Annotated in this window: 118 protein-coding genes and 2 riboswitches (2 of these 120 running past the window's edge); of the genes, 80 read left to right on the plus strand and 38 right to left on the minus strand. The window is 50.8% G+C overall.

Features of this window, described 5'->3' with window-relative positions; all coding sequences use genetic code 11:
* From bioB to GIW82_RS09875, 3 genes are all read right to left on the minus strand, one after another.
* A protein-coding gene (bioB, locus tag GIW82_RS09865; protein ID WP_154749786.1) for a biotin synthase BioB crosses the window boundary here: on the minus strand, nt 1-941 show its 5' portion. 58 nt of this gene lie to the left of the window's left edge; the window shows 941 of its 999 coding nt (coding positions 1-941); the start codon lies at nt 939-941; its stop codon lies off the left edge, out of view.
* A gap of 248 nt (nt 942-1,189) precedes the next feature.
* The gene (locus GIW82_RS09870; protein ID WP_154749787.1) at nt 1,190-1,837 is read right to left on the minus strand and encodes a DsbA family oxidoreductase; all 648 of its coding nucleotides are present in this window, start codon (nt 1,835-1,837) and stop codon (nt 1,190-1,192) included.
* The gene (locus GIW82_RS09875) at nt 1,834-2,010 is read right to left on the minus strand and encodes a hypothetical protein (protein ID WP_154749788.1); all 177 of its coding nucleotides are present in this window, start codon (nt 2,008-2,010) and stop codon (nt 1,834-1,836) included. Before GIW82_RS09875 ends, GIW82_RS09870 begins: the two co-directional genes overlap by 4 nt.
* A gap of 191 nt (nt 2,011-2,201) precedes the next feature.
* Here GIW82_RS09875 and GIW82_RS14745 point away from each other — a divergent pair, with 191 nt between their 5' ends.
* Both GIW82_RS14745 and GIW82_RS09880 read left to right on the plus strand, forming a co-directional pair.
* Complete coding sequence (locus tag GIW82_RS14745) at nt 2,202-2,414, plus strand: hypothetical protein (RefSeq protein WP_195914022.1); 213 nt, start codon at nt 2,202-2,204, stop codon at nt 2,412-2,414.
* A gap of 255 nt (nt 2,415-2,669) precedes the next feature.
* Nucleotides 2,670-2,870 carry a hypothetical protein gene (locus GIW82_RS09880; RefSeq protein ID WP_195914023.1) on the plus strand — a complete coding sequence of 67 codons (201 nt, stop codon included), beginning with the start codon at nt 2,670-2,672 and terminating at the stop codon, nt 2,868-2,870.
* A gap of 22 nt (nt 2,871-2,892) precedes the next feature.
* Here the strand turns inward: GIW82_RS09880 and GIW82_RS09885 are convergent, their stop codons facing one another.
* Nucleotides 2,893-3,456 carry a DUF4126 domain-containing protein gene (locus GIW82_RS09885; RefSeq protein WP_370456195.1) on the minus strand — a complete coding sequence of 188 codons (564 nt, stop codon included), beginning with the start codon at nt 3,454-3,456 and terminating at the stop codon, nt 2,893-2,895.
* A 111-nt stretch (nt 3,457-3,567) separates the two neighbouring features.
* Between GIW82_RS09885 and GIW82_RS09890 the strand changes: the two genes are divergently transcribed.
* On the plus strand, nt 3,568-4,035 hold the full coding sequence (locus GIW82_RS09890; protein ID WP_154749790.1) for a DUF5412 family protein: 468 nt from the start codon (nt 3,568-3,570) through the stop codon (nt 4,033-4,035).
* 50 nt (nt 4,036-4,085) lie between these two features.
* On the opposite strand, the gene GIW82_RS09895 is transcribed toward GIW82_RS09890, so the two are convergent.
* A complete protein-coding gene (locus GIW82_RS09895) occupies nt 4,086-4,715 on the minus strand; it encodes an FMN-binding negative transcriptional regulator (RefSeq protein WP_154749791.1) in 630 nt (209 codons plus the stop codon).
* 128 nt (nt 4,716-4,843) lie between these two features.
* Between GIW82_RS09895 and GIW82_RS09900 the strand changes: the two genes are divergently transcribed.
* Nucleotides 4,844-5,233, plus strand: a complete 390-nt coding sequence (locus GIW82_RS09900; RefSeq protein ID WP_154749792.1) for a DUF5412 family protein — start codon at nt 4,844-4,846, stop codon at nt 5,231-5,233.
* A 385-nt stretch (nt 5,234-5,618) separates the two neighbouring features.
* On the opposite strand, the gene GIW82_RS09905 is transcribed toward GIW82_RS09900, so the two are convergent.
* Genes GIW82_RS09905 through GIW82_RS09915 form a run of 3 tightly spaced genes read right to left on the minus strand, consistent with a single transcriptional unit; the run spans nt 5,619 to nt 8,025 of the window.
* A complete protein-coding gene (locus GIW82_RS09905) occupies nt 5,619-6,191 on the minus strand; it encodes a 5' nucleotidase, NT5C type (RefSeq protein ID WP_154749793.1) in 573 nt (190 codons plus the stop codon).
* Nucleotides 6,192-7,286 (minus strand): bifunctional diaminohydroxyphosphoribosylaminopyrimidine deaminase/5-amino-6-(5-phosphoribosylamino)uracil reductase RibD, encoded by a 1,095-nt coding sequence (ribD, locus tag GIW82_RS09910; protein ID WP_154749794.1) that lies wholly within the window; start codon nt 7,284-7,286, stop codon nt 6,192-6,194.
* A complete protein-coding gene (locus GIW82_RS09915; protein WP_154749795.1) occupies nt 7,273-8,025 on the minus strand; it encodes a GTP cyclohydrolase II in 753 nt (250 codons plus the stop codon). The genes ribD and GIW82_RS09915 overlap by 14 nt, the downstream gene beginning before the upstream one ends.
* Before the next feature lie 242 nt (nt 8,026-8,267).
* Here GIW82_RS09915 and GIW82_RS09920 point away from each other — a divergent pair, with 242 nt between their 5' ends.
* From GIW82_RS09920 to GIW82_RS09940, 5 genes are all read left to right on the plus strand, one after another.
* Nucleotides 8,268-8,765, plus strand: a complete 498-nt coding sequence (locus GIW82_RS09920) for a ferritin (RefSeq protein WP_154749796.1) — start codon at nt 8,268-8,270, stop codon at nt 8,763-8,765.
* A gap of 67 nt (nt 8,766-8,832) precedes the next feature.
* Nucleotides 8,833-9,549, plus strand: coding sequence for an ABC transporter ATP-binding protein (locus tag GIW82_RS09925; protein ID WP_370456196.1), 717 nt, complete (start codon nt 8,833-8,835; stop codon nt 9,547-9,549).
* The gene (locus GIW82_RS09930; RefSeq protein ID WP_154749797.1) at nt 9,546-10,295 is read left to right on the plus strand and encodes an ABC transporter permease; all 750 of its coding nucleotides are present in this window, start codon (nt 9,546-9,548) and stop codon (nt 10,293-10,295) included. Before GIW82_RS09925 ends, GIW82_RS09930 begins: the two co-directional genes overlap by 4 nt.
* A gap of 122 nt (nt 10,296-10,417) precedes the next feature.
* Nucleotides 10,418-11,245, plus strand: a complete 828-nt coding sequence (coaW, locus tag GIW82_RS09935; RefSeq protein WP_154749798.1) for a type II pantothenate kinase — start codon at nt 10,418-10,420, stop codon at nt 11,243-11,245.
* 142 nt (nt 11,246-11,387) lie between these two features.
* The gene (locus tag GIW82_RS09940) at nt 11,388-11,825 is read left to right on the plus strand and encodes a hypothetical protein (RefSeq protein WP_154749799.1); all 438 of its coding nucleotides are present in this window, start codon (nt 11,388-11,390) and stop codon (nt 11,823-11,825) included.
* Between the two features lie 77 nt (nt 11,826-11,902).
* On the opposite strand, the gene GIW82_RS09945 is transcribed toward GIW82_RS09940, so the two are convergent.
* Nucleotides 11,903-12,862 carry a class F sortase gene (locus tag GIW82_RS09945; protein WP_154749800.1) on the minus strand — a complete coding sequence of 320 codons (960 nt, stop codon included), beginning with the start codon at nt 12,860-12,862 and terminating at the stop codon, nt 11,903-11,905.
* 57 nt (nt 12,863-12,919) lie between these two features.
* Nucleotides 12,920-14,251 (minus strand): hypothetical protein, encoded by a 1,332-nt coding sequence (locus GIW82_RS09950; RefSeq protein WP_154749801.1) that lies wholly within the window; start codon nt 14,249-14,251, stop codon nt 12,920-12,922.
* Between the two features lie 235 nt (nt 14,252-14,486).
* On the opposite strand from GIW82_RS09950, the gene GIW82_RS09955 reads away from it, so the two are divergent.
* Both GIW82_RS09955 and GIW82_RS09960 read left to right on the plus strand, forming a co-directional pair.
* A complete protein-coding gene (locus GIW82_RS09955; protein WP_154749802.1) occupies nt 14,487-15,053 on the plus strand; it encodes an RNA polymerase sigma factor in 567 nt (188 codons plus the stop codon).
* Nucleotides 15,046-15,759, plus strand: coding sequence for an anti-sigma factor (locus GIW82_RS09960; RefSeq protein WP_154749803.1), 714 nt, complete (start codon nt 15,046-15,048; stop codon nt 15,757-15,759). The genes GIW82_RS09955 and GIW82_RS09960 overlap by 8 nt, the downstream gene beginning before the upstream one ends.
* Nucleotides 15,760-15,813: 54 nt before the next feature.
* On the opposite strand, the gene GIW82_RS09965 is transcribed toward GIW82_RS09960, so the two are convergent.
* On the minus strand, nt 15,814-15,978 hold the full coding sequence (locus GIW82_RS09965) for an AI-2E family transporter (protein ID WP_154749804.1): 165 nt from the start codon (nt 15,976-15,978) through the stop codon (nt 15,814-15,816).
* Between the two features lie 447 nt (nt 15,979-16,425).
* On the minus strand, nt 16,426-16,986 hold the full coding sequence (locus GIW82_RS09970) for a nitroreductase family protein (RefSeq protein ID WP_154749805.1): 561 nt from the start codon (nt 16,984-16,986) through the stop codon (nt 16,426-16,428).
* 151 nt (nt 16,987-17,137) lie between these two features.
* Between GIW82_RS09970 and GIW82_RS09975 the strand changes: the two genes are divergently transcribed.
* Nucleotides 17,138-18,538, plus strand: coding sequence for a protoporphyrinogen oxidase (locus GIW82_RS09975; protein ID WP_154749806.1), 1,401 nt, complete (start codon nt 17,138-17,140; stop codon nt 18,536-18,538).
* Nucleotides 18,539-18,596: 58 nt separating this feature from the next.
* On the opposite strand, the gene GIW82_RS09980 is transcribed toward GIW82_RS09975, so the two are convergent.
* Entirely contained in the window at nt 18,597-19,580 is a 984-nt protein-coding gene (locus GIW82_RS09980; RefSeq protein WP_154749807.1) for a cation diffusion facilitator family transporter, read from the minus strand.
* Nucleotides 19,581-19,785: 205 nt separating this feature from the next.
* Here GIW82_RS09980 and GIW82_RS09985 point away from each other — a divergent pair, with 205 nt between their 5' ends.
* Nucleotides 19,786-20,253 carry an RDD family protein gene (locus tag GIW82_RS09985; RefSeq protein WP_154749808.1) on the plus strand — a complete coding sequence of 156 codons (468 nt, stop codon included), beginning with the start codon at nt 19,786-19,788 and terminating at the stop codon, nt 20,251-20,253.
* Between the two features lie 57 nt (nt 20,254-20,310).
* Here GIW82_RS09985 and katA read toward each other — a convergent pair whose 3' ends face one another.
* Nucleotides 20,311-21,771 (minus strand): catalase KatA, encoded by a 1,461-nt coding sequence (gene katA, locus GIW82_RS09990; RefSeq protein ID WP_154749809.1) that lies wholly within the window; start codon nt 21,769-21,771, stop codon nt 20,311-20,313.
* Between the two features lie 268 nt (nt 21,772-22,039).
* Between katA and GIW82_RS09995 the strand changes: the two genes are divergently transcribed.
* The 12 genes from GIW82_RS09995 (at nt 22,040) to GIW82_RS10050 (ending at nt 33,948) form a co-directional block, all read left to right on the plus strand.
* The gene (locus GIW82_RS09995; RefSeq protein ID WP_230309355.1) at nt 22,040-23,143 is read left to right on the plus strand and encodes a CdaR family transcriptional regulator; all 1,104 of its coding nucleotides are present in this window, start codon (nt 22,040-22,042) and stop codon (nt 23,141-23,143) included.
* A gap of 426 nt (nt 23,144-23,569) precedes the next feature.
* Nucleotides 23,570-24,985 carry an FAD-linked oxidase C-terminal domain-containing protein gene (locus tag GIW82_RS10000; protein WP_230309356.1) on the plus strand — a complete coding sequence of 472 codons (1,416 nt, stop codon included), beginning with the start codon at nt 23,570-23,572 and terminating at the stop codon, nt 24,983-24,985.
* Complete coding sequence (locus GIW82_RS10005) at nt 24,972-26,294, plus strand: (Fe-S)-binding protein (RefSeq protein ID WP_154749810.1); 1,323 nt, start codon at nt 24,972-24,974, stop codon at nt 26,292-26,294. Before GIW82_RS10000 ends, GIW82_RS10005 begins: the two co-directional genes overlap by 14 nt.
* Nucleotides 26,295-26,305: 11 nt before the next feature.
* The gene (locus GIW82_RS10010) at nt 26,306-27,322 is read left to right on the plus strand and encodes a DctP family TRAP transporter solute-binding subunit (RefSeq protein WP_154749811.1); all 1,017 of its coding nucleotides are present in this window, start codon (nt 26,306-26,308) and stop codon (nt 27,320-27,322) included.
* A 12-nt stretch (nt 27,323-27,334) separates the two neighbouring features.
* On the plus strand, nt 27,335-27,826 hold the full coding sequence (locus tag GIW82_RS10015; RefSeq protein WP_154749812.1) for a TRAP transporter small permease: 492 nt from the start codon (nt 27,335-27,337) through the stop codon (nt 27,824-27,826).
* Nucleotides 27,823-29,148 (plus strand): TRAP transporter large permease, encoded by a 1,326-nt coding sequence (locus GIW82_RS10020; protein ID WP_154749813.1) that lies wholly within the window; start codon nt 27,823-27,825, stop codon nt 29,146-29,148. Before GIW82_RS10015 ends, GIW82_RS10020 begins: the two co-directional genes overlap by 4 nt.
* Nucleotides 29,149-29,160: 12 nt before the next feature.
* Nucleotides 29,161-29,907: an SDR family NAD(P)-dependent oxidoreductase gene (locus tag GIW82_RS10025; protein WP_154749814.1), complete on the plus strand. Its 747-nt coding sequence runs from the start codon at nt 29,161-29,163 to the stop codon at nt 29,905-29,907.
* The gene (locus GIW82_RS10030) at nt 29,900-30,382 is read left to right on the plus strand and encodes a PCC domain-containing protein (RefSeq protein ID WP_154749815.1); all 483 of its coding nucleotides are present in this window, start codon (nt 29,900-29,902) and stop codon (nt 30,380-30,382) included. The genes GIW82_RS10025 and GIW82_RS10030 overlap by 8 nt, the downstream gene beginning before the upstream one ends.
* Nucleotides 30,383-31,870 carry a class I adenylate-forming enzyme family protein gene (locus GIW82_RS10035; RefSeq protein WP_154749816.1) on the plus strand — a complete coding sequence of 496 codons (1,488 nt, stop codon included), beginning with the start codon at nt 30,383-30,385 and terminating at the stop codon, nt 31,868-31,870.
* The gene (locus tag GIW82_RS10040; RefSeq protein ID WP_154749817.1) at nt 31,867-33,000 is read left to right on the plus strand and encodes a thiolase domain-containing protein; all 1,134 of its coding nucleotides are present in this window, start codon (nt 31,867-31,869) and stop codon (nt 32,998-33,000) included. Before GIW82_RS10035 ends, GIW82_RS10040 begins: the two co-directional genes overlap by 4 nt.
* Nucleotides 33,001-33,004: 4 nt before the next feature.
* Entirely contained in the window at nt 33,005-33,325 is a 321-nt protein-coding gene (locus GIW82_RS10045) for a Zn-ribbon domain-containing OB-fold protein (protein ID WP_154749818.1), read from the plus strand.
* A gap of 164 nt (nt 33,326-33,489) precedes the next feature.
* Nucleotides 33,490-33,948, plus strand: coding sequence for an immunoglobulin-like domain-containing protein (locus tag GIW82_RS10050; protein WP_154749819.1), 459 nt, complete (start codon nt 33,490-33,492; stop codon nt 33,946-33,948).
* A 57-nt stretch (nt 33,949-34,005) separates the two neighbouring features.
* Here the strand turns inward: GIW82_RS10050 and GIW82_RS10055 are convergent, their stop codons facing one another.
* Entirely contained in the window at nt 34,006-34,557 is a 552-nt protein-coding gene (locus GIW82_RS10055; protein WP_154749820.1) for a methylated-DNA--[protein]-cysteine S-methyltransferase, read from the minus strand.
* A 94-nt stretch (nt 34,558-34,651) separates the two neighbouring features.
* On the opposite strand from GIW82_RS10055, the gene GIW82_RS10060 reads away from it, so the two are divergent.
* The 6 genes from GIW82_RS10060 to GIW82_RS10085 all read left to right on the plus strand — a co-directional run bounded on the left by GIW82_RS10060 (nt 34,652) and on the right by GIW82_RS10085 (nt 40,569).
* Nucleotides 34,652-34,795 carry a hypothetical protein gene (locus GIW82_RS10060; protein WP_154749821.1) on the plus strand — a complete coding sequence of 48 codons (144 nt, stop codon included), beginning with the start codon at nt 34,652-34,654 and terminating at the stop codon, nt 34,793-34,795.
* A 127-nt stretch (nt 34,796-34,922) separates the two neighbouring features.
* Nucleotides 34,923-36,587 carry a formate--tetrahydrofolate ligase gene (locus tag GIW82_RS10065; RefSeq protein WP_154750022.1) on the plus strand — a complete coding sequence of 555 codons (1,665 nt, stop codon included), beginning with the start codon at nt 34,923-34,925 and terminating at the stop codon, nt 36,585-36,587.
* Nucleotides 36,588-36,812 carry a hypothetical protein gene (locus tag GIW82_RS10070; RefSeq protein WP_154749822.1) on the plus strand — a complete coding sequence of 75 codons (225 nt, stop codon included), beginning with the start codon at nt 36,588-36,590 and terminating at the stop codon, nt 36,810-36,812.
* A 99-nt stretch (nt 36,813-36,911) separates the two neighbouring features.
* Entirely contained in the window at nt 36,912-38,768 is a 1,857-nt protein-coding gene (locus GIW82_RS10075) for an LTA synthase family protein (RefSeq protein ID WP_154749823.1), read from the plus strand.
* Nucleotides 38,769-38,834: 66 nt separating this feature from the next.
* Nucleotides 38,835-39,449, plus strand: coding sequence for a PH domain-containing protein (locus GIW82_RS10080; protein WP_154749824.1), 615 nt, complete (start codon nt 38,835-38,837; stop codon nt 39,447-39,449).
* A gap of 145 nt (nt 39,450-39,594) precedes the next feature.
* The gene (locus tag GIW82_RS10085; protein WP_154749825.1) at nt 39,595-40,569 is read left to right on the plus strand and encodes a proline dehydrogenase family protein; all 975 of its coding nucleotides are present in this window, start codon (nt 39,595-39,597) and stop codon (nt 40,567-40,569) included.
* 183 nt (nt 40,570-40,752) lie between these two features.
* Here the strand turns inward: GIW82_RS10085 and GIW82_RS10090 are convergent, their stop codons facing one another.
* Nucleotides 40,753-42,033 carry an MFS transporter gene (locus tag GIW82_RS10090; protein ID WP_154749826.1) on the minus strand — a complete coding sequence of 427 codons (1,281 nt, stop codon included), beginning with the start codon at nt 42,031-42,033 and terminating at the stop codon, nt 40,753-40,755.
* Between the two features lie 550 nt (nt 42,034-42,583).
* On the opposite strand from GIW82_RS10090, the gene GIW82_RS10095 reads away from it, so the two are divergent.
* A complete protein-coding gene (locus GIW82_RS10095; protein WP_154750023.1) occupies nt 42,584-46,975 on the plus strand; it encodes a S8 family serine peptidase in 4,392 nt (1,463 codons plus the stop codon).
* Nucleotides 46,976-47,313: 338 nt separating this feature from the next.
* Here GIW82_RS10095 and GIW82_RS10100 read toward each other — a convergent pair whose 3' ends face one another.
* From GIW82_RS10100 to GIW82_RS10110, 3 genes are all read right to left on the minus strand, one after another.
* Entirely contained in the window at nt 47,314-48,642 is a 1,329-nt protein-coding gene (locus tag GIW82_RS10100; RefSeq protein WP_154749827.1) for a nucleobase:cation symporter-2 family protein, read from the minus strand.
* Nucleotides 48,639-49,226, minus strand: coding sequence for a xanthine phosphoribosyltransferase (locus GIW82_RS10105; protein ID WP_154749828.1), 588 nt, complete (start codon nt 49,224-49,226; stop codon nt 48,639-48,641). The genes GIW82_RS10100 and GIW82_RS10105 overlap by 4 nt, the downstream gene beginning before the upstream one ends.
* Before the next feature lie 145 nt (nt 49,227-49,371).
* Nucleotides 49,372-49,473, minus strand: a riboswitch (purine riboswitch).
* A gap of 151 nt (nt 49,474-49,624) precedes the next feature.
* A complete protein-coding gene (locus GIW82_RS10110; RefSeq protein ID WP_230309357.1) occupies nt 49,625-50,560 on the minus strand; it encodes an alpha/beta hydrolase in 936 nt (311 codons plus the stop codon).
* A gap of 194 nt (nt 50,561-50,754) precedes the next feature.
* On the opposite strand from GIW82_RS10110, the gene GIW82_RS10115 reads away from it, so the two are divergent.
* From GIW82_RS10115 to GIW82_RS10130, 4 genes are all read left to right on the plus strand, one after another.
* Nucleotides 50,755-51,459, plus strand: coding sequence for a hypothetical protein (locus GIW82_RS10115; RefSeq protein ID WP_154749829.1), 705 nt, complete (start codon nt 50,755-50,757; stop codon nt 51,457-51,459).
* Between the two features lie 74 nt (nt 51,460-51,533).
* On the plus strand, nt 51,534-52,469 hold the full coding sequence (locus tag GIW82_RS10120; RefSeq protein WP_154749830.1) for a ring-cleaving dioxygenase: 936 nt from the start codon (nt 51,534-51,536) through the stop codon (nt 52,467-52,469).
* 126 nt (nt 52,470-52,595) lie between these two features.
* The gene (locus GIW82_RS10125; protein WP_230309358.1) at nt 52,596-54,008 is read left to right on the plus strand and encodes a hypothetical protein; all 1,413 of its coding nucleotides are present in this window, start codon (nt 52,596-52,598) and stop codon (nt 54,006-54,008) included.
* Between the two features lie 107 nt (nt 54,009-54,115).
* On the plus strand, nt 54,116-55,204 hold the full coding sequence (locus GIW82_RS10130; RefSeq protein ID WP_154749832.1) for a lactonase family protein: 1,089 nt from the start codon (nt 54,116-54,118) through the stop codon (nt 55,202-55,204).
* Nucleotides 55,205-55,259: 55 nt separating this feature from the next.
* Here the strand turns inward: GIW82_RS10130 and GIW82_RS10135 are convergent, their stop codons facing one another.
* Nucleotides 55,260-55,589, minus strand: coding sequence for a hypothetical protein (locus tag GIW82_RS10135; protein WP_154749833.1), 330 nt, complete (start codon nt 55,587-55,589; stop codon nt 55,260-55,262).
* Nucleotides 55,586-56,167: an SCO family protein gene (locus GIW82_RS14905; protein ID WP_370456198.1), complete on the minus strand. Its 582-nt coding sequence runs from the start codon at nt 56,165-56,167 to the stop codon at nt 55,586-55,588. The genes GIW82_RS10135 and GIW82_RS14905 overlap by 4 nt, the downstream gene beginning before the upstream one ends.
* A 215-nt stretch (nt 56,168-56,382) precedes the next feature.
* Between GIW82_RS14905 and glgB the strand changes: the two genes are divergently transcribed.
* The 6 genes from glgB to GIW82_RS10170 are packed head-to-tail and all read left to right on the plus strand — an operon-like array spanning nt 56,383 to nt 65,032.
* A complete protein-coding gene (gene glgB / locus GIW82_RS10145; RefSeq protein ID WP_154749835.1) occupies nt 56,383-58,233 on the plus strand; it encodes a 1,4-alpha-glucan branching protein GlgB in 1,851 nt (616 codons plus the stop codon).
* Nucleotides 58,234-58,241: 8 nt separating this feature from the next.
* Nucleotides 58,242-59,387, plus strand: a complete 1,146-nt coding sequence (locus tag GIW82_RS10150; RefSeq protein WP_154749836.1) for a glucose-1-phosphate adenylyltransferase — start codon at nt 58,242-58,244, stop codon at nt 59,385-59,387.
* A gap of 8 nt (nt 59,388-59,395) precedes the next feature.
* Nucleotides 59,396-60,409, plus strand: coding sequence for a GlgC family sugar phosphate nucleotidyltransferase (locus GIW82_RS10155; protein ID WP_230309359.1), 1,014 nt, complete (start codon nt 59,396-59,398; stop codon nt 60,407-60,409).
* The gene (locus tag GIW82_RS10160) at nt 60,406-61,827 is read left to right on the plus strand and encodes a glycogen synthase (protein ID WP_154749837.1); all 1,422 of its coding nucleotides are present in this window, start codon (nt 60,406-60,408) and stop codon (nt 61,825-61,827) included. The genes GIW82_RS10155 and GIW82_RS10160 overlap by 4 nt, the downstream gene beginning before the upstream one ends.
* 9 nt (nt 61,828-61,836) lie before the next feature.
* Nucleotides 61,837-64,209 (plus strand): glycogen/starch/alpha-glucan family phosphorylase, encoded by a 2,373-nt coding sequence (gene glgP, locus GIW82_RS10165; protein ID WP_154749838.1) that lies wholly within the window; start codon nt 61,837-61,839, stop codon nt 64,207-64,209.
* A 13-nt stretch (nt 64,210-64,222) separates the two neighbouring features.
* Nucleotides 64,223-65,032, plus strand: coding sequence for an SDR family oxidoreductase (locus tag GIW82_RS10170; protein WP_154749839.1), 810 nt, complete (start codon nt 64,223-64,225; stop codon nt 65,030-65,032).
* A 170-nt stretch (nt 65,033-65,202) separates the two neighbouring features.
* On the opposite strand, the gene GIW82_RS10175 is transcribed toward GIW82_RS10170, so the two are convergent.
* On the minus strand, nt 65,203-65,472 hold the full coding sequence (locus tag GIW82_RS10175) for a hypothetical protein (RefSeq protein ID WP_154749840.1): 270 nt from the start codon (nt 65,470-65,472) through the stop codon (nt 65,203-65,205).
* 91 nt (nt 65,473-65,563) lie between these two features.
* Here GIW82_RS10175 and GIW82_RS10180 point away from each other — a divergent pair, with 91 nt between their 5' ends.
* The gene (locus GIW82_RS10180; protein ID WP_154750026.1) at nt 65,564-66,634 is read left to right on the plus strand and encodes an MBL fold metallo-hydrolase; all 1,071 of its coding nucleotides are present in this window, start codon (nt 65,564-65,566) and stop codon (nt 66,632-66,634) included.
* Entirely contained in the window at nt 66,613-66,894 is a 282-nt protein-coding gene (locus tag GIW82_RS10185; protein ID WP_195914024.1) for a DUF3006 domain-containing protein, read from the plus strand. The genes GIW82_RS10180 and GIW82_RS10185 overlap by 22 nt, the downstream gene beginning before the upstream one ends.
* Before the next feature lie 49 nt (nt 66,895-66,943).
* Here the strand turns inward: GIW82_RS10185 and GIW82_RS10190 are convergent, their stop codons facing one another.
* From GIW82_RS10190 to GIW82_RS10200, 3 genes are all read right to left on the minus strand, one after another.
* On the minus strand, nt 66,944-67,219 hold the full coding sequence (locus GIW82_RS10190; RefSeq protein ID WP_154749842.1) for a DUF3219 family protein: 276 nt from the start codon (nt 67,217-67,219) through the stop codon (nt 66,944-66,946).
* 5 nt (nt 67,220-67,224) lie between these two features.
* On the minus strand, nt 67,225-68,382 hold the full coding sequence (locus GIW82_RS10195; protein WP_154749843.1) for an acyl-CoA dehydrogenase family protein: 1,158 nt from the start codon (nt 68,380-68,382) through the stop codon (nt 67,225-67,227).
* A 108-nt stretch (nt 68,383-68,490) separates the two neighbouring features.
* Complete coding sequence (locus GIW82_RS10200) at nt 68,491-69,543, minus strand: YkvI family membrane protein (RefSeq protein ID WP_154749844.1); 1,053 nt, start codon at nt 69,541-69,543, stop codon at nt 68,491-68,493.
* A gap of 219 nt (nt 69,544-69,762) precedes the next feature.
* A riboswitch (SAM riboswitch) is annotated at nt 69,763-69,877 on the plus strand.
* 91 nt (nt 69,878-69,968) lie between these two features.
* Here GIW82_RS10200 and GIW82_RS10205 point away from each other — a divergent pair.
* Genes GIW82_RS10205 through GIW82_RS10230 form a run of 6 tightly spaced genes read left to right on the plus strand, consistent with a single transcriptional unit; the run spans nt 69,969 to nt 75,678 of the window.
* Complete coding sequence (locus GIW82_RS10205) at nt 69,969-70,778, plus strand: MetQ/NlpA family ABC transporter substrate-binding protein (protein ID WP_154749845.1); 810 nt, start codon at nt 69,969-69,971, stop codon at nt 70,776-70,778.
* 48 nt (nt 70,779-70,826) lie between these two features.
* The gene (locus tag GIW82_RS10210; RefSeq protein WP_154749846.1) at nt 70,827-71,855 is read left to right on the plus strand and encodes a methionine ABC transporter ATP-binding protein; all 1,029 of its coding nucleotides are present in this window, start codon (nt 70,827-70,829) and stop codon (nt 71,853-71,855) included.
* Entirely contained in the window at nt 71,842-72,513 is a 672-nt protein-coding gene (locus tag GIW82_RS10215; RefSeq protein WP_154749847.1) for a methionine ABC transporter permease, read from the plus strand. Before GIW82_RS10210 ends, GIW82_RS10215 begins: the two co-directional genes overlap by 14 nt.
* A gap of 24 nt (nt 72,514-72,537) precedes the next feature.
* Nucleotides 72,538-73,317 carry an enoyl-CoA hydratase/isomerase family protein gene (locus tag GIW82_RS10220; RefSeq protein ID WP_154749848.1) on the plus strand — a complete coding sequence of 260 codons (780 nt, stop codon included), beginning with the start codon at nt 72,538-72,540 and terminating at the stop codon, nt 73,315-73,317.
* A gap of 14 nt (nt 73,318-73,331) precedes the next feature.
* Entirely contained in the window at nt 73,332-74,483 is a 1,152-nt protein-coding gene (locus GIW82_RS10225) for an alpha-hydroxy-acid oxidizing protein (RefSeq protein ID WP_154749849.1), read from the plus strand.
* Nucleotide 74,484: 1 nt separating this feature from the next.
* The gene (locus GIW82_RS10230; protein ID WP_370456199.1) at nt 74,485-75,678 is read left to right on the plus strand and encodes a CaiB/BaiF CoA transferase family protein; all 1,194 of its coding nucleotides are present in this window, start codon (nt 74,485-74,487) and stop codon (nt 75,676-75,678) included.
* Nucleotides 75,679-75,724: 46 nt separating this feature from the next.
* Here the strand turns inward: GIW82_RS10230 and GIW82_RS10235 are convergent, their stop codons facing one another.
* A complete protein-coding gene (locus GIW82_RS10235; protein WP_154749850.1) occupies nt 75,725-76,051 on the minus strand; it encodes a YflT domain-containing protein in 327 nt (108 codons plus the stop codon).
* A gap of 572 nt (nt 76,052-76,623) precedes the next feature.
* Here GIW82_RS10235 and GIW82_RS10240 point away from each other — a divergent pair.
* From GIW82_RS10240 to GIW82_RS10250, 3 genes are all read left to right on the plus strand, one after another.
* Nucleotides 76,624-77,358: an MBL fold metallo-hydrolase gene (locus tag GIW82_RS10240; protein ID WP_154749851.1), complete on the plus strand. Its 735-nt coding sequence runs from the start codon at nt 76,624-76,626 to the stop codon at nt 77,356-77,358.
* A gap of 140 nt (nt 77,359-77,498) precedes the next feature.
* On the plus strand, nt 77,499-77,771 hold the full coding sequence (locus tag GIW82_RS10245; protein WP_195914025.1) for a hypothetical protein: 273 nt from the start codon (nt 77,499-77,501) through the stop codon (nt 77,769-77,771).
* Between the two features lie 127 nt (nt 77,772-77,898).
* On the plus strand, nt 77,899-79,203 hold the full coding sequence (locus GIW82_RS10250; protein ID WP_154749853.1) for a purine/pyrimidine permease: 1,305 nt from the start codon (nt 77,899-77,901) through the stop codon (nt 79,201-79,203).
* 42 nt (nt 79,204-79,245) lie between these two features.
* Here the strand turns inward: GIW82_RS10250 and pepF are convergent, their stop codons facing one another.
* Nucleotides 79,246-81,057, minus strand: coding sequence for an oligoendopeptidase F (gene pepF / locus GIW82_RS10255; protein ID WP_154749854.1), 1,812 nt, complete (start codon nt 81,055-81,057; stop codon nt 79,246-79,248).
* Nucleotides 81,058-81,705: 648 nt separating this feature from the next.
* On the opposite strand from pepF, the gene GIW82_RS10260 reads away from it, so the two are divergent.
* Together GIW82_RS10260 and GIW82_RS10265 are read left to right on the plus strand one after the other, a co-directional pair.
* On the plus strand, nt 81,706-82,185 hold the full coding sequence (locus GIW82_RS10260; protein ID WP_154749855.1) for a PaaI family thioesterase: 480 nt from the start codon (nt 81,706-81,708) through the stop codon (nt 82,183-82,185).
* A 62-nt stretch (nt 82,186-82,247) separates the two neighbouring features.
* Entirely contained in the window at nt 82,248-82,430 is a 183-nt protein-coding gene (locus GIW82_RS10265) for a hypothetical protein (protein WP_154749856.1), read from the plus strand.
* A 39-nt stretch (nt 82,431-82,469) separates the two neighbouring features.
* Here the strand turns inward: GIW82_RS10265 and GIW82_RS10270 are convergent, their stop codons facing one another.
* Entirely contained in the window at nt 82,470-82,763 is a 294-nt protein-coding gene (locus tag GIW82_RS10270; RefSeq protein ID WP_154750028.1) for a hypothetical protein, read from the minus strand.
* Between the two features lie 129 nt (nt 82,764-82,892).
* On the opposite strand from GIW82_RS10270, the gene GIW82_RS10275 reads away from it, so the two are divergent.
* Nucleotides 82,893-83,570, plus strand: coding sequence for a hypothetical protein (locus GIW82_RS10275; RefSeq protein WP_154749857.1), 678 nt, complete (start codon nt 82,893-82,895; stop codon nt 83,568-83,570).
* 89 nt (nt 83,571-83,659) lie between these two features.
* Here the strand turns inward: GIW82_RS10275 and GIW82_RS10280 are convergent, their stop codons facing one another.
* A complete protein-coding gene (locus tag GIW82_RS10280) occupies nt 83,660-83,929 on the minus strand; it encodes a GNAT family N-acetyltransferase (RefSeq protein WP_154749858.1) in 270 nt (89 codons plus the stop codon).
* A gap of 140 nt (nt 83,930-84,069) precedes the next feature.
* Here GIW82_RS10280 and GIW82_RS10285 point away from each other — a divergent pair, with 140 nt between their 5' ends.
* Nucleotides 84,070-84,975 carry a catalase family peroxidase gene (locus tag GIW82_RS10285; protein WP_230309360.1) on the plus strand — a complete coding sequence of 302 codons (906 nt, stop codon included), beginning with the start codon at nt 84,070-84,072 and terminating at the stop codon, nt 84,973-84,975.
* Between the two features lie 93 nt (nt 84,976-85,068).
* Here the strand turns inward: GIW82_RS10285 and GIW82_RS10290 are convergent, their stop codons facing one another.
* The 3 genes from GIW82_RS10290 to GIW82_RS10300 form a co-directional block, all read right to left on the minus strand.
* Nucleotides 85,069-86,448 carry a Glu/Leu/Phe/Val family dehydrogenase gene (locus GIW82_RS10290; protein WP_154749860.1) on the minus strand — a complete coding sequence of 460 codons (1,380 nt, stop codon included), beginning with the start codon at nt 86,446-86,448 and terminating at the stop codon, nt 85,069-85,071.
* 125 nt (nt 86,449-86,573) lie between these two features.
* Complete coding sequence (locus tag GIW82_RS10295) at nt 86,574-88,064, minus strand: glycine betaine uptake BCCT transporter (RefSeq protein ID WP_154749861.1); 1,491 nt, start codon at nt 88,062-88,064, stop codon at nt 86,574-86,576.
* Between the two features lie 89 nt (nt 88,065-88,153).
* On the minus strand, nt 88,154-88,708 hold the full coding sequence (locus GIW82_RS10300) for an SLOG family protein (protein WP_154749862.1): 555 nt from the start codon (nt 88,706-88,708) through the stop codon (nt 88,154-88,156).
* 445 nt (nt 88,709-89,153) lie between these two features.
* On the opposite strand from GIW82_RS10300, the gene GIW82_RS10305 reads away from it, so the two are divergent.
* The 6 genes from GIW82_RS10305 to GIW82_RS10330 are packed head-to-tail and all read left to right on the plus strand — an operon-like array spanning nt 89,154 to nt 93,883.
* Nucleotides 89,154-89,927: an SDR family oxidoreductase gene (locus GIW82_RS10305; protein ID WP_154749863.1), complete on the plus strand. Its 774-nt coding sequence runs from the start codon at nt 89,154-89,156 to the stop codon at nt 89,925-89,927.
* Nucleotides 89,905-90,504 (plus strand): TetR/AcrR family transcriptional regulator, encoded by a 600-nt coding sequence (locus GIW82_RS10310; RefSeq protein WP_154749864.1) that lies wholly within the window; start codon nt 89,905-89,907, stop codon nt 90,502-90,504. Before GIW82_RS10305 ends, GIW82_RS10310 begins: the two co-directional genes overlap by 23 nt.
* Nucleotides 90,505-90,546: 42 nt before the next feature.
* Complete coding sequence (locus tag GIW82_RS10315; RefSeq protein WP_154749865.1) at nt 90,547-91,521, plus strand: quinone oxidoreductase family protein; 975 nt, start codon at nt 90,547-90,549, stop codon at nt 91,519-91,521.
* A complete protein-coding gene (locus GIW82_RS10320) occupies nt 91,518-92,489 on the plus strand; it encodes an MBL fold metallo-hydrolase (protein WP_154749866.1) in 972 nt (323 codons plus the stop codon). Before GIW82_RS10315 ends, GIW82_RS10320 begins: the two co-directional genes overlap by 4 nt.
* A 39-nt stretch (nt 92,490-92,528) precedes the next feature.
* Nucleotides 92,529-93,518: a zinc-binding dehydrogenase gene (locus GIW82_RS10325; protein ID WP_370456200.1), complete on the plus strand. Its 990-nt coding sequence runs from the start codon at nt 92,529-92,531 to the stop codon at nt 93,516-93,518.
* Nucleotides 93,519-93,574: 56 nt separating this feature from the next.
* On the plus strand, nt 93,575-93,883 hold the full coding sequence (locus GIW82_RS10330; RefSeq protein WP_154749867.1) for a DUF4870 domain-containing protein: 309 nt from the start codon (nt 93,575-93,577) through the stop codon (nt 93,881-93,883).
* Nucleotides 93,884-93,933: 50 nt separating this feature from the next.
* Here GIW82_RS10330 and GIW82_RS10335 read toward each other — a convergent pair whose 3' ends face one another.
* Both GIW82_RS10335 and GIW82_RS10340 read right to left on the minus strand, forming a co-directional pair.
* Nucleotides 93,934-94,374: a YtoQ family protein gene (locus tag GIW82_RS10335; protein ID WP_154749868.1), complete on the minus strand. Its 441-nt coding sequence runs from the start codon at nt 94,372-94,374 to the stop codon at nt 93,934-93,936.
* 61 nt (nt 94,375-94,435) lie between these two features.
* Nucleotides 94,436-94,657, minus strand: coding sequence for a transcriptional regulator (locus GIW82_RS10340; protein WP_154749869.1), 222 nt, complete (start codon nt 94,655-94,657; stop codon nt 94,436-94,438).
* Nucleotides 94,658-94,783: 126 nt separating this feature from the next.
* Here GIW82_RS10340 and GIW82_RS10345 point away from each other — a divergent pair, with 126 nt between their 5' ends.
* The 7 genes from GIW82_RS10345 to GIW82_RS10375 all read left to right on the plus strand — a co-directional run bounded on the left by GIW82_RS10345 (nt 94,784) and on the right by GIW82_RS10375 (nt 103,140).
* A complete protein-coding gene (locus tag GIW82_RS10345) occupies nt 94,784-95,947 on the plus strand; it encodes an exonuclease SbcCD subunit D (RefSeq protein WP_154749870.1) in 1,164 nt (387 codons plus the stop codon).
* On the plus strand, nt 95,944-99,036 hold the full coding sequence (locus GIW82_RS10350; RefSeq protein WP_154749871.1) for an AAA family ATPase: 3,093 nt from the start codon (nt 95,944-95,946) through the stop codon (nt 99,034-99,036). Before GIW82_RS10345 ends, GIW82_RS10350 begins: the two co-directional genes overlap by 4 nt.
* 65 nt (nt 99,037-99,101) lie before the next feature.
* A complete protein-coding gene (locus GIW82_RS10355) occupies nt 99,102-99,770 on the plus strand; it encodes a hypothetical protein (RefSeq protein WP_154749872.1) in 669 nt (222 codons plus the stop codon).
* A 58-nt stretch (nt 99,771-99,828) separates the two neighbouring features.
* Nucleotides 99,829-100,038 (plus strand): hypothetical protein, encoded by a 210-nt coding sequence (locus tag GIW82_RS10360; protein ID WP_154749873.1) that lies wholly within the window; start codon nt 99,829-99,831, stop codon nt 100,036-100,038.
* Between the two features lie 97 nt (nt 100,039-100,135).
* Nucleotides 100,136-101,404 carry an acetyl-CoA hydrolase/transferase family protein gene (locus GIW82_RS10365; protein WP_154749874.1) on the plus strand — a complete coding sequence of 423 codons (1,269 nt, stop codon included), beginning with the start codon at nt 100,136-100,138 and terminating at the stop codon, nt 101,402-101,404.
* A gap of 135 nt (nt 101,405-101,539) precedes the next feature.
* A complete protein-coding gene (locus GIW82_RS10370) occupies nt 101,540-101,968 on the plus strand; it encodes a MarR family winged helix-turn-helix transcriptional regulator (RefSeq protein WP_154749875.1) in 429 nt (142 codons plus the stop codon).
* Nucleotides 101,965-103,140 (plus strand): MFS transporter, encoded by a 1,176-nt coding sequence (locus tag GIW82_RS10375; protein WP_154749876.1) that lies wholly within the window; start codon nt 101,965-101,967, stop codon nt 103,138-103,140. Before GIW82_RS10370 ends, GIW82_RS10375 begins: the two co-directional genes overlap by 4 nt.
* Nucleotides 103,141-103,206: 66 nt before the next feature.
* On the opposite strand, the gene GIW82_RS10380 is transcribed toward GIW82_RS10375, so the two are convergent.
* Nucleotides 103,207-103,986, minus strand: a complete 780-nt coding sequence (locus GIW82_RS10380; RefSeq protein ID WP_154749877.1) for a 2-keto-4-pentenoate hydratase — start codon at nt 103,984-103,986, stop codon at nt 103,207-103,209.
* Nucleotides 103,987-104,101: 115 nt separating this feature from the next.
* Between GIW82_RS10380 and GIW82_RS10385 the strand changes: the two genes are divergently transcribed.
* Nucleotides 104,102-104,935 carry an STAS domain-containing protein gene (locus GIW82_RS10385; RefSeq protein ID WP_154749878.1) on the plus strand — a complete coding sequence of 278 codons (834 nt, stop codon included), beginning with the start codon at nt 104,102-104,104 and terminating at the stop codon, nt 104,933-104,935.
* Nucleotides 104,936-104,999: 64 nt separating this feature from the next.
* Here GIW82_RS10385 and trhA read toward each other — a convergent pair whose 3' ends face one another.
* Nucleotides 105,000-105,650 carry a PAQR family membrane homeostasis protein TrhA gene (trhA, locus tag GIW82_RS10390; RefSeq protein ID WP_154749879.1) on the minus strand — a complete coding sequence of 217 codons (651 nt, stop codon included), beginning with the start codon at nt 105,648-105,650 and terminating at the stop codon, nt 105,000-105,002.
* 134 nt (nt 105,651-105,784) lie between these two features.
* Between trhA and GIW82_RS10395 the strand changes: the two genes are divergently transcribed.
* From GIW82_RS10395 to GIW82_RS10435, 9 genes are all read left to right on the plus strand, one after another.
* Complete coding sequence (locus tag GIW82_RS10395) at nt 105,785-106,345, plus strand: DUF1836 domain-containing protein (RefSeq protein WP_195914026.1); 561 nt, start codon at nt 105,785-105,787, stop codon at nt 106,343-106,345.
* The gene (locus GIW82_RS10400; RefSeq protein ID WP_154749880.1) at nt 106,345-106,782 is read left to right on the plus strand and encodes a YaiI/YqxD family protein; all 438 of its coding nucleotides are present in this window, start codon (nt 106,345-106,347) and stop codon (nt 106,780-106,782) included. Before GIW82_RS10395 ends, GIW82_RS10400 begins: the two co-directional genes overlap by 1 nt.
* 116 nt (nt 106,783-106,898) lie before the next feature.
* Nucleotides 106,899-107,597 carry a type 1 glutamine amidotransferase domain-containing protein gene (locus GIW82_RS10405; RefSeq protein ID WP_154749881.1) on the plus strand — a complete coding sequence of 233 codons (699 nt, stop codon included), beginning with the start codon at nt 106,899-106,901 and terminating at the stop codon, nt 107,595-107,597.
* Nucleotides 107,598-107,660: 63 nt separating this feature from the next.
* Nucleotides 107,661-108,176: a general stress protein gene (locus tag GIW82_RS10410; protein ID WP_154749882.1), complete on the plus strand. Its 516-nt coding sequence runs from the start codon at nt 107,661-107,663 to the stop codon at nt 108,174-108,176.
* 90 nt (nt 108,177-108,266) lie between these two features.
* On the plus strand, nt 108,267-108,545 hold the full coding sequence (locus GIW82_RS10415) for a hypothetical protein (protein ID WP_154749883.1): 279 nt from the start codon (nt 108,267-108,269) through the stop codon (nt 108,543-108,545).
* 84 nt (nt 108,546-108,629) lie between these two features.
* Nucleotides 108,630-109,727: an AI-2E family transporter gene (locus GIW82_RS10420; protein WP_154749884.1), complete on the plus strand. Its 1,098-nt coding sequence runs from the start codon at nt 108,630-108,632 to the stop codon at nt 109,725-109,727.
* 104 nt (nt 109,728-109,831) lie between these two features.
* The gene (locus tag GIW82_RS10425) at nt 109,832-110,617 is read left to right on the plus strand and encodes a transporter substrate-binding domain-containing protein (RefSeq protein WP_154750031.1); all 786 of its coding nucleotides are present in this window, start codon (nt 109,832-109,834) and stop codon (nt 110,615-110,617) included.
* A gap of 58 nt (nt 110,618-110,675) precedes the next feature.
* Nucleotides 110,676-111,320: an amino acid ABC transporter permease gene (locus GIW82_RS10430; RefSeq protein WP_154749885.1), complete on the plus strand. Its 645-nt coding sequence runs from the start codon at nt 110,676-110,678 to the stop codon at nt 111,318-111,320.
* Complete coding sequence (locus GIW82_RS10435; protein WP_154749886.1) at nt 111,317-112,045, plus strand: amino acid ABC transporter ATP-binding protein; 729 nt, start codon at nt 111,317-111,319, stop codon at nt 112,043-112,045. The genes GIW82_RS10430 and GIW82_RS10435 overlap by 4 nt, the downstream gene beginning before the upstream one ends.
* A gap of 213 nt (nt 112,046-112,258) precedes the next feature.
* Here the strand turns inward: GIW82_RS10435 and GIW82_RS10440 are convergent, their stop codons facing one another.
* Both GIW82_RS10440 and GIW82_RS10445 read right to left on the minus strand, forming a co-directional pair.
* On the minus strand, nt 112,259-112,453 hold the full coding sequence (locus GIW82_RS10440; RefSeq protein ID WP_154749887.1) for a hypothetical protein: 195 nt from the start codon (nt 112,451-112,453) through the stop codon (nt 112,259-112,261).
* An 11-nt stretch (nt 112,454-112,464) separates the two neighbouring features.
* Nucleotides 112,465-112,467 carry the 3' portion of a peptidylprolyl isomerase gene (locus GIW82_RS10445; RefSeq protein WP_154749888.1) on the minus strand. It continues 438 nt past the right edge of the window, so 3 of the gene's 441 nt are visible here — the last part of the coding sequence; the start codon falls outside the window, past its right edge; it ends in the stop codon at nt 112,465-112,467.

A 112,467-nucleotide genomic window follows, 5' to 3' on the forward strand; every position in this document is an offset into this window, starting at 1 on the left:
TCTAACATTAAATAATCTTTATTCTGTTCTTGCCCGTCGGTTGTCAAGTAGTCGCCAACGAAAATACTGTTAGCTGCATACAGACCCAAAGGTTGAAGAGACCGAAGATTGACTTCCCTGCCCCCTGAAATCCGAATTTCTTTTGATGGATTCATAAAACGGAAAAGCGAAAGAACAATTAAGCAATAGCGGGGGTTCAGTTCATTTGTCCCTTCCAATTTGGTACCGTCAATTGCATGAAGAAAATTTATTGGGATGGAATCTGCATCCAGGTGGCGAAGCGCACGCGCAATGTCGATTACGTCTTGTGTTGTTTCTTTCATACCGATAATTGCACCTGCACATGGGGAGATTCCGTGTTTTTTTACTGTCTCTATAGTATTTATCCGATCTTTATATGTATGTGTAGTCGTAATGTAATCGTGGTGGCGTTCAGAGGTATTCAAATTGTGATTGTAGCGGTCAACACCCGCAGCCTTTAACTGTTCAGCGTATTCATCTTTTAAAAGCCCCAAACATCCACATACTTTTAATCCATACTTTTCTTTGATTTCTTCGACGGCTTCCACAACAACTTTCACATCTTTACGGGTTGGTCCACGACCACTGGCAACAATGCAGAATGTGCCAATTTTGTTTTCGAATGCAATTTTGGCTCCTGCCATGATTTCTTCTTTTGATATAAAGGGATATTTTTCAATAGGCGCTGTTGATCTTGAAGACTGTGAACAGTAGCCACAGTCCTCCGGACAAAAGCCGCTTTTTGCATTAATGATCATATTGAGTTTTACTTTTTTGCCGTAATAATGCTTCCGGATTTTAAATGCAGCATGGAGTAAAGGAAGAAGTTCATCCTCATCAATTGTTAAAATCCTCAAAGCTTCTTCGTTAGTCAGTTCTTTTCCATCAATAACTTCCTGTGCTAGTGCTTGCCAATTCATTGCGTACGCCCCTTTTCTTTGAGTATCTACAGATAAAAAATAACTTCATAAAAATGAGTTAACCAATTTACTTTTTTATGTTAACACAAATTAATTTAGATTAATATATCGAAAACATGAAAGTTTTAAAATTCGCTGTTTGTAGAATTTAGCTAGATAACTGAATTGTGTATTTTCCAAAGTGAATTAAACAAGCACTGCCCTTTCAATTCGAAAGGGCAGTGCTTGAATGATTTCTTTTTCTATAATTACTTCTTCACATGTTCCTCTTCCCATACTTGGTTCAAGACTTGGCTGAAAGCTTCCACCGGCTGCGCGCCGGAAACTGCGTATTTGTTATCGATCACGAAGAACGGCACGCCTTGTACGCCAACTGCACGCGCCTCGGAAATATCCTGCTCCACTTTTTCAGTGTTCTCCCGCTTTTCGATAAGTTGACGGACTTCGGCGCCGTCAAGGCCTACTTCTTCCGCCAGACGGACGATGGTATCCGTGTCGCTCAACACTTCGCCTTCCGTGAAATGGGCGACGTAAGCGCGCTGGAAGAATTCATTTCCTTTGCCCCGCTCTTTTGCATATTGGAAAACACGATGAGCGTCAAAGGTATTTGCCAATTTTGCGATGTCGTAGTTGATCTCGACGCCTGAGCGGCTTGCAGACTCTGTCACTTGTTTCAACATAGCCTCGGCTTGGCCAAGCGGCATCCCTTTCATGTCCGAGAAAGTCTCTGCGTATTCCTTGCCGGGCACGTATTCGCCGTCCGGCATCAATTGGAAGCTTTTATATTCAATTTCGACGTCATTTGCGTGCTCAAATGTCTCCAAAGCTCCGTTCAGATGGGCTTCTCCGATAAAACAGAACGGGCATACAAAGTCCGACCAGATGGTGATTTTCATTTTTCGTCCTCCTCTTTTTGGTTGATGGGGCCGCAGAATCCGGTTTCGACATCGCAGACAAGCCCAGTGGATCCGCCGAAATCGACTAATTGGATGCCGCTGAGGCTCTGCAGTTTATTGTCTGAGTCAGCCGGCTTTTCTGACGTTGGATTGTTCAGTATCTCTTTCTCCATTGCATATTCCTCCTCGTATGATCTGCTTACTATTGATGCTATCGAAAAATGCGGTGATATTCTAATAATTGGATCGGGTGTTGCTTAGGAGGAATATATTTATTTTTAAAAGGGAAAATTTTCAAGAGATTATGGTACACTCTGTTTAATCTGAATATTCTTTCGTAAAAAATGATTGTGGAAGCTGGAAGATGAACAAACTATTGTCTTCAAAGTGGCGGCTAAGTGTGTATGCTTTTTTGGCAAGTTTTGGGGCGATAATCGGCGGGTTGTTGGTGAATCAAAGTATCTATGTCGTACTGGGCTGTTTGACATCTCTTGTCGTATTGGTACTGATCAATATTGGGCTAGTGCTGTATCAGAATATGAGGAAAGAAAAGTCGGCGGGTGGGAAATCGGCCTGAAGGGATCCGAAAGGAAGAAGAGAAATGTCCCGGAACATCGAATTTCCATATTTATACAATCCTAAGGGAGACTTGGGCAACCGGCAGTTTGAGTGTGGGGAGCAGTCGATTCGAATTCGTTTGTTCTTATCTACTCAGCGATCCACTGGAGGATTTGCTCTGTGCCGTGTATCAGGTGATTCCTGGGCTGGCACCATTTCCAAGGCGGAAAATTGCATTCGTGATGCTTGATGAACCGACAGAGTACGATGGGAATTGGAGATGGTTGATGAAAGCGACCTGTTGATTACCATTTGTGAGGAACATGCCGATTCAGAGGCAAGGTCGGTATTTAAGGAGGAGTGCCCACTTGCTGAATTCCTGGCAGCCATCGCTCGCTGCATCAGCACCAATCCGGCACTCCAGTCCAATGAACGCATCGATCAGTTGTATGAGCAATTGCTTCCAGTTAAATGAAGGGGAGGGACTTAAACTCCCTCTATACTGCCCGGCGTTTACGCTTGTTGTAATAGATGAAAATCAGCAAGGGCACCAACACGACAAACACAATAGCCAGCATGGGAATCAGGAAAATCGCGATCGGCACGAGCGTCGCAGTCGTATCTTCTGCGACGGCGACCGCCGGGCTGAGAACGGCGGTTTCACTTATGCTCTTAACGGCGGTCACAGCAGTGTGCGACATTGTGGCGACCCCTCCGCCGCCGATGATGGCGATGCTCCACTCCAATAACGGACTCATATCCCCGATGAACGAAGCCGTCAGCAGAATGCCGGCAATCGCCGCAAGCGGTGTCGCCAGCGCTTTCATGACAGAACCGACAGCGGGAATGTAATTGACGGCAATCTCGAACAGCGTAGCCGCTCCGAAAGCGACCAGTGCAGGCGTACTGCCAATCCAGCTGAAGCCTTCCGTCAGGGTGATCCAGTCGATCCGCTCAAAAATGCCGGTGATGAGAAGCGGCGTGAATATCCGGAACCCCACTGTGGCGCTCAAAGCAAGACCAATGCATATTGCCAAAATCGTCTCCATTGCAAATTCCACTCCTTATTATCGAGTTTTCCATCATTATACACTAACCGGAACAAGGTTTTGCGATGGCTGATGTGCAAACTTTCCTAGCCAAGAAGCGTCTATAGGAACGGGGGAAGTCTTTTGAAGAAAAAACACAGATGGCTGTTGCTTGTGGTGATGGGACTGGCGATATGGTTCACCTACAGCAAATACGCCTATCCTTTTGAATTCAAGAATGGGGAATTTTACGCCGGTCCGGTGTACTCGCTCGACGGAGAATATGCCGCGAAAGCGTATTACAGAGCGTATGGCGGCGCTGCGGGCGGGGTGGATATATGGGTGGAAGTCGCGCCTGAAGCTGAGCCAGGCGAAACAAAGACGGTCTATTACGCTCCCGGGAACAGCCATTTCTCGATGGAATGGCTGGATGAAAGGAATTTGCGGATCGTCAACAACACTTTGGGATCCCCTGAGTCGGACAGAACCGTGGAATTGCAGGTAGGCGAGGAAATTTACGACGAGAGCGGTGCAGCATGTGACAGCCTCCTATTGAAGAGAGCGTACCGGACTTGCTACGAGCGGGAGACTTATTCGTTCGATCCGGAATGACAGGTGCCGGCAAATAAGAAAGCGATCGAACTGGGCAAATTCCACTCAGTTCAATCGCTTGTACATGATTTCCTCCGCTTTTTCATTTCCTCCGCCATTTGCGCAGCGTCCGGCGAACCTTCATGCTGCAATTGCGCAATGATGTTTCCGTAATCCGCTTCGTTTCGGTTCTGGCTCATTTTGTAGGCTGCCTGGATTTCTGTCACTTCGATTTTGAATCCGACAATCCCTTTCAGTTCTTTTTGAAGGGTTGAAGGGGCGAGGGTTTCCCACAATACTGGATGGTCGCGGTGCTTTTCGTAAGTCTGCAGGAGCCGTGCGAGATCCTGTTTCAGTTCTTCTTCGTCCAAAACGGTTGCCTTGCCGTAAAGGTGGACGGCCTGGTAATTCCACGTCGGGACGTTTTCCTGCTCGTACCACGAAGACGAGATATAGGCGTGCGGACCTTGGAACATGACGAGCACTTCGTCGGCATCTTCGAACGTGCGCCACTGGGGATTGCCGTAAGCCATATGGCCAGTCACCCAGTATTGTTCTTCCTCCTGCACGAACTGGAGGGGCAGATGCGTCGCGATCGGCCGGCCTTTTCGGGTCGTGACGAGCGTGCCGAAAGAATGATGCTGGACGAATTCGCGGATTTCGTCCGGATCGGTGACTTTGTAAAATTTCGGAATGTACATAACAAGACTCCTTTCAGATTCAAGTCCATCGTGACAATCGTTTCTCTAGGATCAGCGTATCATAGCTTGGCCGGTGCGTGTTGGAAGGAGTGACAAGAATCCTTCGATTTCGGGAAGGGGGGGAGTGTGTGGGAAGGTTAAAATTTTTTGGAAAGCAGCACCCTTTCATGGTGGCGCTGCTTCTCTTCGCCCTGGCAGCGGTCGGTCTTTTGATTCTCGCGGTCAACTGGCTGTTTTTCAGCATCGACCGGATCGAACCGGGCGAGCTGTTGGCAGAAGAAGTCTCACCGGGAGGAGAATATACCGTTAGGACTTATTTGAATAATGGCGGCGCGACCGTCGATTATGCAGTGCTGGGGGTCCTGCATTTCAATCAGGGGAACAAGAATCCCCGGAACATTTACTGGCAGTATAAGGTGGAAACCGGTGCGGTGGAATGGCACGATGCTGATACTGTCCGCATAAACGGGCAAAGCATTGATGTGCCAGACGGGAAGTATGATTACCGGCGTCCGTAATTTGGAGAGGCACTGAAAGAAACCGAGACGGAGCAGATGGAGTAAGGTTGTTGAATTATTTTATGTGAAGATGTCCCAAGTTCAAGGGCTTTTTCAGAAAAAGATCAGCCCCAGAGCGATGCCGCTCCGGGGCTGATTTGTAGAACCGAATATAGCGGTAGAATTTCCTCTTATTTTGAAGTTCGACGCAAGAACAGCGGAAATAGGGGTAAAAATTACCGTTATATCATCAAAAAGGATAGAAATGAAGGGTTTGAGCATGAATAACGGGAAATCTTACCGTTATTTCGCCGGAAAACACGTCCCATCCTCAGATAACCGGAAATTTTACCCTTATTTCCCGAGAGAAAGGGCCGCCTTACCAGCAGCCACAGGCAACCCCCGCTTATTTCATTTCCTTCTGAATCAGCTCATCCAGTTCCGTCCATTGCCCAACGCGCGGCAAGTCGAGGTGTCGGTTGTACGATTGGTCTTTCACTAGCACTTTCAGTTTGCCAGAGGTGAGGGTGTTGACGACCGCCGGCTTGTCGTCGATGTAGTAGTCGAGATCGAGTTTCTCGATGATGTCGACCTTCGCTTCGTCTTTCATGCCGCAGTAGAAGCGGTCGTCCGCGATCGGGAAGCCTTGCTTCTTCATCCATTCGCGTGTGCGTTCCCCGTGTTCTTTCGTGCGGGCGGTAATATAGTAGATTTCGTGGCCTTCGCGTTCCAGCTGCTGGAGGAATTCGACCGCGCCAGGGTAGGGCGGACACTCCGTATAGTAGATATCGTCCGTCAGGCGGTTCCACATCGCGCCGCCTTCTTCGTCGGTCATGCCGAACAATTCATGGATTTCTACACGCTGCAGCGCATCGAACGCATCGCGCGCGACTTCCTGCTTCAATTCGCGCTGGTACAGCTCGAACGCATACGCACGCAAGTCGATCAGTGTATCGTCTATATCAAATCCGAATCTCATTCAATCTCTCCTCATCAAATAACCGGTGAACCGGAAGTCCGGACCGATTTTTTCAAATTCGCCGTCCGTCAGTTCGAGGGCGTCTTTCATGAGGGAAGCGCCAGCACCTTCCAGGAAGGTAGGTGCCTCTTTCCCACCGACGAGCTTTGGTGCGAAATACAGCACCACTTTGTCCACCAGTCCGGCTTCCAGAAACGCCGCGTGGACTGCGCCGCCGCCTTCGAGGAACAAGGAAGAAATGGACTGCTCGCCGAGTATACGGACCACATCATGCACATCCGTGCGCTCCCTGCCGCTTGTTTCAAAAATACGAATGCCGCGTGCTTCCAGTTCTGCCCGTTTCGCCTGGTCATATGTCTGGCTGACGAATATCCACGTCTCTGCTAGGCGGTCCGTCACGAGTTTGGCGTCGAGCGGCGTGCGCAGCGACGAGTCGAGGACGATTCGGAGTGGATTGCGTCCGTTCGGAATACGTGCCGTCAATTCCGGATCGTCCGCGAGCACCGTGCCGATGCCGACGAGAATCGCTGCGTGCTGATGGCGCAGTTCGTGTACGTCGTGTCGTGCTTCACTGGAAGTGATCCACTTGCTATCGCGTGTGTGCGTCGCAATCTTCCCGTCGAGCGTAGAAGCTGCTTTCAACGTGACGAATGGGCGCTTATGCGTGATGAACGTGTTGAACACTTCGTTCATGCGGCGAGATTCTTCTGCGCGCACGCCAGTGATGACTTCAATTCCTGCATCTTCCAGCATGCGTACGCCGTTGCCTGCAACAACCGGATTTACATCGAGTGTGGCAATAATCACTTTCGAAAGGCCAGCGTCAATGATGGCTTGTGCACAAGGGCCAGTACGTCCATGGTGCGAACATGGCTCCAGTGTGACATAGATTGTGCCGCCGCGAGCGTGATCGCCTGCCATGCGGAGTGCATGGACCTCGGCATGCGGTTCACCGGCGCGCAAGTGTGTGCCGACCCCGACGATGCGTCCGTCGTTCACGATAACCGAGCCGACAAGTGGATTCGGGTCAGTCTGGCCTTTCATTGCCTGCGCATTTTGCAGGGCGATATCCATAAAAAACTCATCGTTTGGCATGTATTTCTTCCTCCTCATCCAGAAGGTGGCCGGAGCGTACGACTTTCGTTTTCAAATAGTTCTCGTTGAATTCCGAGCGGTCTCCCCAAATCGAAGTACGTCCTGCAATTTTCAAGCCAGCTTTTTCGATCGCATCAACTTTCTTCGGATTGTTCGTCATCAACGTGACCGGTTTTTCGCGCAGCGTCCCGAGCACCGCGATCGCATCCTCATAATTGCGTGAATCATCCACGAAGCCGAGCTTTTCGTTCGCTTCGACTGTATCGTAGCCATTTTCCTGCAGCACGTAAGCCATGGCCTTGCTAAACAAGCCGATGCCGCGACCTTCGTGATTCGCTAAGTAAAATAGTGCGCCTGCGCCGTGATCGACAATACGCTGCATCGATTGCTTCAGCTGGAAGCCGCAATCACAGCGCTTGCTGCCGAAAATATCGCCAGTGTGGCAAATGGAGTGCATGCGGATCAATGCTTCGTCCGCTCCTTCGAAGTCGCCATACACAAGCACACTCGACTGCTGGTATTCCGCCAAGTTAGCGGAAGACAGCCGTTCGATGACGGCTTCGTAATCATCTGTCACTTCGTCTTGCTTGAGCCATGAGTACCATTGGAAGACGACCGTTTCCCCTTCGAGGTTGACGGGCAGTCGGATCGGGCCGACCAGGTAAATTCCGCCTTCCTCCATATTGATCAATTGGATTTTATCTTTTAAAACCGAAAAAACGGCTGTGTCTAATTTCATAAGTTGTGTCTCTCCTTCGTAAGTTCATAGAAACATCATACTATAGTCGGTTACAAAAAGTAAGCAACTAGCATTGGTTGTTTAATTGATGATAATCATTATCGTTTAATAAGTTATATTACATGAAATAAATGAGTTTTATTATCAATTAAAAAAAATATTCTCATTTGTTTCGCTTTTAGTACAGAGGGTATGTTATAGTATCTACATTAGAATAATTATAAATAAGAGGAGGAACTTTCATGTTAAACGAACGACTCACACAAGCGTTGAACGATCAATTCAACAACGAACTCCAGGCGTCACACGCGTATACCGCGATGGCAGCTTACTTTTCGAAAAGAAACTATCACGGCTTCGCCAACTTCTTCTTGGTCCAGTCGCGCGAGGAGCATCAGCACGCCATGCGTTTTTACGATTACTTGGTGACAATGGACGAAAAGCCGGCACTTCAAGGACTGGAAGCACCGAAGAACGATTACAGCTCGGCGCTGGAAGTGATGGAAAGCTCTCTTGAACAGGAGAAGAGCGTGACAGCGAACATTTATGACCTTGTTTCGTTGGCAGATGAATTGCAGGAACATGCGACGCTGTCATTCCTTGATTGGTTCATCGAGGAGCAGATGGAAGAAGAGAAGATGTTCCGTGACATCATCACCCGTCTGAAAGGAATCGAAGAAGGACGCGAATACTTCCTGAAGATGGACGACGAATTTGCAGAACGGAAATTAGAGGAATAACGGACGGAAGGCAGCACACAGGAGAAGCTGTGTGCTGTTTCTGTTTTGGGGAAAGGAGCTGAACGGCGTGAGTGCAATCCAATTGGAAGACATCCTGTATAAAGTGGACGAGACGCCTATTTTGACCGGCATCACCGGCTCGTTCGCAGAAGGCGCCATCACGACGCTCGTCGGGCCGTCCGGTGCAGGGAAGACGACGCTATTGAAGTTGTGCAACGGACTTCTGTCGCCGGACGAAGGGCGCATGACTGTGCTCGGCAAGGCGATCGGGGATTACGAACCAACGGATCTCCGGCGCACAGTTGGTATGGCGCTCCAGCAGGCGCCGATGATCCCTGGGACGGTGTACGACAATCTCAACTTGCCGGCAGTGTTGAAAGGAGAGACGCTACGGGAAGAAGAGGCAGGGCGGTTGCTCCAAGATGTCGGGCTCGGCCCGGAATACTTGAAGCGCGAAGCTGATGAACTATCAGGAGGCCAGCAACAGAAAGTATCCGTCGCACGCACGCTCGTCAACCGGCCGCGTATTCTTCTGCTCGACGAAATCACTTCCTCTCTTGACCGCACGTCCGTCAAGGAAGTAGAGGAGCTGATCCAAAGCATCAACAAGAAATACAAGGTGACGATCATCTGGATCACCCATAACCTGGAGCAGGCGATCGGCATCGGGGATTCCATTTGGGTGATGATGGACGGGGAGCTTGTGGACGCCGGGGACAGAACGATCCTCCAATCCCCGCGGACAGAACGCGTCCGTCAGTTCGTGGAAGGGGAACGCGTATGAGCTTCTTCACGTTATCGCTGACATTGATCTTTGTCCTCATCCCGCTTTTGTTGTCGAAAACGTTCGGCCTCGGCCTGGAGCGGGACACGCTGATCGCAACAGTCCGATCGATCATCCAGCTGCTCGCTGTCGGCTACGTGCTGAAATTCGTCTTCGATTCGGAAAGCCTGCTGTATGTTTTCCTCATGGTCGCGCTGATGATTGTCGCGGCGACCCATAACGCACGGAACAAAGGGGCTTCCATCAAAGGGATCACCTGGAAAGTCGCATTGGCGCTCGTGACGGTGGAAGTGCTGACGCAAGGGATCCTGATCGGCTTCGGCATCACGCCGGCAACTGCGCAGTACATCATCCCGATCAGCGGCATGGTCATCGGCAACTCGATGGTGCTGTCGATCCTGTTCCTGAATCGCTTCACGTCCGAAGTGGAGAGCCGCAAGCCTGAGACGGACCTGATCCTGTCGCTTGGGGGCACACCGAAGCAGGCGATCGACCGGCCGCTGCTAAGTTCCATCAAAGCGAGCATGATCCCGACAATCGAGAGCCAGAAGACGGTCGGTCTCGTGCAATTACCCGGCATGATGAGCGGGCAGATCATCGCGGGAGCGGACCCGGTACAGGCGGTGCAATTCCAATTGCTCATCCTGTTCCTGCTGCTGACGACAGCGGCGGTGACCAGCATCTTGCTTGGTTTCCTTTCCTATCCGACTTTGTTCAATGAACGCATGCAGCGGATCCGGAATTGAAGCCTTTCCCTGAATTCGAAACAATCCGTTCACACGGATGGAAGCTTTGTGGTAGAATTTCAACAGTGTGTGAATTCAGGGGGCATTTCCTAGGGGGATGCGGGGAAGAGAAGGTGCAGGACATGTTTGTAGGAATTGACGCGGGTGGCACGCTATTGAAAGTCGCTTACCGCGAAGGGGAAAAATTTCACGTCCGGAAGTATCCGATCGCTGAACTCGAAGGAGTGGCGGAATGGGTCAACGGATTAGAAAATTACAAAGTATGCGTAACAGGCGGGAAGTCAGGCGTCTTCATTTCCCATTTGCAGAAAGAAGCGAAGGAAATGGTGGAGTTCGAAGCGACGCATCGCGGCGTCCGCTTCCTGCTCGGCCGGATGGGGCGTACGGACACCGATTACTTGATCACCAATGTCGGGACCGGCACGTCGATTCATTGCATCCACGGCGACAGCCATGAACGTCTCGGCGGCACGGGTGTCGGCGGTGGCACGCTTGTCGGACTCGGTTATTTGCTGACCGGCGTAAGACACTTTGACGAAATCGTGCGGCTCGCAGAACAGGGATCACGTGAACGGATCGACCTGAAAGTGAAGCATATTTATGAAGGCAAAGAACCGCCTATTTCAGGTGAATTGACCGCGAGCAATTTCGGCAACGACCTGTTCTCGGGTGCGGAAGACATGCCGAAAGAAGACCTGCTCGCGACCGTCATGGGCCTCGTCGGCGAAACCGTCAGCACCGTCAGCGTTCAGACGGCCCGGCAATGCCGGAGCAACACGATCATCTACATCGGCTCGTCGTTCCACGAAAACGACCTGCTGAAAGAAATCGTCGTCAGCTACACAAAACTGCGCGGCGCTTCGCCATTGTTCTTGGAGAACGGGGAGTTCTCAGGAGCGGTCGGGGCGATGATCAGTCTGGAAAGCAAAGAAAAAGAAACGAAGATATGATTTTTTGAGAGCAGCGGCTCCGGACGTACAAGTTCGGAGCCGCTGCTTTTTCGTTTTTCACGTATTGAATGGATTGACAATCAGAAGGTAATGGGAAATAATGGAGGAAATTTAAGTGAAGCCGAAAGAAAGGGGAAAGAATATGGAAAAACTCCACGCCTGGCAGCCGGTGACGTTCATCAAAGGCCGCAACCATGCAAGTCTTGGCTTCCTGCAAGTTACCGCGTATATGGATCATTTGAAAATCTCTTTTACAGATGAAACGGGGGCGCTGATTGAAGTGATCTATGACCAGCCCATTTCCCCGGTTGAATACTATGTCTGGTCGTACCGGTTTTCCACGGAGTACGGGCGTTTTGATCTGCTGAGCAGGGAGAGGGAATACAGCGGATTGAAAGACAAAGATGCTTTGCATTTTTACAAAGTATCCAATTCGGAATACATCGAATGGTTCGACCGGAATCCTCTGGTGAACAGCAAAACGCATCCGGCACTCGAGCATCATCTGTATTTGAGCGGGAACGAAATCGTTGAAGTGCTGTCGGAGTATGAACCGAGGTTCATCAAGGTTGAGCAGTGAGTATCCATATAACAAATAAAATCAGCAGTCCGTCTCAAAAAAAGAGAGGGACCGCTGCTTTTTCATTTTGATCGCCGTCAATCCGGGCGTTGCGCTTCGGCTTTTTCGGATTCGTTCAGATCCACATCGACCGAGACGACGAAATAGCGTTTGCTGTCATCGGGCTGGATCGCCAGTTTCTTGCGGTCGAACAGCGAAACCGTTTCGACTTTTTTCATCTCGCCGCTTCGGGGATCCTCTTCATAAACGCGGTAACCGATGATGGCATCATTCCGGGCGGCATGCCAAGAAAGAGTGGTGGAAGTTGCCACGACGTTTTGCGGCGCTTCCGGCACTTCTTCCGGTAAATCCGAATCACTGATCAGTTCGGCTGAGACAACGAGACGCTGTTCGTGGGAACCGATATTCCTGTCGAAATCCCCTGTGCAGGTGATCAAATTGATCATCCTTTTCTCCGATGCGCCGAAAATTTCTCCGATGGGTGCCTGATCCGTCACATAACTGCTCTTTTCTTTCACTTCAAAAACCATCTCACGGCCGTTTGCGTCCGTGATTTTTACAAGCTCTCCCGCTTCGATCTTCTCCAAGTGGTAGAAGATCGCCGGTCCCGTCAGACTATCAACATGTCCGGCGAGAACGGCATTGCCTTTCGTACCGACTTTAAAACCAGGTTCGAACCAGCCGACTTGTTCAATGTTTTCGGGAACGCCCATTTCTCCGTTTTCAAGAACGCCGGTCGGCTCGATGTTCGCTGCCAGGCCAAGAGAAGGAATCTCGATTTTTGCAGGCTCCATTCCTTGTGTGCTTTCCAATCGCTTTTGCTGCAGCGACTCGAGTTTTTTTCGCTGTTCGGGAAGGATGGGGAATTCTGCGATTTTGTCGATTTCTTGTACGGCAGCACCGAATCCGCTTTTCACGGCCGCTGCTGGGAGCGGGAATTCTTCTTTATCTGTTTGGACACTGGCGAATGGTTCAAGGATAAAAAACAGAACCGTACATAAGAGAACTGCTGCAGCCATCGTTGCAATCTGCTTCATTTCCTCATCCTCCTTTCAAGCGGAAAGAGAGAGCTGTGCGCTCCCTCTGCCACTAGCTTATGATTGTTTTCTTTGGCGGTAGACCATTGTTCCAGCTGACAGCATGATCAACATGCTCATCGCTGCCCAAAGAACCATTGTGTTCGACTGGTTCACTGTGCCGCCAAAACCGGTAGCCGGCATTTTATCCGGTGCCACCATGCTGAAGTTTTCCGGGAATTGGTCGACGATCGCTGCGCTCAGGCCTTTGCCGATATCGAACATAATCGCATAGCCTGTACGGTACGTTTCGTAAGACATTTCGTAGTCACCGGAGACGTACTGGTTGAATGCATCCGTGACAGACGTTTCGTGAGCTGTCACCGCTGCGATGGTTTCATCCAAAGGCATGCGGTTTTCTGTCGCAGTGCTCAGGAATGTGCCAAGGTCCGTTGCGAATGTTGCCGTCAAAGTATTGATGGCGTTATCTGCAGCATCCATATCTTCTGTGGCACGGGCGGAAGCCAATTCACTTTGTACGGAAATATGCCCGTTGTTCCAAAGCTGTGCAAATTGCTTGCCTGCTTCTTCACCGTAGATGGAAGCGATCGCTGCGCGGAATTCTTCCGTGTTCTGGTCCTGTGCCCAATCAGCGAAGTCAAAGTCTTCTGCACCGTTAAAGCCTTTTGTCATGCTGAGCTGTGCCAGTGCAAAGTGCTCTGCCGCAATGCGGTTCACTGTCGAACGGAAGTCGCCGGCCGGTGTGTTCGGGTCCGTGAATTTGTCAGGGAATTGTGCTGCGATTGCTCCGCTGATTGCACCACCTGCGCCGAAGATCTGTTTAAAGCCATCCAAGTAAGCTGTGTATGCAGATTCGTATTCACCAGCTGCGTAGTGGTCGAATGTGCTTTGTACAAGGTCTTCGTGTTCACGAAGTGCCGCTGTCGCGCCTTCTTCAGGCAAATTGCCTTCAGTCGCTGCGCCGAGGAAAGCACCCATCTCATCCACGAATGACTGGATTTCTTCCAATGCTTCCTGCTTCATTTCTTCGTTGCCATCTTTGACAGCAGCTGCGTATTCGTCAGTGCCCATGTTGTGCTTGCTGAAGATTTCTTCGAACTGTACGCCGCCTTCTTCACCGTAGACGGAAGCGATGACCGGCTGCATGTCTTCCGAGTTGGCATCGAGTGCCATCTGCGCTGCTTCTGCTCCAGGGTCGCCGTCATAGATTTTCATCATGGAATCGACTGCCAATGCGTAATGCTCAGACAATAGATGGTCTAGAGTCGCCCGGAGCTCCACTCCCGTGGTGTCCGTCTTCGGCATTTCCTCCGCTGCTACTGTAATGCCCATGCCCGGAATCAAGATTGCCGCTCCTAATACAGGTGCTAAAAATTTTCTCCATTTCATCATCCAACACTCCTTGTTTTTTTATTTCTTACTGGCATAACGGAGGGGATTTCGAAATGGATCACTTTTTTTGAAAAGAATTTGAAAAAGATTGAAAGTGAACTAAAATCCGTTCGGTTGCGTTATATAGGTAGAAATGAGAATGAGATGAATTGTTTTTTACCTGCAGAATATATTCCTGGCCGTCCAGTTATAGTAAGCTGATAGAACGACAAAGCAAAAAAGGGGTACGGCGATGGAGAAAAGTACAGATGCGCTACTTTACTCACAGGTCAGGAGCGGAAACAAAGAGGCATTGGAGTCTTTGTACGACCGCTATGAAAAGATTCTTTTTTCTTTTCTATATAAGATGACAGGTGAGCGGGATTTGGCGGAAGAAGCGCTGCAGGAAGTGTTCATTAAAGTGTGGCGCGGCAAAGGGGAATACGATGAAAGTAAAGGAAAGTTCACTTCCTGGCTGTTCCGGATGGCACAAAATGCTGCGGTTGATTTGATCCGGAAGCAGAAGAAGCCGCTGGTGCCAATGGATGAAGTAGCAGAAATGGAGAGCGGGGAACCGGCAGTGGAAACACTTGCCGAGTGGCAAGATAAGAAAGAGCAAGTGGCATCCGCCGTCTCAGCGCTTTCCGAGGAACAGCAAACCATCATCAACCTATTCTATTTCAAGGGACATACGCACGAAGCGATTGCGGATTTATGCGGCATTCCGCTCGGAACGGTCAAGAGCCGGATCAGGCTGGCACTCAAGAAATTGAAGAAAACTCTGCAGGCGATGCAAGAAAGGGGGGCTTTCGATGAATAACGCGAATTGTGAAAGACTGGTCGATTATTTAAATGCGATGTTATCAGAGGAAGAGGAAAAGGAATTTGAAGCACATCTCGCCGGATGTGAAGATTGCCGGGAGATTGTAGAAGTCACCGGAGAGCTCCCTTATCTGGCGGAAGCGGTGGAGCCTCCAGTGGAAATGAAAGCACGCATCCTCGCGAATGTTTTTGAAGAAGAAGAGAAACCCGCAGCGGCTCCGTCGCCGAAATCATTACCGATGGCAGCACCGAAGAAAGCGCCGAAACGCAATTGGCTGACACCGCTTCTTGCAGCGATCCTGCTGTTATCGCTGCTAGGCAACCTTTACGCGCTCATGCAGAATTCCGGACAGCAGGAAGTAGCTGAAGAAGCTGTGTTGCGGTCGGTTGCACTCCAGCCGAGTGAAGAGTTCGGCGGCAATGCAACCGCGGCGATCGTCAATGAAGAAGAGACGCTGAACGTCGTCGTGCAGGCAGGGGAACTGGAAGAACTCACCGGCACGGAAGTTTATCAAGTATGGTTATTGAAGGACGGGCAGCCGATCCCGACAGGCGCTTTCACCCCGAACGGCTCAGGCGAAGGGGCTGCGGTCTACAAGCTGAATGGAAGCATAGAGGACTGGGACACCATCGCCATCACGAAAGAACCGCAGGGCGGCAATGAAACACCTGCAGGCGAAATTGTCCTCAGTTCAGAAATCTGAATCACGAAAAGCTGCAGCCTCTCTCCATTTGGAGAACGGCTGCAGCTTTTTGGTTCACCGCATTTCCGGATAGCGCAATTTGATGAGCCGGTAAATGTTCTGGAAAAAAGCGATGATGACTGCCGGGGCAACGCCGATAAATGGTCCGACGAACGGAATGACATTCGTGACCATCGCGAACAGACCTTGGATAATGGAATATTCGACTCCCGGAATCAAACACCCGCAGCAATGATTGAAACAGGCTGAAAAAGCGAATTTGCATTAGTGGCCAACTTTCCAATTGAAGCCAAGGGCATAACGGGGCTTGCGCCTCTGACGTCCTGAAAATAACGGTAAAAATTACCCTTATTCATAGAATACCAGCGAAATTCACTGAAATAACGGTAAAAATTCCTGTTATTTTCACAAAAGCGGCATGAATCGTAAAGATTTTGAAGAATAGCGGTAAAAATTCCGCTTATTTGAGCATGAAAAGTCGATTATTCAAGAATAAGGGTAAAATATACCGTTATCAAAGTCGCTCCCTGTTCTGAAAACATCCGCCAGCACCCAGGAGCCATGTCCTAAGCGACAAGCGGCCGCTTCACCAATCCACCCATGCCTCTTTTTCCAAATCAAATAAAAAAACCAGAGAGAAATCCATCCTCTCCGGCTGCCATATCTTCATTTATCAATAACAACCATTTTCTCCCGCACATCCGTCCGCTCACGCTTTTCAGGCACGTGCGCAGCATAGCCGATCATCATCGTCGCGACAATTTTCTCGCCAGGTTTGACGCCAATCGCTTCGCGGAACACGGGATCGTAAATCCAGTCGTTCGAGCGCCAGATCATCCCGATGCCGCGTTCCCATGCTGCGAGCTGGAAGTTCTGGAGCATGGAAGCGACCGCTCCGTAATCTTCATCCCAGCGGCGCTGGCGCGGATCTTCCGGCATGATGACAACCAGGTGGACCGGGATGTCGCGGAAATAATTCGCTTTGTTCAACACTTTCTGTGGCGTTGCGCCGTCCACTTTCGGCATAGCATCAACGTATGCTTGTACGAATTTCTCCTTGCCATCCCCTGTGTAGAGCTGGAAGCGCCATGGTTCGTTTACTTTATGGTTCGGTGCCCATTTGGCGACATTGAGGAGCTCGATGATTTCCTCGGTCGCGACCGGTGCCGGTTTGAATTTTTTGATTGATCTGCGACTCATGATCGCCTGGTCGATTGGATTCTTCATGTTTTTCGCCCCTTCTGAAATACATTTCCTCTCCATCAAACCAGTTTGCCGGAAGAAAATCAAACGAAGCGTTGAGAATTCGTCAAAGTTCACACGCGTTTCTTCGCTTATTTCTTGGTAAAATGGAGGCAATGAGAAGGAGTGGATCGAGATGAAAAAAATCGTCATCGTCGGCGGCGGCATTACTGGCCTCAGCGCTGCCCACTATTTGCAGCAGTTGAAGCGGGACAACGGACTTGCGCTGGAAGTGACCGTCATCGAAGGGGATGAGGCACTCGGCGGCAAAATCCGGACAGTCGAGGAGACCACGTTCACGATGGAGACAGGAGCGGATTCGATCGTTGCACGTCATGCGAGCGTCATGCCACTTGTGGAAGAGCTGGAACTCGGGGACCGTCTCGTCTATAATGGCACCGGCATTTCCTATTTGCACACCGGAACGGGCTTGCACGCCATTCCGGCGGAGACGGTTTTCGGCATTCCGATGAATAAAGATGCGCTGCTCCGTTCGACGCTCGTGTCGGCGGAAGGAAAGGAAGAAGCACTGAAAGATTTCGAGACACCGAACGACCGCTTTACGAAAGAAAGCTCGATCGGTGAGTTCCTGGAGGCGTTCCTCGGGAAGGAATTGGTCGAGAAGCAGGTCGCGCCTGTGCTGTCCGGCGTCTATTCAGGAGATTTGTATGAGCTATCGCTTGCTTCGACATTGCCATACTTACTCGATTACAAAAACAAGTACGGCAGCATCATTGGCGGCTTCGAAGCGAATCAGGAGAAGTTCGCAGCGGCAGCCAACAAGAAATTCATCTCGTTCGACGGGGGATTGTCGGTCCTGATCGACCGGCTGGAAGAAAGGCTCGGAAAAGGTGCCACTGTTCTGAAAGGTGCGGCAGTGGAGAGAATCACGAAGTCAGGGGAGCGTTATGAAGTGACGCTTCAAAATGGCAAGACACTCGGTGCGGATTACGTCATCTTGGCGACACCGCACCAGGCTGCGCAAGAGATGCTTGCACTAGGCGAGCTGGATGAAGCATTCGGGAATTTGCACAACTCGAGCCTCATCAGCATCTACCTCGGTTTCGATATTCCAGACTCACAGCTGCCTGCAGACGGCACGGGCTTCATCGTAGCGAAAGACAGCGCCCTCGTTTGCAACGCGTGCACATGGACGAGCCGGAAGTGGACGCACACATCCGATAACGGACATTTGCTTCTGCGTCTGTTCTACAAGAGCATCAATCCGCGCTTTGTGGAATTGAACGCTATGACGGAAGAAGAACTGGTCGCAGTGGCTTTGGCGGATATCGAGCAAAGTCTCGGCTTGAAAGAACAGCCCCGTACGGTCGAAGTGACCAACTGGCGCGATTTGATGCCGAACTACCGCCTTGCTCATAAAGGTGCGATCGCGACACTCGAAGAAAAAATGGCGGAGCTTGTCCCGAACATCCATCTTGCGGGCTCTTCCTATTACGGCGTCGGTATCGGTGCTTGTATCGAGAACGGCAAGGGTTTAGCGGAGAGCATCGCGGAACAGTTGAATAAGTTGGACTAATTGAAACTGCCCTTGCTTGACCGGAACGACAGGTCAAGCAAGGGCAGTTTTTGTGCAGTTATTTCGATGTGTCGTCCGGACTTGAGATCCAGTGCTTGATGTCGTCAAGTTGATCGAACTCGATGATGATGTCTGTGACGTTCGGGACTTGTTCTACGATCTTCGCCTCCAGGTAGTCACGGATCTCATCCGCTTCTTTGACTGTCATATTCGCTTCGACTTCCACGCGGAGTTCGACATGCAGGCTGTCTCCTTCCGTGATGACGTTCAAGTCCTGGATATCGTGGATTTTAGGATGTAATAAGATTTTAGCACCCATCCGCGCCTGCATTTTCACGTCCGCAGCTCCGAGTGCACCGGCAGCGTTATCTAAGAAAATACGCCCGACGACGAGGATCAACGCAAGACCGATGATGACAGAAGCATATCCTGTTGCGCTGTGCCAAGGTGTATAGGTCGCGATGACGATGGCGAGCGCTGCGATGATCGCACCACCGACTGCGACGTTATCTTCCAGGAAGACCAATTTGGTTGCCGGCTTTGCTTTGTTGACGTGCTTGTAACTCGCAGGAATGATTTTGAGTCCTTTGATCTGCTCTTTCGGAAGGTTCTCCGTTACTTCCTTCATTGCTTTGTAGAGAACGAAGGATTCAAGGACGATAGCGACGCCAAGAACACCCATGTTGAGCCAGAACCAGTCTTCGGAGTGGACGGCTGTCTGGATGTGGTGGATCCCTTCGATGATGGTTTCGTACGCCAAGATGGCGACAATCAGGACCGCACCGAGCAAGACGAGGTTCACGACCCGCCCGAAGCCACCGGGAAAGCGTTCGGTCGGCTCTTTTTTACTCAATGCCGAGCCGATGAAAACGAAAAACTGGTTGGCGGCATCACCGAAGCTGTGCATCATTTCGGCGAACATCGCAACATTGCCGGTAATCAAGTAGGCGCCGGTTTTGATGATGCCGAGAACTGTATTGATAATGGCTGCCCATAAGGCTGATTTGGAGCCGAATCGTAGCAATTTTAAAAGCTCTTTCATATTTGCTTGCCCCCTTGTATTCTCATTCTTTCTCCATACCCGGACTTGGTGGAATGCCAAACCTGATAAGGTGAACAGGAAAGAAGGGACTCGCCTACATTTTTCGGCAATCTATTTTCTATGTTCTATTTTCTGTTTATAATAGTATGAAGCACTCATCTTTTAAGGCAGAGAGAAAAAATACATAAGGGAGGGAGAAGGAGTTATGAGGGAGTACCAAAGGAAGTACGCCGGTTTTTGGATCCGTTTTTGCGCGACCTTGATTGATTCGCTCGTTTTGGCAATTCCACTCGGAGCGATCCAAGGCTTCATCATTTACCGGAGGGAGGGCTTGAGTTTCGATGAACTCACCGGCTTTTATTCGCCTGAAACCGAGTTGTATTTATTGCTGGGAAACTTGGCGGTCGGCATCTTGTATTTCGGCTTGATGACCGCTTCAAAATTACAGGGCACTTTAGGGAAGCTTGCGTTCGGATTGAAAGTGGTCGGGGAAGATGGAGGACGAATCGGGTTTTTCCGCTCGGTGTGGCGTTATCTTGGCTACACGCCTTCGACTCTTCTTTTGTTCTTCGGTTTCTTGATGGTCGGCATCGATGACCATAAGCAAGGGCTCCATGACAAAATGGCCAAGACGTATGTGTTAGGGAATCCGTATAACGAAAGACTTCGTTGAGGACAATTAAAAAAGAAGAAACCCGTATTTGGGTTTCCTCTTTTAGTTATACGACAATCAGTTTGTCGCAAGTCCTGGAACTTCGATGCCCAGTCCTTGTGCAACGCGTGTTCCGAATTCCGGATCCGCTTTATACAGGTGGTCGACCATGCGCGTTTTGATGTCTTCTTTCGTGACAGCGCTCAAGCCGCCGACGAATGTCGCAACAAGACGCTCTTGCTCTTCTGCACTTTGCAGGCGGTATAGGTCGCCAGGCTGTGTATAGAAATCTTCGTCGCGGTAAGGAACAGCGTCCGTTACGCCTTCGACTGCAAGTGGAGCTGGTTTTGCAGCTGCAGATTCAGCTGGTCCGCCGTAGCTGTTCGGCTCGTAGTAAACTGAACCGCCGCCGTTGTTGCCGAAGTTCATGGCGCCATCGCGTTGGTAGTTGTTCACTTGGTTCTTCGCTGCGTTGATCGGTAGCATCTGGTGGTTCGCACCTACGCGGTAGCGGTGTGCATCGTGGTAAGCGAACAAACGGCCTTGAAGCATTTTATCGGGTGATACGTCGATGCCAGGAACCAAAGTACCAGGAGAGAATGTTGCTTGTTCCACTTCCGCGAAATAGTTTTCCGGGTTGCGGTTCAACGTCATGCGGCCGACTTCGATCAATGGGTAGTCTTTGTGAGACCATGTTTTCGTTACATCGAACGGGTCGAAGCGGTACGTGTTCGCATCTTCCAACGGCATGATCTGTACGTACAATGTCCAAGCAGGGAAGTCCCCGTTTTCGATTGCAGAGAAAAGATCTTCCGTGTGGAAGTCAGGATTTTCGCCGGCAATCTTATCAGCTACTTCCTGTGTGATGTTCTGAATGCCCTGCTCTGTCAGGAAGTGATATTTCACCCAGTGAGATTGGCCTTCAGCGTTCGTCCATTTAAATGTATGGCTTCCGAACCCGTGCATGTGGCGAAGCGTCGCAGGAATTCCGCGGTCGCCCATCAAGTAAGTGACTTGGTGCAAAGACTCAGGAGACAATGACCAGAAATCCCATACTGCGTTCGGGTTCTTCAAGTGTGTTTTTGGATCGCGTTTTTGTGTATGGATGAAGTCAGGGAATTTGATCGCATCACGGATGAAGAAGATCGGCGTGTTGTTTCCGACCAGATCATAGTTTCCTTCTTCTGTATAGAATTTCACTGAGAATCCGCGTGGGTCGCGTACTGTATCTGCAGATCCAAGCTCTCCAGCTACTGTAGAGAAACGGATGAACATATCCGTCTTTTTGCCGACTTCCGACAAGAAAGCAGCTTTCGTGTATTTCGACAAATCGTTCGTTACTTCGAAGTAACCATGCGCACCGGCGCCTTTTGCGTGAACGACACGCTCAGGAATACGCTCTCTGTTAAAGTGTGCCAATTTCTCAAGAAGATGAACATCTTGTAGAAGGACCGGGCCGCGCTGTCCAGCTGTCTGCGAGTTCTGGTTGTCTCCGACTGGAGCGCCCCAAGAAGTCGTCAAAGTTTTTCTTTCTGTCATGCTTGAACACCTCATTCTCATTTTTGTGTGACTATTGCACCTCTTATTATACCAGTTTGCACATTGAAATCAATCCTTATTGATAATCATTATAAATAAAAGGAGGAGCAGGCCATGCAATCACACGATTTGGACACAATTCAGATAACTTTAGTATGCCATCATAAAAAAAGTTATAAACCATTGTTTCCTACCTCTTCCAAAAAGCGACTTGTATAGTTTTATGTACTGGGTGTAGGATGAACAATAACGAATGGGGAGGCGAAGCATGTTGTTTGATTTGCAGGAATTCAGTGATGCGATCGTACAAGAATTGAGTGCGCTGATCGACACACACGTCATCATCACGGACCGGAATGGTTTTATTATTGCGAGTACAGATCCCCTTCGTCTGAATACTTTTCACGAAGGCGCGACGCTTTCAATGAAAAACCAGACAGAACTTCATATGACAAAAGAAATGTGTGAGCGACTGACGGGTGTCCGACCGGGGATCGTCATGCCGATCATCATCGGCAGCACCCCGATCGGCGTCATCGGAATCACGGGCAAGCCCGAGGAAGTCGGGAAGTACGCCAAGCTTGTACGGAAAGTAGCAGAGTTGTTCATCACTGATTCGATTGCGCGTCAGGAGCGGGAGCGGCACACGCGTGAAATCGAATTTTTCATCTTCGATTTAGTGACAGGTCCATCATCGCCTGAAGCGATGATGGAACGGGCAAAACTGATCAACTTGGACACAAGCCTTTACCGGCGCATCGCCTTGATCCGGACCGATCAGCAAATGGAAATCGCCGATGTGGAGCGGCTGGAGAAAGTCCAGATCATCCATCCGGAGCTGAAGATTTTCCGTTGGGGCCTCGAAAAGATGGGACTGCTACTGCCGGATATGCCACGCGACACATTGAGCGACGGGCTAATAGATCTGTCCAAGAAGCTGGGGAAGCGTTCGAAACGCAGCTTACCGGTCGGCATCGGCGAAGTCGTGGAGTTTACGGAACTGAGGAAATCATTCGAACAGGCGGAAATCGCGCTGGACGTTTCCGTGAAACAAGGGCGGATCGTTTTTGAGGGAGAATTGAAGCTGGAGCTTCTCTATGCGGCAATCCCTGCAGACATCCAGGCGGAATTTCTGCGGAGAACGATTGAACCGCTGTTTGAGCAGGAAGAGCTGCTGCACAATCTCGAAGTGTGGCTGACAAGCGGAAAATCACTGAAAGAAGTCGCCGATGACTTGCACATCCACAAAAACACATTGAGTTATCGCCTGAACAAAGTTGAACAATTACTGGACGTCCGGCTGAATGACAACCGCGACCTCGCACTCTTATACACGGCCATCCGGCTTGCCAAGCGAAAGCAGAGCGGCTGAAGAAGCAATCTTCCACCTATGTATGGGGGAGGTTGCTTCTTTTTTATTGGCCGGAGGAAGTTCAGCCAATGCTTTATAACGAAGCACGTTTTTACCCTTCGCCATCTTCCGCTCTTTCTTCTAGAGAGAGTAGAAGATATTTGGTACCATACTTCATTTCTAAATGTGCAGAGATATGGAGTAAAACAGCGTAGAAGGACAAAAATGTGCTCCTGCATCGCTTCGCTGCTTCGTCGCAAAGTGGAGCTGTTTTACGGAATATCGGGAAAAGTATCAAGTTCAACTTATCTATCTAAAAAGCTCTTTGTGCTTTCGTCCAAAAAAGAAGAGTGAAAATTGTCGAAATTTGTACAAATGTATATAGAGTTATAATAATTAGAATATTATCATTAATAGAAACCTTCAACGAACGGAGGAGATAGACAGTTGAAGACGCAATCATTCGAACCATTCATCACAATAGTCGGAACGGAAAATGCAAAACATACACAGGCGCAATTAATGGCTTATTCATACGATGCGACAGCCAATTTCCAACACAAACCGGATCTTGTGTTGTCTCCGAAAAGCACGGAAGAAGTAGCTTCGATTGTGGAGCTTTGTGCAAAAGAACAAATCCCGATCGTCACAAGGGGCTCCGGTACGAATCTGGCAGCAGGCACGGTGCCTTCGCAGGGAGGAGTTGTTCTGCTCTTCAATAATATGCGGGACATTATCGAACTGGATGAAGACAACCTGACTATCACCGTCCAGCCGGGTGTCATCACCCAGGACCTCAGCAATTATGTCGAAAAAAACGGCCTCTTTTACCCGCCGGATCCGAGTTCGATGAAAATCTCAACCATCGGCGGCAATGTCAGTGAAAATTCGGGCGGGCTGCGCGGCCTTAAATACGGTGTTACAAAAGATTATGTGAAAGCGCTTACGGTTGTCATGCCGGACGGCGGCATCATGAAACTCGGCGGCAAGCTCGCAAAAGACGTTGCAGGATACGATCTGTTGTCGCTTATGGTCGGTTCGGAAGGAACGCTCGGCATCATAACGGAAATCACGCTGAAATTGATTCCGTTGCCACAGACGAAAAAAACCGGCATCGCCTACTTCAATTCATTGGAAGATGCGGCGCGGACGGTGTCGGCGATCATCGCTGATAAAATCATTCCGGTGACGCTGGAATTCATGGACAAAGGCACTATTCACGCTGTGGAGGATTTCATGTCGATCGGTTTGCCGAGGGACGCGGAAGCGATGCTTCTGATGGAGCAGGACGGACCGGAAGAACAAGTGACGCAGGACATCCAGAAAATGATTGCCATCGCACAGGAGCAAGGCGCGACCTCAGCGATCCTGGCGGCAACGGAGGAAGAGGCGGAAGGCTTGAAGACGGGGAGGCGTGTCGCCTTGTCGGCGCTATCAAGAAAACGACCGACGACAATCCTTGAAGATGCGACCGTACCGCGTTCGGAAATCGCGAGGATGGTGAAAGCCATCCAGCAAATCGCTGAAAAATATGATGTGCAAATCAATACATTCGGACACGCGGGAGACGGCAATCTTCATCCGACGTGTCTGACCGATACGCGGGACGTAGAAGAAATGTCACGCGTCGAGAAAGCGCTGGACGAAATTTTCCACGTCGCGATTGAGCTTGGAGGCACAATCACCGGCGAACACGGTGTCGGCGAAATGAAATCGCCGTATCTCGAGTGGAAGTTAGGCGCAAGCGGCATGCAGCTGATGAAGCACATCAAGCAATCGGTCGACCCGCAAAACATCATGAACCCAGGCAAGATGTTCGCCAAAGAAACCAAGAAGAGGCTGGTGGTGCATGGTGGTCACTGAACTGCAACAGCGGATGCAGGATTCGTTCAAGGAGCATGTGAGTGAAGAGTATTTAATGGATTGCATGCGCTGCGGATTTTGTCTGCCGGCATGTCCGACGTACTTGGCAACCAATCATGATGAAAGCCATTCGCCGAGAGGGCGCATTGCACTCATGAAGGCGATGCGGGACGGGGATGTCGTATGGGATGGATCGGTAAAAGGCTCCTTCGATATGTGCCTCGGCTGTAGGGCATGCGAGCCGGCTTGTCCGGCTGGCGTGGAGTACGGCGCTCTTATAGAAGAAACACGCGTCGCAATCGAACAGGTGAAGCCGAAAGACATTTCCGAAAAGGTCATCCGGAAAGCGGCATTCGACGGTCTGTTCGCGGATCAGAAGAAAATGGCTGGCACCGTGAAGCTCGTGAAATTTTATCAGAAGTCAGGATTGCAGAAAGCGACGCGGAAAATCGGCTTTCTCAACTTGTTCCCGCCGTTCATGAAAGAGATGGAAGGCGTGCTTCCGGATATCGAAAGCAAGAAAAAGAAGCCATCTGTACTCAAAAAGCAGACGACGCGCGTCGCCTTCTTCTCAGGATGCCTCATGGACACGTTGTTCCAGGAGACGAACCGCAAAACGATTGAGATGCTCGAATGGCTCGGTGCGGAAGTCGTCATCCCGAAAGAGCAGCAATGCTGCGGCGCACTTCACGGCCACAGCGGCGAGCTCGGAAAAGGCTTGCGCAACGCACGCGCTAATATCGACGCATTCGATTCGGACGATGTCGACTTTATCGTCAATAACGCCGGCGGCTGCGGTGCGTTCCTTTCAGAATACGAAAAGCATCTGAAAGAGGATCCGGCATATGCGGACAAAGCGGCACAGTTTTCACAGAAGATGACGGATATTTCTTCCCTCTTTGTGAAACTTGGATTGAATGCCCGCCTGAAGCAATTGGCCGCACCGGTCGAAGGCATCGTCACTTACCAGGATTCCTGCCATTTACGCAATGTCAATAAGGTGTTTTTGGAGCCACGTTCGCTTCTCGAAGATGCGCCGGGCTTTGAATATAAAGAGTTGATCGACGCAGGAAGCTGCTGCGGGTCTGCCGGGATTTACAATATGCTTCAGCCGGAGATGGCAAAACGCATCCTCGACGCGAAGATGAAAGGGGTGAAGGAAATGCAGCCGGCGAAGGTGGTGACATCCAACCCGGGCTGTCTGATGCAGATGCAGGTGGGAATTCAGCGCGAAGGCCTGGAAGGGGAAATGCAGGCGGTGCACATTGTGGACTTTTTGCACGAAGTGATTGAAAAAAACCAAAAATAGGGGTGGAGAGAATGTTGAAAAAGAAATGGAGCTTTGCAGCAATCGGTTTGTCGGCAGCACTTGTACTGGGGGCGTGCGGCAACGATGAGCCGGATGCAAGTGCAGGGGAGAAAGAATACGATCTGAAAATGTCCGTGACTGTATCGGAATCTTCGACATGGTATGAAGCAGCGGAAAAATTGAAAGAGGATTTGGCGGAAGAATCGGATGGCCGCATCAACCTGGAACTTTATGCAAATGAGCAATTGTCGGGCGGAGATTCAGGCAAAGCTGTTGAGAGTCTTTCGAAAGGCTCGATCGACCTGACATTCAACTCGACAATCATCTATTCGATTCTTGATGACCGTTTCGGTGTAGCGAGTGCGCCGTTCCTCTTCAATAACACGGATGAAGTGGATCCGGTATTTGCTGGTGAAGGCGGAGACAAGATCAAGGAAATCTTGGCTGAAAAAGGCGTTCATGCACTCGGCTACGGTGAAAATGGTTTCCGCCAATTGACGAACAGCCAATTGGAAGTGAAGTCGCCGGAAGATTTGAAAGGCCTGAAAATCCGGATTCCAGGAATCACAATGTACACAGATCTTTACCGTGAGCTTGGCACAGATCCGCAGACAATGACGTTCTCTGAAGTGTTCACATCGCTCCAGCAGGGAACAATCGACGGACAGGAAAACCCGATCGACGTCATCCATTCTTCGAAACTGAACGAAGTACAGGAATACATGACAATGTGGAACTACTCGTATGATCCGCTTGTGCTCGGCATGAACAAGAAATTGTATGATTCTTTGAGTGAAGAAGACCGTGAATTGTTTGACCGCCTCGGCAAAGAAGCGGCAGAGTTCCAGGTAGAACGTGCACGTGAAAAAGAAGCGGAGCAGATTGCAGCTTTGGAAGAAGCCGGCATGAAGCTGTACTACCCGTCTGATGAAGAATTGGCCCAGTTCAAAGAAGCGGTTCAGCCGGTTTACGACAAGTACACAGACATCTGGGGTGCTGACCTGTTAAGCGCGTTCCGAGGAGAGTAAGGGGGACTTCCATTGAAAGTTTTGAATCATATTGAAGAGGTGATCCTGTTCATCACCTTCCTCGTGATGACGATCATTGCCTTCGCTAATATTGTGTCACGAAACTTTTTAGAGCAATCCCTTTCGTTTACTGAAGAAATCACAATCAATCTATTCGTATTGCTGACATTTGTTGGAGCTGCAGTAGGTGTGCGCCGTTACGCACACCTCGGCTTCACTTTGTTGTTTGACAAAGTGAATAATGGAGTGCAAAAAGCGCTCGTCGTCTTTTCAACAATTATGGGACTTATTCTATTCGGTGTATTGCTTTGGTACGGCCTCCAGATGGTCCTGTTCCAGATGGATATGGGACAGAAAACGCCGGCACTTGGCTGGCCGCAATGGATTCTGTCGGCGGCATTGCCGTTCGGCGCATTATTATGCGTCATCCGGACAATCCAGGTCGGGATTGAAGAATTGAAATTACTGGGCTCGGCGCCGCGGAAAGGGGAGGAAGTGCAATGACGGCATTATTACTGTTCGGTGTATTCTTCCTGCTCGTCTTTCTGCGTGTTCCGATCGCCATTTCCCTTGGGATCTCATCCCTTGCAGTACTGGTGACATCGAGCGGTATATTCGGCTTGGAAATGGTCACTGACATCATGTACACAAGCGTAGCGAAGTTCACATTGCTTGCGATTCCGTTCTTTATTCTTGCGGGAGTCATCATGGAGCATGTCGGCATTTCGAAACGGCTCATCGACTTTGCGCAGGCGCTCGTCGGCCACATGAAAGGCGGCGTCGTATTCGTTACTGTGCTCGTTGCGATTTTCTTCGCAGCCATCTCGGGCTCCGGCCCGGCTACTGTAGCAGCGCTCGGGGGGATCCTGATTCCCGCGATGGTCAAAAACGGCTTTAAAAAAGAAACAGCCGGGGCGCTCGTTGCGAGTTCCGGTGCAATCGGAATCGTTATCCCGCCGAGTATCGCATTCATCGTCTTTGCGGTCGTCGCCGGTGACCAGATTCCTGTCACCATCAACCGTCTGTTCATGGCAGGAGTCATTCCAGGTATCCTGATGGGCATCGCTTTCATCAGTGCAGCAATGTTTGTCCGTGCAAAAATGGTCAAACGCGGAGAATTCCACCCGCAGGAAGGCGTCAGCGTGAAAAAAGCGAGCGGGAAAGAAATCTGGCAGGCGTTCCTGGCAGCTTTGCCCGGCTTGATGATTCCGGTCATCATCCTCGGCGGGATCTACGGCGGTTTCTTCACGCCGACCGAAGCGGCAGTTGTCGCTGTGGTGTACGGGTTGATTGTCGGCATCTTCATGAACCGTAAACATACCTTCAGCAAGATGTATACGATTCTTGTGGAAGCGGCGCTCCAGACAGCGGTCGTCATGATCATTGTCAGTGCGGCATCCGTATTCGCCTACATCATTACGACCGAGCAGATTGCCCGTTCAATTTCAGACGGCATCATGGGCTTGACGTCGAACCCGATTATCATTCTGCTGTTATTGAACGTTCTCCTGTTAATTGCAGGAGCATTCATCGACGCCATTTCAGCTCTTTATATTTTTGTTCCGATCCTATTGCCGATCATCATTTTACTGGAAGTGGACCCAACGGTTTTCGGTGTTTTTGTTGTCATGAACCTGGCGATAGGCCTGTTCACACCGCCAGTCGGTTTGAACCTTTACGTAGCGGCAGGGATATCCAAAACGAACATTGTTGAAATATCAAGAGGCGTGGTGCCATTCGTCATCGCCGCAATCGTTGTCTTGATGCTTGTTACATATATTCCGGTGCTATCTACGTTCTTGCCGGATCTATTAGAAGTTAAATAAGGGGATGAAGAAATGAAAATGGAAAACGAAGTAGCAATCATCACTGGTGCCGCGAACGGCATCGGTCAGGAAGTCGCGGTACAGCTCGCGAAAGAAGGCGCGCGTGTCGTATTGGTCGACTTGAATTCATGCGAAAAAACAATCGGGCTTCTCGGAGATGCGGAACACCTTGAATGTCTCGGTGACATCCGCGATCCCGAATTCGTCAAGGCGGTCGTGAACCGCGCCGTTGAAAAATACGGCAGCGTCGAAATCCTCGTCAATAACGCCGGGACGGCGAGCCGCAAGAACATCGAAACGATGACTTTGGAGGACTGGGACCGCGATCTCGATACGAACTTGAAAGCGGCATTCCTGTTCATCCAGGCTGCCGTCTATCCGCATATGAAAGAAGCAGGATATGGCCGCATCATCAATATTTCTTCCGTTTCCGGCATCAATGGCGGCGTTGTTTCCGGCGGGGATGAAAATGGACGTTCCGGCCCGGCTTATTCCGCCTCCAAAGGCGGCATCATCGCCCTCACGAAATGGGTCGCAAAAGAACTCGGCAAATACGGCATCACGTGCAACTCGGTCGCACCGGGAGCAACAGCGACAGGCATCACGGCCGGTGTCGCTTACGATACGAGCAACCAGGTAATCGACCGGATGGGGCAGCCGAGCGACATCGCCTATGCTGTCATGTATTTCGCTTCAAGGGAGTCCAGCTATACCACTTCGCAAGTGCTAAAAGTGGACGGGGGCATTTCCATTGGATAACGAACGCTTACAAGCCGTGTACGACGAAGGGGCAAAGCGGATTGCCGGGCGCTTAAAGAAAGATACGGATCTTTTTACAGGAATCAAGGAAGTATGCAGTCATTTTGGTGTGGAGTCGGCTCATTTCCAATGCTTCGGGTCTTTGAAGTATGCGAGTTATCTGCAGGTTGAGCGCGCCGGTGAAGGCGGACTGATCCAATACTCGGAGAAGCGTCAATCGAATTCGGCAGTGGAATTGCTTTCGGGAAGCGGATTCGTCGGCAAAGGGGAGGACGGGGAAGTGGACGTCCATTTCCACGGCATGCTCATCGATTGCGACGGCCGTCTGGACGGCGGACATTTCATTGCGGATGAGAATCCGGTTGCAGTCACGATCGAATTCATTATTTTCCCGCTGGACATGGATTTGCAGCGCGGCAAAGATGCTCATTGGGGCTTGCCGGTATTTCAATTTTCGCAAAGGAGTGGAAAGTAAATGGAAACATTGGGCCAATTGGCGATGCGTTCAGCGCATGCCTACCCTGATAAGACAGCAGTCATCGACGATCATCGGTCGTTCACGTATAAAGAATTCAGCGCGCGTGCAGGAGCCCTCACTGCATATTTCAAGAAGATGGGCATCGGCAAAGGGGACCGTGTCGGCATTTTGATGTCGAACCGCCTGGAGCATGTGGAATTGGATGTGGCGACGGCTCTCGCGGGCGTCGTGAAAGTGCCGCTCAATTACCGGCTACACCCGAAAGAGCACCGTTACATGATTGAAGATGCGTCGCTCAGCCTCATCATCGGGGATGCAGAGTTGATCGATGCCATCGGTTTGGATGGTGAATTGCCGGTCCTTTATATCGGCGAGGACTATGAAGCAGAAGTCGCTTCGCATCTCGGTGGGCTTCATAAGGCGGACGTCGGCGAAGATGACCTGTTCGCCATCATGTATACATCGGGGACGACGGGCAATCCGAAGGGCGTCATGCTGTCGCACCGGAATATCATTGCAGGTGCATTGTCGCTCGCGCAGGTTTGTGAAGTCACTTATGAGGACATCATCGGCCACGTAGCGCCGCTCACGCACGGCGCGAACTTCCTGAGCCACGTCGCCTGGCTGTACGGCCTCACGCAGCGCGTCTACAGCAAATTCGAGCCGGAGGAATTCCTGGACCATCTCGTGGAAGACAAAGTGTCCGTTCTGTTCCTCGTTCCGACAATGGTCAACCTGATGATCCAGCACCCGAATTTCGATGCGTCGAAACTGGCGACGGTCAAATCGATCAATATGGCGGGTTCGCCAATCGCGGCAAGCAAGCTGGAAGAAGCGCTCGACAAAGCGGGCAATATTTTCGTCGAGACTTACGGCCAGGTGGAAGCGCCGATGTGCATCACGATGATGCCGCGCAACGAAATCCGCGATCACCTCACGTCATGCGGGCGCATCGGGATATTCGCGGATGTGCAAATCGTCAACGACGACAACGAAGAAGTGCCGAACGGCGAAGTCGGCGAAATCATCGCCAAAGGATCGCTCGTCATGCAGGGCTATTGGAACAACGAAAAAGCGACAGCCGAAACATTGCGCGACGGCTGGCTCCATACGGGCGACCTCGGCTGGCGCGACGATCAGGGATATATCCACATCGTCGACCGCAAAAAAGACGTCATCATCTCGGGCGGCGTGAACATCTACCCGCGCGAAGTGGAAGAAGTGCTGAACCTGCACGCAGGCGTCAAGGAAACATGCGTCGTCGGCATGCCGGACGACAAATGGGGCGAAAACGTCATCGCGTTTGTTGTGCCAAACGGCAAAGAAGAAGTGACGGCGGAACAATTGATCGAGCTGTGCAAAGAAAACCTGGCATCATTCAAGAAACCGAAAGAAATCCACATCGTCGACGAATTGCCGAAAAGCTCGTACGGCAAAATCCTGAAGCGCGAAATGAAACAGCAGCACGCGGAGGTGGCAAAATGACGAACGCTTATATTCACGGCATCGGCATGACGAAGTTCGGCACGTTGGAATCGTCTTTGAAAGAACTATTGCTCGAGGCAAGCGCGGAAGCATTGCGCGATGCGGGACGTCCGAAAATCGACGCGGTCTTCGTCGGCAACTTCATGGGCGGCAGCATTTCCAACCAGGAGATCCTTGGCGCGATCGTTGCGAACGAACTCGGCCTCGGCTATATTCCGTCCACGAAAGTGGAAGGCGCCTGCGCATCCGGCGGTATCGCGTTTCGCCAGGGCCTGCTCGGCATCATGAGCGGTGAATACGACACGGTACTCGTCGCAGGCGTGGAAAAGATGAAACACGCATCCACACCGGATGTCACGCAGGCAATCAACGCTGCAATGGATACGACGACGAATGAAAAGAATGCGGGTCTCACGTTCCCTGGATTTTTCGGTGTGCTGGCGAACCGTTATTTCCACGAAACGGGCGCTTCGAAAGAGCATTTGGCGCGCGTCGCATTGAAAAACCGCGAAAACGGCGTCAACAATCCGCTGGCGCAATTCCCGAAACCGACATCCATCGAAGAAATCATGAACGCGCGCATGATCACCGATCCGCTCGGCCTGTTCGATTGCTCGCCGATGACGGACGGCGCTGCGGCAGTCGTCATTTCACGCAAAAAGTCACCTGTCCATGTGCGGGCATCCGCGCAAGTGTCGGGACCGACGAAAATGCAGGATGCGATCGATCTGCTGTCGATTCCGGCAATCGGGGAATCCGGCAGACGCGCTTACGAAAAAGCGGGCGTCGGACCGGAAGACATCGACGTCGTGGAAATCCATGACTGCTTCTCGATGACGGAAATCATCGCGACGGAAGAACTCGGCTTCTTCAACCGCCGCGAAGGCTGGAAAGCGGTCGAAGAAGGACGCACGAAAGTGGATGGCGACAAGCCGGTCAACACGAGCGGCGGACTTCTGTCGCGCGGCCATCCGATCGGCGCGACCGGCATCGCACAGATCTACCAATTGGTCCGCCAATTGCGCGGCAACGCCGCCAATCAGGTGCCGAAACTGCCGCGTCTCGCCATGGCACAAAATCTGGGTGGCACAGGTTCCTACTCGACTGTCCACATTTTAGAGAGGGTGTAACGGGATGAAAATCTATTCTTGCTGCGGAAACGAATCCATCACGAAAAAATACTTCTGTCCGGAATGCGGTTCGAGCGAGTTCGAAGAGCGCGAAGTGTCAAACGACGGCACCGTCTACAGCTTCACGAAAATCCATATCGCCCCGGCGGAATTCGCCGGCATCGCCCCTTATTACGTCGTGCTCGTCCAGCTGGATGAAGCGAATGCCAAAGTGACGGCGCGCATGGAAGAGGAAGTCGCGATCGGAGACAAAGTCGTTCTCGACCGCGAAGAAGGCGGCGCGTATTTGTATAAGAAAGTGCCGAGTGCGGAAGTAGTGAATTAATAAGAGGGCTGCCCGAAAATCCGGATGATGGATTTTCGGGCGATTTTTTTGTATGAGTAAGAGAGGAGCGGATGAGCCTTATTTTGCGAATATTAAATTGGATGTCATTAATGATTAAAAATTCTGTATAATTATTATGGTAAAAGTCAAAAGGGGGGCTCTTTTTGAAGAGTAGGGCGGTTCTGGCGTTTTTCGTTGTTGCGTTAAGTATTCTCGGTACAGCCTGCCATACGAATGAAGAAGCAGGAAGACAGGAAATCCCGAGCGAACAGGACGGCCTTTTTGCGGCAACTGAACAGGAACGGTATGAAACTGCTGATGAAGGCGTTGCCATTCTGATCGAAAATGAGACAGACCTTGATTTTGAAGGGGATCCTGCGTATTCAATCGAGCGGGAAATTGATGGCGTGTGGTACACGGTGGACATGAGAAGAGACTTCCCGGCAATGGGCTTTTTTGTGGGCGCTCAATCAATCACTACAGAGTTTTACCCGCTGGAAGTGGTGGAAGAAGAATTGACGCCGGGAAACTACCGGATTGTTCTCTCTTTTATTCAACAGACAGACGAGGGATTGGTGGGCGAGGAAATTTACCTTGCAGCTACGTTTGAAATTGTCGATTGATCCATACAAGAAGCGGAACTCACATTACGAACAAGAAAAAACCAGCGAAAGAAAGACTCAGCCTTCTCTCGCTGGTTCGTTCTGATACTGCTTTTCCAACCCCAACAGCATTTCCTTGAGCGGAAGCCCGCCGCGGAAGCCGGTGAGTGCCCCGTTCTTGCCGATGACGCGGTGGCAAGGCACCAGGATGAGCAGCGGATTGGCTCCGATCGCAGACGCCGCTGCGCGGACTGCAGTCGGCTTGCCGATCGCCTCGGCGATGTCCGAGTAGGAGACCGTTTGTCCGTATGGGATCTCGCAGAGCGCATTCCATACGGATAGCTGGAAGTCGGTGCCGCGTGCATCAATCGGCAATGAAAACGTGTCGGTTCCTCCGTTCAGGAAGTTCTGGACTTCTTCCCGGTAAGGAGCCAATGCCTCGTCGTCTTCGATCAGCCCTTCATGCGGTACGTGCTTTCGAAGACGTTTTTCGAACGCTTCGAACGATTCATCCGGAGTTCCGAGATAGCATAGTCCTTTTTCTGTTTTTGCCAAATAGAATTGCCGGGAACCGTGAGAAAAAGTTGACCAATCGATGTGCTTTTCCACTGCTGGTTTCCTCCTTTGCATTTCACTTTTTTCCAGTATACAACAAAATGAACAATGTGTTTTATCGCAGCGTCAGCGGGAATAGAGAAGGTATAACGATTGGAGGAGGGACAACATGGCACGAGACAAGAACAAAGAGGAATTGCAGGAGCAACAGCAGAAAAAAGAATTGCGTGAAGAAGAGAAGTCCATCAGAGACCAGGTCCAAAATCCCGATCAGCAGAACCAAAACATCGATACGGAAAACCAAAGAAAATAGAAAGTATAGCCGCACCTTGAATCGGAGGTGCGGTTTTTTGCGGCTTCATTCACAAAAAATCCGAAAATTCCACCGGACAGGTGTTTTGGCTAAGGTATAATAAAAGAAAACGAAAGTTGGGAGCATGATGGCTTTTACAGACTTGACGATCGCGAAAAATGCCGCACTTTTGCCGATTACGGAAATAGCGGAACAGGCAGGGATTCCAGCGGATGCACTTGAGTTATACGGAAATCACAAAGCGAAGATCACGACGGACCGCCTGCCGAAAATGACTGCACTAGGGAAGGTGGTGCTTGTGACGGCAATCAGTCCGACACCGGCAGGAGAAGGGAAGTCTACTGTTACAGTAGGGCTTGCGGATGCCTTAAAACAATTGGACGAATCGGTCATGGTCGCACTGCGGGAACCATCTCTTGGTCCGGTCATGGGCGTTAAAGGTGGCGCGACAGGTGGCGGATATGCACAAGTCTTACCGATGGAAGACATCAACCTTCACTTTACGGGAGACATTCACGCCATCACGACTGCTAATAACGCACTGTCCGCGTTTATCGATAACCACCTACATCAAGGGAACCTGTTGAAAATGGATCCACGCCGAATTGTTTGGAAACGTGTGCTAGACATAAACGACCGCGCGCTTCGCCATGTCATGATTGGCCTCGGTGGACCTGGGCAAGGAATTCCGCGGGAAGACGGATTCGATATTACGGTCGCATCCGAAATCATGGCGGTGCTTTGCTTGGCCGTGTCGCTGGACGATTTGAGAGAACGTCTCGCACGCATGCTCATCGGTTACACGTATGACCGGGAACCGATCACAGTGCGTGACCTTGGTGTAGAAGGTGCACTGACTTTGTTGCTGAAAGACGCATTCAAGCCGAACCTCGTCCAGACGATGGAAGGGACACCGACGATCATTCACGGTGGACCGTTCGCCAATATTGCGCATGGCTGTAACTCACTTGCAGCCACGCAAACAGCGCGTCAGCTGGCAGATATTGTCGTTACGGAAGCGGGCTTCGGTGCGGATCTCGGAGCCGAGAAGTTCATGCACATCAAATCGCGCAAAGGCGGATTCCATCCGGATGCGGTGGTGATCGTGGCGACAGTCCGTGCACTGAAAATGCATGGCGGCATAGTGAAAGCCGAGTTGGCTGAAGCGAATGCAGAAGCAGTGCGCCGCGGCATGGTCAACCTCGAGAAGCATGTGGAGACAATCCGCCAATTCGGCATCGAACCCGTCATTGCCTTGAACCGTTTCATTACGGATTCGGCTGAAGAAATGGCAACTATCCAAGAGTGGGCAGAAGCAGCCGGCGTACCACTGGCACTGACGAATGTATGGGAAGAAGGCGGGAAAGGTGGTCTGGAGCTGGCTGCGCTAGTAAAGCAGCAACTGGCTGAACCGACGGACTTCCATTTCTTATACGAAGAAAGTGACGCAGTCGAGGAGAAATTGCGCGCAATCGTCGAGAACGTTTACGGTGGAGCCGGCGTCCAACTGACCGAGGCGGCACAGAAGCAATTGCTCCAATTGAAGAAGTACGGCTGGGATGAGCTGCCGATCTGCATGGCGAAGACGCAGTACTCGCTGTCGGATCAGCCGGCACTTCTCGGCCGTCCGGAAGGATTCACAGTGACGATCCGCGAAATCATTCCGAAGCTCGGCGCCGGATTCCTTGTCTGCCTGACCGGCGACATCATGACGATGCCGGGATTGCCGAAACAGCCAGCGGCACTTGGCATGGATGTCGGTGAAGACGGCGAAGCGATGGGGCTGTTCTAAGTGGTACAGCATGAGCTTTTGGTTACGGATTACGTCGAAGATGGCAGCTCCCTCTACATCCAAGTGGAAATTAGAGACGGAGAAACAGAACTATCCTTCCGCGGGGAAGTGCGTTTTTTAGAAGAGCTGCTTTACGGAGATCTCATCCATCCGACAAGATCCCCGCTGAGCGATTCTTGCCGGACATATAGTATCGGGACATTAAGAAAGCATTTTGGGCGGTGAGCCTGGAATGCTTTTTCTTTTGCTAGGTGCATGAACCGTGGGGTATGGTAAAATAAGTTATTAGAAATTTGCGCGTCTGGACAGAAAAGAGGGGTCTTTTTGAAGCTAACACCAAAGTTATGGAAGGTATTGCTGGTTGTTGCGGGGATTTTATATTTTGCATTTGCGGCGGTTGCTGCCCAGGCGTTCTTGGGTGAAGGATTTGAACAGGCGAACCAATGGAAGAAAGACCGGCCGTCTGCTTATTATTTGAATGTACTCATCCTCATTGCGGTATTTTTTATTTTTCTCGGTCTGTTCAACCGCTTTGTCATCAGTTTTCTGGCAACGCATGTCGTGGCAGGCGGGCTTGTGGTCATCAGCTTTTATAAATTCGGGTTTCTCGGGGAAAACTTGTATCCATGGGATTTGCTGCTGTACAGCAACGTCTTCAACTTGTTGCCGAATTTGTTGCAGGAAGTGAATGCCGGCGCGCTGCTTCTCGGTCTGGCGGTTGTTGTGGCAGGCGTATCTGGATTAATCGCCTACTGGTGGATGAAACGCCCGAAGCCGCTGTTCCGCCTGAAATGGTGGGCGCGCGTGCCGTTGCTCCTGCTCGCGGCTGTATTCTTATGCTTGTTCGTCTTTTACCGATCGATTCCGGGAGTCGAAGCGGGATTGAAAGACCGTGCGGAAGTCACGAACATTACATGGGATCAAAATAAAAACTATGCAGAAAACGGTTTTTTCCTGACGTTCCTTTTGAATATGCAAAGCGCGATCATTTGGGCGCCGTCCGGCTATAACGAGCGGGCGATCGAGGAAATCATGGCACGGCTGGAAGCGGAGCAATCGCCATCGGACGCGGAAGCTCCAGCTCAACAGCCGAACATCATCTTCATCATGAGCGAATCGTTCTGGGATCCGACTTTGCTTGAAGGCGCACGATTCGAACCGGACCCGATGCCGTTTGTCCGTGAACATCAGAACGGTGCGTTGTTGTCCCCGACATTCGGCGGCGGGACGAGCAATGTGGAATTCGAGCTGTTGACGGGCTTCACCAATATGTTCTTGCCGACCGGCTCGGTGCCTTACCAGCAGTACATCAAGTCGGAAATTCCGGCCCTGCCGAATTACTTAGCGGATAAAGGCTATAAGCCGCTTGCAATCCACCCTTATCCGAAGTGGTTCTGGAACCGCGAGGAAGTGTATGAGCACATGGGCTTTGAAGAATTCATCGACATCGATGGCTTTGAAGACCCGCTCTACAAAGGGCCATTCGTCTCGGACGCGCAAGTGACGGAGACCATCATCGAACAGATCGAAGCGGCGGATGAGCCAGTCTTCATACATGCCGTGACGATGCAGAACCATACGAGCTATAACGAAGATAAATACGAAGAATTCACCGTGGAAACAGAGGTGCCTGAAGGAGTGGATCCGGTACTGAACCTTCTGCTGCGTTCCTTCACACAAGGGGTACAGGATGCGGACGCCGCGTTTGCGGAGCTGGCCGCATATGCGGAAGCATCGGACGAGCCGACCTTGATCGTCTTTTTCGGCGATCATCTTCCTGCCATCGGTCCGGACTATAAACTGTTCAAGCAGACGGATTTCGTGCCAAGAGGGGTCGGCGAATCTGCTTGGGAACTGGATGATTTCCGGAAGATGCGGAGCACGCCGCTCGCCATCTGGAATAATTACGGAGCGGACGTGCCAGAGCTCGGGACGGTTAGTCCGAATACACTTGCTTCGGTCGCCCTCGACTTAGCGGGCGTCGACAAGCCGTTGTTTTACAAGGCAGTCGACCTCTTCCGTGACGTGATGCCCGGCTATACGGTCGATGTCAAAGTCGATGCGGACGACGAGTTGTACCGTATCACACCAGACGAAGTGGAAGCGTTGAAGCAGGATTACGAATTGTTGCAGTATGACCGATTATTCGGGGAGCAATACAGTTCAGAATTGAAAAAATGAATGAGGATGCCGTCGTTTCTGTTAAAATAAGAGAGTAGAATTTTAACAACGAGAGGAAGTATGGATATGTTCAAGAAAATGGCTGCAGATGCACTCGGGTTATCGGATGTCGGCAAAATCATCGATCCTCAGGATTACGACAAGACGGACGCAGACGATTATGTCATGCATGAAGATGATGAGAAGATTTATTTCCTGATCAAAACGAAAGCGGATGAATATTGTTTCACGAACTTGGCTCTCATCCACGTCGACGGCGAAAGTGCGATGTCTTCCAAACGGACATTGAAGCGCTACCCGTATTCCCAGCATACGATTTCGGATGTCAGCCTGGAGACGGCAGGGAAGATCGATTTGGATGTCGAGATCGACTTCAAGCTCGGTCCGGTCGCATTCAGCATCGACGTCCAGAAAGACCAGATCGAGCGTTTGAAGGATTTGTATAAATCCTTGCTTCGCATCGCGGAAATCACGCATGAAAATGCCATTGTTATGCACATGGCGAACGACAGCCTGGAAAAAGCGGTGTCGATTCTGCAAAACTCGAGAGTAGGAGATGTGAAGCTGGACGACCAATACAACAAGCTGACTGATTTTGGCTTCACATGGATGACATCCGTCCGAAACCAGTACCACGTGAAGGATTTCGGGGATGTTTTTGAAAAGTATATTAACAATTGACAAAAATGAGGCTTTCCTTCGCGGGGAAGCTTTATTTTTTGTATACAAGATGCCAGCAAAAGGATTAGAATGGAGAAGACTTGTGGCGAGACAGGAAGCTGTCTCGAAATGAGGAATTTGTTGAATCGTTTCAGGAGGGAATAAAATGTTAAAAGATGTGTTTATCGGGTTGTCTCAAAATCAATTACTGACTGCTGCGGCCAAGAGATATGGTTTGCAATTGGGCGCCCAAAGCGTTGTGGCGGGCACAAACATTGAGGAGACGATTCAGACGATACGTGATCTGAACGCGCAAGGCATCAGCTGCACCATCGATAATCTCGGAGAGTTCGTAGCTGAGCGGGAAGAAGCGACAGCGGCGAAGAACAAGATTCTGGAAGCCATCGAGCGAATCCATGAAAGCGGTGTCAATGCACACGTTTCATTAAAGCCGACACAGCTCGGGCTGGATATCGACTACGATTTTTGTTATGACAACTTATACGAAATCACGGAAACAGCAAGTAAATATAAAATGCATATCAATATCGATATGGAGGACTATGCACACGTGCAGCCCTCGTATGATCTGCTCGAAACGTTGACGAAAGAGTTTTCGAACATCGGCACAGTGATCCAGTCGTACTTCTACCGTGCAGCGGAAGACGTGGAAACACATCGCGACCTGCGCTTACGGATCGTCAAAGGTGCTTACAAAGAGCCAGTTGACGTCGCGTTCCAAACACGGCAAGAAATCGATGAGAATTTCATCGCGCTGGCGCAGGATCATTTGCTGAACGGCAAGTTCACGTCCATTGCGACGCATGATCACCACATCATCGAGCAACTAATCGACTTCATCGAAGCGAACAATGTTTCACACGACCGCTTCGAATTCCAGATGCTTTACGGCTTCCGCAAAGAACTGCAGCGGGAACTTGTGAAGCGGGGCTACAAAGTATGTGTGTACGTGCCATTCGGCGATGACTGGTATGCGTATTTCATGCGCCGCCTCGCTGAGCGTCCACAAAACTTGAACTTGGTCGTCAAACAAGTTTTCACGAAGAAGACAAATACGATCATCGGGCTCGTTGCGGGTGCTTATGCGCTCGGCCGACTGACTGCAAAAAAACGCAAATAATAATGGGAAAGCCGCCTCTGCTGCGTCGTTATGACGACGCGCGAGGCGGCTTTTTGCGTTAATTGTTGTTTGTAGGATTTTAACTTGGATTGCTCGGCCGATAACTGGCGTTGCTTCTCATTCAACTTGGATTCATCCGGATTTACCTGTTGCTAGTCAGTTAACCGGTGTTCGTCCAATCCATCACTCTTCCGCGAGCTTGCGCTTGCCAAAAATGAAGTAGTAATAAACGGAGGAGATGATGTAAAGCCCGGCCGTGATGCTGAACGCATAGGCATAGCCCCAGTAGGAGCCGAATGTGATGACCAGTCCGGCAGCGATCGGGCCCATGGCTGCCCAACCGACATTGAAGACCATCTGATTGACGGAGTTCGCGAGCCCTTTGTATTTATCGTGCACGACTTCCATGGCGATTGCGCTTTGGATCGGGTTGCCTGCGTTCATCAGTGCCTGCCGCAGCAGGAAGCCGAGGGACGCGAGCAACAGCGACGTCGTATAAGCGGTCAGGATCAGGAACGGAATCGACAGCACTTGGAACAAGATCAAGGCTTTCACTTTGCCGACGCGTCTGACGAGAATCGGACCGATCAGCATGGCGACAGCGGTCATGGCCGATCCAAGTGAAAGGACCAGTCCGATATATGTATTCGTCGCATCGAAACGGTTCGCGAAGTACAAGTTCAAGTACGGAACGACGAGACCGGAGCCAAAACCGATCAACAGACTGGCGAATGAGAAGTGAAAAATGACGATCAAGTTTTTGCTCAGTCTACTATCTGGAGCGGCATCCTTCTTGTCCGAAGTCGCATCTTCCGTGCTAGTTCTTTCTTCCTGTCTTTGCTTATGGTCGCGTAATCGGAAGAGCGGCAGGAGTCCGAGCGTAAAAAGTGCAGCACCGATGACGAGTGACCAACGGATGGCTTCCACGGGAGAGAGGCCGCCGAAGAGCTGGAACAAATCCGAGATGATGCCGCCAAGCAGGCTTCCGACGACGTTGGCGACCGTCATGAGCGCGAAGTAAATGCTGAATAGGTGGACACGCTCCGAAGGCTTCGAGTTCTCGGCAAGCAGTGGGACGCCTGATACTTGGACGAATGCCATGAACAGCCCGGTAAAGAAAGCCGCGGTGATGAGCGGCGACTCCATGACGGCGAAACTTCTATAGAACAGGGTAGAGGCCGTGAGCAAAGCACCGACGATGATCATCCACTTCCGGCCAATTTTATCGCTCAAGAAACCTGCAGGAATCAGCATGATCGCCGAGGCGAGCGCCGTCATGGAGATGACGCGGCCGTTGACGGTCTCCGGCATCCCCAGTTCTTTAATATATAAATTGTACATTACCATGAAAACTCCCATCCCGATCTGGATCAAGGTGTTGGCGACGATGAAGAGCTTGATATTTCTATTGAACGAAAGAATTTTCGATTTCCAATCTGAAAACCATAAAACAAAACGCTGCATATTGAGTTGCTCCTTATCAGATGGGTTCAGGGAAATGATTTCCTCATAATTCAGCGATTATTTCGCCTCTCTAAATATAAAGTTTTCAGCAAAAGAAATCAATCTAAAACAATCGAATCTTTTTAAAGTTTTCGTAATATTGGTGGAGGAAGTCAAAAAAATACAACTCAAAAGAAATCTGGATGCAAAGATTTTGTTGTGTTGTAAACCAAATGAATTAAATTCGAAATAATTTAAATATTCAATACCATCTAAGGTCTATTCACCTATTCCCCGTTTGTTGAGTGATACCAATGCTTTGTGAAAGATTATTAAAATATGTTGGGACTATCGATACAAGAAGTGGAATTAGGATTAATTGTTTAATTGAAATAAAACAGTAAAAAATTTCTTTTTTTATTGTTATAGTGATTACACAACCGAGAGTTTTCACAGCACCTAGAGCCGGCATCCAATTCGATTAATTGCAGAGGGGGAGGTGTTTTTTTGCGGCCTTTTTTTTACATAGAAGAGGGCGGGATTGAGAAGGTCTAGTGTTTGCTTCACAAAAATGGAGGGAGGAACAAACTTGAAGAAGAGAAATGGTAAACCATTCAAAATGTTGAGTGCAGCAGCATCGCTCCTCATGGCGTTCTCGCTTGTGGCGCCAGGACTTGCGACAGCTGAAGTGCAAAAGAACATGCATCAGTCGGTAAATGGCACAGCGCTTACTGCGAAAGAGAAACTGAGTGATCGCTTACTGACGAACTTCAAAGATGAAGAAAAAGTGACATTCCTGGTGAAATTCAAGGAAAAAGGCGAAACGGAAAAAGTCGCTGCCTCTGCTAAGAAAGCTGCTGAAAAGGCGGGATTGAGCGCACAACGAAGCAAGTTGGCACAACGTTCGGCTGTCGTCTCGGAACTGAAAGCGACTTCACTCGAAGAGCAACAATCCGTCCTTGCTTTCCTCGAAGCGGAAGAAGCGAAAGGAAATGTTGAAGACATCGAGCCATATTACATCGTCAACGGAATGGCCGTGACAGCGACGAAGGAAATCGCTGAAAAAATCGCAGGGTTTGCGGAAGTAGAAAAGGTTTTGGCGAACGAAACACGCCAGCTTTTCACAACGAAGACACCTGATGCAGTATCACCGGAATCACAGGTTGCAAATGTTGAATGGAACGTCGAGCGTGTCAAAGCACCGGATGTGTGGGACATGGGCATCGACGGATCGGGTACAGTCGTAGCGAGCATCGATACAGGTGTTCAGTGGGATCACCCGGCACTGAAAGAAAAATACCGCGGTTACAATGCGGCGACAGGAGAAGTCGACCATGACTACAACTGGTTCGATGCAACTGCTGGTCAAACAACACCGTATGATGACCAAGGGCACGGAACGCACGTAACAGGAACAATGGTCGGCGCTGAGCCGGACGGTTCCAACCAGGTAGGTGTGGCACCTGGCGCGAAATGGATCGGCGTAAAAGCGTTTACGGCAGCAGGTGGTAGCGATGCAGATCTTCTGGCAGCAGCACAATGGATCCTTGCACCGACTGACGCGGACGGAAACACACGTGTGGATTTGGCTCCTGACGTTGTCAACAACTCATGGGGCGGTGGAGCAGGATTGGATGAGTGGTACCGCGATGTTGTCATCAACTGGCGCGCTGCTGAAATCTTCCCTGAATTCTCTGCAGGTAACACGACATTCACAAATCCGGGTGGCCCTGGATCAGTTGCAGCACCAGCGAACTATCCAGAGTCTTTCGCAACAGGAGCTACAGATATCAATAACGTGGTCGGAAGCTTCTCGCTAAGAGGGCCTTCACCGTACGACGAGATCAAACCGGACATCTCGGCTCCGGGTGTCAATATCCGTTCTTCTGTTCCTGGTAGCGGCTACGAAGGCGGCTGGAATGGAACTTCCATGGCTGGTCCGGCAGTAGCTGCGGTAGCGGCAATGCTGCGTCAAGTGAATGCGGATATTACAGTCGATGAAATGGAACGGGTCTTGTTGGAAACAGCTACTCCATTGACGGATGAAAACTATCCGGAAACACCAAACCATGGCTATGGTTATGGATTAGTTGATGCATATGAAGCAGTTTCTTCGATTCTTGATGGGATTGGAACACTTGAAGGACAAGTGGCGAAGCAAGGGGATGACACGGAAGCTCCTGCATTCGAACACGAAGCACCAGCAGAAACTTATGCTGGCATGGACCTTGAACTATCGGTTTCAGTAACAGATGACATCAGCATCGCTTCTGTTACATTGAACTATTTGAACGCGGATGGTGAATTCGAAGCGATCGAAGCATCACGTAAAGCTGGTGACTTCAAATCAGGCGAATTTGCAGTTGCAGTGCCAGGAGATGCAATCACTGGTGAATCATTCGTGTACAACTGGACGATCACGGACTTCGGGAATAACGAAGTCGTATCTGATGACTACACAGTTGAAGTGAAACCAGGCATCACAGTAGGTTACTCTGAAGACTTCGAAGCTGGCGCAGTCGGCTGGACGTCTACAGGAAGCGGCAACACATGGGAGCGCGGAGTTCCGACGACGGGCCCTGGTAATGCTGCTTCTGGAGAAAATGTTTTTGCGACGAACTTGACTGGAAACTACGATTCAGGCTCGAACGCAACATTGATCTTGCCACCAGTTGACCTGCCTGAAGGCGATTCTTACTTGCAGTTCAACCACTGGTTTGACTTTGAAGAATCATCGACTGGTCGTGCGTGGGATTACGGTCACGTCTATATCTCTACGGATGGAGTAGAGTGGACGGCACTTGAGATGTTCCAAGGAGCATCTGAAGGATGGCTTGAAGAAGAAGTGTCTCTATCGGAATACAGCGGACAACGTGTATACCTCGGTTTTAACCTTTACTCTGATGGCAGTGTTGTCAAAGAAGGTTGGTATATCGACGATGTAGCGTTGACGGATGCATCAGGTGAAGAAACGACAGCACCTGGAAAAGTAAAACCGGATCCGAAATTCAACAAAGGCAAGTTAAATGCGATCAAGAACCCAGGTAAGAGCAAACCTGGAAACGAAGGCAGCATGAAAGACAAAGATCCAAATGCGATCAAAAATGCAGTAAAACCGCAACATCACCAGCCAGCAGGCATCGAATCGATCCAATTGCCTGCAGTTGAAGCACCAATCAATCCAACGATCTTGCCACTTGGTGCGCAAGTGAGTGTGCTGGAATCAGGACGTTCTGTCTACACGAACCCAGCAAATGGCTCGTACTCGTTCTCCCACCAGCCAGGTGAATTTACTGTAAAAGCGGAAGCTTACGGATTCCAGTCTGCTGAGCAGTCTGTGGTCATCGAAGCTGATGAAACGACATCTGCGAATTTTGTCCTTGATGAAATCGCGCAAAACACTGTCAGCGGTACAGTGACAGACGGTGAAACAGGCGAAGCGATCGAAGGCGCAACTGTCCTGGTTGTGGAAGATGCGAACGTTTCTCCAGTAGTGACGGATGCAGATGGTGCTTACTCGATCACTGCATACGAAGGTGAATACACAGTGAAAGTAGTAGCAGAAGGTTACCACGGAGCGGAAGCGACAGTGGAAATCGGTGAAGACGCTGCAACACTCGATTTTGCTTTGGAACCATTCTACACAGTTCCAGGTGGGGAAATCGGATATGACGATGGCACTGGCGAAAACGCACGTGCTTATAACGATGGTGGAAATGCGTGGGCTGTGAAAATGACGCTTCCAGAAGGCAATGATGCTGGAATCGTCACTGATGGCGTATTCCGCTTCTGGGATACAACATGGCCAAGCCCGGGCGGCACTGAATTTGCCGTAGAAGTCTGGGATGCAACTGGTGTCGATGGCACGCCAGGTAAATTGCTTGCAGGTCCAGTAGAAGGAACAGCTCTACGTAACGGCGACTGGACGGTTGTCGACTTGAGCGAGCACAACATCATGGTATCTGATGAGTTCTACATGGTTTATCGTCAGACGAAGGCCAACCCGAACACACCAGGATTGGCGACGGATGAAGATGGACCGAACGCTGAACGAAGCTTCCAGCAAGTAGGCGGAGCATGGTCTGCTTCTCCAGCTGAAGAAGGGAACTACATGATCCGTGCGCGTGTCAGCTACGAAGTCAGCACGCCGGTGATCACGACTCCTGAAGAAGGTTTCGTCACGAACAACCCAGAGCTTGTAGTAGAAGGAACAGCTTCGCCAACTACTGAAGTCGTTCTGGAAAACAATGGTGAAGCAGTAGCGACAGCGGAAATCGGAAGTGATGGCACATTCGCGATTCCGGTCGAGCTGACGGAAGGTGCGAACGAGCTCGTAGCGGTCACACTTCTTGATGGACGTGAAACAGGAGAATCTTCTGCTGTGAACGTAACATTGGATACGCAAGCACCAACATTGACGATCGACAATCCAGTAGATGGATCGAAGACGAACCGTGAAACGGTAACGGTCCAAGGAACGGTAACAGACGCTTACCTGGATACAGTGACAGTCAATGGACAACAAGCGACAGTAACGGACGGAAGCTATTCAAAACGGATTCTTCTGGACGAAGGTGACAACGAAATCACAGTTGTTGCAACAGACACAGCAGGTAATGAGACGACTCAAAGCGCAACGTTGACAGCGAAATTCACAGCACCGGTGATCGAAGGCGTTACACCGGCTGAGGACCTTGAGCTTTCAACAGGCTACAGCGTGAAAGTCGAGTTCCACTCAGAGCCTGGCCTGAAAGCATCGTTCATGATCCATATGCCTTTGACGAATGTATCGAATGCGACAGAACTTCCAGTGATGGAAGTCGCACCGGGTCATTATGTCGGGTATTGGACAGTACCACATGGCACAGTAGCCAATGGTGCAGCAGTCGAAGCGAAAGTAGTCGACAGCTTTGGTAACGAAACACGTAAAGCGGCTGAAGGTAAACTGTACATCAATCAATAATGGAGTCGCCCCCGCCACCCGGTCTTGACCGGGCGGCGGGGGCTTCTTTTTTGTGATTCTGTAACGAGTTGCTCCTGCTTCTGCATCGCTTCGCTAGCTTCGAAGCATGAAAAACCGTTGCATCGCTTCGCTGCTTCGTCGCAGAATCAGCGGACAGACTGCCTCTGCCCACTGATTTGCAACCAAATCGGACATACTGCAACAAAGCGAGCCGATTCTGCAACCAAATTAAAAATACTACAACCAACACCCCGAATTTTGCAACAATCCGCCACACCGACCCAAAAACGCCGCCCCGGCACGTCATCAGAGACGTTCCGGAGCGGCGTTTGCCGTTGTTATTTGACTGCAGTTGCAGTTTCTTCCTGCACAATAGCTGCAGATGCTTCCTTTTTCACCGCTTTACGGGAAGGAATCATGTTGAAGAGGACGTTCAACGCGATCGCCGTCAAACTACCGGCGACGATGCCGTTGCTCGTCAAAATCTGCAAGCTTGCCGGTAGACCAGCGAAGATTTCCGGTACGACCGTCACGCCAAGCCCCATACCGACTGAACAAGCAACGATCATGGCATTCTCTTGCGAAACGGTGATGACTTTGCCGAGCATTTTGATGCCTTGTGCGATGACCATACCGAACATTGCGATCATTGCACCGCCAAGTACAGCTGTCGGGATGATGGTTGTTGCCGCAGCGATTTTCGGTACGAAACCGAGCGTGATAAGCATCAAAGCAGCAATCAAGATAATTTTACGTGATTTTACACCGGACATTTGGATCAAGCCTACGTTTTGCGAGAAAGCTGTGTACGGGAATGCGTTGAAAATCCCGCCGAGTACGATGGCGAGGCCTTCTGAACGATAGCCTTTCGACAAATCCTTTTTCGACAATTTCTTTTCTGTAATATCGCTGAGGGCGAAGTAGACGCCGGTCGATTCAACAAGAGACACCATTGCGACGAGGATCATCGTCAAAATGGCAGACCATTCGAATGTCGGTGTGCCGAAGTAGAACGGTTTGATCATGTGGAAGTAAGATGCATCCGCAACAGCACTGAAGTTCACCAGTCCCATGAAAGCGGCAGCGGCTGTTCCTGCAACAAGACCAAGCAAAATCGAGATGGCTTTCATGAAGCCAGTCGAGAATTTATACATGATGAGAATGAAGAGTAATGTTCCGAAAGAAAGCGCGATGTTCGTTGCAGAACCGAAGTCTGCGGCTCCTTGGCCACCGCCCATGTTGTTGATCGCGACGGGGATGAGCGTGATTCCGATGATCGTCACGACCGATCCTGTAACGACCGGCGGGAAGAAACGGACTAATTGGCCGAACACGCCGCTGATCAAAACGACGAAAATACCAGAAGCGATGATTGCGCCGTAAATAGCGGAGATGCCGTATTGGCTGCCGATGGCGATCATCGGCCCGACAGCAGTGAACGTACAGCCGAGGACAATCGGGAGTCCGATGCCGAAGAAGCGGCCATTCATGATTTGAAGAAGTGTTGCGACACCACAAAGCAGGATATCGATCGCGACCAAATACGTCAGTTGCTCACCAGTAAGTCCGAGTGCGCCACCAACGATAAGCGGCACGAGAATCGCACCTGCATACATTGCCAGGACGTGCTGAAGACCGAGTGTCATTTCTCCGAATAGTTTCTTCATTTTGTGAAGGCCTCCTGTTTGAATTGAACTGTCCCGTTTTCCAAAGAGTCGAGGATGGCAAGCGATTCGATACGGAGTCCGCGGTCGCGGAGTAATTTCCCTCCGGCCTGGAAACCTTTCTCGATAACGATTCCGATGCCGGCAAGTTCAGCCCCGGCTTCTTCAACGATTGCTGCAAGGCCGAGTGCTGCTTGGCCGTTTGCCAGGAAATCATCCATGACGAGGACGACATCTTCCTGTTTCAAATAATCTTTTGAAACGGAAATTTCGTTCGTTTCACCTTTTGTGAACGAGTGCACTTCAGCGGTCAGGAGGCTTGAAGTCAACGTCAGTGATTTACGTTTTCGTGCGAAGACGACGGGCACCCCGAGTGAAAGTCCAGCCATGACTGCTGGTGCAATCCCAGATGACTCAATCGTCAAAATGCGTGTGATACCGGCATCCCGGAAACGCTCCGCGAATTCCTCGCCGATCGCCTGCATGAGCTGTGGGTCGATCTGGTGGTTCAGGAAGGAATCGACTTTCAAAACGTCGGCTGAAAGTACTTTGCCCTCTTGTAAAATTTTTTCTTGTAGCTGTTTCATTGTATGAATTGCCCCTTTCTTGCGATCGAGGGAATGAAAAAAAGCCCTCAGAACGCGCATCCAGTCAATACCATGAGTGGAGCAATGTCCTTCGAGCTTGTGAATTCGAAAGGAAACGCCGAAAAAATGCGCGCACGCATCTTTTTGTCGTCTCGTTGCTGCTCATAGTCAGTTTGTTTTCGGCAAACCGGTAGAAACTTGCAGGCCATATCCCCGCGATTATATGAGTGTATGAAGTTTTTGAATGGTCTCATTATAGCACGACAGAAATGGATGGCAAGAGATAAGGAAAAGTAAAATAATTCAGTAAAGGGTGAACGATTACTTATATCTTGATCCGATCGTTCGCTTATAGGTGGTGAAAGAGGAGTTTTCTCCTCTCTGAATTCGTGATTCGCTTATCTGCTATTAGCATCCATGAACGCAATCATCCACTCGAATGCAAGCTGTGCTTCTTCGGTGTGGAGGGAATATTGATACTCGTGCAGCAAGCCTTTGCCGTTGAAAAACAGCGTGTCGACCGCGACATTTTCCGCTTCCAAAGCGGCAACGAGCTCTTTCGATTGGGAAACGAACGGGTCCGCGTCACCGACCGTAATAAAGGCAGGCGGATAATCTTCCGTGATGTGCTGGACGGTCGACAGTTGATCGATGTGCTCGAATGATTCGAACGGAACGGTGCCGGTGTATGCCGATAGGAACGTATCAATGTTCTGGAAACCGGTCGCACGCACCGTGTCCATGTTGTACAAACCGCACATGAGCAGGACGCCTCTCACGTTATCCGCCGCGATGGCAGGCAGGAACTCCATGTCTGTAGCGAGCTCTTCGTTCGAAACGGCAGCTGCCAAGTGGCTAGCGATCTGTGCGCCGGCAGAATCGCCGCCGAAAAAGATATGGGAGAAGTCGGCTCTGTATAAATGGGCGTACTGTTCAAGAAATGCCAGTGCTTCATTGGCCTGGAAAATCGGACCAGGATACAGCTGTTCAGGTGCCAAAGCGTAATCGATATTAGCGACGACATAGCCTTCATGAGCGAGCGCCATTGCATAGTCCTGACGGGTGTCCTTCGAGCCGCCGACGTAGCCGCCCCCGTGGATCCACAGCACGAGCGGCAAGTTTTCCGTCATATCTGCAGGACGGTAAATGTCCAGACGTGCATGGTCGCTGTCGCTGTAAACGAGGTCTTTCACGACCGTGACTTCCTCTTGGATCTCCAGGAAATACGGTGGCGGGCTATAAATTGCAGTTCCTTGTGAATCCGGATTGGCGGAAGCGTCTTCTGAAAAGATGAAGTTCTCCAAAATCGTCAAGGTTACTAAAAGAACGGTCAAAATAAGCGGGAGGAGCCACTTTGCCGGAACGGTAGCAGTTAATTTCTGTTTGATACGAACACAACCTTTGTTAAGGAAAGATGACAAATAATAAGTTCTTATCTCCAGTTTAACACAATGTTACACTGGTTTCATCGGTTTGTTTTCAGTGGAAAGGGTACAGTGTTAGAAAGAAACGGAACCGGGGTGGTCTAATGTTTGGCTTAAGCGATTTGGTTTCGCTCATTATATCAGCGTTCATCATTTTGCCTGTCGTTATCCTCCTTAGGCAGATGGGATATGTGCTGATAAGTGAAATTCTGGGAGTGGAGAACCCGCGATTGACGATCGGTTCGGGACCCCGTGTTTTTAAGTGGAGCATTTTTGATGTCCGGAAATATTATCATCTATATAGTTGGTTTTCTTACGATTCATTGAAGAAAGAAGGGGAATTTGCGTATATTTCATTGTACGCTGCGCCGATTCTCATCAATATCGTGGTGGCCGTGACAATCAATCTACTGATCGCAAATGAAGTGATTACGGAGTATTTGACGTTTTTTGACCGTTTCATCTTTTATGCCTTTTATTATGTGTTGTTTGATATCGTGCCGATGAAGACGGCGAACGGCATGCCGAATAATGGCTGGATCATTTATGAAATGATCCGTTACGGCAAGCGTACGGACTATAACGAAGAGCCGTTCATCCCGTCGACGACCGAAGTGGAAGAAGAGTATGAAGAAGAGATGGAAAAAATTGAAGAGATAAAAGAGCATAAAAAAGAAGAGGCGGAACAGAAAAGCGATACGAAACAAGAGGAGAAGCGCCATAAAGAAGCGATTGAGTCTGAAAAGCGCAAAGAGAAACAAGAGCTGGCGGAGGAGAAGAAAGAGCAGGAAAGAGGAAAGAAGGAATGATCTGCTTATTTTTAATTCAAGATAAACAAATGATATAATGTGAAGAAGCCAATGGAAGAAGAGGAGTTTTTCAAATGAAAAAACAAACACTGGGTATTCATCATATTACCGCCGTCGTCGGCGACCCGCAACGGAACGCTAATTTCTACGGCAGAGTGCTTGGGTTGCGTCTCGTAAAGAAAACGATCAACTTTGACGATCCGGGAACGTACCATTTGTACTTCGGTGATCAGGACGGCAAGCCGGGAACGATCATGACGTTCTTCCCCTGGGGCAACGCATACAAAGGGAAAATCGGCGACGGCCAGGTCGGCGTGACGACGTTCGCGGTACCGACCGGTGCACTCGGCTTTTGGGAAGAGCGGCTGTCAGGATTCAACTTGCCGTTCGAAAAGAAGACGCGCTTCGGGGAAGAGACACTGGCATTCGATGATCCGGACGGTCTGCACTTGGAATTGGTCGAACGGGCGCAAGGTGACAACAGCACGTGGAACTTCAGTGGCGTGACACCGGACGTGGCAATCAAAGGCTTTGGTGGCGCGACATTGTTCTCGACGAACGGCGACAAAACAGCAGAGCTGCTGGAAGACGTCATGGGACTTGAACGCGTCGGTGAAGAAGACGGCTTGCTTCGCTTCCGTTCGCAAGCTGACATCGGCAATATCGTCGATGTTAAAATGGAGAGAATGGGAATCGGACAGATCGGTGTAGGTACGGTCCATCACATCGCGTGGCGCGCTGCTGATGACGCGGATCAGCTGGACTGGAAGCAGCACATCGAAGCGTGGGGACTTGGCGTGACGCCGGTGCAGGACCGCAACTATTTCAACGCAATCTACTTCCGTGAATACGGCGAGCTCCTGTTCGAAATCGCGACGGACCCACCAGGCTTTGCGGCGGATGAGGAAGTGGCACATCTCGGAGAACGGTTGATGCTACCGGAACAGTTCGAGCAGCACCGTGAGAAGCTGGAAGCAAGCTTGCCACCGATCCGGATGACGGAATTATAAGTTCGAGGAGTGACTGGAGACGGCATGCAATTGCTGTCTCCTTTTCTTTTTGAATCCGGTTCGGACCTGCAGCGGAAAAGGTGTAGAATGGGAGACAAACTAACTCGACGGAAAGGGGGGGCACAATTGAATAGAATTGGAGCGATTGGCTTCACCATCTCCATTTCAATTTACGTACTTGTGCACTTTTATACGTATTTTTTCCCAACGCCATTTTTGCAAAGCGTGTTGCCAACGTTCGGCTGGCTAGCCGTACTATTTGCAGGCTTGCTACTGCCGCTCGCGAAAATTCGTCTCCAAGTGTTCTTGCTGGCAGCGGCGGTTGTTGTCCTGTTCGTCTTCTCAGATGATCCTGCAAGTTCATTATGGGCAGGAATCCTGCAGATGCGCAGTTTGATTGGGCTTCTTCTCGTCGTGCCGATGATCAGTTGGGTGCTGAAGGAAGAGCCGTACATACAAGAAATCATGGGGGCGTCCAAGCGTCTCCTCGGCAGTAGTAAACGGTTTTATGCAGGACTGATGGCGATGACGCAGGTGATTGCCCACTTCCTGTTGTTCGGGGCTGTGCCGATGATGTACCGCTTCATCGATTCGTTCCTGACAGAGCAGAAAGATGAAGCATGGGAAAATTTCAAAGGAACAGCCATCTTACGCGGCTTTGCCCTTTCGACGATGTGGGTCATCAGCATCCCGAGCTTCATCTTTGCGGTGGAAGCACTCGGTGCGACGTTATGGAAATCCCTTCTGCTTGGTCTGTTTTTCGCATCTCTAGGGACAGGGCTGTCGGTCTTGTTCGCGCGCCATCAGGAAAAAGCGTATGGCATGGACTTTTCCGCTGTCTTACAGCGTGAAATGACGAAAGCCGCTGAGTCTTCGCGAAACGAAGGACGCGTGAACCGTGATGTGGGAGAGTTCGTTTTTCTCTTCGTGTCCCTATTCGGAACGATTTTCGTTGTCCACGAAGTGACGGGGTTGGAATTCTTATTGACGATTCCGCTTGTCATCATTGGATGGACGCTGCTTTATTTCTTACTGAAAAGCCGTCCAGCGAATTTCGTCGCAGACAGCAGACGCTATTTGTCGACCGGTATCGCGAATCAAGCACAGCAATTCAGTATTTTATTATCAGCAGGCGTGCTAATCTACGCGTTGAATGAATCGGGCATCGCGACAGGCCTTGTCGATGGCATGAACTCGCTGTCGGAAGCTGTGCCATTCTTGAATATCTTGCTCCTCATCCCATTTCTCGTCATCATCCTGGGCTTTGTCGGGCTCGGTCCGCTCCCGGTCGTGGTGCTTGTCGCAGGAATCTTAGAAGCGGCTGCGCTGCCGTACCCGCCGGAACTGATTGTCTTGGCAGTTACATCGGGAAGCGTCATTTCGATTCTATTGTCACCATTCGTCATGCCGATCATCATCCTCAGCAGCTTGAACGGACTGAGCGGCGTGAGAAATGGGCTGCGGTTCAATTTACCGTTTGCCATCGGATTTTATCTACTTGTACAATTATTCATCCAATTGAGTGTTTATTTGCTTTAAAGTAGCTTTTATAATGAATTATACATTTTTTATGCTAATTAGCAGGAAAATGCTCATGCATCTCGAATGAATTTTAAGGAGACTGAATTTCAAGGGAGGAATATGGGATGGACTTTCATTTTCTGACGGGCTCTTATGCGGACAAAGGGACGCAGGCAATCGAGTGGTGGCAGTTCGACAAGGCTGCAGGCTATTTGACGCGCGTGGGTGGAATTTCGGGCATTGACCGTCCTTCTTTTATTGCCGTTCATCCCGATCAGCACCGGTTCGTCGCATGCAGCGAAGTGGCGGACGGGGAATTGGTCGCTTATGAGTTGGATAAAGAACATTCGGCAATACGGGAACGCAACCGCCGTTCGGCAAATGGCGCCCATCCTGCGCACGTCTGCTTCGACGAGACGGGGGAATGGGTCCTTGCCGTCAACTATTCCGGCGGCAATGTCAATTTGTATCCGTTCTTGCCGGACGGTACATTAGGTGAGCTGGCGGATGCTGTGCAGCACGAAGGGACAGGGCCGGTCGTGTCAAGGCAGGATGCGGCACACCCGCATTCTGTTTTCCAAATTCCGGCGACCGACCGTTTCCTGGTCTCGGATCTTGGATCGGATAAAATCATCGAATACAAATTGGACAGTGGAGCGGGCCGCTTGATCACGGTGAATGAAACGGTGGCGCCGACCGGGTCTGGTCCGCGCCACTTGGCATTCCATCACGACCAGCCGTTCGTCTATTCATTGGAAGAACTTTCTTCGACGCTCAGCGTTTACGAATGGCAAGAAAACAATGGACTCGTTCACCGCCAGCGCGTCTCGCTTGTTCCGGAAAAGTTCGATGGCGAGAATACAAGTGCGGAAGTGATGGTGTCTGAAGACGATCAATTGTTGTACGCGACAAATCGGGGCCATGATAGCGTCGCGGTCTTCGAAATCCGTGGAGACGGACTGGTGGAGCTGAAAGAAATTACTTCCGCCGGCGGCAAAAGCCCGCGTCACTTCGCCATGGTGCCGGGCTCACCATGGCTGATTACGGCGAATGAGCAATCCAATTGCTTAGCTGTCTTGCATCTCGAGAATGGTGTCCCATATGCTGTGCAATCGGTGGCCCGTACGCAATCACCTGTATGCATCAAAGCAATCCGGTTGGCACTCAACAAGGAAGCTGTGCCTGGAACTGTGGACACCATTGAATTCGATTAAGACAAAACGGACCGGCATTCGCCAGTCCGTTTCTTTTTTTATTCATCCAAATGAATCACCAATCGGGTTTGTCATCGTCCATGATCCCGAGTTCTTTCATCAAGCTTTGGAACGGGCTGTCGCGATTGCCTTCGAATGCTTCACGCGTACAGTCGGAATTCGGCGGGTAGCCGAGTTCCACGGCATCTGCGAGTGTCGCTTCTTCGAGGAAGTTTGTCGGGTCTTCCAGCTCGAAGCAAGATGGTGCCAAGTAAGTACGGTACGTGTGTTCAAGAACGACACGGCTCGTTGGTGCTGGTTCATTGTCACGCGGCAGGAAGAACACGGCGATAAGGCCGATGAGGAGGACGGTCACTAAGAGGACAATCCATCTAGTTTTCGTCATTCGTCATTCGCCGCCAATAAGATTTCTGCATCGCTTAAAATGTCTTCGACCGGCGGGTTAATCCCCTCGTAACTCTTCATGACGACACCGTTCTGATCGATCAAGTAAAAGCGCGTTCCGTGAATCACTTGGTCGCTGTCAACCGGCTTACGTGCTGGCGCCTTGAAGTTGGCGATGGCGAATTCATCGATCGTTTCCGGAGAATACCCCGTCAGCAAGTTCCAGCTTGCGAGATCCGCTCCGTAATTTTCCGCGTAAGATTTCAAGATATCTGGTGTATCGATCGTAGGATCGACGCTGAAGGAAACGATCTTGACGTCCAATCCTTCCGCTTTCAATTCTTTCTGTAGCTCGGTCATGTTCGCCATCATCGGTAGACAGACCGTCACGCAATTCGTAAAGACAAAATCGGCGAGCCATACTTCGCCTTCTAAATCGGCCGAGCCGAATGGTTGGTTTTCCTGATTAGTGAACTCAAATGCTTCCACGTCCCAATTCAAGGGATCTTCTATTTGTTGGCCACATCCGGAAAGAAGCAGGATCGTACCAATGAGTGCTAGTAGAATCTTCTTACTCACGCTTCCACATCCTTTCTTGTCGAGCTTCCCTCTTAGCGTAGTGCATAGCGAGGACGCAAACAAGTACGCCAAAGCAGAAAAATATGAAAAAACAGCGAACAGGATGTGTGTACAATGTCCGGAACGTATACTGTCCGGCCTATTTCTGGACGAATACAAGGGATTGCGGTTGGCTGCGCAGAATATAAGGGTATGAAGACTGCGGAGGTGAAGGGATGGAAGAAGGGAATCAGCGTTTGACGAAAGAGTGCTTAGCGGCATTCCATATAGGCGAGATGCGGGACGCTTACCGGTATTTCGGTGCACATCTGAAGAGCGATACGACGACCTTCACTGTTTGGGCGCCAAGTATCGTAAAAGCGGACGTACTCGTTGAAACGGCCGAAGGGGAAGAACTGACCGCTAAGATGGTACAATTCCCGGATGATGTGACAATCTGGGAGGCAGTTGTGCCAAGGCGTTTGGACGGATCTCACTATCAATACCGGTTCGAAACAGCGGATGGAACGGTCCTGCATAAATCTGATCCTTATGCGCGGATGGCGGAGCGGCGTCCAAAGACGCGGTCGATCGTGTATGCGGAACTGGATGTGGCCAAGGAATCGATGAGCACGGTAAGGCATCAGTACGACCAGCCGCTGGCGATTTATGAACTGCATGCGGGCACTTGGAGAAGGCATGACGACGGCACATTCCTCAATTACTGCGAACTTGCGGAAGAACTCATCCCTTACGCCAAGGATGTTGGTTTCACACATATTGAATTTTTGCCGCTGACGGAGCATCCGCTCGATGAGTCGTGGGGCTATCAGGCGACCGGGTATTTTGCACCGACGAGCCGCTACGGCGAACCTACTGACCTTAAATTTTTGATCGATGCTTGTCACCGGGCCGGCCTAGGGGTCCTGCTCGACTGGATTCCTGGACATTTTTGCAGCGATTTATTTGGACTAGCTGAATTCAACGGTACTCATCTTTACGAAGAGGAGCGGGAAGAACGGCGGCTGAATCCGGACTGGGGGACGATGAATTTCGACCTCCGGAAAGGGGAAGTGGTGAGTTTCCTGTTGTCGAGCGCCGACTACTGGCTGACAGTGTTTGGGTTTGACGGCTTCCGGATGGATGCACTCATCACACAACTGTTCGTCCCGAACGGCGAAGAACAGGAACGGAATGCGGAAGGCAACCGTTTCTTACAAAAGCTGACCGCGTCTTTGAAGGCGCAACACCCGGGGGTGCTGTTAATCGCGGAAGATGCGAATGATCATCCAAATGTCACAACGTCAGTGGTGCAAGGAGGAACGGGATTCGATTACAAATGGAATTTCGGCTGGGTGCATGATGTGCTCGCTTATATGGGAGAACTTCCGGAGCACCGGCAGGCGAAGCATCGGCAACTGACGTTTTCTCTCATGTACCAATATGAAGAGCGTTACCTGCTGGCATTGTCGCACGACGAAGTGGCGCGTGGCTTTGGCTCATTGCTTGGAAAAATGCCCGGGACGGAGGAGGAACGTTTCAGGCAGCTGCGTTTATTCCTGGGCTTCTGGATCACGCACCCAGGGAAGAAATTGTTGTTCATGGGGCAGGAATTCGGACAAGAAGAGGAATGGCTGCTTCAACCGGAGCTGGATTGGGTATCCCGGAAACAAGGACTCCATCAGCGAACGGCTACTTATACGCGGGAGCTGCTGGCATTTTACAAGCAAGAGCCGGCCCTTTTCCAGCTGGATGATCAGCCGGAAGGATTCTTGTGGCTTGATGCAGACAATCATGAACAAGGTATCATCAGTTTTATCCGCCGCGGAATAGAGCCGGATGAAGTGCTTGTGATCATCTGCAATTTTTCGGCGCAAGACTATCCGGGAATACAGACGGGAGTTCTGGAAGCTGGCAGCTATGAGCCGGTGTTCGTCACGGAATGTGCCCGGTACGGAGGAGAATTGGAGGGAATGCCAGCACCGGTCGAAACGGATGCAGGGAATATACACGGCCAGGAGCATTCGATTACAGCCGGGTTACCGGCATTTTGCATGATGGTGTGGAAGAAACAGAAGAGGAGCTGAAGCGCGTAATGAAAAGAGAAGTGGTTGCTATGCTGTTGGCGGGAGGTCAAGGAAGCCGCCTCAAATCGCTCACATATGATATTGCGAAACCTGCATTGCCATTCGGAGGAAAATACCGCATCATCGATTTCCCGCTTTCCAATTGCACGAACTCCGGTATCCAGACGGTGGGAGTGCTGACACAATACCAGCCGCACCGTCTACACCATTACATCGGACTTGGCACGCCGTGGGATCTGGATCAGCGGAATGGCGGTGTCACGATGCTCCCGCCTTTCGCTGAAGTGCGGGGCATGCGCTGGTACGAAGGTACGGCCAATGCGATTTATCAGAACATCGCCTATTTGAATCGTTACGATCCGGAGCTGGTGCTCGTCCTCTCGGGCGACCATATTTACAAGATGAATTACCAGTTGATGATCGATCATCATAAAGACAACGGAGCGGACGTGACGATCTCGGTGATCGAAGTGCCTTGGGAAGAGGCGAGCCGCTTCGGCATCATGAATACGGACGAATCATTTGTCGTCCGGGAGTTCGTGGAGAAGCCGGAAGTCCCGGAAAGCAATTTGGCTTCGATGGGCGTCTACGTCTTCAATTGGCAGAAACTCAAACAATATTTACAGCAAGACAACGAGAATTCCGAGTCTACCCATGATTTTGGCAAAGACGTCATTCCGCTCATGCTGGAAGATGGCGCGAAGATGGTCGCTTATCCGTATAAAGGATATTGGAAAGATGTCGGCACAGTCGACAGCTACTGGGAAGCGAACATGGACTTGCTGGATAGCACGCAAGGATTGAATCTCCACGACGATGCGTGGCGCATTTATTCATCCAATCCGCAATTGCCGCCGCAAACCGTGACGAAAACAGGGGAGATCAAGGAATCTCTTGCGAACGAAGGATGTGTCATCGGCGGGAGTGTCAAACGTTCGGTGCTGTTCCAGTCGGTCCGGATCAGTGAAGGAGCGGAACTATCCGAATGTGTCGTCATGAGCAATGTCCAGGTCGGCAAGGGTGCGCAGTTGCACCGTGTCATCGTTCCGCCAGGCTTTCACGTACCGGATGGATTCCGGATCGAGAAAGCGCAGGAGGAAGTCATGCTCCTGACAGAGCAGCAGATCGAAGAATGGGAAGGAAGTGTGTCGTGATGAATGTCATGGCAGTTGTAGATGCCGGCGTGGATTTGGCAGGACTCGAAGACTTGACGTTATACCGGACAGAAGCGTCCATCCCGTTCGCCGGGCGCTACCGGCTTGTTGATTTCGTCCTGTCGAACTTAGTGAATTCAGAAGTTAAAGCGATTGGGATTTTCCCTTCGCATCCACTCGGTTCGTTGCTCGATCATATCGGGAAAGGCAAGAGCTGGGACCTTGATCGCAAGAAGGATGGCTTGTTTTTTCTGCCGCCGATGGAGCGCAACCGCAGCCGCTACAGTGTAGGAAATTTCGGTGCCATCGCAGAACATGAGGATTTCTTTGCGAGAAGTTCCCAGTCGTATGTGGCAGTGACCAATTGTTTCACGATCTGCCAGCTCGATTACAGTGACATGCTTGCGTCACATCTCCGTTCAGGTGCGGATATCACCGAAGCAGTGAAGGGCGGCCAGAAGCTGCGCACATATTTGCTCTCCAAGGAGCTGATGATGAAGCTGCTCCGGGATTTCAAGGAAAAGAAAATCCTGTCTGTCGAAGACTTGGTGCGCATGAAAAAAACGGAATATCACTACAGCGAATACGAGTACACAGGTTATGTGGGGGTCATCGATTCCGTCCAGAGCTACTTCCGCGAGTCGATGGCGCTTCTCGATGAACAGCGGTGGGGGACGTTGTTTTTGCCTGAACGCCCAATCATGACGAAAGTGAAGGATGAACCACCGACGCAATATTTGGCGGATGCCGAAGTGACGGAGTCGTTCTTGGCGAATGGCTCGACGGTTGAAGGGGCCGTCTCCTGCAGCATTATCGGCCGTGCGGTGAAAATCGGAAGCGGGAGCCGCTTGGAGCATTGCATCATCATGCAGAAAAGCGAAATCGCAGAATCTTGCAAGCTGTCCTACGTCATCGCGGACAAAGACGTCGTCATCGGTCCCGGAGTCGAACTTCATGGTACGGCTGAACATCCGATCGTACTTCGGAAAGGACAGCACATCATGAAGGAGGAAAAACGATGAAGATCACTATGGCTGCTTCGGAATGTATCCCTTTCGCCAAGACGGGTGGACTTGCAGATGTCATCGGTGCACTGCCGAAGGAATTGGCGGCTAGCGGGAATGAAGTGACGGTATTCCTACCATTCTACAGCGTCATCCTGGAAGATTTGCAACTGTTGATGAAGGAAGAGCAGAGCGTGACGTTTGACTTCGCCGGACAAGCGCAGACCTCTCGCATTTTCCAATACGAGGATGCCGGTGTCACGTACTTGTTCATTGATAAGCCGGAATATTTCGGCCGGGATCAATTATATAGCCAGGAAGACGACGGCGAGCGGTTCGCGTTTTTCTGCCGTGCGGTGCTTGAGCGCTTGCTTTTAGACGAAGAGCGACCTGAGGTGTTGCACGTGCACGATTGGCATACGGGTCTCATTCCATTCCTGTTAACGGAAGACCCCCGCTATACTGTGCTCCGTTCCGCCACGAAGACATTGTTGACGATCCACAACTTGCAGTTTCAAGGCGCCGCCGATAAGACGGTCGTCAGTGGGGCTCTCGGAATGGAGGAGGGAAAGACATTATGGCGTGGGAATTTCAATGCGCTGAAAACCGGCATCGCTTATGCGGACGTCATTTCGACGGTCAGCCCAAGCTATCGTGATGAAATTTTGACGGAACGTTACGGTGAAGGGCTGGAAAGCTTGTTGCAGGAGCGGGCAGACGATTTGATCGGTATCGTCAACGGCATCGACACCACCTTTTATCACCCGGCTTTGGACAAGGCCGTCGAGCGGCAATACGATCTCACGACGATTGAGCAAAAAGTGGTTAATAAACGGGCGGTGCAGCAACGGTTCGGATTGCCGGAGAAAGGTGACGTCCCACTCCTTGTGATGATTTCCAGACTTTCCGGCCAAAAAGGGATCGATGTGCTGCAGGCGGAATTACCGGAGCTGCTCGCGAACGAAGAGATCCAGTTCGTTCTGATCGGGTCCGGAGAAGAGAAGTACGAGCACTTCTTTGAGGAATTGACGAAGCAATTTCCGGACCGTGCCGCCAGCTTGATCGGATTCGATGAGAAAGTGGCGCATTTGGTGTATGCCGGAGCGGATATTTTCTTGATGCCGTCCCATTTCGAACCGTGCGGCTTGAGCCAGCTGATTTCTATGCAATACGGGACTGTCCCGGTTGTCAACCGGACAGGCGGCTTGAAGGATACCGTCATCGAATACGATACGTACTTGCGTTCAGGCAACGGTTTCCTCAGCGATTTCGAAAAAGGAGAGTCTTACTTGGACGCAGTGCGACGGGCTTTGCAATTGTATGATCAGCCGGAAGAATGGCTGACAATCAAGCAGAATGGAATGCGCGGGGATTATTCATGGACATCGTCCGCTCAGAAATACGAAGAGACTTACCGGAAGATGACTGGAAAGTGAGGGAATGCGATGTTCTATTCAAAAGAAGAGCTGACGGAACGCTTCAAGGAACGGTTCGGACAAATGGAAAAACGAGACAACGCTGCAGCTTATTCGTCTATGGCATCGATCGTGCAGGAGTTCGTGGAAGAGCGGCGGAACATGACGCACGCGCTTTACAAAGAAAGTAACGAGAAGCAGCTGTATTATATCTCGTTGGAATTCCTTCTGGGACGCATGCTGAGGTCGAACCTATCTAATTTGGGAGCTTACGAAGTGGCATCCGATGTCTTGCGTGATGCCGGCTTTTCACTGGAGGAGATCGAAGAGCAGGAAGTCGATCCGGGACTCGGGAACGGTGGACTTGGCCGGCTTGCTGCTTGCTTCATGGATTCACTCGCATCGCTCGGCCTGCCAGGCCACGGTTACGCGATCCGTTACCGCGGCGGGCTGTTCACGCAGCACATCGAAGACGGCTTCCAAAAGGAAAGTCCGGTGCACTGGATTACAAAGCATGACCAATGGGATGTGCGTCACGAAGAATTAGCAGTGGAAGTACCGTTTTACGGAAAGCTGATCAAGCATGAAGATGGCGCGGTCGAACACGAAGATGCCATTTGGGTGAAGGCTGTGCCGTACGACATGCCGATCGTCGGTGGCAATAGTGGTCCGGTCAATACGCTCCGGCTTTGGCAGGCCGAACCATGCGGGCGGCCTTTGCCTGTCGGTGTAGACAAAGGGCAGTATGAAGCCGCAACGGCAGAAATCTCCGACAGGCTGTATCCGGATGATTCGTACGATGAAGGCAAGCTGCTCCGGCTGAAACAGCAGTATTTCCTTTGCAGCGCGTCTCTCCAAGCCATTTTCAACGAAGGTGGATTTCCGGTGAAGGAGCTGCCTGAACATGTCGCAATCCAAATCAATGATACGCATCCGGCCATGGCGATCCCTGAGCTGATGCGCATCTTGATGGATGGGCACGGGCTGACGTGGGACGCCGCATGGGCGATTACGACCCGGACAATCTCCTACACGAACCATACGATTTTGGAAGAAGCGATGGAGAAGTGGGACCAGTGGCTGCTGAAGGAATTGGTTCCACGCATATACGACATCATCGAAGAAATCGACCGGCGCTTCAAAGCGACGCTGCCGGGAGGGCTGAACGAGAAGGAACGCCACAAGCTGGCGGTGCTGGATGAGAAGCAAGTGAAAATGGCGGTGCTGGCGGTGGTCGGGAGTTACAAAGTGAACGGCGTCGCGAGCCTCCACACGGAAATCTTGAAGAAGCGTGAAATGAAGGAGCTTTATGCAATCTTCCCTGAAAAATTCCATAACAAAACAAACGGGATCACGCATCGCCGCTGGCTGATCCAAGCGAATCCGGAACTGACGGAGCTGATTACGGAGTCAATCGGTGATCAATGGAAGCGCGAGCCGGAGCGTTTGGCTGAACTTGCGCATTACGGAGCGGACACAGCGTTGCTCCGGGACTTTCAGGCAGTCAAGCGGCTGAAGAAGAACCAATTGATCCAGGCGGTCAAGGCGGCAGGAGACAATGCAATCGATCCGGACTCGATCTTCGATATCCAGATCAAGCGTTTCCACGGTTACAAGCGACAACTGATGAACATTTTGCACGTGCGGATGCTGCACGATCGCATTCGGAATGATGCCACGTTCCGCCCGCATCCCCGTACGTTCTTTTTCGGGGGGAAGGCGGCGCCGAGCTATCACTTCGCTAAACAAGTCATCAAGATGATCCATGCGGTCGCACAGCAGGTGAACAGCGATCCGGTCGCTAGAAAGTATCTTCATGTCGTCTTCATCGAAGATTACAATGTCAGCCATGCGGAGAAGCTGATTCCAGCAGCGGAAGTGAGCGAGCAGATTTCGACAGCGTCCAAAGAAGCGTCTGGTACTGGCAATATGAAATTCATGATGAACGGAGCACTGACGCTCGGCACGGTCGACGGTGCGAATGTCGAAATCTTTGAAGCGATCGGTGAAGACAATGCATTCGTCTTCGGATTGTCGGCAGAACAAGTCATGCGTTTCGAAGCCGAAGGAGATTACCGGCCGGCAGAAGTGCTGGAGGAAGACGCGCAGATTCGTCAGCTCATTGCAGAGTTGGAAGCGGGAGAATTGTCGGACGGGGCAGCCAATGCGGAATTGGTCATACGGCAATTGGGCGCAGAAGAGGACCCGTTCTTCGTCTTGCGGGACTTGAACAGTTACGCACTAGCCCACGAAAGGATGGTGGAAGCTTATGGAGATCAGCTTGCCTGGCAGGGAATGGCTTGGACCAATGTCGCGCACTCAGGCATCTTCTCGAGCGACCGCACGATCCAGCAATATTCGGATGACGTCTGGGATCTCGGACGTTTCCGTTTAAAAGTGTAAAGGAGGCGTCTGGATGGCAGAACAGGATTTTCACAACACGGATCTTGAAGGGTATAAAGCGAGCGGCGTCTTGAAAGGAAAAGTCGCAATTGTCACAGGTGCCAGCAGCGGCATCGGGAAAGCGGCAGCGATCGCTTATGCAAAAGAAGGTGCGAAAGTCGTCATCAGCTATATGGATGACGATGAAGGAGCGCAGGAAACACTTGCGCTTATCGAGAAATACGGCGGGGAAGCAAGAACATTGAGCGGCGACCTCCGGAAATCCGAGAATTGCGATGCGTTGGTCGCTTTTGCACTTGCGCAGTTCGGCCAGCTCGACATCTTGGTCAATAACGCCGGCTTCCAGTATCCGCAAACGTCCCCCCTCGACATCACTGATGAGCAGCTGCTGAAAACATTCGAAATCAAGGCGTTCGCCATGTTCTATATGGTGCGGGCGGCATTGCCGCATTTGAAGAAAGGCGCAAGGATCATCAATACCGCTTCGATCAATGCATATCGCGGCCATTCGGATCTGATCGATTATGCCGGGGCGAACGGCGCGATGGTAGCGATGACCCGCTCACTCGCCATGCGTCTCGTGCGAGAAGAAATCGCGGTCAACGGCATCGCACCCGGCCCGATCTGGACGCCGCTCATCCCGAAAACGTTCGGGCACTTGAATCCGGATGTGGCGGACGATTTCGGGGAAGATGTGCCTGCAGGACGGCCAGGCCAGCCATACGAACTGGCCAAGGCGTTCGTCTTTCTGGCGGATCCGCAAAATACTTACATGACCGGCCAGTTCCTGCACATGAACGGCGGCGATCTCATGTCGAGCTGAGTGTTTTTGGACGAATGCGAGTTAAATGGCGATGGACGCCGGTTATCCACCCGGCAATGCAAGTTATCGACCGACGAATAACGGTTATCGTCCCAGAACGCCGGTTAAAAAATCCACTATGAATCATACAACTAAAAAAGACAGGAACGGTGGCAGCCGCTCCTGTCTTTTCAGATCCGGAACATGTGGTCAATCTTATTCGTCTGGCGCTTGACGCTCTCCAGCTCTTTGAACAGCAAGTTGACGTCGGCTTCCACGTCGCGCTGTCGGCCGCGCACTTCCAGCCGGATATCGGTCAGGTTCTCTGCAGTCAAGGCTGAATGGTGCCGCATGATGTCTTTTAACTCATTCTGTCCAGCTTCCAAGCGATCCAATTTACGGTTTGTCTCTTTACGGAAATCCTGTAATTCGGCAAGCATCAGTTTCATCAAGTCTTCCACACGGGCACGTCCTTTCTGCGGATGGTTTTGTTCATCTTACCATACATATGCTAAAATTCCCTATAGAAAGAAGGGGAACGCCGTGAAAAAAATGACGATGGCAGTGCTGTTGTTGCTGCTAGTGCTTACCTTTTTGGCAGGATGCATGGGCGCTGCAGGTCCAGAGAAACAACAACAGAAGCAGGCGCTTGAAGGGTTGACTGTCCATTACTTGAATGTCGGCCAGGCGGATGCGACGTTACTGGAATTTAACGGCTATACGCTGTTGATTGATGCCGGCGATTGGAATGCCTCCGATGTCATCACGGCGCTGGATAAACGGGGAATCGAGCGGATCGATGTCGCTATCGCAACCCACCCGGATGCCGACCACATCGGCCAGCTCGGCAAAGTACTGGAGAGCTTCCAAGTCGATGAAGTGTGGATGTCTGGCAATACGAGCACGTCCGAAACATTTCTCCGCGTCTTAGAAGGCATCGAGAAGTCAGGCGCTGCTTATGAAGAACCGACTGCAGGAGATCAGTTCGAAATCGGTGACTTAAAGATCGAGGTGCTCCACCCTGCACAGCTGACGGGTGATGCGAATGAAGACTCACTTGTTTTACGGATGACTTACGGAGACGTCCGCTTTTTGTTCACCGGTGATGCCGGTGTGAAAAGTGAAAAAGCGATGATTGCAGCCGGCGCAAAGCTGGACGCTGATATTTTGCACCTTGGGCATCACGGTTCGAACACTTCGACAAGCACGGACTTCCTGCGTGCAGTGACGCCGGAAGTTGCGATTTACAGTGCAGGTGCCGGGAATTCTTATGGTCATCCGCACGCCGAAGTGATCGCCTCTACTGAAAACGAGGGAGCCACTGTTTACGGAACGGATGTCAACGGCACAATCACAGTCACGACCGATGGCAAAACGTACGAAATCACCACCGAATCGGAAGGGCTCGTGACAGAAGGGGAAAATCGCTGCTTGGATCTCAACGTTGCTTCGACAGCGGAACTGCAGCAGCTTGACGGCATCGGTGAATCGCTCGCGGAAGCGATTATCGCTGACCGTCCATTCGATAAGCTTGAAGAGCTGACGCGTGTGAAAGGCATTGGTGCTGGAAAATTGGAAGCTATCCACACACAAGGACTGGCTTGTCTGGAGGGATCAAGATGAGGGGGACACTCGACCGAATCGAAAATGGCACGACGGCCGTGATTTTACTGGAAGATGTGCAGAAGGAACTCAGCATCTCGCTGCATGCTTTGCCAGCAGGAAGCGAAGTGGGTGCTTGGTTCCGCATCGACTTATGGCAAGGGGAAATCGTCTCAATTGAACTGGACCGAAGCGCTGAGCAACACCAGCAGGAACGGGTGGATTCTGTGCTCGCAAAACTGAGAAGTCGGTCAGCCACAAGCCGTTTCAAACGAAAATAAATAAGCAGCATGTGCAAAATTTGCGCATGCTGCTTATTCAATCGGGACATCACTCGACTGCAGTCAATTCCAAATGGTAGTCTGCAACGTTCCCCGGCTCGTATAGATTCGTGCGAGAGGTGATGTAGTTCGTGATGCGACCAATGAAGGCAAACTCACGGTCTGGGACGCGGACCTGGAACTCCATTTCATAAAGGAGCACAGCAACGTCGTGGTACTCTTCACTCGTCACTTTGAAATCGAATCGGATTTTTGGCGGGTTCGTTTCCTGCTCGAATGTTACTGCCTCAAACTTGCGGTCGTTCAACCAAATTTCAATTGTCAACGGACTCACTCCTTCACTTTTGGTCCGAAGGCAGCGATCACTTCGCCTGCTAGACGGCTCTTGATCATGTCTTCCATCGGCGGGTTGTACAGGCCCGCGCGGACATTCAAGAAATGGCGGTGCATCGGGTGACTTGCGGATAACGCACGTGAGCCAACGACTTTCATCGCCTTGTCGACGACGTTGATTGCAGCGTTCGTCACAGCAATCTTGGTCAAATCAAGCGCTTCGGCCATCGCGCTTTTATTTTGTGCGGCTTCGTAACGTTCGACCGTTCCGTACAGCAAGTGGCGCGCTGTCTGCAGCTCCAATTGCATCTCACCGATCAACTGGCGGATGTGCGATGTTTCGGCAATCGGCTTACCGAGTGATGCGGGAACGTACGAAGCTGCGAATTCGATGGCCTGTCTGCTCGCTGCACCTGCGATTCCTGCGTAGCAGGCAGGGATATGGAGGAGCCAGCCTTTAGCGGGAGGCGCACCTGGAGTTGTTTTCAAAACAGCTCCGGCCGGGACACGTACATTTTCCATAACAAGTGTGTGACTCGCCGTACCGCGCATGGCGAGGGAATCCCACGTTTCCTGGATGCTGACTCCTTGTGTGTCTGCCGGAATGATGAACGTCATGACGTGCTCTTCTTCGACCGTCGCAGTGACAAGGAAGAAGTCGAGTGCCGGCGCCATGCTCGTGTATGTTTTCTGGCCGTTGATTTCGTAGTGATTGCCGTTCAAGACAGCAGTTGTCCGCGGCAAGGCGCCGCGCATCGGGCTTCCGGCGTTCGGCTCGGTGGCAGCAGTATTGATGAGCGCACCTCGCGCAATCGACTCGAGCAAACCCTTCGCAGCAGCAGGTTCCCAGTGGCGGTTTTCGGCGAACTCGAGCAAGATACCGGTATGCCAGCCAATCGATAAGCCTGTTTCGGCAGACGCTTCCGAAATGGCTTCCTGCCCGAGAATGAAATCGTAAAGGCCGGCTCCTTGTCCGCCGTATTCTCTTGGCAAGGTCAATGTATGATAATCGATTGCTTTCAGCTCTTTTATATTGTCGTGCGGAAATGAACCGAGCTGATCCAATTCAGGCTCGCGCTTCTCGAACGCTTCACGCAACCCCCGGATGTCCGCTACGAGCCGCTTCTGTGCGGCAGTCTTGATAAATGTCTCCATCCAGCTGTTCCTCCTTCAAACTAACTCCTTTAAACTAACTCCTTTAAACGTACCACAAAAAAATCACCGGAGCCTGCGAAGAGGCCCGGTGAATAGCATGGAAAGCAGTTAAGCGACTTTCCGGGTTTTTCGGATGTCCGCGATGACGAGCGCCACGACGAGGAACAATCCTAAATAGCCGATGAGCGGATAGAAGAAGCTGACCAGCCCGGTAAATCCGACAAAGCTCAATACATATGCCAAGATGCCGACGATCACGACGAGCATCCGGAACTGCTTCGTTCCTTGTTCTGCGAAGCGGGCGGTGAATGAATACAGCATGCTCGCGCCGGTATTGTAAATCATCCCGAACAAAATGACGGACATGATGACACCGAGCGCAGGCGACAAGTTGCTTGCGATTTGCAGCATCGGCATCTCGGACGTCCCGACTTCGTCGATTTTCGAAAAGATGGCGAAGTGGCTCAAAAGAATCATGATCCCGAGGACGAGTCCACCGATGAGTCCGCCGCGCGCCGCAACTTTCTCGTCTTCGATCGTGCCACCCATGACGAGCGACATCGAGGCGCCGACTGCGATGTTGAAGGAAACATAATTGATTCCTGAGACGAACAGATTGGACACGGCCGACGTCTGCGCTGTTGCAATCGGGTCAAGTACTGCGATTGCCGAATCGAATGTCGCGATACTGTAGATGCAAAGCAAGATGACCATGGCAATCAAAAAGGGAGTGATGCTGCTGATGATCGTGACGACTTTGTCAACGTTCAGCATGACTGTGAAAATAATCAAGAGCGCCATGACAGTACTGCCGAGTGCAGCGGACCAGCCGAACTGCTGCGAGAAAATCGGACCGGCTCCGGCAATCATGACGACGCCGACGCCGAATAACGTGAAAATGATGATCGCATCGATTAAAATACCAAAATACTTTCCGCTTATGCGGTAAATCGCTTCTTTATGCGAAGTGGTCTGCAAACGGCTCCCTAAACGGGTCAAATTCATCCCTAAATAAGCGAACAAAACAGTCGAGATAAAGGTTGCAATCGTACCCGCGATCCCGAAGCTCGTAAAGTATTGCAAAATCTCTTGTCCCGAAGCAAAACCGGCACCGACGATGATTCCGATGAAAGCGCTTCCGACCTTCAGACTTTGTTTCATGAAAAATCCTCCTAATGAGCGAGGGATGGAAATCAGCTCCAGATGTGTGATTCTCAAAAACCTCTATTCTAATATAGCAAAAAATGAGAAAACAGACTACTGTGAAGGACACAGAATCGTCAAAAACTTAGGATGTAAATAAAAATTTCAAAATCCTATTGACATTATCGCTGCAACGCGATAAATTGATACTATATTTCAATAATTGAATAAGCAAATCTCTTATCGAGAGTAGTGGAGGGACTGGCCCGATGAAGCTCGGCAACCGTTTATGCATGCGTGCATGGAAAAGGTGCTAAATCCAGCAGGACAAATGTGTTCTGGAAGATGAGAGAGGACGAATTTCACCTATTCCAGCCTCTCTTTCATTCGAAAGAGTGGCTTTTTCGTATATTGGAAAATGAAAATTGATGGAGGCGGATGAAATGAAGAAAATTGGATTGTTTGTCGGAGCGGTAATCACATCACTAGCACTTGCGGGCTGTAATGGAAGTGCAGAAACTACGGCTTTGAGCGAAGAGAAATTGGTGGTCGGCGTGACGTCAGGTCCCCATGAGCAGATCTTGGAAGTCGTCAAGGAAGTGGCTGCAGAGGAAGGATTGGAATTGGAACTGAAAGTATTTACGGACTATGTGTTGCCGAATACAGCGCTTGAAGAAGGTGACCTCGACGTCAATAGCTATCAGCACAAACCATTCCTCGATGCCTTCAATGAAGACCACGGAACGAACCTCGTAGCGGGTGCGACGACGATCCTCAACCCGATGGGTGTATATTCGAATGAGTTCGGCTCGATCGAAGACTTGCCGAAAGGCGCGAAATTCGGTTTGCCGAACGATCCGACGAACGGTTCACGTGCTTTGTTCATCCTGGAAGAAGCGGGCTTGATCACGTTGAAGGAAGGCAGTGAAGAAACTGCATCGATCTTCGATGTCGAGGAAAACAAGCTGGAGCTTGAATTCATCGAATTGGAAGCTGCGCAAATTCCGAAACAACTAAGTGAGTTGGATGCAGCGGCAATCAATACGAACTGGGCGATCGAAGCAGGACTGAACACACTGGAAGATTCCATCCTATTGGAATCGAGTGAATCACCATACGTCAACTATATTGTCACACGTGATGAAAACAAAGACGATCCGGTGCTGGAAGTGCTGAACGCAGCGTACCAGTCCGACCGGGTGAAAGAATTTATCGAAGAGCAGTTTGACGGCTCCGTATTGCCGATCTGGTAAAAAATCGCGTAGCTAAGCAGGCTGCAGTTTCAAGGGAGATGGACAACGATGATCGAATTAGCAGGTGTATCAAAAGCATTTGAAACGAAAAAAGGTAAGGTCGAAGCGGTCAAGGATGTGTCGCTTCAAGTACGGAAAGGCGAGATCCATGGCGTAATCGGATACAGTGGTGCCGGGAAAAGTACACTGATCCGCTGCGTCAACCTCCTTGAAAAACCGACTGCCGGAAAAGTGAAGTTGAAAGGCAAAGATTTCACTGAGCTGTCGAAGAGTGAACTGCTGGCGGAGCGCAAGAAAATCGGGATGATCTTCCAAGGCTTCAACCTCTTGAAAACCGCAACGGTCGGAGACAACATCGCCATTCCCCTTCGCCTGATCGGCGTCAAAAAAGACGAGATCGCTAAGCGAGTAGACAAATATTTGGACATCGTCGGATTGGCTGACAAGAAAAGCTCGTTCCCAGGCCAGTTATCCGGCGGACAGAAGCAGCGCGTGGCAATCGCCCGAGCACTGGCACAGGAGCCGGACATCCTGCTGAGCGATGAAGCGACGAGTGCACTCGACCCGGAGACGACCGAGTCCATCCTCGACCTCCTTTTGAAAATCAATAAGGAATTCGGAATTACGATCTTGCTGATTACGCATGAGATGCAAGTGATCCAGAAAATATGCGACCACGTCTACGTCATGGAAGCGGGACGTATTGTTGAGGACGGTTTGGTGATCGACCTGTTTTCGAATCCACAGCACAAGACGACGCGCAGCTTCCTGAACACTGTATCACAGCGTAAATTATCGCTGGACTTTGTCCGGGAGCTGAAGAAGACAGGTTCTGTCTGGCAATTGGCGTTCCGCGGTTCTTCTGCAGGAGATCCAGTCCTGGCGGAAGCGGCGACTCGCTTCCGTGTGCGGCCGAACATCTTGACCGCGAACATCATGGAACTGAAGAACGGTGTCATCGGCAATATGGATGTCCACATTGCAGGAGAGCCGGAAGAAGTGCAACACGCTTTGCAATTCCTCGAAGAACAAGGCGTAATCATTAGAGAATGGACTGATCAAAATGGAGAGAGTTAACCTGTTTATCGAACAATGGCTGCCGGTCATCGGACAGGCGTTTGTCGAGACGATGCAAATGGTCATCATCTCTTTGGCGATCTCGGCTGTTCTTGGTATCCCACTCGGCATTTTGCTGGTCCTGACGAGACGCGGACAGGCTTGGGATAATAAATTCATTTACCAAACGTTGAATATCGTCGTGAACATCATCCGTTCCGTGCCGTTCATCATCCTGTTGTTCTTCATCTTGCCGTTCACGAAGTTCATCGTCGGCACAACAATCGGTGTCCAAGGAGTCATCGTCCCGCTTGTCATCTATACCGCGCCGTACATCGCACGCCTCATGGAAAGTTCGCTGTTGGAAGTCGATAGCGGGGTCCGCGAAGCATATGAAGCGATGGGCATCAAGACGCGCCACATCATCTGGAATGTCCTTCTGCGCGAAGCACGTCCATCGATCATCCTTGGTTTGACGATCGCGACAGTCGGCTTGATCGGAGCGACGGCGATGGCCGGGCTGGTCGGTGCTGGTGGACTCGGGGACTTGGCTTACCGATACGGCCACTTGCGCTATGAAGTCGACATCATGTATGCGACCGTACTGATCCTGATCCTGCTTGTTCAAGGAATCCAAAGCTTCGGGAATGCGCTCTCGGCAAAACTGAAAAAAGATTAATCATGGAAAGTAGCTGAAAAAAACATGGCAAATGAACTTTATTTGGAGAAAGATGGAGCGGTTGCGACGATCGTCATCAACCGGGCAGACCAACGTAACGCATTTTCACTGGAGATGTTCAAACAATTGCCGGTGCTCCTCGATGAAGTGGAGCAAGATACAGAAATCCGGGCACTTGTCCTGAAAGGCGTCGATGATCGGGCATTCTCGGCCGGCGCTGATATCAAGGAATTCCTCGACAACCGCATAGCGAAAGACAAAGCAAGAGAGTACAACAACCATGCCCTTGCGGCAGCGGACCGGCTGTACCGATTCCCGAAACCGACGATTGCGCTGATCCGCAAGCTTGCGATCGGAGGCGGACTCGAAATCGCGATGTCGTGCGATTTCCGTTTCGCTTCCAGCGATAGCCGCTTCGGCATCACGGCAGCGCGTCTCGGCATCATCTACAACTTGGCATCGACGAAGCGCCTGTTGAGTGTCATCGGCCCGATCAAGACGAAGGAATTGCTGTACACAGGGAAATTGATCGATGCAGAGAAAGCGAAAGAAATCGGCATCCTGCAGCACATCGGGGAAGGTGACGAAACCGACGTTGCCGCTTATACATATGCGAAAGAATTGGCACAAGTATCCGCGACCGCCCTGCGTGGCAACAAACAAGTGATTCAGGCAGTCGTCGACGGGGCGAATGAAGAAACGGAACATTTGGCTGAAGTCATCCTTGCTTCCTTCGAATCGGAGGATTACAAGGAAGGCATCCAGGCATTCCTGGACAAACGGCCACCCAATTTTAATTCTTGAAGGAGCGGGTCGGAATGAGTACGGAAGCAGGCAGCATTTATATAAAGAACATCCTGGCGGAAAATGATTTCCCGTCGAACTTCGAGGAATGGGAAGCACGTGCGAAAGAGAAGATGAAGCCGGAAGTATTCGGCCACATCCGTTCAGGTGCGGGCGGGGAGGAAACACTCCGCAGCAACCGGGAATCGTTCAGCAACTGGTCGATCGTGCCGCGCGTATTGAACGACGTCTCTTCCGTGGATACGAGCATCGAATTGTTAGGCCGCCGCTACGAGCAGCCATTTTTGCTGGCGCCGATCGGCATGCAGCGACTTGCTGATGAGGAAGGTGATCTGGCTAGCGCACGGGCCGCTGCGAAATTCAATGTCCCATTCATCACGAGTACGGTTGCGAGCTATCCCCTCGAAGAAGTGGCGGAAGCATCGGGTGATAATCCACGCTGGTATCAGCTGTATTGGTCGAACGAATCGTCCATTTCCTTCAGCATGATCAAACGGGCGGAAGAGGCCGGCTACGAAGCCATCGTTGTGACGGTCGATACGGTCATGATGGGCTGGCGCGAAGAAGATGTGCGGAACCGGTTTTCGCCGCTGCGTGCAGGCGTTGGGAAAGCGAATTACGTCAACGATCCGGCGTTCATGGCATCACTCCCGGACCAGGAAGACGACTCGATCATCGAAGGCATCCTGAAAAATGTCCATCACCCATCCTTCACATGGAAAGAAATCGAAAAGATCAAAGCTGCAACGAACCTGCCCGTTTTGCTGAAAGGAATCCTCCATCCGGACGACGCTAATTTGGCAATAGAGGCAGGCATTGACGGCATCATCGTCTCGAACCATGGCGGTCGCCAGTTGGACGGTGCGATCTCTTCTTTCGATGCATTGCCATTGATTGCGGAAGTCGTGCAAAAACGCGTACCGGTCATTTTGGATAGTGGCATCCGCCGCGGTCCCGATGCGGTCAAAGCGTTACTTCAAGGTGCAGATGCAGTGTTGCTAGGTCGCCCGTACATTTACGGGCTGGTTGTCGGTGGGCAACAAGGCGCCGAAAAAGTATTAGAACAATTCATCGAAGAAACACGTGTATCGCTAGCACTGGCGGGAATCACCCGAATCCAGGACACACATACAGCGAAGCTCGTACGAAGCGGAGGAGGCAGGTAACGTGAAGCAGGCACTGGAAGGTGTACGTGTAATCGACTTGACGCAAGTGCTCGCAGGTCCGTATTGCACGATGGTCCTTGGCGACATGGGAGCGGACGTCATCAAAGTCGAGAAGGCGGCAGGTGGAGACGATACACGCCGGATGGGTCCGTATACGAACGGCGAGAGCCATAACTTCATGATGGTCAACCGCAATAAGCGGGGCGTCTGCCTGGATCTGAAGACAGCAGCGGGACACGCTGCGCTACTGGAGCTTGTAAAAACCGCTGACGTCTTCATCGAGAATTACCGGCCAAATGTCACGAAAAAACTTGGCATCGACTTCGATACGTTGAAGGAAATCAATCCGTCACTCGTCTACTGCTCGATTTCGGGGTACGGTCAGACCGGCCCATACAGCCATAAAGGCGGCTATGACATCATGGCGCAAGGGCTCGGTGGTTTCATGGACATGACCGGGGAAAAAGACGGGAAGCCGGTCAAAGTCGGCATCGCAATCAATGACATTGCGGCTGCACAGACGGCGATCCAGTCGATTCTTGCTGCATATATCCACCGCTTGAAAACAGGCGAAGGGCAGTACATCGACGTCTCACTCGTCGATTCCGGCCTCGCATGGACAGTGTGGGAAGCAGCTGCTTATTTCGGCGCTGGGGAAGTGGCGACAAGAAATGGCTCGGCGCACCGCGTATCAGCACCGTATCAAGGGTATGAAGCTGCAGACGACACGATTCTGATCGGAGCGGGGAACCAGAAGCTTTGGGAAGCATTTTGCCGTGAAGTCGTGGAACGGCCGGATTGGATCAACCGCCCGGAATACGCGACGAACAGCTCGCGTAACGATCATGCGCAAGGTCTGGAGAAAGACATCGAGTCTGTACTCGCGGCACAACCGTCTGCTTACTGGCTCGAAAAGCTGGAAGCGGCAGGCATCCCATGCAGTCCGATCCTTTCTTATGATAAAACGCTCCAAGATCCGCACATCCATGCGCGCGGAATGATTCAGGAATATGAACATCCGCTTGCGGGCACGGTCCAGACCCTCGGTTTCCCGGCGAAGTTTTCCGGGACTCCGGGAACACTCCGGCGGCCGGCACCGCTTCTCGGTGAGCACAATGCGGAAGTGCTGGAAGAGCTCGGCTATTCCGCACAGCAAATCGCCGAGATTAACCAAGGACAGAAAACGCACTCATAAAAAAACAAGCCGGATACGCATTTGCGCATCCGGCTTTTGTTCAATCTTATAGATCTTTATTCGCGATGATGACCAATCTTCCTTGATCGAGAATTTCTTCGTATTCTTCTGCTTCCTGATCGGATAAGCCGGCTGCAGCCATCTTCGCGCGCAGTTCGTCGCCGCGTGAGCTAGTCATGTTCTTCAAGCTATCCAAGAAGCCTTGCTCCTTTATCCCGACAGATTCGGTACCGAGTGCATCGCCGATATCTTTCGTACGTTTCGGGTCATGAGCGAAGACATAGATGTGATCCTCTGTGAATCCTTGCGTATGCAATTTCTCGATTTCTGTTTTGGCTTGAAGGGCATTTTCTACTACTAATTTTGTGGTCATTTTACATTCCTCCAATTAATTTATATTCTATTTCTATGCATACCACGCGGCGTGAAAACTAAACAAATCCGTTATAATGAAGGTTGATATATGCTCGTCAACGATCCTCCGTAAAAAGGCTCCGCGTCTAGTGGGCTTGCGCCCGAGATGATTCTAGATGATATTTTCATTTATTTCATCCGGAATAGGCTTCTTTTCGGGAATAAGCGGAATTTCTACGCTTATTTGATGATCGCCACCGGCCGAAAGGATTTCGGCCAAAGCCGTTTAGCTCTTGTCTCCGTCTTTCCTACTGTTGATTGTGAGTAGTGATGGTTAATGTCATCTTCCGTTGTTTTCTTTGAATGAGATGGTGGTATTTAGTATGATGAGTCACCACTAACGAAGCGGAGATATGGAGTAAAACAGTGGAGTGCCTGCGGTAAAAAGCGATTTGCCGAAATCCAGCCGGCCTCAGGAAGTGATGGCGGGTTAGTTCGGCATGAGCACCGCGGTACGGAACTGTTTTACAGAGTATCGACAACACTAAAACTAACAGCACCACCAACTACTATACAAAAGGAGCAAAAAACATGAAGGTTACACCGATCGGGATTTGGGGCGGCTACCCGAACCGCAATGAAGCGACATCTTCATTTTTAATCGAGGAAGACGGATTCCGCTGCTTGATTGATTGTGGAAGCGGCGTACTCGGAGCCGTGCAAAACTATACGGCGCTCAACGAACTTGATGCACTCATTGTGACGCATTACCATGCGGACCATATTGCAGACATCGGCGTCTTGCAGCACGCAGCGATGGTCGGAATGCAGCTGAAGGAATGGGAAACCCCGTTCCCGATTTATGCGCACGACCGTGACGAAGAGGAGTTCAAGAAGTTATCGTACAAAGGCGTGACAGAAGGGCACGCGATCCGAGTCGAAGAGAAGTTGCAGATCGGGCCATGGGAAGTCAGTTTTTGTGAGACGGTTCATCCGGTTTACTGCTTGGCGCTACGTTTTGAATCGAACGGCAAAGCGGCGGTTTTCACGGCAGATTCTGCGTGGCGCGATGAATTGGTCGGCTTCGCTGAGGGAGCGGATCTGCTCGTTTCCGAATCGAATCTGTACGAGAAATATCTCGGCATCATCAGCGGTCACATGAGCGGAAGCCAGGCCGGGAAATTGGCGGAAGAAGCTGGCGTGAAACAGTTGGTCTTAACGCACTTGCCGCAATACGGAGAGCTCGGAGAAATTCTGCAAGCGGCAAAAGGGCAGTTTGCAGGACCGACAGAGTTTGCGGAAATCGGAAAAATCTACAGCATCTAGAAGAGGAATTGTTATTGACGTGTGAGTTAGGATGAACGTTTTCTGCCATGAAATGTTCATGATCCCATCCGGTTCATTGGTACAGTTCGTGTATAATGAACAAGAAACCTTAACGAAAAAGGCGGGAGAAAAACATGGGAATGGAATTTTTATATTTTCCAGAAGACAAAAGTGAATACCTTCCAGGGATCATCTCTGTTATTGTCATTATTCTTTTATCCGCGCTTATTTTCCGATTGCTGATGAAGGCATCGAAAAAAGAAGTGGAGAATTTAGAGCAACAAGGATTTTCAGCAAGTTCGCAGTATCAGGTCGGTGGAAGCTCGGCTGAATATAAGAAAGTGGCGGATGCACGGGAGTCAGAGGACACAGTACAACAGTCCAAAGACAACCGGATCCCTCCGGAGGAATAATGGGAATGCCTGCACTGTCAAAGCGACGGTGCAGGTTTTTCTTTTGGCTGAAAGCAGACTATTTCACGCTGTCGGAAAGAGTGTATACTGAACGTAAGAGCTGAAGAATTGGGAGGAGTCGCGCATGATGACGAGAAATTTTTTCGGCGGCATTCAATGGGCCGTCTTTTTACTGGCTTCTTCCATCGCGGCACCTGTTGCGATTGCGAGTGTCTTCGGGATGACTGGGCTCGAGACTGCGCTATTTCTGCAGCGGACAGTCTTTGTTCTTGGTCTAGCCTGTTTGACACAAGCATTGTTCGGGCACCGCATGCCGATCAATGAGGGGCCCGCCGGATTATGGTGGGGAATTTTCATCGTCTACGCCGGCCTGGCGGGAATTTTATATCCGTCCTCTGCAGATGCGTTGCAAGCACTCCAGAGCGGGATGATTTATAGCGGGGTGTTGTTCGTCTTACTGGCAGTGAGCGGACTCGCCGGAAAAATGAAAGAGCTGTTCACACCTGCGATCACCTTCGTCTATTTATTGCTGCTTGTTTTGCAGATCAGTGAATCGATCATTAACGGCATGCTTGGCATCGTTTCTGACGGAGACCCGGTGTCGATTCCGATCATCGGTGCGAGTGTAGCGATCGTGCTGCTGATGTTTTATTTCAGCAGCCATCGGGTCGGCTGGATCAACCGCTACTCGGTACTGTTTGCGATCGGTGCGGGCTGGCTTCTGTTCATACTGATGGGCGAAGCTGCACCAGTGCACTTCTCAGAAGCACCGTTTATCACCTTCCCCGAAGTGTTCGTCTTCGGTCCACTCGTCTGGGACTCCGGCATGTTCGTCACATCGCTGTTCTTGACGGTATTGCTCATGGCGAATATGCTTGCGTCGATCCGTGTCATGGAACTGTTGATGAAGAACACATTCAAGGTCGACAAGCCGCTCCGGATCAAAGGGGCATCGGCCGCGTCAGGAATCAACCACTTACTGGCGGGGATTTTCTCTTCAATTGGTCCTGTGCCGATTTCTGGTGCAGCGGGCTTCGTCGCTGCGACGAGAGCCGTGTCGCTCGCTCCGTTCATCATCGGGGGGATCATCGTCGTCCTCATCAGTTTGTTCCCGGACTTGATGGCGGTGCTTGCCGCACTTCCTGCACCTGTCGCATATGCGGTCATCTTCGTCATTTTCAGTAAGATGACCGAGATGGCGTTCCGTGAATTGACAGTGTCGGAAGACCGTGAGCGCGCATATAAGATTGCTGCTTACGGTCTGATCGCCGGTGTCGGCATCATGTTCGTATCGCCTGAGAGCATGGGAGAACTGCCGGCCGCAGCAGCTGCTACACTATCGAATGGCTTGATTGTCGGCACGCTCACATCGATCGTCGTCGAACAGATTTGGCTATGGCGCGACCGCGTAAAAGCGAAAAAACACACATAAATATACGGAAAAAAGGCTTCCCGGCGCCGGGAAGCCTTTTGGTTATTGTCCTTCGATTTCATCCGTCAATGTTTCGAGCTGGTCAATCAATTCCCCGATATAAGCGATCGTATCACGCAACGGCTGTTCCGTCGTAATGTCGACACCTGCCATCTTAGATAGCTCGACGGGTGTTTTCGTTCCGCCTGCACGGAGCACTTCCAACCATTCCTCGACAGCCGGTTGTCCTTTGTCCAGGATGCGTTTGGAAACTTGTGTGGAGATCGTTAAGCCGGCGCTGTACGTGTATGGATACAAGCCCATGTAATAATGAGGCTGGCGCATCCATGTCAGTTCCGCACCTTCCGTGATTTCCACGTCGTCGCCCCAGAATTCTTCCAAGACGCCACGTTTCAATGCGTTGAGGATGTTGGCATTGACGCTTTGGCCATTGTCGACACGCTCGTATACTTTGCGCTGGTACGCTGCTTCCAGTAAGTGCGTGACGAAGTTGTGGTAATACGTTCTTGCAACGATGGACGAGATGACCCAGCGTTTGAATTTCGGATCGTCGTTTTCTTTCATCAAATGGTTCGCCATCAGCATTTCGTTCATTGTCGATGGTGCTTCGATGAAGTAAAGCGATGGACGAGCGTTGAAGACGTTCTGTGCACGGTTTGCATTGTAGAAATGTCCTGCATGTCCGAGCTCATGTGCCAGGACGAACACTTCGTTCATGCGGCCGGTCCATGAAATCAAAATGTACGGGTGGTTGCCGTATGGGCTCGAGCAGAATGCACCTGTTGATTTGCCGGCATTCTGTGCGAAGTCGATCCAGCGTTCCGAGTAAGAGCGTTCCACCATTTCCAAGTAATCGTCGCCCATGATGGACAACGCGTCGTTGATGTATTGTTTCGATTCTTCGATCGTGATTTCCGGTTCATAGGAAGGGTCGAGCGAGATCTTCAGGTCGGCGAATGTCATTTTATCGAGGTCATGCGCTTTTTGAAGCAGCTTCGCATATTTACGCATATGCGGTGCCAGTTCGGACATGATCAAGTCGATCTGACGGTTATAGAGCGAGCGATCAACTTCCTGGTTGAACAGCAAGGAATCGAAGACGCTGTCGTAGCCGCGCAGGTCGGCAGTGATTTTTTCCGTCTGGATATGTGTATCATATGTTTTCGCTGTCGTGTGCTGGTAATCACGCAGCTTGTCAGAAAATTCCTTGAACGCAGTGCGGCGCAGTTCCGTATCGGTTTCCGCTTCCCAATCGCCTTCGAACGAGACGTAGCTGAGCGGGTATGATTTGCCGTCGACTTCGAAATCGTCGAACTTCATATCGACCATTTTTGTTGTGTTATACAGGCCGTATGGTGCGCTGAATGTCGGGGAGTAGGCAGCTAATGCCTTTTCAACTTCCGGGTGCAGCTGGTGCGGCTTCCGGTCAAGCAGACGCTTCAAATACACCTGGAATTCGTCGGATTGCTGCATCGCTTCTTCGAGGACCGCTTCCGGCAGTTCGAGCAATTCGCTCGTCACGAAGGATAGCTTACTGCTGAATTTAGCGGATGACGAACCGAATTTGCTCGCGCGCATTTGCGCTTCGTCGTCGGTTTGATCGGTACTGACGGATAGATTGGAATATGTAGCAACTGGTACGATGCTTTCGACGATGTTCCGGTAAGCGGAGAGTACTTCGATGACAGATGCAACATCTTTTGCACTTCCTTTGAATGTTTTGTGGAAAGCTTCTACATCCTGTTCCAGTTGGTTCAGGGCGTTTGTGTAGTCTTGTTCCGTAGCGAATAGACTCGTCAAATCCCATGTTTCTTCTGCCGCGATGGCGGATCGTTGTGGTAAATTGGCAACCATGATTATCTCTCCTTAATATTACGGTTTACGAACTAATATTCAGTATACGCCCGATAGATTGAAAAGTAAAAATTAATTGAAAAATAACGTGTATTTTTTATAAAAAGAGGTTTAGTGCGAAAAAAGCACGGGTAAATACAAGGTACAAGGCGGAACAGATTTGGCCGGTACAGACAGATGAGTAGTTTGGCTGGACGGTCGATTATGTATTTGCACAGCCTTGGCGGAAAATTTGCGTTACTGACGATCAAGCGTTCTCGCTCGGAAAGACTCGTCCTGAAGTTAACGGATGAGAGATTGAACAGTAAGTGGTAAGTTTTTTGTGTAAGTGCAGTTTGTAAGGCGAAGCTTCAGAACTATGGTTGCGCTTAAAGTAAAGCAGCCATACACCAGCAATTAGGGTGAACATGACTTTTCGCAAGAAGACATTGGCGGGATGATTCGTTTCGTCAGTAGTCACCACATTTGTAGTAAGAATTTCAAGAAATTTTCCGCGTGCGCCCCTCTGAAGTTAGAGGGTAGAAGAAAGAGGGCATGACCTGATTTTAGGTCATGCTTTTTTTCATGGCGAGGGAAATCCATTCGGTTGTGGAAAAGGGGCGGAATATTCTTTATAATCGAAGAGACATATACAAAGGGGGAAGCAACATGACTGAGAAGGTACAATACGCGATTCAGGACGAGTACGGGGAAGACTTTGCCTGGTGTTATGGCTGCGGCCGTTTGAATGAAGAAGGCCATCAGTTCCGCACCGGCTGGCAAGGGGAGGAGACGGTGACGGTATACGAGCCGAAGCCCGAACATACAGCCATTCCTGGTTTTGTCTACGGCGGGCTGATTGCATCGCTCGTGGATTGCCATGGGACAGGATCAGCTTCACTTGCACTGCACCGGAAGAACGGCTTCGAGCCGGGGGATGGAGAACCGGCACCGCGTTTTGTGACGGGCTCTCTTCACGTGGACTTCAAGAAACCGACCCCGAAAGGCGTACTTCTGAAAGCTATCGGGAAAGTGGAGGAGATCCATCCGAAGAAATTCAAAGTAGCAGTTGAAGTGTTCGCAGGAGATACGGTTTGTGCGACAGGGGAAGTCGTGGCGGTCGTCATGCCGTCTACATTCGGAAAGTAAGGAAGAACATGTGCAATGAGTGAAGTTATGAAGGGAATAATGGAAGCGAAGAGGTGAAAGAAATGGAAAAAGAGCGTGAAGAAGTGAAAGAGGAAGAAATCGTGGAAGAGGAAGAAGTTGTAGAAGAGCCGAAGAAAGAGGATCGAATGGCGGGCATCTACAGCAACGTCGCGTCCAACGGCTACGAGAATCTACGGACAAGCCATATCGAAAACCGGGCGAAAAAACTACGGAAAAGCCGCTGAAGCAAACGAAAGCAGGTATAGAAGGGAAAAGCTTCTTCTTTACCTGCTTTTTTTGTCACTTTCTTCAGCAAGCACGAATGCCAAGTCATCGTTCCCGAACAGCTGAAGCAGTTCGAGCATCGTGGCATCGCTGATCTCGAGCGGCTCGCCGTCATCTTCAACGATCGCGGAAGCCAAGGCTTCGTTCTTTGGTTGCCCAGGGTACGCTTTCGTATAGAGCGCGACCGGGTCGACTTCGTTTGCGAAGCACCATTTGACGAAAAGACGGATCATTGTTTCTTCGTCTTGCTGGTATTGCTCGATCACACGGCGCATTTGTTCTGCACGGTCCATTTCCACGAACAATTCCTCCTTTTTTGTTTCTAAACCAGTATAGCAGGGGAATACATGGGTACGTGGACTTTTCCGTTCAAATTCATTAAAATTGATGGAAGAACCTAGACTGTATCGGAGGGGAAGCAATTGAAATTAATTCAAGTACGGAAAGGGCAATTCGTCTATTTCCAAAATGAGCTTCATAAAGTGTATTCGATCAAACCGTTAGCGAGGCAATCCGTTCAGATGATTCGGATCAAGGATATGGAGCAAGTAGCAGGAAAAGCGGAAGAAATCACGTTCTGCAAACCGAAGCATCTGGACTCTTTTCTTTTCCTTGGCACACGGTACACGCTCAGGGAAGATGCCGTCGCCGAAGAAGGCGGGTATATCTTGATCACCAAGCCGGATCCGGACTATATGGATCATTATACGCTGAATGAGTTCGAAAAAATCGAGTCGGTCGACGGTCCGAACGTTTTGACAACACGCCAGAACACGGTGAAATTTCGCGAATTCCTGACGATGATGCAAGGTCAGGAAGAGGGGAGCAACGACATCTCCTACTTGGACAAATCCAAAGTGACAGAGGAACAATTGCAAGAAGATGAGCAGTTAGAGGAGCGGATCCGTGAACAGAATGCGGTCAGACCTTCAATCGGAGACGTGTATCTTAACCTGGATAACCAAGGCACTGCGATGGTCGTGGCGCTCGAAGGCGAGTTTGTCACGCTTGGAACCGGCGAGAAGCTGAATTATAAGGACTTATACAAGTCAGATAACTGGAGTTTCTTCTATAACATCAACGACGGGGAATTCCTGTAAGAGGAGTTCCGAAAAAGAAAAGAAGCGATTCCCCACAAGTCTGCGTGACTTTCGGGAACCGCTTCTTTTTGTTGTTTGTGTAAAGGTCATTATCCGGCGAGCACGTCTTGGAATTCAGGGTTCTGCTCGATGACGCTTTTGGCGAACGCACATTGCGGGATGACTTTTTTTCCCTCATCACGCGCATGTTGGACCGCCCGTTCGACGAGTTTCTTGCCGGCTCCTTGACCCTTTAATTGGGGGGACACTTCCGTGTGGTCGATCGTCATCACATCATCTTCCTCTATGAAAGAAATAAACCCGAGTTCTTCCCCGTTTTCGTTGACTGTGAAGCGGTCGCTTTCTTTCGTGATTTCCATGGGAATTCCTCCTTCGTTGTGTAGGTTCTCTGTCTGTATTCCCTTCTTTTCCCGATCTACACTTCGGCTTCGCTACGTTTGTGTTGAGCGGGGAATCGGGTATGGAAAATGGGAGAGGTGATGGAATGGACAAGATTCGAATGGCCACAAAATCAGTGGACAGCATTGAAGAGACATTCGGGAGGTTTCCCGGACATCGGCGTGCGCATGCGCGCGGGAAAACATTTAGAGGTATTTTTACAGGATCGGGAGCAGCCGCAGAATGGACGAAAGCAGCACATTTCAAACGGGGGGAAGTGGCGGCTTCAATCCGGTTTTCTCACTTTTCGCCGGACCCTACATGGGCGGATGCGATGTCTCCCGTCAAAGGAATGGCCGTCCAACTAGGAGGCAATGGGGAAGAAGAACTCAACATTGTCGGCGTGACCTCTCCAGTTTTTTTTGCCTCGACGCCTGAAACGTTCGTGGAAATACTGGAAGTCACGAGGTCGGTATCCAAAGGTCGCCCGAATTTACACACTTTGATGGCACTGCTGAAAGATTTTCCGGAAAGCCGGGCGATGCTGGAAGCAGTGAAGAAATTCCAAGCACCTGCAGGGTTTAGTGCAGGACTTTATCATTCGATCCATGCCTATTATTTCGTGGGAGAAGGAAAACGGCAGCCGATCAAATATGTGTGGGAACCGGTAGACGGCGTTAAAGGACTGTCTGCGATGGAGCTTGCATCTCTGCCGATCGGATTTTACGAAGTGCAGATCGAAGACCGGCTTGCCGTAAGTCCCGTGCGTTTTCGTCTCCTGGTGATACTTGGTGAACCGGACGACCCGACCGATGATCCGACAAAAGAATGGCCATCCGACAGGAAGACGGCCGTTCTCGGAGAACTGACGATTTTGAAAGAAGATCCGGCGGTGGACGCCCTGTTGTTCGACCCGACTGTTGTGGCAGCGGGCATCGAATGTTCAGAAGACCCGGTCCTTCGCTTCCGGAGTCCTGCCTACCGCGCATCGTTCGAACGACGGTCGGCAGAAATCGGCGAACAGTGACTGGATCTGAAAGTTTTTAATGTAAAAAGGACTTGTCGCCAAATGGGATTGGCGGCGAGTCCTTTTCGTCATCCTTTTATGCAGAAGGGATCTTCAGTAAAGTTTCCCTTGTTTGTATAACACAGTCGACAGGCGGCTTACAGCATGGATGAAGCAGTTTTCCCGCAAGGAATGGGGGTCTCCGAAATATTGCGGAAGAAGCGTGTCCATCGTACGCTGCATCTGTTCGATCAGCAGGCGGTACACTTCCTCCTCGGAGTAAAACTGCGTCTCGCGTCCTTGCAGCCACTCTAGGTAAGAGACGATGACACCGCCCGCATTAGCTAAAATATCAGGAACGATGATGACGCCGTGTTTACTTAAATACTCATCAGCTTCTTGGGTTGTCGGTGCATTGGCTCCTTCGACGATGACTTTCGCTCTGACATCTTTCATATTGCCTTCATGAATCTGATTTTCCAGCGCGGCAAGCAGGAGGATATCGACATCCATCGTCACGAGATCATCACGCTTCCGGATTTCCGCCTGGATTTGGGCTTCCTGCAATTGCTCATCCGTCGTCGGCAGGTCGCCGGCATTTGTCGAAGCGAATTGGATGAGTGCCGGAATGTTCAGTCCGCTTTCGTTATACAGCATGACGTTACGGTCTGACACAGCGACGATCGAGTGGTCGATCTTTCGGCAATTGAACGCTTCAAGTGCAGCGACGGATCCGACATTCCCGAAGCCTTGGACAGCCATGGTCAATGGGCGCTGGGTAACGCTGAGCGCAGATGCTGCGAAAGGGTTGTCGGATGTTGCAAGCCATTGCCGGTTCGCTTCGATGAAGTCGTGGAACAAGTAGCGGAAAGTAAAGTAAACGCCTTTCCCTGTCGCTTCCCGTCGGCCGAGCGATCCACCGTTCGCGACACTTTTGCCGGTGAAGCTCCCCAAGTAAGGTGTACCGGAGTGGATCTTTTTATACTCGGCCATCATCCAGTCCATTTCCCGTTCGCCGGATCCCATGTCGGGTGCCGGAATGTCTTTGTCCGGTCCGATAACGTCGGCGAAGTAACGGACGTATTTCCGCGAGATGGCATTGAGTTCCTTGACGGAATATTCCCGTGGGTTAAGGACGATACCGCCTTTGCCGCCGCCGAAAGGCACGTCATGCAAAGCGTTTTTCAGCGTCATGAGAAACGCAAGGTTCACGACTTCGTCTTCGTTGACGGTTTCGTGGAAGCGGATGCCGCCTTTATACGGGCCGAGCGCGTCGTTATGCTGGACGCGGAATGATGGAACACGCACAACGCTGCCATTGTCGAGCGGAACCCGCAGGAACGATTGGTGGATTTTGTTTGGGGTGGAAAGGATGGCGCTGAGCGAAGTGAAGGCCTGTTCGCGCATAGATCCTTGCAGGTCAGGGAGAAACTCCTTGTTCCGCAGCAATGCCCCGAGCGATTCTTCGACAATTGTCTCTGTTTGTTCTTTCATCAACGAACACCTCCGAATAGATTTCTGTCTTCCTTTACCCTTTAAGTGTAGAAATATGTCCAAACGAGAAAAAGCTACTCACAGAAGCCACTTGAATGGCACTCCAGAATAGCTTTTTCTATTTATCATTTTCGTGTTCTTGGTGCAGGCAATTCCATTTTTAATGCTTTGAACAAAGAGAAGATCATGAGAATCATGACAAATGAAAATGGTAATGCTGCGACAATGATCGTGTTTTGTACGGCATCGAGTCCACCGACAGACAGGAGGATCGCAGCGACAAGCGACTGGGCGATGCCCCACAGCACTTTGATCTGGTTGCTCGGAAGCAAGGAGCCGTTCGTTGACTGCATGCCGAGGACGAACGTCGCAGAATCGGCTGAGGTAATGAAAAAGATAGAAACGAGCAGGATTGCAATCAATGACATGACGGTGCCGAGCGGCATTTGACTGAACATAGCGAACAGTGTCTGCTCAGTCGGGAAGACCGTTAAGTCGAATCCGCTGCGTTGTGTTTCGATTGCCGTCGTTCCAAAAATTGAAAACCAGATCGACCCGAATAATGTCGGAGTGATCACGACGCCGATCAGGAACTCACGAATTGTGCGTCCTTTCGAGATGCGTGCGATGAACATACTGACGAATGGCGCCCATGAAATCCACCAAGCCCAGTAGAAGATCGTCCAGCCGTCCAGCCAAGCGCGACTGTCGGAGTCAAGTGGTGCGGAAGCAAAGCTCAGGCTGATCAAGTTTTGCATATACGTCCCGAATGTATCGGTGAACATATTCAGCATCAATATAGTAGGACCTAGAATAAGGACGAGGATCATCAAGGAAATCGCAAGAACCATATTCGTATTCGACAAATATTTAATGCCTTTATTGAGACCTGACCAGGCAGAGATGACGAACAGGACCGTGACGGCAGCGATGATGACCAGCTGGACCCAATATTCCTGAGGGACACCAAACAAGTAGCTGAGGCCGCCGTTTATTTGGGAAGCGCCGAATCCGAGTGATGTTGCGACACCGAAGACCGTCGCAAATACCGCAAGAACATCGATTAATGTACCGAGCGGACCGTTCATCTTATCGCCGAAAATCGGTTTAAGTGTAGCTGAGATCAAGGCAGGTTCACCTTTACGGAACTGGAAAAAAGCGAGTGCTAATGCGACCATGCCGTACATAGCCCACACATGGATTCCCCAGTGGTAATAAGTTCGCTGCAGAGCTTCTTTATAAGCTGCATTCGAACCGAGTTCGGCATTCGGTGATTGGATAGCATAATGAGAAAGTGGTTCGGACGCGCCGTAGAAGACAAGTCCGATTCCCATGCCAGCAGAGAAGAGCATGGCAATCCAACTGATTGTTGAGAATTCAGGCCGGTCTGCATCTTTACCGAGGCGGATCTTGCCATACGGACTAATGATGACGATGACAGTGAAGACGAGAAGAAGACCCATCAGCATCAAATAATACCAGCCGAAGCCGGTGTTGATGGCTGTACGGATTGTACTGGTGGCTTTTTCAAATTGTTCAGGAGCCACTACACCGAAGAGCACGGTAAAAATCACAAGGGCAAACGTAATATAAAAGACTTTTGAAGCTTTCTTCATAAATTCCTCCTCAGACCATTTTTGGCCACATGGTTATTTAGGATAGCTTTATTTGGAGCACCCGTCAACTGACAGGTGACGGAGAAAGGTCACCAAAAATCGGACTGCTGTTCTTCCGCCGCAATCCGGAGATCATCAGGCGTGATCAAAAAGAGCTGATATTCGTTTGCTTCTTTGAAGCGATCGGCCTCTTCTTTAATGAATTTCGGACTGCCACCGGTCTCTTCATCGAACATGAGCAACAAGGCATCGGAATTGCGCAGCAAGAACCGGTTCTTCTCGACGAACTGCCAAGGGGCCTCGTACGGCCGGTTCGTCAGCGGGCGGAAGAAATCCGCGTGCATCGTGATCATCTCGTACTGCGCTTTCCGCGATTCATTCCAATTCTTCTCCTGCTCCAAAAATGGCGGCATGACGGCGTATTTCAAATCCGGGAATTCCTCCTGCAAATCCAGTACGACTTCCGCCGCCCAAAATTCCACGCCGGGCTGCCCCGAAGTGATGATCCATTCGAGTCCTTCGTCGAGCAGCATCCGGAACTGCGTTTCCAATACTTTCTTGATGATGCGGACGCCGGGATTCTCTTCATTGAAGACACCGAGTTCATGTGGCTTATAGCCTGATACCGCAACGCGCTTCAGCATGCAGCATTCCTCCTGACAATCGTTATGACTTCCTGATATAAGTTAAAATAAAAAATCGAAGCTATAGAAAGTTGGAAGAAATCGCTCCAGGCGGACGCTTTCCGCGGGAGCAGCGCTGAGCCTCCTCAGTCGCTTCGCTCCCTGCGGGGTCTCATCACTACTCTATTTCCGCAGGAGTCGCCGCCTTCCGCTTTTTCTTCTTAAATGGAGTGTGGTGGCAACAGATATCACCCCTCATCACTACCTATGAAATATCGGAAAACCCATTTATTAATCTCAACTTATATAGTTTATCCGAAAACAGGAGAGAACGCACTGCGGAGCGTGACGGGCCGTTGTAGAGGCGAGCGGATAAGCTTGCAGTCCATAAGTGAAAACGGTAACATATGCATTAAGAATTCAGAACATACTAACTAGTTAGTATGTTGGGAAAGGAGGAAATGGGATGCACGTATTGGACTTGTTTAAATTGGATGGAAAAACGGCCATCATCACTGGCGGAGGAAGGGGGCTGGGTGCCCAGATTGCAGAAGGGTTCGCCGAAGCGGGAGCGAATGTCGTCCTGTGCTCGAGAAAAGTGGAAGCATGTGAAGAAGTCGCAGCCGGAGTAAAGGAAAAAGGAGTAAAGGCACTAGCGCTCGCCTGCGACGTCACGGACCCCAAACAAGTGGCGGAAGTGGTGAGAAGAACGGTAGAGGAATTCGGGACGATCGATATTGTCGTCAACAACTCCGGCGCTTCCTGGGGAGCACCGGTAGCGGAAATGCCGCTCGAAGCATGGACCAAGGTCATGGAGACAAACGTCACAGGGACGTTCTTGATGAGTCAAGCGGCTGGTGCGGTCATGCGGGACAACGGTGGCGGGAAAATCATCAATATCGCATCCGTCGCAGGACTCGGCGGGACCGATCCGCGGTTCCTGGATGCCATCGGCTATAACACGAGCAAAGGTGCAGTCATCACTTTCACGAAAGACTTGGCAGCGAAATGGGGAGCGGACAACATTCAAGTCAATGCACTGGCACCAGGCTTCTTCCCGACGAAAATGTCACGCGTCGTGATCGACCAAGGCGGCGAATATATTTTGGACCGGACGCCGCTCAGACGATTCGGTTCGGAAGAGGATTTGAAAGGAGCAGCTTTATTCCTCGCTTCGAAAGCATCCGATTACGTGACCGGGGATGTCCTGATGGTCGATGGCGGCATGCACGCGCTTTGAAGGGCTGGTGAAAGAAGTGAAAGAAAAGATCAGGCAGGCAAGCGTCCGCTTGTTCGAGCAGCAAGGCTTCACGGAAACATCGATCCAGCATATCGTCGAAGCGCTCGGCGTCACGAAAGGAACGTTCTACTATTACTTCGCAACGAAAGAGCAGCTGCTTATGGAAATCCATCTCCTATATATAGGGCAGCTGCTGGAGCGTCAACAGCAAATCGAGCAGACGGATGAGCCGTTCGCGGAAAAAGTGAAGGAGACAATCCGCCTTTTGATTACAGATATTGCAGAGTATGGTCCGAGCGGCCGTGTCTTCATGCGAGAGATCCGTCATCTGGAAGAAGAGAACGCGGATGAAGTGAAAAGGCAGCGGGAGCAATTCCGGCTCAGTATCGAGAAGCTTATTGCGGAAGGGCTGGCACAAGGGGAATTCCGCTCGGATCTGCGTCCGGACATGATCGCCTTCGCCATCCTAGGCGTCGCGAATTGGAGCTATCAATGGTTCAGTCCACAAGGGGAAGTGTCGGCGGAAGAGCTTGCCGCAATCTACAGCAAGATGATCTTGGAAGGCATTGTGGGATAGATGAAGAAGGATTGAAGGAGAACGAAAGGGGAGACGGTGGGAATGAAAACGATTGGGTTCGAACAATTCGGTGGTCCGGAAGTATTGGCAGTGAAACAAGTGGAGCGACCACAGCCGAAAGAACAAGAAGTTGTCGTGGAAGTGAAAGCGATCGGCGTCAACTATGCAGACACAGCAAGACGGGAAGGGAAATACGTAGTCCCGACCAATCTGCCATACATACCTGGGTCGGAAGTGGCTGGCGTTGTCGCAGAAACGGGAAGTGCAGTGACTTCTGTCCAAAAAGGGGATCATGTCGTCGCACTCATAGAGTCGGGTGGCTATGCTGAAGCGGTCGCGATCGATGAGCGGCTGTTGATTCCGGTGCCGGACGGCGTCAGTTTCGAGCAGGCGGTCGCATTGCCACTTCAAGGGCTCAGTGCATACCATATCCTGAAAACGATGGGACGGCTCGCACCAGGCGAGAGTGTCTTGATCCATGCCGCGGCAGGTGGCGTCGGAGCTATCGCCGTCCAATTGGCGAAGCTGTTCGGAGCAGGGCAAATCATCGCGACTGCCAGTACGGAGGAGAAGCTCGAACATGCCCGTCAGATGGGCGCAACCGACCTTGTCAATTACACGGAAGCGGGCTGGGAAGGGAAGGTGAGAGAGCTGACAGACGGCAAAGGTGTCGATGTGGCGCTCGAGATGGTTGGCGGCGAAGTGTTCAATAAGACGCTGACATGTTTAGCACCTTTTGGACGCCTCGTCATTTTCGGAGCGGCAAGCGGGGAGCAGGCAGTCTTCGCACCTGCACAACTGATGAAACGGAACCAATCGGTCATCGGCTTCTTCCTTCCGCAGATCATGCGCAACCCTGCCCTTCTCCAAAGCAGCCTGCAGGAATTGCTAGGCTACATGAAAGAAGACAGTCTCGAATTGACGATCGGCGGAACGTACCCGCTTGCACAGGCAGCGGATGTCCATCGCTTGCTGCAAGGCAGAAAAACAATCGGAAAGTTGGTGCTTACACCATGACAGAGATCACGAAAGATCCATCATCCGTACTTGAAGAGCTTGGCGTGACAGCTGTACGGCTGGATTTGCCATTCCGTCTCAACCACGTCAATTGCTTCATCGCAGAAGGCGAGCAAGGAACGACCGTCATCGATACAGGATTGAACAATGAATACACAAGAGGGCAGTGGAAGGAGCTCCTGGAAGGGCGGGACGTGTCAGAAATTTTAGTGACACATTATCACCCTGATCATTTCGGCTACGTCGGCGGTCTCCAGCAAGTGACCGGCGCCCGTGTGACGATGTCTGAAATTGATGCTAAAGCAGGAGCCGAGGCTTGGCAGGAGGAATTCATCGATGCACTGCCGGTCCACTACAAAGCAAGCGGCATTCCGGAAGAAACGACAGCGCAGATGATCAAGAACTTGCGGAGCTTCCAGCCTCTCGTCAATCCTTTGCCGGAAGTCACCCGCCTCTTCAAAGAAGGGGAAACGGTCCGCATCGGCAACTTCGATTACGAAGTGATTTTCACACCGGGGCATTCGGACGGCATGGTCTGTTTCTTCAATCATGAGCATAGCGTCTTGTTCTCCGCCGATCATATCTTGCCAAAAATCACGCCGAACATTTCGTATTGGTTCCACGGGAACGACAATCCGCTCGGTTCGTATTTTGAGGCGCTGAAGAAAATGAAGCGCTTCGATGCACAGACGGTCATCCCGTCTCACGGCAAACCGTTTGCCGGAGCGAACAAACGCATCGACGAATTGCTTCATCATCATGATGAGCGGCTAGAAGAAACGTTGCAGGCAATCGCGGAGCCGCGGACGGTGCACGCAACGTGTGAGATCCTGTTCCAGCGTGAGCTCTCCGTCCATGAGACCCGCTTTGCGATCGGTGAATCGCTTGCGCATTTGGAATTCCTTCGTCATGCAGGTGCATGCGAACGGGAAAATAAAGACGGCATCTGGTATTATGTCAAAAAATAGATCTCTTGATTTTAGAGAGGGACAGAAAGCAGGGATTGTGTGAAAGCATTTGTAATTGAGGCAGGCGAGCTTGTCGTCAAAGATATGTCGCAGCCGAAACCAGGAAAAGGCGAAGCGATCGTTGCATTGAAAACAGCTGGACTGAACCGTAGGGACTTGAATCTTAAACGTCGGCACGGCAATCAGCCAGAGCCGCTAATCATCGGTTCGGACGGTGCGGGAGTTGTCGAGGCAGTTGGAGATGGCGTGACGAATGTGGCGGTCGGTGACGAAGTAATCATCAATCCGTCGCTTCGTTGGTTTGAAAAGAGTGCGGCTCCACCTGCTGAATTTGACATTCTTGGACTGCCGGATAACGGGACGTTTGCGGAGAAAATCGCAATTTCCGCAGAGCAGCTCGAGCAGAAGCCTGCACATCTTACGTGGGAAGAGGCAGGAGGACTGGCACTGGCGGCACTTACAGGCTACCGCGCGATGTTTACACAAGGCAGTCTCCAAAAAGGGCAGACCGTCTTCATTCCTGGTGCCGGCAGTGGTGTCGCGACTTACTTGATTCAGTTCGCGAAAAATATCGGCGCGCGTGTCATCGTTTCCTCGAGAAGTGAAGAAAAGCGGAAGCATGCGCTGGAAACGGGAGCGGACCGGGCGATTGCGAATGACGCGGATTGGAAGCAAGAGCTGGCGGATGAGAGGATCGACCTCGTAATCGACAGTGTCGGCCGAGCGACGTTCAACCGCTCGCTAAACGTCTTGAAAAAAGGTGGACGTATCGTCATTTTCGGCGCGACAACAGAGGACAATGTCGACTTCGATCTTCGCTCATTCTTTTACGGACAATATCAGTTGCTCGGCACGACGATGGGCAGTCGGGAAGAACTCCGTGAAATGATCAAGCACGTGAACAAATATGGAATGCATCCTGTGGTCGATCGAACATTTCCGCTCGAACAGGCGCAGGAAGCGTTCGATCATCTGGCGGAAGGTGCACAGTTCGGGAAAGTTATCCTTGTGATGAATCCAGAAAAATGAAACCTTTCCCGAGCTGCTCCGTATACTGGAATAAGAAGTTTCCGGGAGGTTAGACCATGCAAAATCAAGGATTGAAAATTCTCGTCCACGCCAGTGCTTTTTTCGCACCGTTCTTAGTTCCATTCATCGTCTTTCTCATTTCTGAAGACCAGTCGGTGAAGAAGACGGCGGTCCAAGCGGTGCTGTTCCAGTTGGTGATGACTGTGTTGATCATTGGTGCAGCCATTCTATCAGTCTTACTGATCGGTTTGCCGATCCTGCTGGTCCTGTTCGTCGCACTTTGGATCGTGCCGATCATCGGCATCGTCCGAGCGGTGATGGGGGAAGAGTTCAATTACCCGATTGTGGGCATGTGGTACCGATAAGATGGGAATTGAAAAAGCCACGAGACGTCAACAACGTCTCGTGGCTTTTGTTATTCACAAATATAAGCGAGTGCTTTGATCGCTTGGTCGCACGTTTCGACCGTTGCGTTCGCTTTGCTGGAAAGCTCCTTCAACGGGTGGTGCAGCTTTTCTGGGCGGATGATGATGAGCGGCTTGCCTGCTGTGAGCGCGGCGCTTGCATCCGTCGCGGTATTCCACTGCTTATACTGCTCACCGAACAACGCGATGACAAGGTCTGCTTTGTTCATGAGGATGGTGGTGCGCAAATTGTTGAAGCTGGATGCGGCATCATCCTTGAAAATGGCGTTCGGCTGTTCCCCGAGGATTTCTTCCCCGATATTGTCCGAACGGTCATGGTCTTCCATTGGTCCGACGAAGTTGATCGGCAATGTGAGTGCTTCTGCTTTCATTTTCAGTTCCTGCCGCCACGAACTGTGAATTTCTCCTGCAAGGTAGACGGTTAAGTTCATCTTGATCCCTCCAAAATTCATTTCTCACAGTGTAACATATTGCCACAGGGAATTGGCGCAATCAGATGACGAGGCGCGAGCGTTCGGCAACCGGCATGACAGAAAGCACATTGTCCACTTTGAACGAGCGCTTCCCGTGCCGGAGGAAGCAGTATGCCTGGAAGGACTCGCCGCTCATCTTCAGCAGGCGGATCCGTCGTTTGCTGATGTTGCCGTCGTGTGCGATGTAAACCATGTCGAGTAATTGGTGGCGCTGAAGCGCTTTGAGCAATTGTGCTTTCATCTGTTTTACCTCCTAAGAGAACATTTGTTCTTATTTTACTCCAAAGAAAAGAAACATACAATCGTTTTGCATCGTGTATAATGGAACGAACATATATTCTTTTATCAGAAGAAAGGAAGGACGCAGATGAAATTTTTCCATACGGCTGATTGGCATTTAGGGAAGCTTGTACAAGGAGTACATATGACAGAGGACCAGCGTTACGTGCTCATGCAATTGGTGGAGGCGATCGAGCAGGAACGACCGGATGCACTGGTGATTGCAGGTGATTTGTATGACCGTGCAGTACCGCCGACCGATGCGGTCAATTTGCTGGATGACCTGCTGTCGAAGGTGGTCCTGGAATTGAAGACACCGGTCTTGATGGTAGCAGGAAACCACGACAGTCCGTCGCGGTTGAATTTCGGCAGCCGGTTGATGCGGGACGCGGGAATTCATGTAGCAGGGACAGTCGGAGTGGACGACGGACCGGTCGTTTTACACGATGCTTACGGAGAAGTGCATTTTCATCTGTTGCCATATGCAGATCCGTCCGTCGTCCGGCACGCATACGAAGATGAAACGATTACTTCGCACGACAAAGCGATGAAGAAAGTGACCGGCAGGATCCGGGAAGCGATGGACCCGTCCGCTCGCCACGTTTTCGTCGGGCATGCATTCGTTACGCCAGGAGCAACGGCGGAAGAGAACACGAGTGATTCGGAGCGGCCGCTGTCGATCGGCGGCGCAGAATATGTCGATGCGGCACATTTTGAAAGGTTCGACTACGCAGCACTCGGGCATTTACATAAAGCGCATTTCGTCAGGAACGAATCGATTCGCTACGCAGGCTCGCCATTGAAGTATTCGATCTCAGAGGAACGGCATCAAAAAGGCTATTACGTTGTCGATATCGACGGTGAGGGAGGAGTGACGACGGAAAAACGCGTCTTCAAAGTGAGGCGCGATATGCGGACGGTCGAAGGGCTGATGGCGGATATTTTGACGCATGAGCCGAACGACGATTACGTCTTCGTCAAACTGCTCGATGAAACGCCAGTGCTGTATCCGATGGAAAAAGTGCGGTCGGTTTATCCGAATGCGCTGCACGTTGAACGGAAGCACTTTGTACAGGACATCGCAGTCAGTGAAGCGCGCAACCGCGACAAGATGGAACCGATGGCGCTGTTCTCGGCCTTTTACGAAGAAGTGAAAGGAGAGATGGCGTCCGCTGAAACGACTGTGCTGATGGAGCGAGTCATGCAGGAGCTGCTCGATGAAGACGGGGAACAGGAGAAGGTGAAAGCATGAAGCCATTGAAACTGAAGATGACGGCATTCGGACCATACAAAGACACGGAAACAATCGATTTTGCAGAGCTGGCCGGCAATCAGCTCTTTGTGATTTCGGGAAGCACCGGTTCTGGGAAAACAACGATTTTCGATGCAATCTGTTATGCGCTGTACGGTGCGGCAAGTGGTTCTGACCGGAATGATCCGCGCATCCTGCGCAGTGACTTCGCGGACGAAGCGGCGCATACGGCGGTTGAACTGATGTTCGAAGTGAAAGAAGTGGTGTACAAAGTTTACCGGCAAATGGGGCACATTAAAGGGAACAATAAAACTGCGACCGGTGACCGTTGTGAAATTTTTGCGATTGATAGAGGGCAAGAGAAGCCTTGCGTGGATCGCCAAATCGTTTCTGAAGTGAACCGGAAAGTCGAGGATGTGCTTGGCCTGACACGCAGCCAGTTTTGTCAGATTGTCATGCTGCCGCAAGGGGAATTCCGTAAACTCCTGACGTCTGAAACCGATAATAAAGAAGAAATCCTGCGCAAGATCTTCAAGACGGAGCCGTATAAAATGGCTGTCGACCGGCTGAAGAGAAAGCGTGATGTCGTAAAAGGCGTTCACGACCAGCAAGCACACGTTCTGCACGGACAGATGAAGAGCATCGCCGAGCGGCTGCCGGAAAGAATTCCAGGTGCTTGGGCGATTTTTGAGACAGACATGCCGAACGTCCACCAGACGTTGAAGCTGCTCGAAGTGGAAACAGAGCATTACAAAGAGCAAGTAGAACTCGCTGAGGAAAGTTACGGTAAGGCGTTCAAGCGGCACGACGAACAACTGAAGGTTTATCATGATGCGCGTACATGGAACGAACGTCTCGCGGAGCTCGCTGACAAGGAGCGGCTATTGTCGGAGTGGAAGCAGCAAGAAGCTGTCTACGAAGGAAAAGAACAAGAACTCGCACAGGCAGAACGCGCTTCGATGATCGTTCACGTCGAGCGGCTGTATGAAGCTTTACGGAGCGAGCAGGAAGAAAAATGGCTTGCCCTGCAGCAGGCAATCGCTGGAAAAGCGGATGCGGCCGAACAATTGAAACGGACAGAAGAACAGTATGTGCTGGAGCAAGAGAAGGAAGAGGAACGCGAAGAAGCGGCGCGACGACTATCTGCACTGGAACAAATTGTGCCACTCGTTGAAGGTGTAACGGCCGGGAAGCGGGAACTTCAAGTGCTGCAGCGAGAAGTGGAAAGTGCCCATCAAGCAAAAGAACGAGCTGAGCATTTCCATGAAGAAAAGAAAAACGAAGCGAATGCACTGGCAGAAGCGATCCGTAAACTGGAGGTCGAGACAGAATCATTCGATGCGCTACGAGAAGAGCTGGCAGATTTCGAAAGGAAACTACAGCTGCTCAGAGGATATGTGATGAATGAACGACGCTGGCTGGAGCAGGAAGAGACGCTCGTAACGCAGCGGAAGTCAGTCGAGCAGGTGGATCAGCGGGTGAAGGAACAGGAGCATGCGTGGATGTCGAACCAGGCCCAGCTGCTCGCACGCCAGCTTGTCGACGGCTCTGCCTGTCCGGTGTGTGGCAGCTTGGACCACCCGGGAGCAGCAGTACATGCGGCGACAGAAGACGTATCCGTAGAACAACTCGACGCGGCAAAAGAGCAGCTACGCCAGCTCATCAACTCTTTGCAGCAAGCAGAAGGCCGTCAAAGCTCATTGAAGGAACAACTGATGGAACAAGCGGAAGGGCTTGCCGCAGTTGGGCTTGAAGCTTCGCGTGCTTTGGAAATCGGAAAAGAACTTGCGGCTAAAAAGACGGAGCGGACAACCCGCTTCGAGCAGTTGCAGCACATGCAAACAGAGCTGAAGCAAAAGCGCAGCCAACTCGATCCCATCAGTCAGGAAGTAGAAGCGGCAAGGGTCGGCCAGCTTTCCAAATTGAACTTCTGGAACGAGCGAAAATCCGCTGCTGATTCGGCTGAGGCCGTGTTGAATGAAAAACTGGCACGCATCCCGGAAGAACTCCGCGGTGCAGGAATGTTGGAGCAAGCGATTAAGCAAGCGGCGGCGATGAAAGAAACACTGCAAAGGAACTGGCTGGCAGCACAGCAAACGTTCCAAACGGCAAAAGACCGCGCAGCTTCAATGGAAGCGGCGGAACGCTACGCCAAGCAAACGGCTGAAGAAGTCGCGAAGAAATGTCAGGAAGCGGAGCGCAGTTTCCGAACAGCGCTAGAGAAATCGGAGTTCCCGGACAGCAGGAGCTACGAAGGGGCGAAGAAAACAGACGGCGAAATCGCTGAACTGAAGCAGGCCATCACGAACTTCCGTCGTCAGCTGAGCGTCCTCGAGCAGCAGACGCAGGAGCTTAAAACTGGACTGCAGGACAAGTCTCCAGTGGACCTTGTGGAAATGGAGCAGCAGCTCACCGTCTTGAAAGAAGCGTATGAGCGCATGCTCGACCGCTGGAATGAGCTGAAGGGCTTCCTCCAGACAGCAGGGGAACTATCAGCCTCCATCGCCGCAGGGGCAGAACAGACGATTCAAACTGAGCAAGAGCTAAGCACGATCGATGACTTGTACGACATGGTGCGGGGGCAAAACGTCTCGAAGCTGTCCTTCGAACGATTCCTCCAAATCGAATACTTGGAGCAAATCATCCAAGCCGCCAATGAACGGCTTCGGCATTTATCCGGCGGCCAGTTTTATTTGCTGCGCAGCGACAGACAGGAAGCGCGCGGCAAGCAAAGCGGGCTCGGCCTCGATGTGTACGACGCTTATACGGGGCAAAACCGTGACGTCAAGACGTTGTCCGGCGGGGAGAAGTTCAACGCATCCCTTTGTCTCGCGCTCGGCATGGCCGATGTGATCCAAAGCTTCCAAGGCAACATTTCAATCGAAACGATGTTCATCGACGAAGGATTCGGCTCGCTCGATGAGGAATCGCTGAACAAGTCAATCGAAACATTGATCGATCTGCAGCGGGCAGGCCGGATGATCGGGGTCATTTCCCACGTGCAGGAATTGAAAGCGGTGATTCCCGCCGTTTTGGAAGTGAAAAAAACAAAAGATGGGTTCAGCCAGACGCGTTTCCATATTCAGTAAAGGTCAGTGTTTAACGTAGGTCTTGGGAGTGAATGATAACAGTAAAGGAAAGAAAGGAGCTACGTATGGATACGACTCTGTTTTTCTTCTTTACTGGGGCATACATTTTCTTGTTCGTTTGGGCACTGGTCTGGCAGAAGAGTTGGAATTACATGTCTTTTCTTTATTTTGTCCTACTCGGCCTCATTTACGATAATGGCATCATCGCGCTCGGCAAATGGGTCGGCTCCGGTGCGCTGTTGGAAAACTTGAGCCTTTGGCGTTTTTGGACGCATGCATTCTTCACGCCGCTCCTCGCGCTATTTGCTTGGGGAGCGATGGCGCATGCAGGCGTTGAATGGGCCAGGAAAAAAATAGTTTTCTACGGTGCATTGCTTTTCACTACAGTGCTCATTGCGCTGGAATTGACCCTGGAAACGGTGGGGCTAGAAATCGAGGCGGTCCGTGAATACGGCGTCTTGCGCTACGCTTCTGCGGAAGAAGGCAGCGGGCCACCGATCATGGTGCTGCTCGTCCTTATCCCATTATTCATCGCCGGCGTGACCCTTTGGAAGCGGATCGGTTGGAAATGGATGCTCATCGGGACGATCATCATGACGATCGGCAGTGCTATTCCAATCCCGATCGACAGTTCAGCAGCAACGAACGCCTTCGAATTGATTTTACTGACGTCGCTTGTCTTGACGAAGATGCATGTCGAGCGACGGGAACACAGCAGCACACTTAAAACTTAATGCAGGAAGGAAGTGCAGGGCTGCCGTCCGCAGTTAGCGGACGAGCAGCCTGTCGAGGATGAGAAAATTCAGTTTCGGGACGCGTATGATTTACTTCAGCTTGATTACAGCCATCAGTCTGACGTTCTTCGTGCTACAGTTGTACATCGCAATGGAAAGAGAAGGCGGCGGTGCGATTTTCTTGTCGGTCCTATGGGGCATCATGACCTTATTCGGAGTCGGCGGGATCATCTTTACACTACTGACGCGGAACCGCACGAAGAAGTAGACAGAAAAGCGCTAATTGAAAGGGAAATTTGGAAAAGCGGAATAAGCGGGGCTATATGCTAAAGTAGTTATATCAGTCAATACGGGAGTGGAACGATATGACGAAAAAATTAACTTCGCAGGAGCTGATCGATCTGATCGACGATGGTGCGGATATTATCCTGCCGATCGCGAACGGAGAACCGATCCGACTTTTGGATATGCTTGAAGAAAACGCTGCGCAATTGCGCAACGTGAAAATACACCAGCTGCTCGCGCTTCGTTCGCGTGCCTACATTCAGGGGGAGATTGAACAGCTTAAGCATGTTTCTTACTTCCTGAGCGGAGCGACACGGAAAGTGTACCAGCAGGCAAAGATCGATTTGATTCCGAACAACTTCCATGAAGTGCCGCGCATGCTGAAGAAGACGACGAAAATGTCGATGATCATGACCGTCGCTTCGCCGATGGATGAGCATGGCTATTTTACATTCGGGACACAGGCCGACTACATTTCGGAATTTGTCGGGGAAGTGCCTTTCGTGCTGGAAGTCAATGAACACATGCCGCGCACGTTCGGCCAAAACCAGATCCACATTAGCCAGGTCGCCGGCTTTGTCGAGCACCACACACCGCTGACGGAAGAGAAGGCCGGTCCTGTCGGTGACAAAGATTTGTTGATCGCGTCAACGATCATCCAGGACATCAAGAACGGGGATACATTGCAGATCGGAATCGGCTCCGTGCCGAACGCCGTGATCTCGATGCTGAAAGATCACCGCAACCTCGGGATCCATACGGAGATGCTGCCGGACGGTGTCGTAGATCTTGTGGAAGCAGGCGCAGTGGACGGCACACGCAAGTTCACGAACCGCGGCAAAATGATTACGACATTCGCACTCGGTTCCAAAAAACTCTACGATTTCATCGACAACAACCCAGCGGTTGAATTCTTGCCGGTGAGCATCGTCAACGATCCGCGTGAAATCGCGAAAGAGAAGAACATCGTCTCCGTCAATGCGACGACGGAAGTCGATCTGTTCGGTCAATGTGCTTCCGAGACAATCGGCGGCAAGTATTATTCTTCAAGCGGCGGACAAGTCGACTTCGCGCGTGGCGTCCGTTTCGCTGAAAATGGCAAAGGCTATATTTGCCTGCAATCGACAGCGAAAAATGACACGATGTCGCGTATCAAGCTGCATTTGACGCCGGGATCTGTCGTCACGACAGGGAAGAACGACGTGGACAACATCGTGACGGAATACGGTGTGGCGCGTCTTCACGGCGTGTCCCTTGCAGAACGGGCGAAGCGTCTCATTGCAGTCGCGCATCCGAATTTCCGTGATGAACTGACATTCGACGCGAAAAAACATGGCCTGATCATTTGAATCAGGTCGAAACATAAGCAACAGGCAGTGGAAAAGCATTCTTTTTCACTACCTGTTTTTTCATTTGTGAGTATGTTTTACAAATAAACGATTTCAGGATATACTTACTTAAGTAAACAATTGAGGGGGAGACGGATGAAACGTCTTTTATTTCACGAAATTCACCAGACGTCACGGCTGTCGATCCACCAGACGAACGAAGAATTGAAGGAATTTGGCCTATTCAGTACGCAGTGGTCGGTTCTTTTTTGTTTGCAGCAATTTGGTGAGATGACACAAAAAGAGATTTGGGCTTATTTGAATGTGGAAGCGCCGACGGTCACGCGGACGCTTGCACGCCTGGAAGAAACAGGCTGGGTCATCCGCAAGGAAGGGAAAGACAAGCGCGAACGAATCGTTGCGTTGTCTGGGAAAGCACGCGAGACAGTCCCGCAAATTGAGCAACGCATTGAACAACTCGAGCGCAAGTTGCTGTCGGAGCTGTCAGATGCTGAACAAGAGCAATTGATTGGTCTGCTGCAGAAAATCGGCGGTCGGAACAAAGAGGAAGAAGGAGAAATATGACAGAACGACAACCAATTTGGACAAGAAGCTTCATCAATATATCCATCAGTACGTTTTTTATTTTTGTCGTATTTTATGCACTACTGACGTACGTCCCGTTATACGTACTCAATGACATGGGCGGTACCGCTGCACAGGGCGGACTTGCGACCACGGTCTTCCTCGTATCGGCAATCATCATGCGCTTTTTTTCCGGGATGATCCTGGAGAAATTCGGCAAGAAGAAGATACTCGTAGTGGCGGCATTCTTCTTTACAGTCGCCACTGTTTTGTATCCATTTGTGACAGAGTTCGGCATGCTTTTGGCGCTGCGTTTTTTCCACGGCGTCTGGTTCAGTCTCCTGACCACTGTAGCAGGTGCAATCGTAGCGGATATCGTGCCACCTGAGCGGCGCGGTGAAGGACTCGGCTATTATGGAATCGCAATGAATCTGGCGGTGGTTGCTGGACCGTTCCTGGCACTGACTTTGCAGCCGCTCGTAACTGCACGCGCCATTTTCCTTATTTTCAGTGCCATCATGGTCGTCGGATTTTTCTGCGCGGTTGCGACGCAACTTATTGAGCAGCCGGCTGCACCAAAACAGAGGAGAAAACTGGGCATCGACGACTTCCTGGAAAAACGTTCATTGCCAATCGCAAGTGTCGGTTTTCTCATTTCATTCGCCTATGCTAGCATCATCACGTTCATTTCTGTTTATGCGGAGTCGCTCGGGCTGATTCAGGCAGCAAGCTTTTTCTTTGTCGTGTATGCTGTGGCGATGCTTCTCGTCCGTCCATTCAGCGGACGTATTTTTGATATACACGGCCCGAGTGTCGTCATCGTTCCATCGATTGTTCTTTTCGGGCTGGGCCTCATTTCCTTGAGCTTCGCAGAAACGGCATGGATGCTGCTCGTCTCGGGTGCGCTTGTCGGACTCGGTTATGGAACATTGCTTCCTTGCTTCCAGACGTTGGCGATCCAAGCTGCCGACAGCCACAGGAGCGGTTACGCAACCGGGACATTCTTCGCTTTGTATGACGGCGGGATTGCTGTCGGATCCATCGCACTCGGCGTGTTTGCCGGCATGATGAGCTACTCGAATCTATATTTGCTGCTCGGCGTCTTCATTTTGATGACGGTCTTTTACTACGTCTGGATCATCAAGAAGAAACACGAAGCGGCACCTCTTTAAGGAGAAGCTCGAGCTGAAAGAATAAAAACAGGCAGTCGCAAAATGCGGCTGCCTGTTTTTGTGGAGTCAGACGACTTCGAGTGTCACAGAACCGATGCCTTCGAATGTGCCTTCATATGTCCCTTTCTCGAGCGTCTTCGGCAAGATGAAGGTCCCGGAAGAAACCGCCATGCCCGCCTCGAGCGCAAGTCCATGTCCGTGCAGCTCGTTGACGAGCCACTGCAATGAATTCAATGGATGGCCGAGTACTTCAGTCGATGAGCCGGCAGCGATTTCTTCGCCGTTATGCAACAGGCGTCCTTGGATGCCGTCGAGCTGGGCGTAGCTTACATCGGTGACAGGCTTGCCGCAGACGATTTTTCCGGCTACTGCACTATCCGCGATGACCTGTCCGAGTGAGAGCTTCGGGAACCAGTCGGTGAAGCGGGAGTCGGGTACTTCAAGTCCCGGCGCAACCGTCGTTTTCTGGAGCAGTTCCTCCGGGCTATCTGCCGGGGAAAGCTGCTCGTTGACGTGGAAGACCAGCTCGAGTTCAATCAGCGGTGACTGCAGATCGGATAGGCGGAGTTCGCTGTCGAGAATGGCTGAATCAGTCAGCGCTCCGTATAGTGGGGAGTCGGATGCGAACAGCTCTTGCGTCTCCGGGCTCGTCAAACTGATTTTGTATCCTTTTAACGGGTCGTTCCCGCGCTCTTCCTTTAATTTCGTCAGCTCATGCTGGATTGCGTAAGCAGTCTGCTTTTCCAATAACGCAGGGACGCGGTCCTTTTCGAGCCCTTCACGCTTCTCATATGCTTCGTATAAAGTATCGGCAAGACGACGCTCATTCAAATCGAATTGTTCCATTATTCTACCCCTTTCCCTTTTTCCTTATCATATCATTTCTAGCTTGCCGGTGGATAAACTCCTGAAAGTTCGTTAAAATTAAGGGAGAGATGGAAATAAAGGAGATAAAAAACATATGATCGAGATCGATAATAAACTTTATGACTTTATCATCGCGAATAAGTGCAGCTTGATGAACGAGTGGCTGGATGCACTCGGTGATAAGAGCGCACTGTTTTATGCATCACGCAAGATGGAGCAGGCAGAAGACTTGTGGAGAGAGGAAGACGACGCATTCATCGCTATCATTTCGCGCGTGTTGATCAAAGAGCACGGAGAATATTTCGAAGAGCTTGAGCGCTGGGTATCTACGACTGCATCTGCAGGGGCGAGAAACTCTGTCCCGTTGCATCTGCTCGTCTCCCAGCTTGGGATGTTCCGCCGCATTTACTGGAGCTATGTGAAGAAATTCTTCGAGGAAGAGCCGTCTGCAACAAGCAGAGACGCACTCGAGTGGAGCGAGTCGATCAACGATTCCTTCGACTACATCATCGGAAAATTCACGGTCGAACACCATAAGGCGCACGAGAAAATGCTGAAGAACCAACAGTTGATGATCAATGAACTGAGCAGCCCGGTTATTCCGATCAAGCAAGGCATCGCGATCCTGCCGCTTGTCGGTGACATCGATACACACCGCGCAAAAGTGATACTAGAGACGGCACTTGAAGAAAGTGCGAAACAAAAATTACATATGCTGTTCATCGACCTGTCTGCCGTTGCGATCATCGACACGATGGTGGCCCAGCAGATTTTCCAGCTGATGACTTCGTTGCGCCTCATCGGTGTGCGCTCGGTCCTGTCCGGTATCCGCCCGGAAATCGCACAAACTGCGATTTCACTCGGTCTGGATTTCCAAGGAATCGAAGTACACGCGAATCTGATGCGCGCGTTGGAAGTGCACGCATAAGAAAACCGTCCGCAAAAGTCTGTTATAAGACTTTTAACGGACGGTTTTTGTGTTTCGACAAACTTCATAGCACATAAAAATAAACAGAAAGAAAATGACACAAGCTGCCGGCCAGGATGAACAAGTGGAACACCTCATGAAAGCCGAGCCGCAGCACTTTTTGCATGAACGGTGGTTTCAGTCCGTAGATGATGCCGCCGATTGTGTAAAGCAAGCCGCCGCCGATGAGCAGCGATAGACCGGCCATCGATAACTGGTCCGCGAGCGGCACGACTGCGAAGACGATGATCCATCCCATCGAAATGTAGATGGCGGTCGACAGCCAGCGCGGTGAGTGGAACCAGATCATTTTGAAGAAAATACCACTCAGTCCAAGGAAGGCGACAAGAGCGAACAGCGTCCAGCCGAGCGGTCCCTCAAGCGCGATCAAGCAAAATGGCGCATAGGAACCGGCAATCAACGTGAAAATCATCGAATGATCGAGCTTACGCAGGAAGGCGATCGTTTCCGGGCGTGCGATGACCGCATGATAGACGGTCGAAGCCGTATACAGTGCGATCAAGGCCAGGCCAAACAGGATGACGGCTGTTAGATGGAGCGGCGGTGACTGGTCACTCGCGGCTTTGATGGTCATGGCGAGCAGTGCGGCGAGTGAAAGGACGGCGCCTGCCAAGTGTGAAAGGGCATTGAATGGTTCACGAATAACGGAATACATCTGAAAACCTGCTTTCTTATGTAGTTTCAATAACTATTTAAAATGATATACGTATTTCTTTGTGTCGTCAACTTTGAAGGGATGGCGTTTTTGATGTACACTATGTTCAACTGAACGAAATGGGAGGAACATCCATGGAGCAGAAAGAACACGAGTTTGGAGGCATGGAATTCGGCCGCCAGCTTCACCGGGAAGACATTCCGAAAATCGATTTGTACATCGACCAGGTGCTGCAATTATTCGATGAAGAATTTGCACCGGCCAAGCGAAGCGCGGAAGATAAAATTCTGACGAAGACGATGGTCAATAATTATGCGAAAGGAAAACTGTTTTATCCGGTATCTGGTAAAAAGTATTCCCCTTCGCATATCATGTTAATCGCCTTGATTTATCAGATGAAAAGCGCATTGTCGATCAATGACATTAAGAAAGTCCTGAGTGGAATCAACCATAAGGCTGCCGGGGGAGAATTGGATGTGGCTGATTTTTACGACCAATACACCCGACTGGCTGATGCGAACAATGAAATGTTCAAGGACATATTCGCGAAGCAGGAAGCAGCAGCGGCAGCGGCGGAGTTGGACGCGGAAGAACGGAAAGTGCTGCTCATCGCCTCGCTTACGCAGATGAGTCAGCTGTACAAACGGACGGCGGAAAAACTGGTGGACGAATTGACCGGAACGGAGGAAGGCTGATGGTGAAATTGCTGGTGGATGCAGACGGCTGCCCAGTCGTCAATGAAGCGATCGCCAAAGCGCAGAAATACAATGTGCCGGTCCTCTTGCTTTGTGACACGTCGCACGAGATGCAGCGCGAAGGAGCGGAGACGATTGTCGTTTCCAAAGGCGCGGACTCAGCCGACTTCGCACTCGTCAACCGTGTCGGAAAAGGAGATATCGTCGTCACGCAGGATTACGGACTTGCAGCGATGGTGCTTGCCAAACGCGGTGTGCCGATCGATCAGAACGGCCGGGTCTACACGGATGACAACATCGGGTCATTGCTTGGCAGCCGGCATGTTGCGAAGAAAATCCGGCAAGGCGGGGGACGTCTGAAAGGGCCGAAAAAACGGCGGCCGGAGCAGAACGAGCGATTTGAGGAAAGTCTGGAAGGATTGTTGAAGAAACTTTGAAGGAATAAGCAAGCACTAAGGACCTTTCGCGCGGGAAAAGGTCTTTTTTTCGTGTCTAAACGTTTAGTAAGGAGGGAATACCCAGAGTAAAGATTGTTGAAAAAGGAGAGGTGTTCATGCAGAAAATCCTGGTTGCCGTGACGAATCATCCGTCGCTTGGCAAAAAGAACAAACGGACGGGCTTGTGGCTGAGCGAGTTGACGGATTTCTACGACGAGATGAAGGAGCGTTACGAGATGACGATCATCTCTACAAAGAACGAACGGGTGCCGATCGATCCGAAAAGCCTGCCGTCCGTCGCTTTGAGAAAGAAGACGCGTGACTACTACACAGATGATGAATTCATGAATCAATTGAAAAATCCGCTGACGATGGATGATATCGATCCTGCAGAATACGATGCGGTTTATTTTGCCGGCGGACACGGGGCGATGAATGATTTTCCTTATGATGAAAAGATTCAGCAAGCAATCCGCACCATTTATGAAAACGGCGGCATCGTCTCTGCTGTTTGCCACGGACCGGCAGCACTTTTGAATGTGAAGTTATCGACTGGCGGATATTTGTTGGCGGGGCACCGGGTCAGTGGCTTTACCGACCGGGAAGAGAAAGTGATGGGGCAATATGGACACCTTCCGTACTCACTCGAGCAGGCAATGGTGAGCCGCGGAGCGATTTTCACAAAAGCCAAATTGCCGATGGGCGTCTGTACGGTTCAGTCGGGCAGGCTCGTTACCGGACAGAACCCAGCCTCTGTCAAAGCGGTCGCGCTTAAAGTGGCAGAAATCATGGAGCGGACGGCAAAGAATGTTTGAACGATTTTTCAAGGGGTATTTTCAGAGAAAGACGAAATTCGAAATTCAGAGAGGATGATTTACATGGCAAAGCAAACAGTTGTTGGTTACTATGATAACGAAAATGAAGCGATCGATGCGATTGAACGGTTGAAGAACGATGGGTACCGTTCAGAGAATATTTCCGTCATGAGTAAAGATCCGGGTGAAACGGAGACAGTCACGGAAGAAACTGGAACACATGCGGGTGAAGGAGCGGCAACCGGTGCGCTCACGGGTGGTGCGCTTGGTGGACTCGGCGGCGTGCTTGCAGGGATCGGCGCTTTAGCGATTCCTGGTATCGGGCCGATTGTAGCAGCCGGACCGATTGTAGCAGGGCTAACCGGAGCGGCAGCAGGAGCAGGAGTCGGTGGCCTTGCCGGAGCTTTGATCGGCCTTGGGATTCCGGAAGAAGAGGCGCGTGAGTACGAAACGCATTTTAATGCAGGTAAAATTCTTGTTCTGCTGGAGGAAACGGGCGACCGTTCATCTTACCGTGACAGCAACGAACGGATGACTGACGAGCCGCTCGGCAGCAGAGTCGACCGAAACCGCCCATAACCGGAGATTCTCAGAATTGGAGTTAGAAAAACACCTGAACGGGGTATACATCTCCTATAAGGAATAGGAATAGATGATGGAGGGATTCGGATGAAAAGTTCAACGATGAATACAGTAATCGGCAGTGCATTGGCTGCAGCAGCAGGGATCTTCGTTTTTAAGGCGTACCAAGATAAGAAAAATCCGTCCGTCAAGGAAGACAGCGATATGCGGAACAGTGAAGAAGTAGATCACCGTGAGAGCGTGGATGCGGATGTGGATCCAGCTGAAAAAGGTTTGACTCAGCTTGATTCTGCTTACCGCGATGAGTGGCAGGCAAATGGCTTCCCCCAAACACATAAAGAAATGAAAGAGTTGGAAGAGCAATAAAAAGTAAGATTGGCGAAAGCGACGGACTGCCGTGCTTTCGCTTTTTTTGCTGGATAAAGAGGAAGTAAGGGAAGGGAGAGGCGCATGTGGATTAAAAAGCCGTTTTTTGAATATGCATTCGGCATTTTGCTTGTCGCGATCATTCTTTATTTTGTCAGCAAGTTGAACTTCCTTCTGTTCCCTCTTCAAGTCATCATCACAACGATTTTTGCGCCAGTCCTGCTGGCGGGGCTCTTGTATTACATCTTGCGGCCGCCACTTCGCCTGTTGACGAGGAGGATTCCACGGCCAGCAGGGATACTCGTTTTGTTCTCAGCCATCCTCATCCTCGTAACATTGACCATTTATTACTTCGGTCCGACTGTGAAGAATCAAGCGGAGAGTCTTGTCGAGCTGGCTCCTCAAACACTTGAAACGACCGTTTCAGCTTCAGAACGTTTTTTAATGGACTTTGAGTTGGCCGGTATGACTGGGATGGAAATGCAGGAAGCGATTGTTGGTTATGCGGAGTCGGTATCAGAAGAACTGATGGGCAATATCATTGGGTTTTTCGGCTTTCTCCTGAATTTGGCGGTAGTTCTCATCGTCGTTCCATTCATTCTTTTCTTCCTGCTGAAAGATGATGACAAATTCATCCCGGCGACAATTAAATACTTACCGGAAGACCGGCGGCCGGAAGGAGAGAAATTGATGAGGGACGTCGACAAGACGTTGTCCGATTACATTGTCGGACAAGTGACAGTCGCACTGATCGTCGGGGTCCTGATGTATATCGGCTATTTAATCATCGACATCGATTATGCACTGGCGCTCGCGATTTTTGCCATGTTCCTGATCATTGTGCCGTTTCTCGGCCCACTCATCGGCATCATGCCGGCGCTTGCGGTTTCCTTGATGAACGGAGATTGGTTCATGGCATTGAAGGTCGTGATTGTCCTGCTTGTTGTCCAGCAGCTGGAAGGGAACCTCATTACACCGAATATTATGGGCAGCCGTCTCAATATCCATCCGCTGACGATCATCCTCCTGTTGCTCGTCGCTGCGGCACTTTACGGATTTGTCGGAATTCTTGTAGCGATTCCGGCCTATGCAGTCCTGAAAACGTTGCTGCATAATTTCCGGTTGTTCATGAGGTTGCGGAAAAAGAGGGAAGTCGCTCATGCGATGGAGCAGGAAAAGTGAGAGAGAACAAGGGAATTGCGAGCAGAATGTTCAGATTTATTCAATAATATGATAAGATGATAAAAGTACCAGAGAACAAAAACACAAAGGGGGCATCATCTATGATGAAGAAATTTGGTTTGTTATCTGTATTTCTGGTTTCTGCACTGACGTTAGCAGCATGCGGAAGTGATGAGGAAACGGACGGTTCGTCAGGAAGCGGTGACGGAGGCGGCGGTGAAACGTATTCTGTCGGGATTGATACGACGTATCCGCCATTTGAGTTTGAAGAAGATGGGGAGTATAAAGGAATCGATATCGATCTCATTAATGCGATCGCCGATAGCCAAGGATTTGAAATCGAATTGAATGCGATGGACTTCGGCGGGATCATCCCGGCTGTCCAAGCTGGCCAGTTGGATATCGCGATTGCCGGCATGAGTATTACGGAAGAGCGGAAAGAGGTCGTGGACTTCTCTGACCCTTATTTCGAAGCAGGTCCCTCCCTTGTGGTCGGTGCGGATAATAACGACATCGAAACATTGGCGGATCTGGAAGGGAAAACAGTAGTGGTGAAGACCGGGACGACCGGTGCTGACCTGGCACGTGAAAATCAAGAGGAGTACGGGTATGAAATCACTCAACTTGAGGACAGCCCATCCATGTTCCAGGAAGTATCGAATGGTAACGCAGATGCTTTGATCGAGGACTACCCGGTCATCGCCTATGCAATCGCACAGAGCGGATTGGACTTGAAGATTGTCGGAGATCGCTTGAACGGGGATAGTTACGGAATCGCCGTCTTGAAAGGCGAAAATGACGAACTGCTTGAAAAGATCAATGCAGGCTTGCAGGAGCTGCGTGACAGCGGAGAGTATGACGAAATTCTCGACAAGTATATTTCAGAGTGATCCAATCTGAATCCAGCGCGCCTCGGCGCGCTGGATTTTGTTCAAAGGGGATGAAGCGATGGAAACGATGATCAATGCCCTCCCCATGCTGATGGACGGGCTCAAAGTAACAGTATATGTTTTTGTGATTGCGATTATATTAGGTTTCATTATCGGATTGGTCATGGCGTTATTCAGACTATCGCCGTACAAAGTGCTGAATTGGATCGCCAAGATCTTTATCGATGCGATCCGCGGCACACCGTTTATCGTTCAGTTATTCTTTATTTACTTCGGTCTAAACTCGTTTGGTTTCATTTCATTGGATAATACGACAGCCGGGATAGTGACAGTTGCGATCAATGCTGGTGCATATTTTGCGGAGATCATCCGTGCTGGAATCCAATCGATCGACAAAGGGCAGACGGAAGCCGCACGTTCACTCGGCCTCAATTCGACGCAGACGATGCGTCATGTCGTGCTTCCGCAAGCATTTCGGCGGATGCTCCCGACGATCACGAACCAGGCCATCATTTCATTGAAAGATACTTCATTGCTGTCGATCATCGGGGTAGCAGATCTGACGCAACGTGGACGTGTCGAAGCGAGTGCGACATTCGAATTCTTTAACATCTACTTGCTGCTCGGCATCATTTACTTCGTCGTCATTTACTTGCTGTCGATGTTGGCGAGCTTCGTTGAAAGGAAGTTTGTATTGCGATGAGTATGATCAGAGTGGAAAACCTCAAAAAATCATTCGGTGACTTGGAAGTTCTAAAGGATATGAGTACTGTTGTGGAAGAGTCAGAAGTAATTTGTGTAATCGGGCCATCGGGTTCCGGGAAGAGTACATTTCTCCGCTGCCTCAACCGGCTGGAGGAAATTACGGGTGGTCATGTGTATATTGAAGGAACGGATATCACCGATCCCAAGAACAATTTGAACAAGATTCGGCAGGACGTCGGGATGGTGTTCCAGCAATTTAACTTGTTCCCACATATGAATGTCATGGACAACATCATCTTGGCGCCGACCAAATTGAAAAAGAGTGATAAGGAGAACGCCGAGAAAAAAGCATATGAACTGCTCGACAAAGTCGGCTTACGGGAAAAAGCGAAAGCGTATCCAGGCGAATTGTCAGGCGGCCAGAAGCAGCGGGTCGCGATTGCACGTGCCCTCGCGATGGATCCGAAAATCATGCTGTTCGATGAGCCGACGTCAGCACTCGATCCGGAGATGGTCGGCGATGTGCTGGATGTTATGAAGCAGTTGGCGCGTGAAGGCATGACAATGGTCGTTGTGACACACGAGATGGGCTTCGCCGCAGAGATGGGTGACCGTGTCCTGTTCATCGACGGCGGCTATATCGTGGAAGAGAATGTGCCAAAGGAATTGTTCGGCAACCCACAGCACGAGCGGACAAAAGCATTTCTAAGTAAAGTGTTATAAACGAGAAACAGCTGACAGGAAGAAATCTTCCTGTCAGCTGTTTTCGATTGTCCAGACTCCAGCCGCCAGCCCCTCGAGTCGCTTCGCCTTTACACTCGATGGCTGAGAAGCGCCATCAATTGCAAAGTCTCCAGCGCTTGGCGGGTCTACACGGCAGCCTCCGCTTTTCTTTTGTCCAGCCTCCAGCTGCCAGACCCTCGAGTCGCTTCGCCTTTACGCCTGATGGCTGAGAAGCGCCATCAATCGCAAAGTCTCCAGCGCTTGTCGGGTCTGAACGGCAGCTTCCGCATTTCGTTGTCCAGCCTCCAGCGCCCAGCTCTTCGGGTCATAAGCCAGCTCAGCTCCGCGGTCAAGCCCGCTGCGCTGATCCGTCTTATGCCTGTCAGAGCTGAACGGGCGCTTCCGCATTTCGTTGTTCTTTA

It is taken from the genome of Planomicrobium sp. YIM 101495, from assembly GCF_009707665.1.
Lineage (GTDB): Bacteria > Bacillota > Bacilli > Bacillales_A > Planococcaceae > Planococcus.

Bases quoted from the DNA above. Each gene is read 5' to 3' on its own strand.
- GIW82_RS09870 (WP_154749787.1), bottom strand. From the start codon at position 1,837: ATGAAAATCACCATCTGGTCGGACTTTGTATGCCCGTTCTGTTTTATC.
- GIW82_RS09875 (WP_154749788.1), bottom strand. From the start codon at position 2,010: ATGGAGAAAGAGATACTGAACAATCCAACGTCAGAAAAGCCGGCTGAC.
- GIW82_RS14745 (WP_195914022.1), top strand. From the start codon at position 2,202: ATGAACAAACTATTGTCTTCAAAGTGGCGGCTAAGTGTGTATGCTTTT.
- GIW82_RS09895 (WP_154749791.1), bottom strand. From the start codon at position 4,715: ATGTACATTCCGAAATTTTACAAAGTCACCGATCCGGACGAAATCCGC.
- GIW82_RS09905 (WP_154749793.1), bottom strand. From the start codon at position 6,191: ATGAGATTCGGATTTGATATAGACGATACACTGATCGACTTGCGTGCG.
- ribD (WP_154749794.1), bottom strand. From the start codon at position 7,286: ATGCCAAACGATGAGTTTTTTATGGATATCGCCCTGCAAAATGCGCAG.
- GIW82_RS09915 (WP_154749795.1), bottom strand. From the start codon at position 8,025: ATGAAATTAGACACAGCCGTTTTTTCGGTTTTAAAAGATAAAATCCAA.
- GIW82_RS09920 (WP_154749796.1), top strand. From the start codon at position 8,268: ATGTTAAACGAACGACTCACACAAGCGTTGAACGATCAATTCAACAAC.
- GIW82_RS09930 (WP_154749797.1), top strand. From the start codon at position 9,546: ATGAGCTTCTTCACGTTATCGCTGACATTGATCTTTGTCCTCATCCCG.
- coaW (WP_154749798.1), top strand. From the start codon at position 10,418: ATGTTTGTAGGAATTGACGCGGGTGGCACGCTATTGAAAGTCGCTTAC.
- GIW82_RS09940 (WP_154749799.1), top strand. From the start codon at position 11,388: ATGGAAAAACTCCACGCCTGGCAGCCGGTGACGTTCATCAAAGGCCGC.
- GIW82_RS09945 (WP_154749800.1), bottom strand. From the start codon at position 12,862: ATGAAGCAGATTGCAACGATGGCTGCAGCAGTTCTCTTATGTACGGTT.
- GIW82_RS09950 (WP_154749801.1), bottom strand. From the start codon at position 14,251: ATGAAATGGAGAAAATTTTTAGCACCTGTATTAGGAGCGGCAATCTTG.
- GIW82_RS09955 (WP_154749802.1), top strand. From the start codon at position 14,487: ATGGAGAAAAGTACAGATGCGCTACTTTACTCACAGGTCAGGAGCGGA.
- GIW82_RS09960 (WP_154749803.1), top strand. From the start codon at position 15,046: ATGAATAACGCGAATTGTGAAAGACTGGTCGATTATTTAAATGCGATG.
- GIW82_RS09970 (WP_154749805.1), bottom strand. From the start codon at position 16,986: ATGAAGAATCCAATCGACCAGGCGATCATGAGTCGCAGATCAATCAAA.
- GIW82_RS09975 (WP_154749806.1), top strand. From the start codon at position 17,138: ATGAAAAAAATCGTCATCGTCGGCGGCGGCATTACTGGCCTCAGCGCT.
- GIW82_RS09980 (WP_154749807.1), bottom strand. From the start codon at position 19,580: ATGAAAGAGCTTTTAAAATTGCTACGATTCGGCTCCAAATCAGCCTTA.
- GIW82_RS09985 (WP_154749808.1), top strand. From the start codon at position 19,786: ATGAGGGAGTACCAAAGGAAGTACGCCGGTTTTTGGATCCGTTTTTGC.
- katA (WP_154749809.1), bottom strand. From the start codon at position 21,771: ATGACAGAAAGAAAAACTTTGACGACTTCTTGGGGCGCTCCAGTCGGA.
- GIW82_RS09995 (WP_230309355.1), top strand. From the start codon at position 22,040: ATGTTGTTTGATTTGCAGGAATTCAGTGATGCGATCGTACAAGAATTG.
- GIW82_RS10005 (WP_154749810.1), top strand. From the start codon at position 24,972: ATGGTGGTCACTGAACTGCAACAGCGGATGCAGGATTCGTTCAAGGAG.
- GIW82_RS10010 (WP_154749811.1), top strand. From the start codon at position 26,306: ATGTTGAAAAAGAAATGGAGCTTTGCAGCAATCGGTTTGTCGGCAGCA.
- GIW82_RS10020 (WP_154749813.1), top strand. From the start codon at position 27,823: ATGACGGCATTATTACTGTTCGGTGTATTCTTCCTGCTCGTCTTTCTG.
- GIW82_RS10025 (WP_154749814.1), top strand. From the start codon at position 29,161: ATGAAAATGGAAAACGAAGTAGCAATCATCACTGGTGCCGCGAACGGC.
- GIW82_RS10035 (WP_154749816.1), top strand. From the start codon at position 30,383: ATGGAAACATTGGGCCAATTGGCGATGCGTTCAGCGCATGCCTACCCT.
- GIW82_RS10040 (WP_154749817.1), top strand. From the start codon at position 31,867: ATGACGAACGCTTATATTCACGGCATCGGCATGACGAAGTTCGGCACG.
- GIW82_RS10045 (WP_154749818.1), top strand. From the start codon at position 33,005: ATGAAAATCTATTCTTGCTGCGGAAACGAATCCATCACGAAAAAATAC.
- GIW82_RS10055 (WP_154749820.1), bottom strand. From the start codon at position 34,557: ATGCAAAGGAGGAAACCAGCAGTGGAAAAGCACATCGATTGGTCAACT.
- GIW82_RS10060 (WP_154749821.1), top strand. From the start codon at position 34,652: ATGGCACGAGACAAGAACAAAGAGGAATTGCAGGAGCAACAGCAGAAA.
- GIW82_RS10065 (WP_154750022.1), top strand. From the start codon at position 34,923: ATGGCTTTTACAGACTTGACGATCGCGAAAAATGCCGCACTTTTGCCG.
- GIW82_RS10080 (WP_154749824.1), top strand. From the start codon at position 38,835: ATGTTCAAGAAAATGGCTGCAGATGCACTCGGGTTATCGGATGTCGGC.
- GIW82_RS10085 (WP_154749825.1), top strand. From the start codon at position 39,595: ATGTTAAAAGATGTGTTTATCGGGTTGTCTCAAAATCAATTACTGACT.
- GIW82_RS10090 (WP_154749826.1), bottom strand. From the start codon at position 42,033: ATGCAGCGTTTTGTTTTATGGTTTTCAGATTGGAAATCGAAAATTCTT.
- GIW82_RS10095 (WP_154750023.1), top strand. From the start codon at position 42,584: ATGGAGGGAGGAACAAACTTGAAGAAGAGAAATGGTAAACCATTCAAA.
- GIW82_RS10100 (WP_154749827.1), bottom strand. From the start codon at position 48,642: ATGAAGAAACTATTCGGAGAAATGACACTCGGTCTTCAGCACGTCCTG.
- GIW82_RS10105 (WP_154749828.1), bottom strand. From the start codon at position 49,226: ATGAAACAGCTACAAGAAAAAATTTTACAAGAGGGCAAAGTACTTTCA.
- GIW82_RS10115 (WP_154749829.1), top strand. From the start codon at position 50,755: ATGTTTGGCTTAAGCGATTTGGTTTCGCTCATTATATCAGCGTTCATC.
- GIW82_RS10120 (WP_154749830.1), top strand. From the start codon at position 51,534: ATGAAAAAACAAACACTGGGTATTCATCATATTACCGCCGTCGTCGGC.
- GIW82_RS10130 (WP_154749832.1), top strand. From the start codon at position 54,116: ATGGACTTTCATTTTCTGACGGGCTCTTATGCGGACAAAGGGACGCAG.
- GIW82_RS10135 (WP_154749833.1), bottom strand. From the start codon at position 55,589: ATGACGAAAACTAGATGGATTGTCCTCTTAGTGACCGTCCTCCTCATC.
- glgB (WP_154749835.1), top strand. From the start codon at position 56,383: ATGGAAGAAGGGAATCAGCGTTTGACGAAAGAGTGCTTAGCGGCATTC.
- GIW82_RS10150 (WP_154749836.1), top strand. From the start codon at position 58,242: ATGAAAAGAGAAGTGGTTGCTATGCTGTTGGCGGGAGGTCAAGGAAGC.
- GIW82_RS10155 (WP_230309359.1), top strand. From the start codon at position 59,396: ATGGCAGTTGTAGATGCCGGCGTGGATTTGGCAGGACTCGAAGACTTG.
- GIW82_RS10160 (WP_154749837.1), top strand. From the start codon at position 60,406: ATGAAGATCACTATGGCTGCTTCGGAATGTATCCCTTTCGCCAAGACG.
- glgP (WP_154749838.1), top strand. From the start codon at position 61,837: ATGTTCTATTCAAAAGAAGAGCTGACGGAACGCTTCAAGGAACGGTTC.
- GIW82_RS10170 (WP_154749839.1), top strand. From the start codon at position 64,223: ATGGCAGAACAGGATTTTCACAACACGGATCTTGAAGGGTATAAAGCG.
- GIW82_RS10180 (WP_154750026.1), top strand. From the start codon at position 65,564: ATGACGATGGCAGTGCTGTTGTTGCTGCTAGTGCTTACCTTTTTGGCA.
- GIW82_RS10195 (WP_154749843.1), bottom strand. From the start codon at position 68,382: ATGGAGACATTTATCAAGACTGCCGCACAGAAGCGGCTCGTAGCGGAC.
- GIW82_RS10200 (WP_154749844.1), bottom strand. From the start codon at position 69,543: ATGAAACAAAGTCTGAAGGTCGGAAGCGCTTTCATCGGAATCATCGTC.
- GIW82_RS10205 (WP_154749845.1), top strand. From the start codon at position 69,969: ATGAAGAAAATTGGATTGTTTGTCGGAGCGGTAATCACATCACTAGCA.
- GIW82_RS10210 (WP_154749846.1), top strand. From the start codon at position 70,827: ATGATCGAATTAGCAGGTGTATCAAAAGCATTTGAAACGAAAAAAGGT.
- GIW82_RS10215 (WP_154749847.1), top strand. From the start codon at position 71,842: ATGGAGAGAGTTAACCTGTTTATCGAACAATGGCTGCCGGTCATCGGA.
- GIW82_RS10220 (WP_154749848.1), top strand. From the start codon at position 72,538: ATGGCAAATGAACTTTATTTGGAGAAAGATGGAGCGGTTGCGACGATC.
- GIW82_RS10225 (WP_154749849.1), top strand. From the start codon at position 73,332: ATGAGTACGGAAGCAGGCAGCATTTATATAAAGAACATCCTGGCGGAA.
- GIW82_RS10235 (WP_154749850.1), bottom strand. From the start codon at position 76,051: ATGACCACAAAATTAGTAGTAGAAAATGCCCTTCAAGCCAAAACAGAA.
- GIW82_RS10240 (WP_154749851.1), top strand. From the start codon at position 76,624: ATGAAGGTTACACCGATCGGGATTTGGGGCGGCTACCCGAACCGCAAT.
- GIW82_RS10245 (WP_195914025.1), top strand. From the start codon at position 77,499: ATGGAATTTTTATATTTTCCAGAAGACAAAAGTGAATACCTTCCAGGG.
- GIW82_RS10250 (WP_154749853.1), top strand. From the start codon at position 77,899: ATGACGAGAAATTTTTTCGGCGGCATTCAATGGGCCGTCTTTTTACTG.
- pepF (WP_154749854.1), bottom strand. From the start codon at position 81,057: ATGGTTGCCAATTTACCACAACGATCCGCCATCGCGGCAGAAGAAACA.
- GIW82_RS10260 (WP_154749855.1), top strand. From the start codon at position 81,706: ATGACTGAGAAGGTACAATACGCGATTCAGGACGAGTACGGGGAAGAC.
- GIW82_RS10265 (WP_154749856.1), top strand. From the start codon at position 82,248: ATGGAAAAAGAGCGTGAAGAAGTGAAAGAGGAAGAAATCGTGGAAGAG.
- GIW82_RS10270 (WP_154750028.1), bottom strand. From the start codon at position 82,763: ATGGACCGTGCAGAACAAATGCGCCGTGTGATCGAGCAATACCAGCAA.
- GIW82_RS10280 (WP_154749858.1), bottom strand. From the start codon at position 83,929: ATGGAAATCACGAAAGAAAGCGACCGCTTCACAGTCAACGAAAACGGG.
- GIW82_RS10285 (WP_230309360.1), top strand. From the start codon at position 84,070: ATGGCCACAAAATCAGTGGACAGCATTGAAGAGACATTCGGGAGGTTT.
- GIW82_RS10290 (WP_154749860.1), bottom strand. From the start codon at position 86,448: ATGAAAGAACAAACAGAGACAATTGTCGAAGAATCGCTCGGGGCATTG.
- GIW82_RS10295 (WP_154749861.1), bottom strand. From the start codon at position 88,064: ATGAAGAAAGCTTCAAAAGTCTTTTATATTACGTTTGCCCTTGTGATT.
- GIW82_RS10300 (WP_154749862.1), bottom strand. From the start codon at position 88,708: ATGCTGAAGCGCGTTGCGGTATCAGGCTATAAGCCACATGAACTCGGT.
- GIW82_RS10305 (WP_154749863.1), top strand. From the start codon at position 89,154: ATGCACGTATTGGACTTGTTTAAATTGGATGGAAAAACGGCCATCATC.
- GIW82_RS10310 (WP_154749864.1), top strand. From the start codon at position 89,905: ATGGCGGCATGCACGCGCTTTGAAGGGCTGGTGAAAGAAGTGAAAGAA.
- GIW82_RS10315 (WP_154749865.1), top strand. From the start codon at position 90,547: ATGAAAACGATTGGGTTCGAACAATTCGGTGGTCCGGAAGTATTGGCA.
- GIW82_RS10320 (WP_154749866.1), top strand. From the start codon at position 91,518: ATGACAGAGATCACGAAAGATCCATCATCCGTACTTGAAGAGCTTGGC.
- GIW82_RS10330 (WP_154749867.1), top strand. From the start codon at position 93,575: ATGCAAAATCAAGGATTGAAAATTCTCGTCCACGCCAGTGCTTTTTTC.
- GIW82_RS10335 (WP_154749868.1), bottom strand. From the start codon at position 94,374: ATGAACTTAACCGTCTACCTTGCAGGAGAAATTCACAGTTCGTGGCGG.
- GIW82_RS10340 (WP_154749869.1), bottom strand. From the start codon at position 94,657: ATGAAAGCACAATTGCTCAAAGCGCTTCAGCGCCACCAATTACTCGAC.
- GIW82_RS10345 (WP_154749870.1), top strand. From the start codon at position 94,784: ATGAAATTTTTCCATACGGCTGATTGGCATTTAGGGAAGCTTGTACAA.
- GIW82_RS10350 (WP_154749871.1), top strand. From the start codon at position 95,944: ATGAAGCCATTGAAACTGAAGATGACGGCATTCGGACCATACAAAGAC.
- GIW82_RS10355 (WP_154749872.1), top strand. From the start codon at position 99,102: ATGGATACGACTCTGTTTTTCTTCTTTACTGGGGCATACATTTTCTTG.
- GIW82_RS10360 (WP_154749873.1), top strand. From the start codon at position 99,829: ATGAGAAAATTCAGTTTCGGGACGCGTATGATTTACTTCAGCTTGATT.
- GIW82_RS10365 (WP_154749874.1), top strand. From the start codon at position 100,136: ATGACGAAAAAATTAACTTCGCAGGAGCTGATCGATCTGATCGACGAT.
- GIW82_RS10370 (WP_154749875.1), top strand. From the start codon at position 101,540: ATGAAACGTCTTTTATTTCACGAAATTCACCAGACGTCACGGCTGTCG.
- GIW82_RS10375 (WP_154749876.1), top strand. From the start codon at position 101,965: ATGACAGAACGACAACCAATTTGGACAAGAAGCTTCATCAATATATCC.
- GIW82_RS10380 (WP_154749877.1), bottom strand. From the start codon at position 103,986: ATGGAACAATTCGATTTGAATGAGCGTCGTCTTGCCGATACTTTATAC.
- GIW82_RS10385 (WP_154749878.1), top strand. From the start codon at position 104,102: ATGATCGAGATCGATAATAAACTTTATGACTTTATCATCGCGAATAAG.
- trhA (WP_154749879.1), bottom strand. From the start codon at position 105,650: ATGTATTCCGTTATTCGTGAACCATTCAATGCCCTTTCACACTTGGCA.
- GIW82_RS10395 (WP_195914026.1), top strand. From the start codon at position 105,785: ATGGAGCAGAAAGAACACGAGTTTGGAGGCATGGAATTCGGCCGCCAG.
- GIW82_RS10400 (WP_154749880.1), top strand. From the start codon at position 106,345: ATGGTGAAATTGCTGGTGGATGCAGACGGCTGCCCAGTCGTCAATGAA.
- GIW82_RS10405 (WP_154749881.1), top strand. From the start codon at position 106,899: ATGCAGAAAATCCTGGTTGCCGTGACGAATCATCCGTCGCTTGGCAAA.
- GIW82_RS10410 (WP_154749882.1), top strand. From the start codon at position 107,661: ATGGCAAAGCAAACAGTTGTTGGTTACTATGATAACGAAAATGAAGCG.
- GIW82_RS10415 (WP_154749883.1), top strand. From the start codon at position 108,267: ATGAAAAGTTCAACGATGAATACAGTAATCGGCAGTGCATTGGCTGCA.
- GIW82_RS10420 (WP_154749884.1), top strand. From the start codon at position 108,630: ATGTGGATTAAAAAGCCGTTTTTTGAATATGCATTCGGCATTTTGCTT.
- GIW82_RS10425 (WP_154750031.1), top strand. From the start codon at position 109,832: ATGAAGAAATTTGGTTTGTTATCTGTATTTCTGGTTTCTGCACTGACG.
- GIW82_RS10430 (WP_154749885.1), top strand. From the start codon at position 110,676: ATGGAAACGATGATCAATGCCCTCCCCATGCTGATGGACGGGCTCAAA.
- GIW82_RS10435 (WP_154749886.1), top strand. From the start codon at position 111,317: ATGAGTATGATCAGAGTGGAAAACCTCAAAAAATCATTCGGTGACTTG.
- GIW82_RS10440 (WP_154749887.1), bottom strand. From the start codon at position 112,453: ATGCGGAAGCGCCCGTTCAGCTCTGACAGGCATAAGACGGATCAGCGC.